This window comes from Mycobacterium sp. IDUB_37, from assembly GCF_055419245.1.
The window spans coordinates 287,147-402,489 of the sequence record NZ_JBVAXG010000004.1; the positions used below are offsets into that span (position 1 = coordinate 287,147).

Sequence of the window (115,343 nt, forward strand, 5' to 3'; positions counted from 1 at the left end):
GCCGGGCGCAGCGGGTCGCCACCGATAAGTCCCGTGGCGATCGCCAGCGCGGCGCAGCCGGGCGCAGCGGGTCGCCACCGATAAGTCCCGTGGCGATCGCCAGCGCGGCGCAGCCGGGCGCAGCGGGTCGCCACTAACATTGGGGTGATGCGGCTGTATCGAGACCGGGCTGTTGTGCTGCGTCAGCACAAACTCGGCGAAGCCGACCGGATCGTCACCCTGCTGACTCGTGAACACGGGCTGGTCCGTGCGGTGGCCAAAGGAGTGCGGCGCACTCGCAGCAAATTCGGCGCGCGCCTGGAGCCGTTTGCGCACATCGATGCGCAGCTGCACCCCGGCCGAAACCTCGACATCGTCACCCAGGTTGTCTCGATCGACGCGTTCGCCACCGACATCGTCAGCGACTACGGCAGGTACACCTGCGGTTGCGCGATGCTGGAAACCGCCGAGCGTCTCGCCGGCGAGGAAAGGGCGCCCGCCCCGGCCCTGCACCGGCTCACGGTGGGTGCGCTGCGGGCGGTGGCTGACGGGCGCCGGCCTCGCGATCTGCTGCTGGACGCTTACCTACTGCGGGCTATGGGCACCGCCGGTTGGGCGCCGTCGCTGACGGAGTGTGCTCGCTGCGCCACGCCCGGTCCGCATCGTGCGTTTCACATCGCCGCCGGGGGGAGCGTCTGTACGCACTGCCGTCCGGCCGGAGCGACCACACCGCCGCTGGGCGTGCTGGATCTGATGACCGCGTTGCACGACGGCGATTGGGAGGCCGCCGAGCGGTCCCAGCAGTCGCATCGCAGCTATGCCAGCGGATTGGTGGCGGCACACCTGCAATGGCACCTGGAACGGCAGCTCAAAACGCTGCCACTGGTCGAGCGGGTCTATCACGTTGATCGCACGGTCGCCGACCTTCGTGCCGGGCTGATCGGGCAGGATACCGAGTGTGGCTAAAAGGGCCGAACAAAAGCTGAAGTCCACCGACTTCCCGCAGCTACCCCCCGCTCCCGACGACTACCCGATGTTTCCCGATACGTCGACGTGGCCAGTCGAGTTTCCGGAGCTGCCCCCGGCGCCGGACGGGGGACCGCGTCGACCTCCGCAACACACCTCGAAAGCGGTCGCGCCGCGGATTCCCGCTGCCCAGTTGCCCAACCATGTCGCCATCGTGATGGACGGCAACGGCCGCTGGGCCACCCAACGCGGGCTGCGCCGCACCGACGGCCACAAGATGGGCGAGGCGGTGGTGATCGACATCGCTTGCGGGGCGGTCGAACTCGGCATCAAGTGGCTCAGCCTCTACGCCTTCTCCACCGAGAACTGGAAGCGTTCGGCCGAGGAAGTCCGCTTCCTGATGGGCTTCAACCGTGATGTAGTGCGACGACGTCGGGAGATCCTGAACCTGATGGGCGTCAAGATCCGGTGGGTGGGCTCCGCGCCGCGCCTGTGGCGCAGCGTCATCAACGAATTGGCGATCGCGGAAGAAGTGACGAAGAACAACGACGTCATCACCATCAACTACTGCGTCAACTACGGCGGCCGCACCGAGATCGCCGAGGCCACCCGAAGGATCGCCATCGAGGCTGCGTCCGGCAAGCTCAACCCCAACCGGATCAATGAGTCCACGATCTCCCGCCACATGCAGCGACCGGACATCCCCGACGTCGACCTGTTTCTGCGCACGTCAGGGGAGCACCGGTCCAGCAACTTCATGTTGTGGCAGGCGGCCTACGCCGAGTACGTCTTCCAGGACAAGCTGTGGCCGGACTACGACCGCCGCGACCTGTGGGCGGCCTGCGAGGAATACGCGTCCCGCAACCGACGATTTGGCAGCGCCTAGTGACCACCCTGCAGCAGCGGCTCACCCAGATCCTTAGCGACGTCCTGGCCGTCGAGGAGGAGCCTGACGGAGCGCTCACGGTCCGGCACAGCGGCACCATCGCCTCGCTGCGGGTGGTGCACATCGTCGAAGACCTCGACCTGGTATCACTGACGCAGATTCTGGGCTGGGATCTGCCGCTGACCAAGAAAATCAGCGAACAGGTGGCCAGGCAGGCGCGGGAACTGAATTTCGGCTCGGTCACCACGGTCGAGAAGGTCGCGGACAAGAGTGCGCAGCGCAATTCCGGCAAAGGGGCGGCCAAAACTATCGACGTGATGCTGCGCTACAACTTCCCCGGCGAGGGGCTGACCGATGACGCACTGCGCACCCTGATCCTGTTGGTGCTCGATGCGGGCGCCCGGATCCGCGACGAATTGACCACCTGAATCGCGCCGAACGGGAAGCTGGTTTCACGCTCGCGGGTTCAACGCCGAATCAGCGGCACTCCGAGCAGGTGCCGAAGATCTCGATCGTGTGGCTGACGTCGGAGTATCCGTATTTGGTGGCAACTTCTGCCGCCCACGCCTCGACCTCGTGGTCGCCCACCTCGATGGTGGACCCGCAACTACGGCAGACCAGGTGATGGTGGTGGTGGTCCGAGCATCTGCGGTAGACCGATTCGCCGGTGTCGGTGCGCAGCGTGTCGACCATTCCTGCGGTAGCCATCGACTGCAGCGTGCGATAGACGGTGGTCAGGCCGATGTTCTCGCCGCGACGGCGCAACTCGTCGTGCAGGTCCTGGGCGGAACGGAATTCGTCGAGCGTTTCCAGCAGAGACGAGATGGCTGCTCGCTGTCGGGTGGAGCGGACCGCGGTGCCTTCGGTACTCAATGGGTGTCCTCGCTCGCATGCGCCACCGCGTCGACCACGATGTGTGCGAGGTGATGGTCAGCGAGCCGGTACAGAACCTCGCGGCCCGAACGTTCCCCGGAGACCACGCTGGCCGCCTTCAGGATCTTGAGGTGCTGACTGACCAGCGGTTGCGGCACCCCCAGCGCATCGACCAGTTCATGAACGCAGCGCTGGGATTCGCGCAACTGCAGCACGATGGCGATGCGCACCGGGGCGGCCAGTGCCCGCAGCAACTCGCCGGCGGCGTCGAGAATTTCCCGCGACGGCGGAGCCGGGTACTCGGGGTGATCGGCGAAAACATCGGGGACGTGCTCGTGATGACCGATGAAGTCGTCATCGGCGGCGGTCGGGGTCGACGGCGATGTCACCGTAGAGAGTCACCACCTTTTGGAGTCCGGCGTTGGGTCGCGCGCGCTTGCCGGTTAGGGGCAGGGCGTCGCTGCCCTCCACTGTCACATGCATGATGATGCATGTCAAAGAGCAGGGCAATGGTCGCTACCATGACTGATGTTTTGCGGGTCGCGGTCAACGCTGCTCGTCTGCCGAAACCTCCGAAGGGAGCACACGCCCCGTGGCGTCCGTCATCGACACCGTAGTCAACCTGGCCAAACGACGGGGCTTCGTCTTTCCCTCGGGCGAAATCTACGGCGGCACAAAGTCGGCGTGGGACTACGGGCCGCTGGGCGTTGAGCTCAAGGAGAACATCAAGAAGCAGTGGTGGCGCACCGTCGTCACCGGCCGCGACGACGTGGTGGGGCTGGACTCGTCGATCATCCTGCCGCGGCAGGTGTGGGTGGCCTCCGGCCACGTCGAGGTGTTCAACGACCCACTGGTGGAGTGCCTGAACTGCCACAAGCGGCACCGCCAGGACCATATGCAGGAAGCCTTCGTGGCCAAGAAGGGCGGCAATCCCGACGACGTGCCGATGTCCGACATCGTCTGCCCCGACTGTGGAACCAAAGGGCAGTGGACAGAGCCGCGCGACTTCAACATGATGCTCAAGACCTACCTCGGGCCGATCGAGACCGAGGAGGGCATGCATTACCTGCGGCCCGAGACCGCGCAGGGCATCTTCGTCAACTTCGCGAACGTCGTGACGACGTCCCGCAAGAAGCCGCCGTTCGGCATCGGCCAGATCGGTAAGAGCTTCCGTAACGAGATCACCCCGGGCAACTTCATCTTCCGCACCCGCGAGTTCGAGCAGATGGAGATGGAGTTCTTCGTCGAGCCGTCGACGGCCAAGGAGTGGCACCAGTACTGGATCGATACCCGGCTGCAGTGGTACGTCGACCTCGGCATAGAGCGGGACAACCTGCGCCTTTTCGAGCACCCCAAGGAGAAGCTGTCGCACTATTCCGACGGCACCACCGACATCGAGTACAAGTTCGGCTTCGCCGGCAGCGGTTGGGGTGAACTGGAGGGCATCGCCAACCGCACCAACTTCGACCTGTCGACGCACTCAAAGCATTCCGGCGTAGACCTGTCTTACTACGACCAGGCCAGCGACACCCGTTACGTGCCCTACGTCATCGAACCCGCGGCCGGGCTGACGAGATCGTTCATGGCTTTCCTGGTCGACGCGTACCACGAGGACGAAGCACCGAACGCCAAAGGCGGAGTCGACAAGCGCACCGTACTGCGACTGGACTCGCGCCTGGCGCCGGTCAAGGCCGCGGTGCTGCCGCTGTCCCGGCACGCCGACCTGAGCCCGAAGGCCCGGGACCTCGCTGCCGAACTGCGCAAGTCCTGGAACATCGAGTTCGACGACGCCGGCGCCATCGGCAGACGCTATCGGCGCCAGGACGAGATCGGTACCCCGTTCTGCGTGACGGTTGACTTCGACTCGCTCGAGGACAATGCCGTCACCGTGCGGGACCGTGACGCCATGACGCAGACCCGGGTCACCATCGACAACGTCGCTGACTATCTGGCTGTGCGCCTCAAGGGCGCCTGAGAGTCGGCTATTGAGAGCGGTGCGTCCGGTCGCGCCGCCATTCTCATCCGTGGCCCCGCTACTCCGGCGCATCTCCTCTTCAGCGGCATCGTCGATGTCGGCGATCCTGACCGACCGCGGAAATAGCCAGTGCGGCAAGCGATGTGCAAGTTGCACAGGGCGTTGGGCAGAGTGCACCGAGTTCAGTGAATCTCGAACAATTTGTCTTTCTGGGCGCAACTATTTGGGCTAACCCGCTGCCAAATTCGGGAAAGCAATTCGGCTCGGCAAATAGCTGTGGCTGAGCCCTTCGCGCCGATCCGTCGATAGGACCCACCATGTCGTTCTTGACTGCCACGCCGGATGCCTTGGCGCAGGCTGCCAGACAGCTTGCCGGTATCGGTTCTTCAGTCAACCAGGCGAGCATGACCGCGGCGGTCTCCACGACCGCCCTGGCGGCGGCGGGCGCTGATGAGGTGTCGACAGCGGTGGCGTTGCTGTTCTCCGGGTACGGCCAGGCCTATCAGGCGATCGACGCCCAACTGGCGGCGCACTATCAACAGTTCGCCCAAGCGTTGACGGGCGCCGGCGGTTCGTACGCACGGGCAGAGGCGTTCAACACCTCGTCGGTGTTGCAGGATTTCGAGCAAGGTGCTCTCGGTGTCATCAACGCGCCCACCCAGGCGTTGTTCGGGCGCGGATTAATCGGTGACGGCGCCAACGCGACAACCCCGGGCGGCAACGGCGGCGACGGCGGGTTGCTGTGGGGCAACGGTGGCAATGGCGCCGCCGGCGCGTCTGGCACCGACCAGGTGGGCGGCAACGGTGGAAACGCCGGATTGATCGGCAATGGAGGTCGCGGTGGGACCGGTGCCTCCGGCAATTCGCCCCTCATCATCCCCGGAGCCAACGGCGCGGCAGGTGGGAGCGGCGGTAACGGCGGTTGGTTGTTCGGCGACGGCGGCACCGGCGGACACGGTGGCGCCGGCGCGCTCGGGATGGACGGGATCCGGGGCGGTACGGGCGGCAACGGCGGTGTCGGTGGCAGAGCTTGGGTGTTCGGCAATGGTGGCCTCGGCGGGAACGCCGGCAATGGTGGTGGCGGCGTTGACTTCGGCTTCGGTCTCAACAATGGCGGCGCGGGCGGGGTCGGTGGGGCCGGTGGCAGCGCCGGACTTGTGGGCACCGGCGGCGCAGGCGGAGGCGGCGGTCTCGGTGGGGTGGGCGGCAACGGAGGAATCACCTCCGACAATGGCGAGGCAGGCGGGATCGGCGGCGTCGGCGGTGCGGGTGGTGCGGGCGGCAATGGCGGGCTGCTATTAGGTGACGGTGGCACCGGCGGGAGTGGTGCCGTCGGCGGCCACGGCGGCATCGGCATGGACGGGCGCAGCCTGCAACAGAACGGCGATGGCGGCAACGGTGGCGACGGTGGTAGCGGAGGGGCTGGCGGTGTGGGCGGCAGCGGTGGCAAAGCAGGTTTGTTCGGCGTAGGTGGTGTCGGCGGACAGGGCGCCGGCGGCGGAATCGGTGGCAGTGCAGGCAGTGCCGCGAACGCCAGTAACGCCGCCCCAGCGGCGGCGCACGGCGGTAACGGCGGCAACGGCGGAAGTGGCGGCGCCGCGGGCGTGGGTGGCGTCGGAGGAAGCGGCGGGATGATATTCGGCCCGGGCGGGGTCGGTGGGCAAGGCGGCACCGGCGGCGATGCCGCTGGCGGTGGCACGGGTGGCCAAGGCGTCAACGGCGGAATATCGGGGAACGGCGGCAACGGCGGGGACGGCGGCAATCGAGGCACTGGCGGTTCTGGCGGTTCCGGCGGGCTGTTCGGCAACGGCTGGCACGGCGCGGCAGGCGCGACCCCAAACAGCGGCGGCAATGGCGGCAGCGGTGGCAACGGCGGCGACGCCGGAACCGGTGGCGCGGGCCTGACCATTGGGCAGACCGGCGGTGCCGGTGGGAACGGTGGCAACGGCGGTTCGGTCGGTAGTGGTGGTTCCGGTGGCAACGGCGGCGCCGGCCAGGCGGGCACGACCGTCAGCGGCGCCGCGGTCAATGGCGGGCACGGCGGCGCCGGTGGGTCCGGCGGGTCCGGCGGGGCCAGCGCAGGCAGCGGCGGCGACGGCGGTGCCGGCGGGATAGGCGGCAAGGGCGGGCTGGGTGCCGTCGGCAGCAAGGGCGACGATGGCGTCGGCTTCGGAGCCAATGGCACAAAGGGTGGCGACGGCGGGACCGGCGGGACCGGTGGCAACGGTGGTCAGGGCGGTGCGGCAGGCGCTGCGCCGGCGGGCCAGGCCGGCAATCGGGGCGCCGGCGGCGCTGGGGGTCAGGGTGGGACGGGCGGAACCGGAGGCAATGGCGGCAACGGCGCAGCGGCCGAGCTCATGGCCAAGGGCGCTCTGGCGGGTGGTAACGGCGGCGACGGTGGTAACGCCGGCGCGGGTGGCCAAGGTGGGACCGGCGGCGACGGTTCAATCGTCGGGGCCAACGGCAAGGTTGGCGACACCCCGACCAGCGGCGGCAACGGCGGCGACGGCGGTGCCGGGGGATCCAGTAATTCCGCCTCTCAGGGAGGCGGGTCGGGCGGTAACGGTGGCAACGCCGGATCGGTTGGCAACGGCGGCAAAGGCGGCACCGGCGGCGCGGGTACTGCAGGACTGCCCGTCCCCGGCGCCCCCGGCACGGACGGCGGGTCCGGCGGCGCCGGCGGAGCGGGCGGTTCCGGCGGATCCATTGCCGGAAACGGAGGTGAAGGCGGAACCGGCGGGGCGGGCGGCACCGGCGGATCCGGCCTCAACGGATCGAAGGGCGGGACCCCCATTGGCTGGGGCGCTGCCGGCACCGACGGCGGCAATGGTCGTCCCGGCGGTTCCGGTGGCGATGGCGGTCATGGTGGCGCCGGCGGCGCCGCGCCGGCCCCGGGAGGCCATGTAGGTACCCGCGGCGCCGGTGGGGCCGGGGGTGACGGCGGATCAGGAGGATCCGGCGGCAACGGCGGCAATGGCCAGACCGGCTTGTCGGTAGTGGGCGGTGGCGCTGAAGCGGGTGGGAACGGTGGTAACGGTGGTGACCCCGGCGCGGGTGGCAAAGGCGGGGTCGGCGGCGACGGCTCCACTCCTGGCACCACCGGGAAGGCTGGCGCCACTCCGACCAGTGGTGGCAACGGCGGAAAAGGCGGCGCCGGTGGTGCCGGCACAACCAGCGGAAGCGGCACAGGCTCCAACGGCGGCGACGGCGGAAATGGCGGCAAGGGCGGTTCCGTCGGCAACGGCGGGAGTGGCGGCGTGGGCGGCGTCGGAGGCAACGGCACCAGCGGCGCAAGCGGCAACGGCGGCACCGGCGGAATTGGCGGAACCGGCGGAACCAATGCGGGCAACGGTGGCGTAGGTGGCAACGGGGGCGTTGGTGGGGTCGGCGGCGCCGGCGACACCGGTGTGACGGGAACCGCTGGAAAATGGGGCTTCCAGCTGCCGAACGGAGATGGGACAGACGGCGGAACCGGCGGAACCGGCGGTATCGGCAGGACTGGCGGAACCGGCGGTAATGGCGGCGCCGGCGGAAAGGCGCTCGCGGCCTCGGGCCAAACAGGCGCGGACGGCGAGGGTGGAGCGGGTGGGGCAGGCGGGATCGGCGGCACTGGCGGGACCGGTGGAGCCGGCGGCGATGGCGATGTGGCCAGGGATGTCAACTGGGGCAATGGGGGTAAGGGCGGCCAAGGTGGCATCGGCGGGACCGGCGGGACCGGCGGGACCGGCGGGACCGGATCCGGTGGCCAGGCCGCGACCGGTGCTACGGGCGGTCAAGGCGTCGGCGGCACCGGTGGTGACGGCGGCAAGGGTGGCAATGTCAGCTTCGGCGGCAAGGCCACTGCCGGTGGCAACGGCGGCGCGGGTGGTGAGGGTGGAATCGGGAGCACCGGCGGGGTTGGCGGTAATGGCGCGGACGGCGGCAAAGCCTTGGCCCAGGAATCCGGCGGTTTTGGCGGCCGAGGTGGCGACGGCGGCGACGGCACTGCTGCAGGCGGCAACGGTGGAAACGGCGGCACAGGCGGCCAGGGCGGCGTCGGCGCGGTCTTTCCCCCCACTTCGGGCGGACCTGGCGGCAACGGCGGGGCCGGTGGCACCGGCGGCGACCGCATCGGGAACCCAGTTGTCCCGGGTGGTGCCGGTCTGCCCGGCGGCGCCGGCGGGCCATATGGCGGCGTCGGCAATCCTGGTGCCGGCGGCTCAGGTGGCACCGGTGGACCCGGTGGGACCGTCTGATCTCACGCCATGGCGGTGGGCCACCGACGGCACCCGGACTGCGAAATACATATCGCCGAACAGTGCATCACCGTGCATCCGGAAAGCCGAGACATGCTGGGCCGTCATGCGGGCACTTCAGCGACTCATCATTCAAAGATCAGGCTCGGCGGTAGGGCCACTCTCGATAGTCACAGTTTGCTGGCCGGCCTCAATTCAGCATTTAGACCGGTTGTTCGGCGCCGCCATTCGAGCCCGCGATAATCGCACCCAATGATGTAACCAAGAATCCTTCACCGCAAGTCAGGGCGACACGGTGCATCGTGCGTGAAATCCGGGGTTTCGGCCGGTGGTAGGCCTAGGGTCGCTAGGTGATGATGTCGGGTCGACCCGAAGACGCGAAACCCATTGGTTGCTGAGTTGTCATGAATGGCCGGTGATTGTTTCGGGTGTCGCTTTCGGTAACACCTGGCCGGGTGGTTGAGAATAACCCGGGAAGAGGAGGCACGTTTCTGATGAATTTTTCGGTGTTGCCGCCGGAGATCAATTCGTTGCGGATGTTTTCTGGGGCTGGGTCGGGGCCGATGTTGGCGGCGGCGTCGGCGTGGTCGGGGTTGGCGCGGGAGTTGGGGGTGGCGGCGGAGTCGTTTGCTGCGGTGACGACCGGTTTGACTGGTCAGGCGTGGCAGGGTCCGGCGGCGGCGGCGATGACGGCGGCGGCGGCGCCGTATGCGGGGTGGTTGAGTGCGGCATCGGCTCGCGCTGCGGGGGCGGCGGGGCAGGCGAATGCGGTGGTGAGTGCGTTCGAGGCGGCGCGGGCGGCGGTGGTTCATCCGTTGGCGGTTGCTGCTAATCGGAATGTGTTTGTGCAGTTGGTGTTGTCGAATTTGTTTGGTCAGAATGCGCCGGCGATTGCGGCTGCTGAGGGTGTTTATGAGGAGTTCTGGGCTGCTGATGTAGCGGCAATGGCCGGCTATCACGGTGGTGTTTCGGCGGCCGCCGAAGCACTGGAATCCTGGGCTTCATCTTTTCAGGGCGCACTGCAGGGGCTGTCGACGCAAGCAGTCGCGCCGCTGGCAGCCGCGACGGCGGCGCCGTCGCAGGAACTCTCCGACTTCATGCTCAACCTGGGTCAGGGCAACATCGGCAGTCTCAATCTGGGTAGCGGCAACTTCGGTAACGGCAACCTGCTGGGCAGCGGCAATTTCGGCAACTGGAACATCGGCAGCGGCAATTTCGGCAGCCTCAACCTGGGTAGCGGGAACATCGGCACCGGAAACTTCAGTATCGGCAATACCGGCGACTACAACCTCGGCAGCGGGAACTTCGGTGCCGGCAACCTGGGTAGCGGCAACATCGGCAGCCTGAACTTCGGCAGTGGCAACTTCGGCACCATCGATATCGGCAGCGGCAACCTCGGCGACTTCTCCATCGGCAGCGGCAACGTCGGCGACTTCAACTTCGGTAGTGGCAACCTCGGCGGTACCAACTTCGGCTTCGGAAACCTCGGCAGCGGGAACATCGGATTCGGGAACCGAGGCAGCAACAACATCGGCATCGGGCTTACCGGTGACGGACAGTGCGGGTTCGGTTCGCTCAATGCGGGCGTCGGCAACATCGGTCTGTTCAACTCGGGCAACAACAATGTCGGCTTCTTCAATTCGGGCAACGGCAACTCTGGTTTCTTCAATTCGGGCAACGGCAACACGGGCTTCAGCAACGCGGGCAACTTCAACACCGGCTTCTGGCACTCGGGAAACTTCAACACCGGCATCGGCAGCGCCGGCAGCGGCAACTTCGGCCTCTTCGACGCCGGCAACAACAACAGCGGAAGCTTCAACGCCGGCTTCCAGAACACCGGTTTCGGGAATTCAGGTGCGGGAAACACCGGCTTCGCGAACGGGGGCGACTCCAACACCGGGTTCTTCAACGCCGGCAACGTCAACACCGGCTTCTTCAACGGCGGCGACACCAATACCGGTGGATTCAACGCCGGCAACGTCAACACCGGCTTCTTCAGCGCGGTTGACCAACCCGGTGCGAACTCTGGATTCGGAAACCTCGGGACCGGCAACTCGGGCTGGGGCAACAGCGACCCCAATGGCAGCGGCAACTCCGGGTTCTACAACACCGGCATCGATAACTCGGGCTACTCGAACGCCGGTCCGGCCATGATTCCGAGCCGCAACTCCGGTTTCGGCAACCTGGGCACCTACAACGCTGGTTTCTCCAACTCCGGCAATTTCCTCGCCGGTTACTCGAACAGCGGGAACAACAGCTCTGGCCTGGTGAACTCGGGCGACAACAACTCCGGCGGATCCAATTCAGGCTCCGGACAATCGGGTTTCTTCCGCTAGCCGCACATTGCTGAGAGGTGACAGATGAATTTTTCGGTGTTGCCGCCGGAGATCAATTCGTTGCGGATGTTTTCTGGGGCTGGGTCGGGGCCGATGTTGGCGGCGGCGTCGGCGTGGTCGGGGTTGGCGCAGGAGTTGGGGGTGGCGGCGGAGTCGTTTGCTGCGGTGACGACTGGTTTGACTGGTCAGGCGTGGCAGGGTCCGGCGGCGGCGGCGATGACGGCGGCGGCGGCGCCGTATGCGGGGTGGTTGAGTGCGGCGTCGGCTCGTGCTGCGGGGGCGGCGAAGCAGGCGAATGCGGTGGTGAGTGCGTTCGAGGCGGCGCGGGCGGCGGTGGTTCAACCGTTGGCGGTTGCTGCTAATCGGAATGTGTTTGTGCAGTTGGTGTTGTCGAATTTGTTTGGTCAGAATGCGCCGGCGATTGCGGCTGCTGAGGGTGTTTATGAGGAGTTCTGGGCTGCTGATGTAGCGGCAATGGCCGGCTATCACGGTGGTGTTTCGGCGGCCGTTGGGTCGTTAGAGTCCTGGGCTTCAGAGTCTTGGACGTCGTTTCATGGCGCACTGCAGGGCCTGCCCGCCGCTGCAGCCGCTCAGGCTGCCAGCGACATACCCGCCTCGCTGCAGGGGATCAACCTCGGCCTAGGGAATATCGGATCTCTCAATCTGGGCAGCGGAAATATCGGTGACACGAATCTGGGCAGCGGAAATATCGGTAACACCAACCTGGGCACCGGCAATATCGGCGGCACCAACTTCGGCAGCGGCAACCAGGGGAACACCAATCTGGGCGGCGGCAACACCGGGCACCAGAACCTGGGCAGCGGCAACACCGGCAACCAGAATCTCGGCAGCGGCAACATCGGCAATCAGAACTTCGGCAGCGGCAATGTCGGCGCCGCCAACCTCGGCAGCGGCAACGTCGGCAATGGCAACCTCGGCAATGGGAACAACGGCAGCAGTAACTTCGGCAGCGGGAACTTCGGAAGTAGCAACTTCGGGTTCGGCAACACCGGCGCCGGGAATTACGGCTTCGGCAACACCGGTAACAACAACATCGGTTTCGGCCTGACGGGCAACAACCAATTCGGCATCGGCGCCCTCAACACCGGTAGCGGCAACGTCGGTTTCGGTAACTCCGGAACTGGAAATGTCGGCTTCTTCAACTCGGGGACCGGCAACGTCGGATTCGGCAACTCAGGAGTCGGTAACTTCGGCTTCGGCAACGCCGGCAGCGTCAACACGGGCTTCTGGAACGGTGGCAGCACCAACACGGGTGCCCTGAACGGCGGATACGGCAACTTCGGCCTCTTCGACTCCGGCAATTCTAACTTCGGCAGTTTCAACTCCGGCAACTCGAACACGAGTTTCGGAAATTCGGGCAACGTCAATACCGGCTTCCTCAATGCCGGCAACGTCAATTCGGGCTTCGGCAACGCGGGCGACGTGAACACCGGTATCGCCAATGCGGGCAACACCAACACCGGCGGGTTCGACGCCGGAAATCTGAACACCGGATTCTTCAGCGGTGTCACTCAAGCCGGCCCTAATTCGGGCTTTGACAATGTCGGCACCGGCAATTCCGGCTTCGGCCACAACGACCCCTCGAGCTTCGGAAATTCCGGCTGGCAGAACGTCGGAGTCGGTAACTCGGGATACGTCAACACCAGCACCCTGCTGATCCCAGCCCTGGGGGGTAGCTCGGGCATCCTCAACTCGGGTTATGCGAACGCCGGCATCTACAACGCGTCCCACGACAACGCCGGATACTTCATCGCCGGCTTCTTGGCTTCCGGCCTCTTTGTGTCCGGAATCGGAAGTTCAGGCCTGTTTGTGTCGGGCAACGGGCTTTCCGGGCTCTTCAAGGGCTTCTTCTGACCGAGTTGCGTGGTGAAAGCAAAAAGGCTGTCATGTCCAATTTGTCGACAGCTCACCGGACAGTCGTCTGGTTGTGCACAGGCCGCAGGCCATCACTTAGCAAATTCATCGGGTCAGATTGCCGCCAACTACAGACAATTGTGGTCGGTCTGTTTTACTATCCGGCCATGGACTGGCTCGTTTACGGGTCGTCGAGGTGACTGGTTGGAGCCGCGCAAGCGGCACGCTCGGTTGGGGGATGTGATGATTCCAGGGTTCTCGTGGTTGCCGCCGGAGATCAACTCGGCGCGAATCTTCTCGGGAGCTGGGTCGGGTCCGTTGCATGGGGCGGCGACGGCGTGGGAGAGCTTGGCCTCGGACTTGGCGGCCTCGGCCTCGTCCTTTGACTCGGTGATCATCGGGTTGGCCGGTGGGCCGTGGGCAGGTCCGGCGTCGGCTGCGATGGCGGCCTCCGCCACGCCATATGTGGGTTGGCTGACTGCGGCGGCGGCGCAGGCGCAGATGGCGGCCGGTCAGGCCCGGGCGGCGGCGACGGCTTTTGAGACTGCGTTGACCGCGACGGTGCATCCCGCGGCCGTGGTATCGAATCGGCTGTCGTTTCTGTCGTTGGTCCAGTCGAATTTCCTGGGTTTGAACACGCCGGCGATTTTCTCCAACGAATCCGACTACGTCGAGATGTGGGCACAAGACGTGAGTGCCATGCTCGGCTACCAGTCCGGTGCGACCGCAGTGGCCGAAAGTTTGACGCCTTTCAGCCTCCCAGCACTGAGTTTGATGTCGGGCACCGACTTGGTATCGCAGTTTGGTGCCGGAGTGGCCGGCTTGGCCAACAGTGCGTCGTTGGCAGTGAGTCCCTTGGCGGAGGGCGGGTTGGCCGCGAGCGCGGCACTGGTCGCCGGCGTGCAGGGCTTGGCTGCCGGCCTGCCGATCCAGACGGCGTTGTCGTTGGCGCAGGCCGGGGCGATGCCGGCCAGCATGCTGATCGGACCGATGATGCAGTTGGGTCAGACGGCCGGTGTCGGTTCGGCGGGATTGGCCAGCGCCACCGAGGGACTGGCCGACGTGCCCAAGTTCGTAGGTGACACCGCGCCGGCGCTGAAGGGTTTGGGTGGTGCCGGTCTTGGTGGCGGCATGGCCGGTGACCTCGGCAAAGCCCACCTGGTAGGCGCTATGTCGGTACCCCCGACTTGGCAGGGTTCGGTGCCGAAGGGCATGTCCAGCGCGGCTCTGGCGGGAATGGGCTCCATGCCCAGCGCTGCGGCGATGGCACAGGGTGCCGGCGGTTCGGGAATGGGCATGATGCCGATGCCGATGGGCGGCGGTGCCGGTGCGGGCGGTGGTATGCCGGGCGGCATGATGGGCCGCGGCGGCGCAAACCCCCACGTAACCCAGAACCGCCCGAGCGTGATTCCGCGGACCGGAATCGGATAGGCAGATTCTGCACACAACGAAGTGTGTTATTCGTGCCCGGGGCATGCCGGCGATCGAATATACTGATTGAGTAACAACGTCGATTCCACGCGCGAATACCTGAAGTTGAGATTTTTCTAAAGATCCAGACTTTAGGTGTGGGTTTGATTTACGATGATCCAGCCGTGGGCTGGCTCGCGTTTCGAGTCGTAGTGATCGAGGAATTGTTGGCGCCGTACACGCGGCTGGCAGGTTTGGGGAGACGATGATTTTAGACTTTGCGTGGTTGCCGCCGGAGATCAACTCGGCGCGGATCTTTGCCGGGGCAGGCTCGGGTCCGCTGCATGTCGCCGCGACGGCGTGGGAGGGTCTCGCAGCCGATCTGGCAGCCTCTGCGTCGTCGTTCGACTCGGTGATCATCGGATTGGCCAGTGGGCCCTGGGCGGGTCCGGCATCGGCATCGATGGCGGCTGCGGCCACTCCGTATGTCGGTTGGTTGAGCTCGGCAGCGTCGCAGGCGCAGTTGGCGGCCGGCCAGGCGCGCGCCGCGGCGACTGCTTTCGAAGCGGCCTTGACCGGGACCGTGCACCCCGCGGCGGTGGCGGCCAATCGCGTGTCGCTGTCGACGCTGATCGCCACGAACTTCTTTGGCTTCAACACTCCGGCGATCTTCGCCAACGAGTTCGACTACGTCGAAATGTGGGCACAGGACGTCGCCGCCATGGTGGGCTACCACGGCGGCGCGACGGCGGTGGCGGAGAGCTTGACGCCGTTCTCGGTGCCGCCGGTTGATCTTGCCGGCCTGGCCGCGTCGATCGGTGGGATGGCGAGCAACGCAACCGCAAGTGTGAGCCCGCTGATGTCGGGTGTGCTCTCGGTGGCTCCCGGCGCGGTTACCGCTGTCCAGGCAGCGGCATCCAGCTTGCCTCTCGAGTCGGCGATGTCCCTCGTGCAAGGGGCGGCGATGCCGGCCAGCATGCTGATCGGGCCGATGATGCAGCTGGGCCAGATGGGCGGCGCAGGTTCGGCTGGACTGGCCGGTGCCACTTCGGCGGCGGACCTGGCGGCGATGCCGACGCTGGCTAGCGACGTCAACCCGCTGAAGGGAATGGGCGGTGCCGGTCTCGGTGCCGGCATGGGCGGCAGCATGGGGAATGCCCGCCTGGTCGGTGCCATGTCGGTTCCGCCGACCTGGCAGGGTTCGGTGCCGAAGGGAATGTCGAGCGCCGCGATGTCGGGCCTCGGCGCCAACGCCGCGGAAATGGCGCAAGCGGCTCAGGCCGCCGGTGCCGGCGGTGGCGGTATGCCGATGATGCCGATGCCGATGGGCGGCGGTGCCGGTGCGGGTGGTGGTATGCCCGGCGGCATGATGGGCCGTGGTGGCGCAAACCCCCACGTGACCCAGAACCGGCCGAGCGTGATCCCGCGGTCCGGCGTCGGATAAATCGGGGCCACCTTCAAAATTGGCTGATCGAGGGCGCGGGCTCTGCACCAGAAATGGTGCAGAGCCCGCGCTCTTCGCGTTGGTGCTTGCGCGACAGCGGCGCCTTCACACGTCCCCGCCCGCGCGAACGGTCAGATGTGTCCAAGCCCGCGGCTCATCAGGAACACCCCGAGCAGGCCGACCACAAGGGCGAACACCTGCTGCCGCCGGGCCTTGACCCACTGATTCACCGCTGACATGAGCTGATCGGTCCTGGCCGGGGCAGCGAGTCGGCTGATCAGTGGGACCTCGACAAAGGCCAGTGCGATCAGGGCGTACAAGCTGGCCGCGCCGATCTGCTGGCCCACCGCCACGCCCGAGGCCAAGATCGCTGCGAGCGCCGCGAGGAACCGGAAGTCCACCAACATCCCGAAACCAAGCGCGAACGCCACTCCCAGAGGTCTGGCCTGTAGCGCGTCGTGGGCGCGTGTCGACATACGGGAGACAGTCGAGCTCAACATGATCGGGGTCCGTCCCGGCAGCGCGGTTGCCGGGGCGCCAGGCATGCCGAGTCGTGCCCGGCGGCCGACGGCGACCGCACCGATCAGAAGTGCCAGCACGCCCATCCCGATCTGGATGTGGCCGGCGGTGGAGGTCGCAGTGGCGAGTTGTACTCGATGCATCACGGCGAGCGCGGAGTCACGAACACCGAACAGCACGCCCGCTGCGATGACAATGCTGATTGAGATGCCGCCGAGCCAGAACGAGACCAGTGCGCCGAGTGCTCGGGGTCGTGATGTCAGAACGACGCTGACGCCGATCCGCACTGGGTCTGCGGTCGCCACAAGAGATAACACCAGCACCGTGAGCCACATGGAAACGGACGCTACAACGGCAGATGCGCGCTGCGGAACCCATTTCGGAGCACCGATTTTCCTATTACAAGGGCGTAATTCGCATCGCCAATCATTTCTGGCGCGCCAATAAGAAGGCCGGAGCCTCTGCCGCTCGGCACAGAACTGGCCGAAGGCCCGCTGAACTCGCACAATGCGTGCGTGGCAGGCGTAGAGACCACGTCCGGAAATGGCTCTATGTGGGATTCATTAGGAATGTGGGATTAGATAAATTTTTCAAATTTTTTCACTGGCACCCGATTTAGGCCATTTTGAGCGCGGCCGGAGCGAATGGGCGCGCGGGCGGAGCGGTCTTGAGCATGTGGTGTCGTCCACCGCGCGGCATCAGTGCGGGACTGGTCGGATGGGCTTGAGCAAAGCCCGCCGCAGGCCGGGGTAGGCCGCGGTCTCCACGAATTTTGACGGGCCAGAGCGAAGTCGCCGCGGCGCTTTCAGGTGACTGCAGTTTGATCTGAATCCAGGCTTGGGCGGTTTGGTTGACAATTCGTTCGGTGTCGCCGTTAGGGGCTGCGATTGGGTTTGCTGCTCGGCCAGAATCCGCTCACGACACGCCGGTTCGTGTTTCGCGGTTGACGAGCGTCGTGACAGCACCGTGATCTCAATTGGGGGTAGGAAAGCAGAGGAAGTGATCGAAAACCCCTTGCGGGGAATGTCGCGTCGAGAGTTTATGGCAAAGCTCACGGGTGCCGGTGCCGCAGCGTTGCTGACCGATATTGCCGCCCCCGTTATCGAGAAGGCTTACGGGGCTGGACCTTGCTCCGGCCATTTGACCGATATCGAGCACATCGTTTTATTAATGCAGGAGAACCGCTCCTTCGATCATTACTTCGGCACCTTGTCCGGAACCAAGGGCTTCAACGACCCGTCGCCTGCGTTCCAGCAAAAGGGCTGGAGCCCGACAAGTCAGGCGCTGGACCCGTCGGGCACCACCATTCCCTTTCGCCTCGACACCACGCGTGGCCCGCTGTTGGACGGTGAGTGCGTCAACGACCCCGAGCATCAGTGGGCGGCGATGCACCACTCCTGGAACAACGGCGCTAACGACAATTGGTTACCGGGGCAGGCGGATACGCGCACCGGACCCTACGTCCCCATGACGATGGGTTATTACACGCGCAAAGACATTCCGATTCACTATTTGTTGGCGGACACGTTCACCCTTTGCGATGGGTACCACTGCTCGCTGCTCACCGGTACTTTGCCCAACCGGCTCTTCTGGCTCAGTGCATGGAACGACCCGGCGGGCACCAATGGTGGACCGCAGCTGGTCGAGCCGGGGTTCCTGCCGCTACACCAGTACAGCTGGCGCATCATGCCGGAGAACCTCGAAGACGCCGGAGTCAGCTGGAAGGTCTACCAGAACAAAGACGCCGGCATCTTCATCAATTCGCCGATCAGCAACAGCGGACTCGTCCAGGCGTTCAAGCAGTCCGGTGATCCGCGGTCGAACCTGTCCCGCTACGGGATCGCACCCAGGTACCCCCAGGACTTCGCCTCCGACGTCAGAAACAACAGGTTGCCCAAGGTGTCTTGGCTGGTGCCGAATTTCATCCAGTCCGAACACCCGGCTCTACCGGTGGCGCTCGGTGCGGTGGCGATGGTGACGGCGCTTCGGATTCTGCTGTCCAATCCCGCGGTGTGGGAAAAGACCGCGCTGATCGTCAGCTACGACGAAAACGGCGGGTTCTTCGACCATGTGACACCGCCGACGGCCCCTGCCGGGACGCCCGGAGAGTATGTGACCGTGCCGGACATCAACTCGGTGTCCGGGTCCGGGGGGATCCGCGGTCCACTCGGCCTCGGCTTCCGCGTCCCATGCCTGGTTATCTCGCCGTTCAGTCGAGGCGCAATGATGGCCAGTCAAACTTTCGACCACACCTCGCAGCTGAAACTGATTCGCACCCGGTTCGGCGTGCCTGTTCCCAACTTGTCCGCCTGGCGCGACGGCGTGGTGGGCGACATGACTTCAGCGTTCAATCCTTTCTTCGCTGGCAAATATTCATGCCAATTGCGAGCCGCTAACCCGGCGCCTGGCAAACATTATTTGAGCAGGACACGCCGTCTTCCCGCCGGGGCTGAATGGAGCCACAACTATACGGTGAGCGAGAAATGGCGGGGGAACTCTGGAAGGAGGGCGTGTGGGTAGCGAAAACCGAGTCGACGGGATGACCCGCAGGCAATTCTTGGCCAAGGCCGCCGCCGCCGGCACCGCCGGGGCCTTTTTGGATCTGGCTGGTCCGGTCATCGAGAAGGCTTACGGGGCCGGTCCCTGCAGTGGGCATTTGACCGACATCGAACACATTGTGTTGTTGATGCAGGAGAACCGGTCCTACGACCACTACTTCGGCACGCTGTCCGGCACCCGCGGTTTCCAGGACCCCGGTGCGTTGGCGGGAGTCTTCCAGCAAAAGGGTTGGAACCCGGCCACCCAGGTGAATGACGCCGTGGGGACCACGTTGCCGTTCCGCTTCGACACCACCAGGGGCCCCCTGGTAGCCGGCGAATGTGTCAACGACCCGGACCACAGCTGGACCGGCATGCATCAATCCTGGAACAACGGTCTGAACAACGGCTGGCTGCCCGCGCAGGCCGTGCACAGTTCGGTGCAGGGCAACACACCGGTGACGATGGGTTACTACACCCGCGCCGACATCCCCATCCATCATCTGCTGGCCGACACGTTCACGATCTGCGACGGCTACTTCTGTTCACTGTTGGGCGGAACCACACCCAATCGTCTGTATTGGATGAGTGCCACCATCGACCCGGACGGTACCCATGGTGGGCCGGTGCTGGTGGAGCCGAATATTCAACCGCTGTAGCACTACAGCTGGCGCATCATGCCGGAAAACCTGGAAGACGCAGCCGTCACCCGGCTTCCTGCTTTCGGAGCACCCCGCATTTCCCGTCTCGATCGGTGCCGTCGGAATTGTCGACGTGCTGCGGATTCTGCTGTCCAACCCGGCGGTCTGGGAGAAGACCGCGCTCATCGTCAACTACGACGAGAACGGCGGCTTCTTCGACCACGTGGTCCCGCCGACACCGCCCAATCCGAATGAGCCCGGTGAGTACGTGACCGTTCCGGACATCAACTCGGTGCCAGGGTCCGGCGGTATCCGCGGGCCGATCGGCCTGGGCTTCCGCGTCCCATGCTTTGTCATCTCTCCGTTCAGTCGCGGACCGCTGATGGTGCACGACACCTTCGACCACACCTCGACGTTGAAATTGATCAGCACTCGCTTCGGTGTGCCGGTGCCCAACCTCACCCCCTGGCGAAACGCGACGGTGGGCAATATGACTTCGACGTTCAACTTCGCGGTCCCGCCGAACCCGTCGCGACCTTATTTGGATCACCCTGCTCTCAAGGCGTTGCCGAAACTGCCCCAGTGCGTTCCCAACGCGGTATTGGGTACGACGACGAAGACATCGATTCCCTATCGGGTGCCGTTCCCGCAGGACATGCCCACCCAGGAAACTCAGCCCACCCGCGGCATTCCCAGCGGCGTCTGCTGAAGCCCACCCGGCCGTGCGCGTCGGGATCCCGCCTCGTGCTCCCAAACGTGTTGTACTCCAATCCTTTTAGGGTGCCGGCGGCACGTGGTCCGCGGCGGCCCCCGTAGCGCGGGGGCGCGCTGGTGAATGCTCGGCGGGGCCGACGTATTGCAAGCCCAGCCGGAGGCGCACTGTTAGGCGCACAAAATCGGGAATTGGCTCCCGTTGGTCGCCAGATTGACTTACGATGCAAGGGCTTGATGATGTGTACTCGTCGTCGAGTGATGGCAGATTTACATAGGCACTGAAAGGAGACAACGTGCTTTTGCCTCTTGGACCGCCCTTGCCGCCCGATTCTGTGGCGGCGAAGCGTGGTGAGTCGGGGATGCTTGGTGGGTTGTCGGTTCCGCTCAGCTGGGGTACGGCCGTCCCTCCGGACGAATACAACCACTGGGCGAAGGACGATGAAGAGGGTGCCGAAGTCGTCGTCGTGCCCGGTGCGGTCGATCCGGAACCGGTCGAAGCGGGTACTGACGAGTGGGACGAGTGGGCCGAGTGGAAAGAGTGGGAAGCGGAGAACGCTGAACCTCGTTTCGAGATGCCCCGAAGCAGTCGCGTTGTCCCGCGTTCGCCATATGTTGGTTGAGAGGGAGGGGGGATGACTGTCGTTGTCTACGGTTGATCGACGGTTTCGGATCGCCGCGGCCGGCAATCACAACAGTCAAGCTGTATGAGGATTCTACGTAACAAGTAACAAGTCCACTTAAACAAGGAGACAAGCAACATGGCTTCACGCTTTATGACCGACCCGCACGAGATGCGTGCGATGGCGGGTCGTTTCGAGACCCACGCTCAGACCGTTGAGGACGAGGCCCGTCGTATGTGGGCGTCCTCGCAGAACATCGCCGGCGCCGGCTGGAGCGGTCAGGCTCAGGCCACCTCGCTCGACACCATGGGCCAGATGAACCAGGCCTTCCGCAACATCGTGAACATGCTCCACGGCGTTCGTGACGGACTCGTCCGCGACGCGAACAACTACGAGCAGCAAGAGCAGGCCGCGCAGCAGACCCTGTCCAGCTAGTCCCAACTACAGCGAAAATCGCTGCAGCCTAAAACTTTCACAAACTAAGGAGAACAGGTTCGATGACAATCAATTACCAGTTCGGCGACGTCGACGCTCACGGCGCGCTGATTCGCGCACAGGCCGCTTCCTTGGAGGCCGAGCACCAGTCAATCGTTCGCGATGTGCTGGCTGCCGGTGACTTCTGGGGCGGCGCCGGTTCGGTTGCTTGCCAGGAGTTCATCGCCCAGTTGGGTCGCAACTTCCAGGTGATCTACGAGCAGGCCAACTCCCACGGCCAGAAGGTTCAGTCGGCCGGCAACAACATGGCGCAGACCGACAGCGCCGTCGGGTCCAGCTGGGCCTGATAAGTTCGCGGTTCGCGGCGGCGCACCACTATCCGGTGCGTCGCCGCGATCACCAACTACGCACACATACGCACGGCGATGTTCCGTGGGTGAGCGTGCGTAGTTTTTTTGTGCCTCAGAATCGTCCGCCGCCGCCGAGGTAGCCGCCGGGAGAGTTGTCGGAAGAGCCCGCTGAGCCTGACGAGCCGCCAAACGATGTCGGACTCCAACCGCCGAAGCCGCCGCGCATGCCGCCGCTGAGCAGATCGCCGATGATGATGCCGCCCAGAACTGCGCCGGTGTCGCCGTCACCGCGCCGGGTTAAGGCGCGCTGCGCCGCCTGCACATCTGCATTGGCCAGCGTTTGTGCCTGCGCCGCCAGAGTCGAGGCTCCGTTGGCGTAGGCGATCGCCTCGGTCAGATTTGTCGATTTGTCGGCGTGGGCAGCGTCTAGCTGGCGTTTGGCCTCGGCGAGCCGAGTCCGGGCATCGACTCCCACGCTGCCGCGTCGGTTGTCGATGTACTCCGACACCGCCCGGACCCGCGATTCCGCGGTGAATACCGCCTGCTCGAACGAGCGGGTTAGCCGCTCTGCGTTGGCCTGCTCTTGGGCCACCGTGGTCAGCATCCGGTCCAGTTCGGCATCGGCCTTGCTCAGCCCGGCGAAAGCACTCAGCGGGTCGGCGATGCTCCGAACGCCGCCCGCGCCGCCCGCGCTGTCCAGGGCTCTGGCCGCCGTGTCGCGCGCCGCGATCAACTCGCCGGTGTGGGCCGAATTGATGCCCTTCGCGTTGTGCAATTGCTCGTTGGCGCGTTTGATCGCCGTCTGGGTGTCGGACACCAGCGATGGCAGATTCTCAGCGGCGTGCCGGATGTCGCCGGCGGCGCTGTCGACCGCATCGAGCAGCGAGCGGGCCTGTCCGACAGCGGATTCGGCGGCCCGTACGGCGTCCACCAGCGGAGTCTGCTGGCCGGCTACTGCTCGGCTCGCCATGTCACGTGCCGAGCTGATGTTGCGGTCGGCGAAATCAAGTCGCTCCTTGGCGGTTGTCACGTTGCCGGAGACCGAAGTCAGTGCCGCGGTACCGAATTCGGTGTGCAACTCGGCCAGGTGCTGTGCGGCCGGCTCGATTCGGGTGGTGAGTTCCACATACTGCTGGGTGAGCGCGTCGAGTCGGGTCGGGGCGTTGATCACCAAGTCACGCAGTTGCTCGAAGGCCTCGGTCTGTGACTCCAGTTCACGGTCGGCAGTGGCCGCCGCGACGATCACCTGGGTGAGCAGCTCGCGCCGCTGGGCCGGTGTCTCGGGCGTGCTGTCATGGAGTTGCTGACGCACCGTGAATGCTTGGGAAAGCGCAACTTTGGCGTTGTTCACGGCTTGGGTGAACGCCGCGGTGCGCTGGTCGCCGAACTCCTCGATCGCCAGTGCGAGCTCGTTGGAGCTGGTCCGTATCGCGTTGTCGACCTCCACCACCATCGACTGGGACAGGTCGTCGAGGATGTCTAATGGCACTGCTGCCAACGCCGTGGCATCGGTGGGGTCGACTCGGCGCGCCGCCGCCAATGCGTTGGCGCGGCGGTGCCGCGCCCGTCGGCGCATCACGAGTAGCAACACCACCATGGCAACGACGATCACCCCGAGCGCGCCGAGCAGCGCGTAACGACCCGTCGAACTGGGCGAGACATTGAGCCCGTCGGCCGCGGCGATGGCCGCACCCCGCCAATCGCCGTTGCGGAGTGCCGGCTCGATCTGGTCGTGTCGCAAGGTGTCGACCTTGCTTGCGGTAACGCCCTGCACCCCGGACGGCACTTGGAAGGCGTACGCGCGATCGGTGCTGGCAACCGCCAGCAGCGCGTCATAGTTGCCCAGGTCGCTGGTCCGCATCGTCCGCTGCGCCCAGTTCACCGGACTCTGGCCGGAGAAGTTGTCCACGTAGACGACCCAGAGTCGGACGTGGCGGTCGGCGTAGAGCTTGTTGACGGCCGTGGTGACCGCCACCCGGTCGGCATCCGACAACACGCCAGCGTTGTCCGTGACGTAACTCGGCAAGCGGAACGGCGGTTGTGCGCCGGCACGCGGCGCCTGCAGCAGCGGCCCGGCGGTGAGGCCGGCGATTATCAGGATCAAACCGAGCAGGCGAGCAAAGCGCATATCGCTCATTTAACTTGGATGAACCACAACTCCGCGAATATGGCTGCGCAAGGCGCGCCATACCTGCCGACTCGTAGGCGATCAGCCGCCGGCGCCCAGCGTGCGCTGCATGTCCGGTTTCATGGCAACCAATTGCGCGTTCCAGTAGCCCCAACCATGCTGACCGCTGCCGTCGATATTGAAGGTGGCATTGTGGCCGCCGGCGGACGTGTAGGCGGTTCTGAAGTCTTCGTTACTCTGCAGCACGACCTGCTCGATGATCTGGCCCGGGAGGCTGCTGCCGCCCGCGCCGCCCAACTCCGACGGCGTTCCGTTGCCGCTGTACACCCACAGCCGGGTGTTGTTGCCGGCCAGGCGTCCGGCCTGAACGGTGGGATCGTTGCGCTGCCATCCCGGTCCGCCGGACGGTCCCCACATGTCCTCCGGATTGAAGCCGCCCTCGTCGTTCATCGCGAACTTGATCAAGGTGGGCCCGTTGCCCTTGGACGGGCTCAGGTAAGCCGACAACGCGCTGGCATAGGCGAACTGCCCCGGGTGGTAGGCGGCAAGGATCAACGCCGACGACCCCGACATCGATACGCCCACTACTGCATTACGAGTCGAGCGGACCCCTTTGCCCGCCAAGTAGGCCGGCAACTCGCTGGTCAAGAAGGTTTCCCACTTATAGGTGGCACCATTTGCCGACCCGTACCAGTCGGCGTAGAAGCTGGAGCGCCCGCCGACGGGCATCACCACCGAGATGCCGGAACCCGCGTATTCGTCGAATGCGTTGGTTTCGATGTCCCAGCCGTTGCGGTCGTCGCGAGCGCGTAGGCCGTCAAGGAGATAGACCGCGGCCGCCCCGCCCTGCTGGAACTGAACGGTGATGTTGCGTCCCATCCCCGCCGACGGAACCTGCAGGAATTCCGTTGCGGCGGCCCGTGCGCGCGGCTCACTCCCGACTACCCCGAGTAGCCCCGGTAGTGCTGCCGCGGCGATTGCCGCGGTGGTCATTCGCCAAATCCAGCGTCGTTTGTGCATTGAATATCTCCTCGAAAAACAATCGCGCCTTGACCGCGCCGACTGCTGAGCGTTCCGCGACCTGGTTCCGACCCAGTGCAGCAGGTGATACCCAGCATCCGGGCTCCCAACCGCGCCACCCGAGATGCGGTGGCACGGCGAATTAGCGGCGGCTGGTTGCAGGCATCCGCTGGGATCGCCCTGGCAGACTGTGGATCGGTGACCATCAATCAGCGCGACCCTTACGACGACTTCGACCGTCAGCGACGGGTACACGAAGTGCCGAAGACTGCTGGTCTGCCGGGTACCGAGGGTCAGCACCGCACCGATTTCGCGCGTGATCGGGCCCGGGTGCTGCACAGTGCCGCGTTGCGTCGGCTCGCCGACAAGACCCAGGTCGTTGGCCCGCGGGAGGGCGACACTCCGCGCACCCGACTGACTCACTCGTTAGAAGTGGCCCAGATCGGTCGGGGCATGGCGATCGGGTTGGGCTGCGATCTCGACCTCGTCGAACTGGCCGGCCTGGCCCACGACATCGGGCACCCGCCGTACGGACACAACGGGGAGCGGGCCCTCAACGAGGTCGCCGCCGTCTACGGTGGCTTCGAGGGCAATGCGCAGAACTTCCGCATTCTGACCAGCCTCGAGCCCAAAGTCCTTGATGAGCAAGGCCGCAGCGCCGGGCTCAATCTGACTCGCGCCGCCCTTGATGCGGTCACCAAGTATCCCTGGGAGCGAGGGGACGGCCCCGGAAACGGCCGGAAGTTCGGTTTCTACGATGACGACCGCGCCGCTGCCGAGTGGGCCCGTAGGAGCGCTCCGGCAATGCGGCCCTGCCTGGAGGCTCAGGTGATGGACTGGGCGGACGACGTCGCCTACTCCGTGCACGATGTCGAGGACGGCGTCGTCTCCGAACGGATCGACCTGCGCGTGCTCGCCGACGAAGACGAAGCGGCTGCGCTGGCCAAACTGGGGGAGAGCGAATTCCCGCGCATCACCGCCGACGAACTGATGGAAGCCGCGCGGCGGCTGTCTGGGCTGCCGGTGGTCGCCGCGGTCGGTAAGTACGACGCGACCCTGGTTGCGTCGGTTGCGCTCAAGCGGTTGACCAGCGAACTCGTCGGCCGGTTCGCGACGGCAGCAATCGCCACCACCCGCGCCTCGGCCGGTCCGGGGCCGCTGGTGCGCTACCAGGCCGACCTGCAGGTGCCGGAATTGGTGCGCGCCGAGGTCGCGTTGCTGAAAATCCTGGCGCTGCAGTTCATCATGTCCGACCCGCGGCACCTGGAAACGCAGGCTCGTCAGCGCGAACGCATCCACCGGGTGGCGCAGTGGATGCTGGCCGGTGCTCCACAGACACTAGATCCAGTATTTGCCGCGTCATTTCACACGGCACCCGACGATGGCGCCCGATTGCGGGTCATCATCGATCAGATCGCCTCCTACACCGAGGGGCGGCTGGAGCGCATCTGGCAGGAAGGCAACGTGGGTCAGCCAGTCCGGCCAACGGCCTAGACTGAGCCCGTGTCGAGTCCGGCGGGTCCCAGGGATGTGGGCCGTTCGGGCGGTCGGTCCAGGATCTCCGATCGCGACATCGCCGCAATCCGGGAAACGGCCCGCATCGAGGATGTTGTCGGCGACTACGTTCAACTGCGGCGCGCGGGCGCCGATTCGATGAAGGGCCTGTGCCCCTTTCACAACGAGAAATCGCCGTCGTTCCACGTCCGGCCGAATCACGGTCACTTCCACTGCTTCGGCTGCGGCGAGGGCGGCGACGTCTACGCCTTCATCCAGAAGATCGAACACGTCAGCTTCGTGGAAGCCGTCGAACTGCTGGCCGACCGGATCGGGCACACGATCAGTTACACCGGCCCGGCCACCAGCGTGCAGCGCGACCGCGGCAGCCGCAGCAGGCTGGTTGCCGCCAACGCGGCAGCCGCCGAGTTCTATGCGCAGCAACTGGATTCAGACGAGGCGGCTCCGGCCCGCAAGTATCTGACCGATCGCAGCTTCGATGCCGAAGCCGCCCGCCGGTTCGGCTGCGGGTTCGCCCCATCGGGCTGGGAAACGCTGACGAAGCATCTGCAGCGCAAGGGTTTTGAGTTCAAAGAGTTGGAGGCCGCCGGACTTTCCCGGCAGGGGCGCCGTGGACCCATGGACCGCTTTCACCGGCGACTGCTGTGGCCCATCCGCACCTCGGCCGGTGAGGTGATCGGGTTCGGGGCACGGCGATTGTTCGATGACGACCAGATGGATGCCAAGTACGTCAACACGCCCGAGACGCTGCTGTACAAGAAGTCTTCGGTGATGTTCGGGCTCGATCTGGCCAAGCGAGACATCGCCAAGGGGCACCAGGCGGTGGTGGTTGAGGGTTACACCGACGTGATGGCCATGCACATGGCCGGCGTCACCACCGCGGTGGCGTCCTGCGGTACCGCGTTCGGTGAGGAACACCTGGCGATGCTGCGCCGGCTGATGATGGACGACAGTTTCTTCCGCGGCGAGTTGATCTACGTTTTCGATGGCGATGAGGCCGGCAAGGCCGCCGCGCTCAAGGCCTTCGCCGGCGAGCAGAACCTGGCGGGTCAGTCCTTCGTGGCGGTCGCACCCGACGGCATGGACCCCTGCGATCTGCGGCTGCGCTCCGGTGACGCGGCGCTTCGCGACCTGGTTGCCCGTCGAACCCCGTTGTTCGAGTTCGCGATTCGGACGGCGATCGCTGAAATGGACCTGGACAGCGCCGAAGGCCGGGTGGGGGCGTTGCGTCGCTGCGTACCGATGGTGGGTCAGATTAAGGACTCCACGCTGCGCGACGAGTACGCCCGACAGCTGGCCGGCTGGGTCGGTTGGGACGATGTCCCGCAGCTCATCGACCGCGTCCGGACCGAGGCCAAGAAGTCCAGGAGTGCCGGCTCGGGCGGACCCACTACCAAGACCACCCGTCGGACCGTCCAGGAACCCGCTGACGGGGCTCCTGACGCGATCGATTCCGCTCCTGCGGCCGCCCGCCCCAACCCCCGCGATCCGACGCTGTGGCCGCAACGTGAGGCGCTCAAATCGGCCCTGCAGTTTCCCGCGTTCGCCGGCCCGGTATTCGACACCCTGACCGTCGAGAGCTTCACCCACCCCGGATACGCGGCCGTGCGGGCGGCCATCGAGGCCGCCGGCGGTACCTCGACCGGTGTCAGTGGGGCGCAATGGATGGACATGGTGCGGCAGCACACTACTTCGCCGTTGACCGCCGGTCTGATCAGCGAGCTGGGCGTCGAGATCATTCGCGCCGATGAAGAGCTGCTGCCCCGCTACATCGGTGGGGTGCTGGCACGTCTGCAGGAGGTGTGGATGGGCCGGCAGATCGCCGAGGTGAAGTCGAAGTTGCAGCGCATGTCACCGATCGAGCAGGGCGACGAGTACCACGCGCTTTTCGGGGACCTGGTCGCGATGGAGGCCTACCGGCGCAGCCTGCTGGAGCAGGCCAGCGGCAACGACGTCACCGGCTGAGCTGCCCCTAGCGGGCGGCGTTCACCTGCGGCTCGACAGCCGCTTCGATGGTTTGGGCCGGGCGGGTGACGCGGCGCTCGATGATCGTGGTCTGCTCGTCGATCTCGGTCAGCGTCACAAATCCGGTGTCGGGTGAGATCCGATCCGCGATCTTGCGGCGCCCACCTTCGATCAGCGATCGCGCGACGGGGCTTCCGGTCACCGCACGGTAAGTGCCGGCGATCTGCTCGTAGCGGCGGCGCCCGGCTTTCGTGCCCAGCACGTAACCCACGCCCAATACGGCGACATACCCGATCAAAGCGATCCCTCCGAGGAGAAGTGCGATTGGTTCTATCCTGCCTCATTCGCCCGGGAATGGGCGTGCCGATCCGTGCTGCGGCCGCGCCACCGCGTCGCCGGCCGTGCTTCACCTGCGGCGATCCGGGTTAGCCGGGGCGCTAGTTGGAGGAGTCCCACCGGTACGCTAGAGTCGTCCCGCGATCAGGCAACAACATTCGTTGGACTGATAGTCCCCTGTAGCTCAATTGGCAGAGCATTCGGCTGTTAACCGAAGGGTTGGTGGTTCGAGTCCACCCGGGGGAGCCGATAGTCCCACGTCGGCTCCGTCATGGTCTTCATCGTCAGGACGGGATTGGCAATCCCGTCAGAGGTACCTGTTGACTGTGTGCCGTGGCCGGCTTTCAACGGCCGCCGTTGACGTAAGTTCCTCGGCCCACTCGCGCTGGGCGCCCTTCTCGGCAGCGGGTCCCGCAGACTGCGAGTTGGCGTGCTCACTGGCGAGGTTCACCAAGGCGCCGGCCATGGCGAACAACGGAACATGGTGTATTTCACTGGCGGTGAGGAGCTCCCTGAAGGCGGTCTGCGTGCTGCAGCGCCGCCACCCGACCAGGATTCCCACTGCGGTGTCGATGACCCGGGTGGTTTCCACCCGGCCACGACTGAACTGTTGCGAAGCTTGGTCACCTTCAATCACGTATTGATCTCCTCCCTATATTGATGGTGTCAGCAGAAGCATTGATGCGCAGAGATTTAGACAATCTGCTTGTTACAACTAGCTGCACCCGGTTACACGCAAGGGTCAGCCGGTCGGTTCCAGCCCCGGTGAGCGTGCGGAGATCAACAACAAAAGCGCGCGGCGTGCCCTATCGGGAGCTGCCGCAAACGTCGCATAGCATCACTCTATGACGTCGAGTCGAACCTCGACGGTTTTCAATGTGTTTGCCTCACAGGCGATTTAACCGTTGCCAACCTGCGTGAAGACTGTCACGCCGCCGGCGCGCTGCGGAACCGCGCCACCAGCGGGTAGATCTGGCAGCCGAGGCAGATGCCGAAAGCGGCGTTGAGGAATGCGGCGAACAGGGCGAACCCGGTCGCGATCACGCCGAGCAGCGGTATGCCGGCGGCGAAGCCAACAACTCCGGTGACCGCGAAAACCAGCCCCACCAACTGCGCGAACTTCAGCGGCGGTACCGGTTCGCGCTCGGTTACCGGGCTCAGTCGGGGTGCCACGAGCTTGGCGAACAGCAACCCGTACGGACTCTTGCGTGGGCCCCGCACCGCACTGAGCGCAAAGATGACGGCCTGGACGCCCAGCAGCACCGCCGCTGCGGGTTGGCTGACCACTGAGACCGCCAACGTCAACACCAGGACGCTGGTGGTGATCCAGGCGGCGAACCGCGGGCCCCGGACGTCTACTTGGTTGATATCAGGTGACATCAACGGCTCCTCTCAACTCAGTTCTGCGGTCAACAGTGGGCGTAACGCGCTGCTCAGGTCAGCGGCCTTCGGTACGCCCGCGGTGCGGTATCGCTGCCGGCCTTCGGCGTCGAAGATGAACGTGGTGGGTAGCGACAAGACGGACAGTCGCTTGGCGGCGATCGGGTTCGCGTCGATATCCAGCTCGACGTGTGACACGTCGGGAAGGCTGCCGCACACCTGATCGACCACTCGGCGCACCGCGGCACACGGGCCACACCAGTCGGCGCTGAAGTGCAGCACAGTGGGACCCGTTTCGGACAGGCCGAGGTCTGAGTTGTCCTGGTCGGTCGCCGAGGGGGTTTTCGGCCCACGCAGTACGCCGGAGCGGCGATTGACCACCACACCGATCACGCTGGCGGCCCCTAATGCGACGACGATCGCAATCCCCGCGACGACTACAGAACTCACGACCCCACCAACACTTTCCGCACCGCGATATTCCCTAGATGGAGAAGTCCTCGCCGTACCAGACGCCGGATTCGGGCGGCCGGATGACGCGGTCGGTCTGGATGGCGGGTTGTTGGCCATTAGGTACCGACCCGCGGCCTTCCAGCCTGGCGACTCGGGTGAGCAACGACTTCAGGCTGGCGCCTACCAGGTCGGGCAGCTTGGATTCGTCCTCACTGGCGGGGCCGGGGCGGCTGACGACCTGTCCGGGCACTCCGACGACGACTGCGCTGGACGGCACTTCCTTCACTACGACAGCGTTGGCACCGACGCGGCTGTCGTCGCCGATCTTGATCGCGCCGAGCACCTTGGCGCCGGCGCCGATGACCACCCGATCACCCACGGTCGGGTGACGCTTCCCGGTCCGCCCGCCCGTACCACCGAGGGTGACCCCATGAAAGATCGTGACGTCTTCACCGACTTCGGCGGTCTCGCCGATCACCACACCGGTCGCATGGTCGATGAACAGTCCGGGCCCGAGCACCGCACCGGGATGAATCTCGACTCCGGTCAAGATGCGGATCAGCTCGCCGAGCGTGCGCGCGGGCAGTCGCCTGCCGCGTTGCCACAGCCAATGCGTGACGCGGTGGCCCCAGATGGCATGTACACCCGGGTAGGCGAAAATGACCTCCAGCACAGTGGGCGCCGCCGGATCCCGGTCTCGGGCCGCCTGAATGTCACGCCGGATTGCTGACAGCACAGTTAGTCGCTCAGATCTTTGAACAGCACGGTGCTCAGGTACCGCTCCCCGAACGAGGGCAGCACGACGACGATCAGCTTTCCGGCGTTCTCCTCCCGGCGGGCCAGTTGCAGGGCCGCCGCGACGGCAGCACCCGAGGAGATACCGACCAGCAGTCCCTCTTCTTTGGCCAGCCGTCGGGCCAGGTCAAGCGATTCCTCGTTCTCGACGGTGATGATCTCGTCGATCAGGCCCAAGTCGAGTACCGGGGGGATAAATCCGGCGCCGATGCCCTGGATTGGGTGCGGACCCTTCTGGCCGCCGGACAGGACCGGCGATGCGGCAGGCTCGACGGCGACGAACTGCACCGAGGGCTTGCGCTCCTTGATGGTCTGGGCGACGCCGGTGATGGTGCCGCCGGTACCGATGCCCGAGACGAAGATGTCGATCTTGCCGTCGGTGTCTTTCCAGATCTCCTCGGCGGTGGTGACCGCGTGAACAGCGGGATTGGCCGGGTTCTCGAATTGCTGCGGGATGAAATACCGCTGGTCGGTCTTGGCCAGTTCCTCGGCCTTCGCGATTGCGCCCGGCATACCTTCGGAACCGGGGGTGAGGATGAGCTCGGCGCCGTAGGCGCGCAGCAGGATCCGCCGCTCGATGCTCATGGTGTCCGGCATGGTGAGCACCAGCTTGTAGCCGCGCGCCGCCGCCACCATCGCCAGCGCGATGCCGGTATTTCCGCTGGTCGGTTCGAGAATGATGGTGTCCGGGCCGATCAGGCCGGCCTTCTCGGCCGCGTCGAGCATGGCCACCCCGATGCGGTCTTTCACACTGCCGGCCGGGTTGAACGACTCCAGCTTGGCCACCACATCGGCCACGGCACCGTCGGTAACTTTGCGCAGCCGGACCAGCGGCGTGTTACCGATCAGTTGGGTGATGTTGTCCGCGATGCTCATTTGCCTTCTCTCAAATGTCGGCCTTCGGAATGGTCCACGCCTCGTCCCAGCTGATGTCGAACTCGATCGTCAATTCTGTTGGCACAGTCAGGGCAACCGGGGTGAACCGCTGGTGTGGCCCGTCCAACGCCACCCCAGTGAGTACCCGTCCGCCCATGGTGTGGGGAGTGGACGCAGTCAATGTTATTGCGGATGTGCCGGGGATGCGACGGACGTAGAACTCGGTGCCGGGCTCGACGGCGCCGTCAATACTGAATCCGTCGGCATCGACGATCGCGTGACCGCCAACGACGTTCAGCTTCAAGGGGGTGCGCACGTGAAAGGGGCCGATCAGCTCGGATTCGACAGTCGCGTAGGTGTCGACGAGCGGTGTCTGCTCGGGTTCACGCAGCGAGGTGTAAGCCCCGGCGAGTAGGTAGTTGTAGAGGTGGACGATGCGGTCGGCGTTGCGATGGTGGCGGGAACCGTGCAGCCAGAAGTCGACGTGGTCGATCTCGAGTGCGGCGTCCGGTGTCGTATTGATCAGCCGGTAGTAGCGATAGCCGAGGCGGCCGCTGCCGTGACTGCTGGCCGACAGGGTGCTGCCGACGCCGAGCGTCCGTCGGTAGTGGCCTTTACCTGCGTCGATGCTTGATCGCGACCCGGAGACGTCCTGCCAGACGTTTCCATCTGCCGACTTCTGCAGCTTGACGGTTGCCGCAGTGTCTGAAGTCGCCCACAGCGAGTACCCGCCGAGTTCTGGTTGACCGTCGAATTCGAAGGTGATGACCGGGCCCGGACCGTGGTGCACAGCGATGGGCGCGTTGAGCGGTCGGGTGTCCAGCGACATGCCGTTGGTGAAATACCAGATCGCGGCCTGCGTCCCGGCGATGGCTTCGTGCTCGCTGATGTTGGCGGGTCCGAGTGGGTAACCGGCCTGGCGCAGCTGTCGGCTCAGCTCGGCAGTTGAGCGCATCGGGTAGGAGTGGCGCAGGATCCAGTCGACTTCACCCTCGCAACCTCGGACATTCAGGTGCGGCAGCGCCGACCACGTGTCCAGTCGGTAGCGCGACGGCTGATGCGGCGCGATGCCGGTGAAATCCAGCGAATAGGCCTGCAGGTTGGGATTGAGCCGGATCAGGTCGGTGCGCGCGGTGGTGCCGTCGGTGAACACGATGCGATCGACAGTGTGGGAGTAGGTGCCGCCTCGGTAGCGCATCATGCGGGTTACTTCGGTGGCTGGCCGCACTCGGATGCGCCGGCGGGTCGCCACCGTGGGTAAAGCACGTATGGGAGCTGACAGCAAAGTCATGAACGGGTGATCTTTCCGAGGAATGGGAGCCGCGCATCACCGACTCATCCGACGGCTTGCCATGCCGCCGCTAGTGGGATAGCGCGAGGATTTCTACGGGCTCAGAAAGAACAACAACAACAACAGAAAGACATTCCAAGGCAGCGCGAGGGAGTGAGTCGCGGCTGGAAGGCCTGTTGCATGGCACCACTATAGGCCATGACCCATTTCATGCCCCGTTTCAAAGCTTGCTGATGGTTTGCCTCACGCCTGCTTAAAGGTTTGTGTGGACCTGTCGCGGTCGCTTACCCTCGGCGGGCGTCAGTACCTCAGATGGGGCATGATGGGCCTGACCGACTTGAGTTAATAGAAATAATCACCGTGATCGGAATTCGTGAGGAAGGACCGCAATGACGACGGCTCAGAATGAGTCTCAGTCTCTAGGAGACCTTGCTGCCAGGCAGCTTGCCAACGCGACTAAGACTGTTCCTCAACTCTCGACCATCACCCCGCGCTGGCTCCTGCACCTGCTGGGATGGGTCCCGGTCGAGGCCGGTATCTACCGGGTCAACCGCGTGGTGAATCCCGATCAGGTGGCGGTCAAGGCGGAAGCCGGCGCCAGCATCGACGAGCCGCTCCCGGAGACCTACGTCGACTATGAAACCAGCCCACGCGAGTACACGCTGCGCAGCATCTCGACCCTGCTGGATGTACACACCCGCGTTTCAGACCTATACTCCAGCCCCCACGACCAGATCGCGCAGCAGTTGCGGCTGACCATCGAGACCATCAAAGAGCGCCAAGAGTCCGAGCTGGTCAACAACCCCGAGTACGGCTTGCTCGCGCAGGCAACTCCGGAGCAGACCATTCAGACGCTGGGTGGCGCACCTACCCCCGACGACCTGGACTCGTTGATCACGAAGGTGTGGAAGACGCCGAGCTTCTTCCTGACCCACCCACTCGGGGTGGCGGCGTTCGGCCGCGAGGCAACCCGCCGCGGTGTCCCGCCGCCAGTCGTGAGCCTGTTCGGTGCGCAGTTCATCACTTGGCGCGGAATTCCGTTGATCCCGTCGGACAAGGTGCCCGTCGAAGACGGCAAGACCAAGTTCATCCTGGTGCGCACTGGCGAGGAGCGCCAGGGTGTGGTGGGTCTGTTCCAGCCGGGCCTGGTCGGCGAGCAGGCTCCCGGCCTCTCGGTGCGGTTCACCGGCATCAACAAGTCGGCGATCGCGACTTATCTGGTCACCTTGTACACGTCCTTGGCGGTACTCACCGACGACGCGCTCGGCGTGCTCGACGACGTCGCGGTGGACCAGTTCCATGAGTACAAGTGAGTATCGGTCGGTAGACGCCGAAAGCGACCTGCCCGTCGGCGCCGCTGAGTTGGCGGCGCTGGCCAGCCAGCTGTATGCGGCCAGCCTTCGTCCGGGACCCGACAGCCCGCCACAGGTGACGCAAGTCGCCCCGCGCGGGAATGTGCCCGACACGACAGCTGTGACTTCTGCAGGGCGGACCGCCGCAGGCACCTCCGACCCCCTTCCCAATCCGATTCCGCTGCTCAACTACTCCAACGTGTATGTGCCGGCGCCGACGTCGCCAGGGCCTGAAGGTTTGCCGCCCCAAACGGCGCCGGTGGGTCCGCGCGGCAACGTGCCGGACAGCACGGCAGGGCCGTCAGCAGGTCAGACGGCCGCGGCAGTGGGCGATCCGTTCCTGCCGGGGGTCGCTGATTTCAGCGCCTTCGCGGTGCCGACTTCGGGCATCGTCCCAACGGTTCCGGGCGTGTTGGCCGGAGGCCCGCCCACCGCCCCGGTCGCTCCGCGAGGCTCGACTCCCGGGTGGTCAAGCCAGGCCCCCTCGGTCGCCGACCTGGGCTGGACCGACGCACCGACCGCCGGGTCAGCGGGCGACGAAGACAGCTACTCCTTCCTTAACCGGCCAGTCATCGCGGCCGAGCCGGTGCCGCAGCTGCCCGATGACCACGAGGTCTTCGACGTCACCTCCATCCGGGCGGATTTCCCGATCCTGCAGGAGACGGTCAACGGGAAGCCTTTGATCTGGTTCGACAACGCGGCGACCACCCAGAAGCCGCAAGCGGTCATCGACCGGTTGTCCTACTTCTACGCGCACGAGAACTCCAACATCCACCGTGCCGCGCACGAGTTGGCGGCCAGGGCCACCGATGCCTATGAAGAGGCCCGCGAGACCGTACGGCGATTCATCGGCGCTCCCAAAACCGAGCAGATCATCTTCGTCCGTGGCACCACCGAGGCCATCAATCTGGTGGCCCACGCGTGGGGTGGTAAGCATCTGGGACCGGGTGACGAGATCGTCATCACTCACCTGGAGCACCACGCCAATATCGTTCCGTGGCAGCTTGTTTCGCAGCTGACCGGCGCGGTGCTCAAGGTGGCACCGGTCGACGACCGGGGCAACCTACTGCTGTCGGAATTCGAGGACCTGCTCGGGCCGAAGACGAAACTGGTTGCAGCGACTCACGTTTCAAATGCCTTGGGCACCGTGACGCCGGTCGAAAAGATTGTTCAGCTGGGTCACCGGTACGGCGCACGGGTGTTGATTGATGGGGCCCAGTCGATTCCGCACGTGCCCATCGACGTCGCCGAGCTCGGCGCTGATTTCTTCGTCTTCTCGGGGCACAAGATTTATGGCCCGACGGGTATCGGCGTGCTGTACGGAACTGAAGAGGCGCTGGCCGAGACACCCCCGTGGCAGGGCGGCGGCAACATGATCGCCGACGTCACTTTGGAGCGCTCGCTGTATCAGGGGTTGCCGAACAAGTTCGAGGCCGGCACCGGCAACATCGCCGACGCCGTCGGGTTGGGTGAGGCGATTCGCTACGTCGAGCGAATCGGGGTCGAGCGCATCGCGGCCTACGAACACGCCTTGCTGGAATACGCGACCCCGCGACTGGCTGACATACCCGGAGTGCGCCTTATCGGCACCGCTGAGGAAAAGGCCAGCGTCTTGTCATTCGTGCTGGCCGGACATGAGCCGCTCGAGGTCGGCAAGGCGCTGAACGCCGAAGGCATCGCGGTACGTGCCGGACATCACTGTGCACAGCCGATCCTGCGCCGCTATGGTCTGGAGGCGACCGTTCGTCCCTCGTTTGCCTTCTACAACACATACGAGGAGATCGATGTGTTCTTGCGGGCGGTCCGTCGCATTGCCGAAGGCGGCGCGAACGTCGGCTGACCCGCGCGCCCGTAACACCCTTCTTTTCCGGCTGATTGCAAACCTGGGAATCGCCTGCGTGTACTCGTAAGCTGGCGGCATGTTTCTATCTGCAATCAGGCGGCCTGGCCCGATCCTTGTTGCAGAATCCGTTAAGCCATTGCGGGACAAGGAATTACGAGCGACGGCGAATTTTTTTGCGACGTCGGCGTAAGCGAGTGGTCAGCCGCATGCACGCACGGATCAACCCGGGGGGGGTGGGCAATTTGGTGAACGCTTCGAGCATGGCTTCGAAGGCCGCCACGCCCATGAACGCCCTGGGCGAGTTCTTCAAGTTCTGCGCCGAGACCTTCGTGGTGTTGGTGCGCCGGCCGTGGAACTGGCGCGAGATACTCGAGCAGATCTGGTTTGTGGCCAGGGTGTCGATTTTCCCGACGATCATGCTGTCGATTCCGTACACGGTGCTGATCGTGTTCGTGCTGAACATTCTGCTGGTTGAGATCGGCGCCGGAGACCTGTCCGGCGCCGGCGCTGGACTCGCCTCGGTGACGCAGGTCGGCCCGGTCGTCACGGCGATGGTCGTCTCCGGAGCCGGTTCCACCGCGATGTGCGCCGATTTGGGCGCACGCACCATCCGCGAGGAAATCGACGCGATGAAGGTGATTGGCGTCAATCCGATTCAGGCGCTTGTGGTTCCGCGCCTGATCGCCGCCACATTCGTTGCGGTGCTGCTGTTTTCAGTGGTCTCGGTTACCGGCCTGGTCGGCAGCTACATCTTCGTGGTCTACGTCCAGCACGTCACACCAGGTGCGTTCGTGGCGGGGATGACGCTGCTCGTCGGATTGCCGCAGGTGGTGATTTCGTTGGTCAAAGCGCTGTTGTTCGGGATCTCGGCAGGATTGATCGCCTGCTACAAGGGGCTATCGGTCGGCGGCGGCCCCGCCGCGGTGGGCAGCGCGGTGAACGAGACGGTCGTGTTCTCCTTCATGGCACTGTTTTTCATCAATATCTTGAGTACCGCTCTGGGCGTGAAGGTGACCGCCAAATGAGTGACGTAGCCGTCGACGAGCGACCCTGGGCGGCCACCCTCGGCCCGAAGGTGACCGCCTACACCCGCCAGTTGGGTGAGCAAACCGCGTTCTATGGACGGTCTTTGTTGAATGTCGGCGAAGCAGTTCGCCGCTATCCCGGTGAGTTGCTGCGACTGATCGCCGAGATGGGCATGGGCACCGGAGCGCTGGCGGTGATCGGCGGCACGGTCGGCATCATCGGCTTCCTCACCCTGACCACCGGCGCCTTGGTCGCGGTGCAGGGCTACGACTCGCTGTCGAACATCGGCGTCGAGGCGATGACCGGCTTCTTATCCGCCTTCTTGAACGTCAGGATGATCGCGCCGTGCACGGCCGGCCTGGCGTTGGCGGCCACCATCGGTGCCGGTGCCACGGCGCAGTTGGGTGCCATGCGGATCAACGAAGAGATCGACGCACTCGAGGTTATGGGTATCCGCGCGATCACCTACCTGGCATCCACCCGCATCATTGCCGGTGTCTTGGTGGTGATCCCGCTATATGCAGTGGCGGTGCTGGCGTCGTTCATAGCGGCCAAGTTCCTCACCATCTCGATCTACGGCCAGTCCCGTGGCGTCTACGAGCACTACTTCGCCACCTTCCTGCACCCGAACGATCTGTTGTGGTCGTTCGCGTCGGCGTTGACGATGGCTACCGGTGTGATGGTGGTGCACACCTACTACGGTTTCACCGCGACGGGCGGTCCGGCGGGGGTCGGGGAGGCGGTCGGTCGCTCGGTGCGGTCGTCGATGATCGTCACAGCCTTTGTCTGCCTGATGATTTCGCTGTCCGTTTACGGTCAGCACGGCAACTTCAACCTGTCGGGTTAGGCCTGGGTCACGCGAAGTGAGCAAAAAGCGCCATAGCAGCGGGGTCTTCAAGACCAACCGAGTTCGCACCAGCCGGATCGATCCGATCTGGTACGCGCCAACGTTGTTTCTCATCATCGGCGGCCTGGTGGTGATGACCACGGGGATGTTCTCCGGCAAGTTCCAAGACTCCATCCCGCTGACCCTGGTCTCGGACCGGGCCGGCCTGGTGATGGAACCCGGCGCCAAGGTCAAGTTGCGCGGTGTCCAGATCGGCCAGGTCGGGTCGATCGGCACCGACACCAAGGCGGCTCAGCTGCAACTGAAGATGCAACCGGAAGCGTTCAAATACCTGCCGAGCAACGTCGAGGCCGAGATCAAGTCGACCACCGCGTTCGGCTCCAAATACATCGACCTCATCGTGCCCGACGATCGAAGCCCCGTCGCACTGAAGCCCGGCGCCACGCTGCATTCCCGCAATGTGACCGTCGAAGTCAACACGGTATTCGAGAATTTGCAGTCGTTGGTCCAGGCCATCGACCCGGCGAAGTTGAACTCGATCCTGTCAGCTTTCGCACAATCGGTGCGCGGCAAGGGCGATCGGATCGGACAGGCGATCACCGATGCGAACAGCCTGCTGCTGACGGTCAATCCGCGCCTGGAAACCATCCACACCGACTGGAAGCTGTTCGGCCAGACGACCGCCATCTATTCCGGTGCGGCGCAAGACATCCTGTCGATCCTCGACTCGGCGACCACCACCACCGCCACCATCACCGAGAACCAGCGGTCACTCGATGCGCTGCTGATGGCGACCATCGGCTTCAGCCAGACCGGGATCAGTGTCATCGGCCGAAACGAATCGAACATCGTGAACGCCATCAACCTGCTCGACCCGACCACCAAGCTGCTGGAGATGTATTCCCCGACCTACACCTGCCTGTTTCAGGGTGCGCAGTGGTACGTGGAGCACGGCGGCCGACACACGCTGGGCGGCAACGGTTATTCGTTCATCATGGATGCCGGCATGCTCTTCGGTGACGACCCGTACCGGTACCCGAAGCACCTGCCGAAGGTCAATGCCACCGGTGGTCCCGGCGGCAAGCCGAGTTGCGGGTCGCTGCCCGATCCGAGCGCCAACTATCCGGTGCGTGCGCTGGTCACCGACACCGGTTGGGGCACTGAGCCCAACGAGATCCGCACCAACATGGCCGTCGGTAACCCCTGGTGGTCCAACTACTTCCCGACCACCAAGAATCCCCCCGAACCGCCGCGCTACTTCTACCGCGGGGGACAGCCGCCGCCATGAGTCAAGGGGGAAGGGCGAGCCTTCTTAAACTTTGGAGCCGCGTCGCGCTGTTCACGGTGGTGTGCCTGGTCTTCACATTCGCGTTGATCGCGGTATTCGGACAGCTTCGATTCGAGGACCGCACCGAGTATCACGCCGTGTTCACGAACATCTCCGGGTTGAAGTCCGGCAACTTCGTTCGCATCGCCGGGGCGGAGGTGGGCAAAGTCGGTGACATCGACCTACACCGCGACGGCACGGTGACCATCTCCTTTTCGATCGACAAGGGCCTGCGACTCACCGACGGCACCAAGGCGGTCGTACGCTACGAAAACCTGATCGGTGACCGCTTTCTGGCGCTTGAAGAGGGCGCCGGTTCGCCGCACCGCCTCGCCCCGGGCGGGACGATCCCGCTGGCGCGGACATCGCCTGCGCTCGACATCGACACGTTGATCGGCGGCTTCCGGCCGTTGTTCCGTGCGTTGGACCCCGACCAGGTCAACGCGCTGTCCGGCCAATTGCTGCGAATCTTCCAGGGGCAGGGCGGAACCCTCTCCTCGGTGCTGGCGCAGACCGCGACGCTGACCTCGACGCTGGCCGGACGCAGTGAGCTGATCGGCGAATTGATCACCAACTTGAACACGGTGCTGCACACCTTCGCGACCCGCGACCACGAGTTCTCCGATGGCTTGGACAAGCTGTCGGAGTTCGTCGAGGGCTTGTCGCAGCGCAAAACGGACATCTCCACCGGGCTGGCCTACGTCAACGCGGCCGCCGGGTCGATTGCCGATCTCCTTGTCCAGGCACGCCAACCGATCAAGGACGTGGTGCGCGAGACCGACCGGATGGCCAGCCAGGTGCTAGCCGACCGCGAGTACGTCGACAACCTGCTGCACACTCTCCCGGACGTCTATCAAGTGCTGTCCCGACAGGGCCTCAACGGCGACTACTTCGGTTTCTACTTCTGCGAGGTGTTGCTGAAGCTGAATGGCAAGGGAGGCAACCCGATTTACGTCAAGCTGATCAATCAGCCGTCCGGGCGGTGCACGCCACAGTGAGTAGATACTGATGAGCCGATTTAAAGGCACACCGGGCAAGGGCCGGAGCCCGTTCCTGCTCGGGGTCATGGGCACCGTGCTGCTCACCTTGGTGCTTGTCATCGCCTTCCAGTACAACAAGCTGCCGTTCGTCAACGACTACGACAACTATTCGGCCTACTTCTCCGAAGCCGGTGGCATCAAGACGGGCAACCAGGTGCGGGTTTCCGGCGTGGGGGTCGGCAGAGTCTCCGACATCCGCCTGGAAGGCACCAAAGTGCGGGTGGGCTTCACCGTCCGCAAGAGCGTCGCGTTGGGTGAACGCACCGAAGCGGCGATCAAGACCGAGACCATTCTGGGTTCCAAGATGCTCGAGTTGACTTCGCGCGGCGAAGGGCGGCTCAAAGGCACCATTCCGCTGGAACGCACCACTTCGCCCTATGATCTTCCGGACGCGCTGGGCGACTTGACCACCCAGATCAGTGGGCTGGACACCACTCAATTGTCGTCTGCTTTAACAACTTTGGCTGACACATTCAAAGAGACACCGGCCAACGTCAAGCCCGCGCTGGAGGGAGTGGCCCGGTTCTCGGACACCCTCAACAATCGCGATGCGCAACTGCGCAGCCTGCTTTCCAACGCCAACAACGTGGCGGGAATATTGGGTCGCCGTAGCCAACAGATCGCCGGTCTGGTCGGCAATTCCAATGCGCTGCTGGTGGCGCTACTGCAGGAGCGGGATTCCATCGACGCCCTGATGAACAACATAACCGCGGTGTCGCACCAGATTTCGGGTCTGGTCGATGACAACCGCACGCAGCTCAAGCCGGCGCTGGACAAGCTCAATGGTGTGCTCGAGGTCCTCGACAACCGCAAGGAAGACATTCAGCGGACCCTGCCGAAGTTCAAGCGGTACGCGATGTCGTTCGGAGAGGTGCTGGGATCCGGGCCGTTCTTCAAGGCATACGTGGCGAACCTGGTTCCTGGCCAGCTCAGCGGACCGATTCTCGACTCGCGGATGTATGACCGCTATCTGGATCCGAACCAACACCTGCCTTCGGAGTCCGTGGACCCGCCCACGGGATCGCCGCCCGTCCCACCGGAACTCGCGCCGGTGCCGTTGTGGTCCCAGCCGCCGTCCCCGGGACCCGCGCCCGGGCCACCTCCCGAGCCCGCACCGGCGCCAGGGCCCGCCGTCACGGGGGCGCCGTGAACCTCAGCCGAAACACTCGAAGTGCGCTTCGGGGAGTGGCCGCCGTCAGCTTGGTCGTGACGCTCGTCTGCTCTACGTTCCTCGTCGGCAGGCAGCTGTGGAAAGCGGTCGACAAAAACACGTATTCCGCGTATTTCGTCAACGCGAACGGTCTTTTCGTCGGTGACGAAATTCGCATCCTCGGCGTCGCGGTGGGTGTGGTGGACAAGATCGAGCCGCAACCGGCGAGCTCCAAGGTGACATTCTCCGTCGATAAGCAGTATGCGATCCCGGCCGATGCGCGCGCTGCGATCCTGTCGCCGTCGTTGGTGACATCGCGGGCGATTCAACTCGTCCCCGCCTACTCCGGCGGGCCCAAACTGGCTGCCGGAGCGAATATCCCGATCAACCGCACCGCGGTGCCGGTCGAATGGGATGACTTCCGCAGGCAATTGGAGAAACTGACGGAGTCGCTGCAACCATCGACACCGGGTGGCGTGAACTCGCTCGGTGAGATCATCAACTCGACCGCGGACAACCTGCGGGGCGAGGGCGACACGGCCCACGACACCATCATCAAGCTTTCCGAAGCGATTTCGGCGCTCGGTGATCACGCCGACGACATTTTCAGCACGGTGCGCAATCTGCAGCTGCTGGTTTCGGCCCTTTACTCCAGCAGCGATCTGCTGGCCGCGTTCAACCAGAACCTGGCAAGTGTGACGACAATCCTGTCCAACACACCCAACGAGGTAGCCAATGCGGTGCAGGGTCTCGACGGGGCACTGGTGGATCTGCGCGGCTTTCTTGCGGACAATCGGGAATCGATCGGTGTCACGTTCGACCGGCTGAGTTCGGTGACGACGGCGCTCAACGACAGCCGAGCCGATATCAAGCAGATCCTGCACGTCGTCCCGACGGTGTTCCAGAACTTCATGAACATCTACCAGCCGGCGCAGGGCGCGATGACCGGAATCATCGCGTTGAACAATTTCGCCAACATTCCCCAATGGATCTGCAGCTCAATCGAATCGGCCTCGAGACTGCATCTGGACCGGGTATCGAAGCTCTGCATGCAGTACGTCGAGCCCATCATCAAGAACCGCATCTACAACTACCTGCCGTTTGGGCTCAACCCGTTCGTCGGTCCGCAAGCCCGCCCAGGTGAGATCACCTACAGCGACGACAGGCTGCGGCCGGACTACACCCCGCCGCCCGCGGACTTGCCACCGCCCGACGCGCTGCCCGCTGAGCAGCCGGCTCCCGCTGCGCCGCCGCCCGGGCCGACCGTGGTGGATCCGAGTCTTGGTCTGCAGGGCCTGATGGTTCCGCAGGGGCCGCCATCATGAGAAGCCTGATGAGGCGCGCCATCCTCGCCGTTCTCAGCGTTGCGTGCATCGGGGCGCTGCCGGGGTGTGACTGGCATGGCCTGAATTCATTCGCGCTACCCGGCACCTCGGGCGGCGGACCGGATTCGTACACGATCCAGGCGCAACTCCCCGACGTGGTGAACATCCAGGAAAACACCCGCGTCCGGGTGGACGACGTCAACATCGGCAACGTCATCAAAATCGAGGTCCAGGACTGGCACGCGCTGGTCACCATGCGCATCAACGGCGACGTCAAACTGCCGGCCAATTCGACGGCCAAGATCGGCCAGACCAGCCTGCTCGGCTCGATGCACATCGAACTGGCGCCGCCGAAGGACCAGCAACCGGTCGGCCAACTCAAGAACGGGTCGGTCATCCCGCTGTCGCACGCGAGTATGTACCCGACCACCGAGCAGACCCTGGCTTCGGTCTCGGTCCTGCTGAATGGTGGTGGCCTGGCCCAACTGCAGGAAATCACCCAATCGGTTGCGAAGGCCTTCGCCGGCCGCGAAAACGACATGCGCAGTCTGCTGCGCCAGATCGACGAGTTCGTCGCCGGCACGAACAAGCAGACCGACGACATCATCTCGGCCGCGGAGAATCTCAACGCGTTGGCCGCCCAGTTCGCCGCCAAGGATGCGGTCGTCGACCGAGCCTTGATGACCGTTCCCAAAGCGCTCGCGGTGCTGGCGAAAGAACGCACCCAAATCGCCGACGCGATCGACCAACTCGGCAAGTTCAGTGCGATCGCGGCGGACACCCTGCGCCAGAGCAAAGAATCCCTGGTGAACAACCTGCGCCAGATCGCGCCGGTGCTGCGCAGACTCGCCGATGCCGGACCAGCGCTCACCAAGGGTTTGGACGGTCTGGCGACTTACCCCTGGCCGACCTCCACGGTCACCAACTGGTTCCGGGGTGACTACGCCAACCTCACCATGATCGTCGACCTGACGTTGAGCCGGATAGACACCGGGATACTCACCGGCACCCACTTTGAGGGCAACATGACCCGACTGGAACTGCAGTGGGGCCGCACCATCGGCATGCAGCCCAGCCCCGCCACGGCCGGCAATCCGTTGACTGTCCCGTACCACTTCGAGGGGTACTGATGCTGCGCCTGACTCGAAAGACCTGGATCCAGCTGGCAGTGCTGACAGTGGTGACGTTGGTTTCCTGTGGCGCAATGGCTTTCAACTACATGAAGCTGCCCGAAACCCTGTTCGGGATCGGTGAGTACAACGTCACCGTCGACCTGCCGGAGTCCGGCGGGCTGTACGAGAATTCGGTGGTCACCTATCGCGGCACCGACGTGGGCCAGGTCAGGTCGGTCAATGTCACCGCCACCGGAGTGCGTGCCGTTCTCGCCATGAGATCCGGCGTCAAGGTGCCCGCCGAAGTGCAGGCATCCGTGCACAGTCGTTCGGCGATCGGCGAGCAGTTCATCGAACTGACCCCGCAGGCCGGCAAGGACGAACACCAATCCAGGCAGTTACGTGCCGGCGACATCATTCCGGCGGGCAAGGTGGATGTGCCGGTCGACATCGGAAGATTGCTGGACATGACCAACCGTGCGCTGCAAGCGATTCCGCGGGAAAACTTACGCACGTTGATGGACGAGGGCAACCGGGCGGTCGGCGGGCTGGGTCCAGAGCTGTCCCGGATCGTCGACGGCTCAACGGCATTGGCAATCGCGGGCGGAAAGACCGTCGGCCCCCTTGGCACTCTGATCGACCAGACCCCGCCGGTGCTGAACTCCCAGGTGCAGACATCGGACGCGATCGCCACCTGGGCTCATCGAACCGCAGCCATCACCGCACAATTCCAGGCGCAGGATGCGGCGCTGCGAGACCTGTTGACGCAGGGCAGTTCCGGCCTGGAAGAAGGTCGGGCCATGTTCGACCGGATCGCTCCGGCGGTGCCGGTGCTGTTCGCCAACCTGGTGAGCCTCGGGGACATCGCCTACGTCTACCGCCACGACATCGAACAGATTCTGGTGCTGCTGCCTCAGGGCATCGCGGTGATGGCGGGGTCGCTGGTGCCGAACTCCGGTACCAAACAGGACTACACCGGCTTCTATCTCGACTTCAATCTCAACATGAACTCGCCACCGCCGTGCACGACCGGCTTCCTGCCGCCGGGTCAACGACGCTCGCCGTCCATGGTTGACGCTCCGGATCGGCCTGCGGCAGAGCTGTATTGCCGACTGCCACAGGACTCTGAGCTCAATGTTCGTGGCGCACGCAATATTCCATGCGAGACGAAGCCCTGGAAGCGGGCTCCCACCGTCGAGATGTGCGAAAGCGACGAGGAGTACGTGCCGCTCAACGACGGCTACCACTGGAAGGGCGACCCCAACGCCACCACCAGCGGTCAGGGTGTGCCGCAGTATCCGCCCGGTCAAGATCCGCGGCTGCCACCGCCGCGGGGCACCGCGCCGCCACCGCCACCGGCCGCACCGGTAGCGCCGGTGGCGGTCGCAACCTACGACCCGGCCACCGGCGACTATGTGGGTCCCGACGGCCACCGTTACACCGAAGCCGACCTGGCGCACCCGCGTGCCAAGAACTGGCAGTCCCTGCTGGTGCCGACACTTTAGGCAATACCGCTAAGGAGCAATATGGCCGAGAAGCCTGATGAAGCTGAGGCCGAGGAAAAGGTCAGTCTGTCAAAGACAGTCGAGATCGAAGACGAGATCGATCTCGAAGACGACAGCGATCTCGAAGAAATTGCCGAGGCCGACGAGAGCCCGTCCGCTGGAAAACAAGCCCGCCGGCGGCTGCCCAACCCGGTGGGGCGGCTTTCCCATGTCGGGCGCGCGCTGGTGGCCAGCGGGGTCGCCGTCGCGTTGCTCATCGGGCTGACGGTCTGGCTCGGCTACCGCGCCTACCAACAGCACGAGGCTCAGGCTCAACGCAACTTGTTCGTGCAGGTTGCCCGCCAGGGCGCGGTGAACCTCACCACGATCAACTTCGAAGAGGTCGACACCGACGTGCAGCGAATCCTCGACCTCGCCACCGGATCGTTCCGCGACGATTTCGAGCATCGGTCCAAGCCGTTCATCGAACTGGTCAAGGCCGCGCAGTCGAAATCGGAAGGCTCGGTGACCGATGCGGGACTGGAATCACAGCAAGGCGACTCGGCGCTGATCTTGGTGGCGGTCGCCGTGAAGTCGCGGACCGCTGCCGGTGAGGAGGCGCCGCGAGAATGGCGCATGCGAATCGAGGTCAAAGCGGTCGGTGAGGATGCCAAGATGTCCAACGTGGTGTTCGTGCCATGACGACACTGAGTGAGACGACAGTGAGCGAAAGGAATGCTGCTATCGCGGCGACGGACGACGAGGAAACAGCCGGCGAGGACGCAACAGTCGTTGCGCCGGATGTCGAGCCGACGATCCAGGAGGACGCAACCACCGAATCGGACCAGGACTCCGATGACGAGTCAGACGACGAGTCCGACGACGAGGACGAGGTAGCGACCGAAAAGCGCCGGGAGAAGCGCCCGATCGAGTGGCCGCGGGTGGTCGCCTTCGGACTGCTGCCGGCGGTTGCGCTGTTACTGGCGCTGACGGCGGGCTATTTCAAGTGGCTGGACGTGTCGGGGACCGAGGCGGCGCGGGCACGCACCGAATCCGTCCGAGTTGCCGGCGAAGACGCGGTCGCGCTGCTGTCGTACCGTCCGGACACGGCGGCGAAGGACCTTGGCGCCGCGCGGGAACGGCTGACCGGTGAATTCAAGGACGCCTACACCGCCCTGACCCGCCAGGTCGTCATCCCCGGTGCGCAAGAGAAGCGCATCGCCGCGGTGGCGAAAGTCAGTGCCGCATCGTCGGTTTCGGCAACGGCCGATCACGCGGTCGTGCTGCTGTTCCTCAACCAGACCGTGACGGTCGGCGAGGGCGGAACTCCCACGGACACACAACCTGTGGTTCGGGTGACGCTCGAGAAGGTCGACGGACGATGGCTCGTTTCGAAGTTCGACCCGGTGTAAACGAGGGGGTTCGCATGGAGGGCCGATCACACCTCGGTATTCGCGTGCTGTCGGGTGCCGTAATCGTTGGGACGGCAGCAACATTGGGGCTTCCGGCAGCTCACGCCGACAACAAGAGGCTCAACGACGCCGTTATCTCCGGGGTTTACACCACCCAGCAACATGCGGGCTGTACGAACGACGTCACGGTGAGCAACTCGTTATACCTGGCGGCTCAATGGCATGCCGACGACATGCTCGGCAATCCGAACATCAACGACGACATCGGGTCCGACGGGTCGACGCCGCAGAGTAGGGCCAACGCCGCCGGTTTCCGGGGCAAAGTGTCCGAGACCATCGCGATCAACCCGGCGCTCGCCATCAGCAGCCTCGAGTTGATGCGGCAGTGGTACGACAACCCGGAATACCTTGCGATCATGCGTGATTGCGCCAATACGACGATGGGTGTGTGGTCAGACAACAGCCTGAACCGCACCGTGGTGGTTGCCCTCTACGGGCAACCTGAGGCGCGGCGCTGACGGACCTGAACGTGGCCTGATCGGCCAAGGAGGACTCCATGATTTTCACCCAGCACTACCTGGATTGCCTGTCGCAGGCCTCGTATCTGATCGGGGATGAGACGACCGGCCGTGCCGTCGTGGTGGATCCGCGACGTGACGTCAACGAGTACATCAGGGAAGCGGCCGAACACGACCTGCGTATCGAGCGGATCATCGAAACGCACATCCACGCCGACTTCTTGAGCGGTCACCTGGAGTTGGCGGCGGCCACCGGAGCGGTGATTTCCTACGGCGAGCAGGCCGACGTCGAGTTCCCCATCGAACCGCTGCGCGACGGGCAGCGAATCTCACTGGGAGAAGTTACTTTTGAGATTCTTTCGACGCCGGGACACACGCCGGAGTCGATCTCGGTTGTGGTGTACGAGCGTCCCGAGGATCAGGTGCCCTACGGTGTGCTCACCGGCGACGCGTTGTTCGTGGGCGACGTCGGAAGGCCAGATCTGCTGGCCGATGCCGGTATTTCGGCGGAGAGCCTGGCGCGCACGCTGTACGACACGCTGCACGGCAAGCTCCTCAAACTACCCGACGCAACGCGGGTATTCCCCGCCCACGGGGCCGGTTCGACGTGCGGTAAGCAGATGTCGAGCGACACCAGTTCGACCATCGGCGAGCAACGCGAGACCAACTATGCGGCCAAGATCGTCGACGTCGAGGAGTTTGTCGCTTCACTCACCTCTGAGCAAGCGGTGCAACCGCGATACTTCGAATACGACTCGCGGCGTAACCGGGAGCAGCGCCCACTGTTGAACGAGACGACGCCAGAGTTGCTGAACGTTGAAGCTGTCGGCGCATACGCCGCGGCGGGCGCGAGCCTGCTGGACAGTCGTACGGCAGAAGAATTCGCGGCCGGTCATTTCCGCGGCGCCATCAATGTGAGTCTGCAGGGCCGCTTCGCCGAGTGGGCCGGTGGTGTGTTGAAGATCGATCGCGACATCGTCCTGGTCGGTGATTCCGCGAACGCGCGTGAATCACGGGTCCGGCTGGCGCGGGTCGGCCTGGATCGAGTTGTGGGCCAATTGAACGATCTGGCAACGGTTTCCGCGGATCGCCCCGACCTAATCGAGGTCACTGCGCGGTACACCGCCGATCAAGTCGACCAACTGCGCAGATCAAATTCAGACCTGCAGGTGGTTGACGTGCGCGGCAAGGCCGAGGTTGACGGCGCGATCCCTGGCGCGCGCAACGTCCCCTTGCCCGCATTGGCGGATGCACTGACCGAGCTCGACAAATCCGCGCCGGTAGTCACCTATTGCGCGAGTGGAACCCGCTCCATGATCGCCGCCAGCCTTTTTCAGGCGTCGGGGTTCAAAGATGTCGCCGACCTGCTCGGCGGATTCGGCGCCTGGGAGGAAGCGGGCTTGCCAGTGGCAGGCCCTGACTCTGAGGAAGATGCTCCCTAGGAGCAAAGGGTGAACACAGCTGGAAGCGTGTTGCTGTGCTTCGTCGCGGGTTTCGGGGTGGCGGTGCTCACCGCGCCAGTGGGTGTGTCGGGGGCGGTGTTCTTGCTTCCCATCCAGTTCAGCGTCTTGCGGGTGCCCAACCCCGCAATCACCCCGACCAATCTTCTGTTCAATATCGTCGCTATCCCTGGCGCGTTGGCCCGGTATCGCACCCAGGCGTCGCTGAACAGCCCGCTCACCGCGGTTCTGTTGATCGGTACATTGCCGGGCGTCGTGGTCGGTGCGGTGCTTCGAGTATTCCTCCTTCCCGGTGCCGCAGTTTTCCGGGTCTTGATGGCTATATTGCTTCTGCCACTTGGTATCTGGCTCTTGCTGAGAAGCCGGCAGACATCCCGCCCGCGAGCAGCGCCGCTGGGACGCAACGTCACCGTGGCACTCGCCGCCGGCGTCGGCGTGATCGGCGGCATCTACGGAATCGGCGGCGGATCGTTGCTCAGCCCGATCCTGGTGGGCCGAGGACTCCCGATCGCCACTGTCGCGCCGGCAACGCTGGTATCAACTTTCGTGACCTCGGCCGCCGGGGCGCTCACCTATGGCGTCCTGGCAGTCGCCACGACAGGGCAGCACATAGCACCCGACTGGTCGGTCGGGCTGATTGCCGGTGCAGGCGGCCTGATCGGTGGTTACGTGGGCGCTCTTTTGCAGCCGCGCATACCCGAACGAACCCTCCGACTTGCGCTGGGTGCATCAGCTATCGCTTCGGCGACTCTCTACGGCATCCAAGCTGTGCGATAGGTCAGCGGACCGGCGCCGTTAGTCGTATTCCGGCAGCCACATGGTGTCGGCGATCACCTGCGCGACGTCATCATGCGTCTTGGTGGCCACCCCGTCAGCGACGGCGGCCTGGTAAACGGCTTCGGCCACCGCCTTCGAGACGTCGCGCAGATCCTCCACGTCCGGCAGCAGAGAATCTCCGGGGTTCGTCGGATTGGCCAGGTGTGCAATGGCTTTCGCCGCAGCCTGCAACATGCCCTGGGTGAGTAGGCGGGCGCCGGCGACGATCACACCGAGCCCGATGCCCGGGAACACCAGCACATTGTTGGCTTGGCCGATGGTGTAGGTGGTTCCGTCGTATTCGATTGGCGCGACCGGGCTTCCGGTGGCGATCAACGCCTGCCCCTTCGACCACGTCAACACGTCGGGAGGCGTTGCCTCCATCCGCGAAGTCGGGTTGGACAGCGGGAAGATCATCGGGCGATCGCAGGATGCTGTCATCGCCTCGACGACCTCCTGCGTGAACGCGCCGGACACCGCGGAGGATCCGAGCAGGACGGTCGGCGAAGCGAGTTTGATGGCGTCGACCAGTCCGACTCGATCGTCGGCGGCCACGCCCAGCTGGGCGCGGTTTTTTGCGTACGGTAGCTGGAAGTCACGCATGTGGGTCATGTCGTCGAACAACAGGCCCTGGCGGTCGATCGCAAAGATCTGCGAGGTGGCCTGCTCGACGGTGGCGCCGTCGGCGACCATGGCGTCGCGGATCTGATCGGCGACGCCGATCCCCGCGGTGCCCGCCCCGAACACGATGACCCGTTGGTGTCGCATTGGACGTCCGGTGGCCTCCGAGCCGCCGGCTACCGCGGCCACCACCACAGCGCCGGTGCCCTGCACGTCATCGTTGAAGACGCAGTACTCGTCACCGTAGGTCTCGAGGATCATCCGTGCGTTGGCCGGCCCGAAGTCCTCGAAGTGCAGCAACGCCCGCGGAAACGTTTGGTGCGCGGTCTCGACGTAGTGCTTGATGAATGCCTCGTACTCGGCACCGCTGCGACGCCCGTGGCGATTGCCCAGATAAAACGGATCCTGCAGCAATTGCTCGTTGTCGGTGCCGACATCCAGCGACACCGCCAGCGTGCGCCGCGGGTCGATGCCGCCCCCTGCGGTGTAGAGCGCCAACTTGCCGACGGCGATCTGGATTCCACCGACGCCCCAGTCGCCGATGCCCAGGATCGCCTCGGCGTCGGTGCACACGATCAGGTCGATGTCGAAGGGGCCTTGGTCCAGAAGTTCGAAGGCCACCGTGACGTCGTCCGGTTCGTCGATGCTCAAAAACAACCCACGCTGTCCGCGGTACTCATCAGAGAACCGTTGAATCGCTTCGCCGACCGTGGGGGTGTACACCACCGGCATCAGCTCCACTAGATGGTCAGTCAGCACCTTGTAATACAAAAGTTCGTGGCGGTAGTGCAACTGCTCGAGCAGCAGATTACGACCCAGATTCGTGGACATGCTTTGTAACTGGCGCCACACCCGATCGGCTTGTTGTTCTAGGGTGATAACCGCCGACGGCAGGCGCCCGGTCAGCCCCAGCCGCCGGCGCTCCTCGTGCGTGAAACCCACCCCGCGATTAAGGCTCGGCGTGGACAGCGCGGCCGGGAATCGTGGCAGGCGGGCATCGCTCATTCGCAATCTCCATCCGTGACTGGGTGTGTCTCAGGTCACGGTATCGCTGATTTGGCCCGGCTCAAGTTCCGGTCAGCAAAACAACGGTCAAAGATTGGAAACGGACCGCCCGGTGTTCGGGCTCAGGTGATCGTAGTCCGCAATCTGGCAGACACAGATCGGCGCGACATCGCGTGACCAGCGTCGCAACAGCGTCCCGCGCCGGCGCAGCAGATGCTGGGTGAACACCTTGTCACGCTGATTCTGCGAGAACGCCAGGTCCAGATTGACCGACATTCCCGCCCAATCGACCTGTTCAGCCCGCGCGTCTGTAGGCGCGCCGCGGTTCCGCGACTGACAGTGCAAAGGACAAGAACCATTACCGTTGGTCCCATTGGGACGATTCGACTCCCGAGCCACGCGTACGACCCCTCCCTTGAGCCCGCAATCTCTAGGGTGAATGGTGCGACGTTCATGTTTCAGCGGAAGTGGTGCGACGTTTCCGCCGCATTACAGATTGCCCAGAAAGTGGAATTAGTACACATCGCGGTGGTAGCGCTTTTCGGCGCTCAGCGATTGCACGTAGGCCTTTGCTGCGTCGAGTTCGAGGTGGCCGTGTTCAGTCGCGATGTCGCAGATCGCCTGGTCGACGTCCTTGGCCATCGGGTCGGCGGAGCCGCAGACGTACAGCTGAGCGCCGTCCTGCAGCCATCGCCATAGCTGCGCGCCCCGCTTGCGCATCAGGTGCTGGACGTAGACCTTCTCCTGCTGATCCCGGGAGAATGCGAGATCCAATTCGGTGAGAAGTCCATCGGCGTGCATCGTCTGGATCTCGTCGCGGTAGTAGAAGTCGGTGGCGGCGTGCTGCTCGCCGAAGAACAGCCAGTTGGGTCCGGTGTGGCCGAGCGCGCGTCGTTCCTGCAGGAAACCACGGAAAGGGGCGATCCCCGTCCCGGGCCCGACCATGATCATCGGAGTTTGCGGGTCGGTCGGCGGCCGGAAGTTCCTCGACGTCTGGACGTACACCGCGATCCGGTCGCTGGGGGAGCGGTCGGCGAGATACGTCGAGCAGACACCCCGACGCGGAACTCCGTGCAGGTTGTAACGCACCGGCGAAACCGTCAGGTGAACTTCGCCGGGGTGCTCCTTCGGGCTGGAGGAAATCGAATACAGCCGCGGCTGAAGCGGTTTGAGTACGCTCAGCCATTCGGCGACGGATGCAGTGACCGGTGCGTGCGTGAGCAGATCCACGGATTGGCGCCCCCACGTCCAATCCGCCAGTGCGGCTTTGTTTTCCGACCGCATCAGACTGCTGAGGTGTCCAGCCGCGTCGGTGTCCTTGGTGTGTTGTTGCACGAACCGCAGTAGGTCCGGGCTGATGTGGGCGATCTCGAACCGATCGGTCAATGCGGTGCGTAATGACATCGGGCCACTAGCGGTCCCGTCGCCGATCTCCACCTCGGTGCGTCCGTCGAGACCGGTCACGGTCAGCCATTCATCGACGTATTGCTCGTTGTTGTGCGGCCACACTCCCAGCGCGTCGCCGGCCTCATAGCTGACGGCGTCTTCGGGAATGTGAAAAACCAACTGGCGCACGTCTTTTACTGATTGCGGCCGGCTCAGCGTCGTGTTGCGGATCAAGTCGGTGACCAGCGGGCGTCTCTTCGAGTACTTGGCGGTCTCGGCTGTCTTGGGTGTCGCTGGCGGTATGGCGTTCGGCGTCGCTGTCAGCGCCCGCAGAACGTCGTTGAGCCAGCCGGCGGCGGTGTCGTCGTAGTCGGGTTCGCAGTCGACGCGTCCGGCGATGCGGGTCGCGCCGAGTTCGGCCAGCCGTTCGTCGAGCTTGCGTCCGTGGCCGCAGAAGTCGGCGTAGTTGGAGTCACCGAGGGCGAGCACGGCGTAGCGGGTGGCGGCCAGGCGCGGCGCGTCGTCGGCTGTCAGCGCCCGCCATAGTGCGGTCCCGTTGTCCGGAGGGTCACCGTCGCCGGTGGTGCTGGTGATCAGCAGCAACTCGCGGGTGTCCGGTAGGCGACCGACGGGGAAGTCGTCCATTCCGTGCAGGGCGACCGGTAGCTGGGCGTCGCGTAGTTGGGCGGCGATGCCGGTGGCGAGGTCCTCGGCGTTGCCGGTCTGGGAGGCCCAGAGCAGCACGATCGGGACCCGCTCGGGGGCGGTCTCGGTGGATGTGACGGCCGCTGACGATATCGGGCCCGGGGTGCCCGACAGCATGCCTGCGATCACACCGTCTACCCACATTCGGGTGCGGGTGTCGAACGGAGCGCTGACCGGCAATGTGGGGACTCCGGTGGCCGAACGTCCGGCAGAGGTGCCGGCTGATGTGCGGAGCCCGGCCATCAGGCCCGCGAGGTAGGCGCGGCCGTGTGCGTCGAACTCGGGGGCCGGCTCGGCCGCCACCCCGAGGAACTCGGCGATGGCGTCGATCTGGGACAGGCTGGCCGATTGTGGGGCATCCTGCGGTAGGGCGCTGGCGACTTTGGTCAGGGTGACCGCGCAGACTTTGTATTCCGGTTGGCGCGATATCGGGTCGACGGCGTCGTTGGTGACCGCGTTGATCGAAAGGTATTCGCCGAACGAGTCATTCCAATGGAAGGGTGCGAAGCAGTCACCGGGCCGCACCCGATCGGTGACCACCGCGGGCAGCAGCGCGCGGCCCCGGCGCGATGCGATCTCGACCCGATCACCGTCACTGATCTGCAGACGGGCGGCGTCCTGCGGATGAATCTCCGCCATGGGCCCCGGGTTGAGCTTGTTGAGCTTGGCGACCTTTCCTGTTTTGGTCATCGTGTGCCATTGATGCGGTAGCCGCCCGGTGTTGAGTAGGAACGGGTAGTCGGTGTCGGGCATTTCGGCCGGCAACAGGTGCGGGCGGGCGAAAAAGACCGCCCGACCGTCCGGTGTCGGGAAGGCCAGCCGGGGCACGTGGCCGTCCTCGCGGACGAGTCGTTGCTGGCTGCGGCCGTCGTTGAGGTAGCGGATCGGATTGCGGTCGTTGGTGCTCTCGGGTGGGCAGGGCCACTGCACCGGGGTCTGACGCAGCCACTCGTAGCTGACGCCTCGGATGTCGTAGCCGGTCTTGGGGTTCCAGAACCGCTTGATCTCTTCGAACACCTCCTCGGCGCAGGAGTAGGTGAATGAGTCCGAATAGCCCATCTCGCAAGCGATCCGGGCGATGATCTGCCAGTCAGGAAGTGCTTGCCCAGGCGGATCGACCGCTCGTTGGAACAGAGTCAGGTTGCGCTCGGAATTGACCATCACGCCCTCGGACTCAGTCCACAGGGCGGCCGGTAGCAGCACATCAGCGTAAGAGTTGGTCTCGGTTTCCAGGAATGCGTCCTGGGTGATCACCAACTCGGCCTTCTCCAAGCCGGCCAGCACCGTCTTCCGATTCGGAACGGTGGCAACGGGATTGGTGCAGATGTTCCAGCACGCTTTGATCTTTCCGTCGGCCATTCGTGTGAAAAGGTCGATCACACCGTCGCTGACGTCGGTGCGCAACGACCCGCGGCGGATACCCCACTGATCCTCCACGAATTCCCGGTCGTCGGTGGAGGTTACCGATCGCTGGCCAGGCAAACCCGGTCCCATGTAACCCATTTCGCGGCCGCCCATTGCGTTGGGCTGGCCGGTGAGCGAGAACGGGCCGCTGCCGGGCCTGCCGATCGCGCCAGTGGCAAGGTGCAGATTGCAGACCGCGTTGGTGTTCCAGGTGCCGTGGGTGCTCTGGTTGAGTCCCATCGTCCAGCAGGTCACCCAGTTGGCGGCCTCGCCGATCCAGCGTGCTGCCGTGTGGATGTCTTCGGTTGGTATCCCGGTGATTTCGCTGACTCGGTCCGGAGTGAACTGTTCCAGGAAGCTGGGCATCTCGTCCCAGCCAGTGGTGAACTCCGCGATGAATTCGGGGTCGGTGTGGCCGTTCTTCACGATCAAGTGCAGCAATCCGTTGAGCAGCGCCAGGTCCGTGCCGGGTGCCACTTGCATGAACAGGTCGGCCTTGGCGGCGGTCGCGGTTCGTCGCGGGTCGACGACGATCAGTTTGGCGCCGGCCTTGACCCGTTCCATCATCCGCAGGAACAGGATCGGATGGCAGTCGGCCATGTTGGCACCGGTGACGAAGAAGACGTCGGCCTGGTCGAGGTCCTGGTAGGAGCCTGGGGGACCGTCGGCGCCCAGGGACAGCTTGTAACCCGAACTCGCGCCCGCCATGCACAGTCGTGAGTTCGACTCGATCTGGTTGGTGCCGATGAAGCCCTTGGTCAGCTTGTTGGCCAGGTACTGGGCCTCTATGGACATCTGTCCCGAGACATAGAGGGCGACCGCGTCGGGACCGTGCTTGTCGATGATCGCGCGCAACCGCTTTGCCGACCGGGTGATCGCGGTGTCTATGTCAGCGGGTTCAAGCGATTGGCCGCGCTTGGCTCGCAGGTAAGCGGAGTCCGCGCGACCGGGTGCGGCAAGCAGGTCGGCGGTCGTGGCACCCTTGGTGCACAAGCGACCGAAGTTGGCCGGATGGTCCTTATCTCCAAAGGATTTGGCAAGAAGGTTGGTGTGACCCGAGTCGCTTTGCGCAGCCGGTGTGACTTCCAGCACCATTCCGCATCCGACGCCACAGTAGGCGCACATGGTGCGCACCTGCCCCTTCTGGAGCTCATCTGCGGATTTCAAGCTGCCCTCCGTTCACCGCCTAGTCCTCTCCAACGGTGCTGCGGGACATGTGCAAATCCTGCGGCAACGATGTTTCGGGACGGGACATCCAAGGTTTCGCCCGTTTTACGTAGTTCTCGCAGTGGGCTCGGTGCCCTTGTGCGGCTCCCGAAACTATCGGGCAACGGGCACGCAAAACCGGGCGTCTACTCCGGACGGGTTATTGGTGCGTCCACGGTCGTCATCGACCGGCGAACATGCAGCCAGATTACTCGCGTGGTGACGTCATTCGTACGCTGCGGCAGGGATTTTCACGAAATCGGGGGAACATTCACAGTTTTCGTCAAGCTCCGGTGCTGATATTGGCGCGTACGTGAAAGTCCTTGAGCCGGTGATATTTTGACGCCGAACGTGCCCTGGTGGCGGCGAAAGTGCGCTCAGATCGCGTGTCGGCGGCAATTCAGGCCGTGACCGCACAGTCGGTGCCGCCAGCGCAGGTTCGACGCTGGAGACGCACGCTCGTCGCCACTCGACCCTCGGACACCTGGCGGTGCTGGTCAGATAGGCTCGCGGCCGTGCGATGGCGGGTGATTACTGTGATGTTGGTAGCCGTGCTGGCTGCCGGTTGTGGCTCGAAACCCTCGGCGTCACCCCCGGCCAAGCCGGACAACTGCAAGGAATCGGACGGCCCGACTGCCGACACGGTGCGCCGGGCGATCGCCGCGGTTCCGATTGAGGTTGCCGGTTCTACCTGGGTGGAAATCGCCCGGGGCCGCGCCCGGAAATGCCGGTTGTACTGGGTGCAGGTCATCCCCACCATTGCCTCGGAGTCGACTCCGCAGCAGCTGCTGTTCTTCGATCACAACACGCCGTTGGGTTCGCCCACTCCGAAGCCCAAGCCCTATACCACCGTGCTGCCTCCGGCAGATGACACCATAACCGTGCGGTACCAATGGCGAAAAGGTGACGATCAAGAGTGTTGCCCTAGCGGCAACGGCACGGTGAAGTTCGAAATCGGACCGGACAACAAGCTCAAAGCCCTGGGCCCGATCCCGCAGCAATAGCTCACGTCGGGCCCCTAGTTGTGGCGCGGATCACCCTGCGGTAGTTGATATTCGCAGTAAATTCCAAGACTGCCTTCGCGTTTCAGCACTCTTACAGGACACCTACAGCAGGTTCAGGCTGCGTTGTTATCGCTGTGTGTCGATCGGCCTGGCACTCTGAAAGTCCTGTTCCACATCGGGATTCAGGCATGAGGAGGTTCTGGATTTGATGCACCAGCAGACGCTGTTTCGCTCACGCGACATTTCTCATTGGGACGCTGAGGATTTGGCGGCGTGGGAGGCCGGCAACAAGGTCATCGCGCGACGAAATCTGCTGTGGTCGATCGTCACAGTGCACCTGGGTTACTCGGTGTGGACGCTCTGGCCGGTGATGGCATTGTTCATGCCGCAGGATGTCTACGGATTCTCCACTGCTGACAAGTTCTTGCTGGGCACTACGGCGACCCTGGTGGGGGCGTGCATGCGCCTGCCTTACTCGTTGGCTACCACGATCTTCGGTGGCCGCAATTGGGCGATCGTCTCGACGGCGGCGTTGCTGTTGCCTGTTGTCGGCGGGATGGTGTTGTTGATGCATCCGGGTCTGCCGTTGTGGCCGTACCTGGTATGCGCCGCGCTGACGGGATTGGGCGGTGGGAACTTCGCCGCCTCGATGAGCAACGCCAATGCGTTCTACCCGCACCGGCTCAAGGGTTCCGCGCTCGGAATCGCTGGTGGGATAGGCAATCTCGGAGTACCGATGATCCAGTTGGTCGGATTGGCGGTCATCGCCACGGTCGGCGACGGGAAGCCCTACTTGGTGTGCGGCCTGTGTGCGGTGTCGCTGTTGATCGCGGTCATCGGAGTGACGTTGTTCATGAATAACGTTGAGCAGCATCGGGTCAAGCCCAAAACGCTGCGGCCGATCATCGGGGCCGTCCTGTCGGCGCGTGACACCTGGCTGCTCTCGCTGCTCTACCTTGGTACGTTCGGCTCCTTCATCGGCTTCTCCTTCGCCTTCGGTCAGGTGCTGCAGACCAACTTCGTGGCCGGCGGCCAGACCGTGGCGCAGGCCGGCCTGCATGCCGCAGAACTAGCTTTCCTGGGCCCGTTGTTGGCCGCACTTGCGCGGGTCTACGGTGGGCGCCTGGCCGACCGGATCGGCGGCAGCCGACTCACGTTGATCGTCTTCGTCGGCATGGCATTCACCTCGGGGTTACTGATCGACGCGAGCGTTCACGAGCATCGTCACTACGTGGGCGGCACCACCACAGTCGGCTATTTCGCCTGCTTCATCGCCCTGTTCGTGCTGTCCGGATTGGGCAATGGGTCTGTCTACAAAATGATCCCGACCATCTTCGAGGCGTGCAGTCGTTCGCTGCATATCGGTGAGGCCGAGCGCCGGAACTGGTCACGGCTCATCTCGGGCGTCGCAATCGGCTTCGTGGCGTCCGTCGGGGCACTGGGCGGGGTCGGCATCGACCTCGCGCTGCGCGCGTCCTACCTGAGCACCGGCACGGGCACCGAGGCCTTCTGTATCTTCACGGGCATTTATGCGGGCGCGGCCGTGCTGACGTGGCGGGCGTACGTCCGCCGACCAGCCACCGCCATGCCAGCTGCGCAGCTGGCACTCACAGCGCCGGCGGCAGTGAATGCGCAGCTCGCCCTGACAGCAAAGCCGGTCGAACTGGCCGGCGTGAGTGGTTAGTCCGGCAGGTTCTCCGGGTGCAGCATCTCGGCGTAGCGCAGCGTTTCGGGGATACCGAACCCGTCGACCAGAGTCTTGGCGTGCGGCCGCAGCAGCCGGCAGCGGTCGTTAATGCCGCGGGTGACAGCCTTGGCCCGCTCGGTGGACAGGAAGGTGTGCTCGACGTACCAGGCCTTGTCTTCTTCGATCACCGACAGGGCATACAGGTCGCAGACCAGCCCCAGCAACTTCTTGGCTTCCTTGTCCGGGCACGACTCGATGCCGGCGACGAATGCCTCGAGCACTATCCGGTCGATATGGGCTTGCGCCGCGTGCAGCACGTGATCCTGCACGGCGTTGAAGGCGTCGAAGGCCGACATCTCTTTGGACTTGCCCTGCAGTCGGCGCGCGACCGAGGAGACCAGATAGTCCTCGCGCTCTTCGAACATCTCGACCTGGGTGCCGCGGTTGAAGAGGCTGCCCACTTCTTCCCTGTCCTGGCGGGCATCCACAATTCGCTGCATAATCGCTTCTGCCGCAGTGCGTTTGATCACCCGGTCACTCACGGTGTTGGCCGCGAAACGCACCCATCCCATGGGGCTCATGCTCTTGATGTCGTCGGCGTACGCCGTGAGCAACTCTTTGGCCACCAGTTGGGTCAGCACGTGGTTGTCGCCCTCGAACGTGGTGAACACGTCGGTATCGGCGCGCAGCGCGATCAGCCGGTTCTCGGCCATGTAGCCCGCGCCACCACAGGCCTCTCGGGCCTCTTGGATGGCCCGCGAACAATGCCAGGTGTTGGCTGCTTTCAGCCCGGCGGCACGAGCTTCCAGTTCGCGCTGCTCTTCGGCATCGACTACATCCGAAGTCTGCATGTCGTGGGTCGCCGACACCAGTTCGTTCTGCGCGAACTGCAGCGCGTAGGACCGCGCGATCAGTGGGAACAGCCGGCGCTGATGCACCAGGTAGTCCATGATCAGCACTTCGCCCTTTTCATCCGGCGCGTCAAACTGCCTGCGCTGCAACGCATACCGCGTCGCGATGTCCAACGCGACATGTGCTGCCGTGCCGGCGCTACCTCCGACGGTGACCCGACCCCGGATCAGGGTGCCGATCATGGTGAAGAACCGTCGGTTCGCGTTCTCGATGGGTGAGCTGTAGGTGCCGTCGGGTGCGACGTCACCGAACTTGTTCAGCAGGTTCTCCCGCGGAACCCGGACGTGGTCGAACATGAGGCGCCCGTTGTCGACGCCGGGCAGGCCGCCCTTGTAGTGACAGTCTGAGGTGGTCACCCCCGGCAGGTCATTGCCCTCCTCGTCGCGGAGTGGCACCAAAAGGCAGTGCACCCCGTGGTTAACGGGCTTGCCCTTCTCTGTGGTGATCAATTGCGCGAAAACCGCTGAGATGGTGGCGGTTTCGGCCGCGCCGCCGATGTAGTCCTTACGGGCGGTCGGCGTGGGGGAGTCGATCACGAACTCTTCGGTCTCGGCGTCATAGGTCGCGGTCGTCTCCAGCGCCTGGACGTTGCTGCCGTGTCCGGTCTCGGTCATTCCGAAACAGCCCAGCAGATCGAGGGTGATGATGTCCTTCACGTACCCCGCGTGGCGTTCGGTGCCCAGGTTCTCGACGGCGCCGCCGAACAGGCCCCATTGCACCCCGGCCTTGACCATCAGGGATAGGTCCGACATCGCCAGCATCTCGATCATGGTGATCGCCGCCCCGACATCGCCGGTCCCGCCGAGTTCCTTGCGGAACCCCTCATCGGAAACGCCCGCGTCCGCGATCCGCTGCATCTGCTCAGCCACTTTGGCGCGAGCGATCACGGTGTTGGGGGTGTAATGCGGGCGGAATAGATCACCGCTCAGCTTGACTCGCGTCTCGTTCTTCACATCACGCCAACGCCCGTCCAACGCGTCGCGCAGATAATCGGCAGTGGTTTTGTCTGACGCCATGCCCCGACCGTAGTCGGTCCGCCGCGCCGCCGGAATACGTCACACTTTTCGACCTTGACGTGTCGTGTAATCGTTAGGTTCGGACGGCGACGGAGAGAACTGTTATGACGCACTATCTGGCAGCACTCATGGTGGTCCTGCTGTTTGGCACTGTGCTTACCCGGGTGGCACTGCTGCGGCGAACCGGCACCCAGGCAATGCATTTCGGGAAACTCGACAACACCGACTTCGCGATCCCACCGGTGGCCCTGTTCTATTTCTATACGATTTTCGCGGTCGCGTTCGGTGGGCCGGTGATCAGCACGCAGGTGCTGTTCCGATCCACTGTTGTCGGCTGGATCGGCGTTGGCCTGTGCGGAGTCGGCGTGCTGGTGTTGTTACTCAGCCTGGTGTCGTTCGGCAAGAGCTTCCGTGTGGGCATCGATGTCGACAAGCCCGGAGGGCTGGTCACAACCGGGGTCTTCGGGATCAGCCGCAATCCGATCTACGTCGGTTTCTTCCTGTTCCTACTCGGCCAATTGTTGGTTTTCCCCAACTGGGTTCCGCTGGTATATCTGCTCGCGGGCGCCTGGCTGTTCCACCGACAGGTGCTGCGCGAAGAGGAATTCATGCGGCAGCACTACGGCCGGGAGTTTGAGGAGTACTGCAGTCGGGTCCGGCGGTACATCTGAGCGCGCACCGCGCTGCTAGGTGGCTCGAATTGCTTTGTCGGACTGTAGCGCCGCGCTCTCGGCACTCGGTGGCCGCAATCGGTAGCGGACAAATCCGGCCCACAGCAGGCCGAAGACCACCAGAACGATCATGTCGAACAACCACCAGCCCGAGTAGTGCGTCCAGAGCAGGTCCTGCTCGGCCAGCCTGTCGGCACGGCGCAGGTTCACGGTCGAGGCCATGGCGGCGAAACCCCACTGGGCTGGGACGAACCACGAGACCTGGTCGTAGCCCCAGGTACCCACGAGCGAGACCAGCCCGCCCGCGAACAACAGCGACGCCAGCACCGCCGGGATCGCCAGCGGCAGGACTTCGCGCATCGACTTCCCGACCGACGACAGTGCCAGCCCCACGATCGCTGACACGATGGCCGTCGCGGCCACACTCACGTAGATCTCGACGTCTGCGTTGCCCAGCAACGCCCCGCCCTGCTTGGGCCCACCCTTTCCGACGATGACGATGGTGGTCAGGATCGCCGCCTGTGTGGCAACGATGACGCCGAATACGGCGAACTTTGCGACGAGGTAAGCCGAAGTGGACAGCCCGCCCTGCTGCTCGCGCCGGAAGATGCGCCGCTCGGCGACCAACTCGCGGATGGTGGCCGCCGTGCCCATCAGCACCGCAGCGAAATTGAGCGCGGCCAGGATCTCGATGGCTTCGTGAGTGTTGGTCGACGACGGGCCCGCTCGGTCCAGACCGGAGTTGCCGGGAATCAACAGCGTCAACAAGCCCAAGGCGAACGGCAGCAGCAGCAAGACAAGGGCATAGACGGGGCTGGACAACAACAAGCGAATTTGGCGGCGGGCTGTCAGTCGGAACTGCTCACCGAAGGTGGCCACCGGCGGAAGTCGCTCGGGCCGGTTAACCGACGGCGATGTCGGCGAAACCGAAGCCTGCTGCCGAATCAGGAATGCGCGATGCGCGCCGTGCGGATCGGCGTTGATCCGCGCCAAGATCTCCAACCAGTCCGTGGTGCCCATCGCCGAGTCAATATGTGACGGCGGTCCCGCGAAGGCCAGGGTGCCGGCCGGGGTCAGCAGCAGCACCTGGTCGCACATGTTCAGGTAGGCCGGCGACGTGCCTGCCACGACGACGACGCAGCCGAGATCGGCCTGGCGGCGTAGCAACGCCATGACGTGATTCTGCTGGGCCGGATCCAACCCGGCGCCCGGCTCGTCGACGATCAGCAGCGACGGCCTGGTCAGCAGTTCGACGGCCATCGCCGCGCACCTGAGCGCTTCGGGCGGCAATTTGGCGACCCGGGTGGTGCGGTGCGGTGTCAGCTCGAGTTCGTCGAGCACTTGGCGGATGACCCGGGCGCGATCTTCCGCGGAGGTGCGCGGCGGCAGCCGCAGTTCGGCCGCATATTCCAGCGCTCGCTCCACGGTCAGGCTCGGGTGCACCCGGTTGTCGCGCGCAACCACGCCGATGCGGAATCGCATTGCCTCCGGCTCGGCGTAGACGTCGTGGCCGTCAACGGTCAGGATGCCGGAGCTCGGCGTTCGGGTTCCGGCGAGCAAGCCAGTCAACGCGAAATTGCGGGTCGAAGACGGGCCGACCACCGCGATCAACGAGCCCGGGCTGGTGGTGAATGTCACATTCGACAACAGCTCTTTGCCGTCAGCGGTGAGCCCGAGTTCGTAGCCGGCCACTCCAATGGTGCGCGCGCCGGGCTGCAGCGGCAACCGGCCGGTGGTTTGTGGTGCGTCTGCGTCCGTTCCGGAGTCAGTGCGACTGGGTAGCAATTTCCGGGTGGCCTCTGCGACCCGCTCGACCAACCCGCGGCCCTTGTCCGGCACGCCGTCGGCAGTCGGGTGCTGCGCGCCCGAGTCTGCGGTTGCGGGGTTTCGGAATGGCCGGGTGGGGCGCTCTAACGGGGAGTGTTCTTGGGGTGCCGAAGGTTGCGGCGGGGGAGGTGGGGCCGCGGTGATGCGTGCGGTCGGCGGTTCTGGGCTGATGCGTGCCGCGTCGGGTAGCGCCATGATGCGGGTGGTCTGCGGTTCTGCCGGCTGCGCGGTGAGGCGCGCGGTCGGCGGTTCTGCCGGTTGAGCCGTCAAGCGTGCGGTTGGCGGTTCCGGGTCGCTGCGCGCCGACTCGGGCACAGCCATGATGCGTGTGGTTTGCGGGTCCGCCGGCTGGGCGGTGAGGCGTGCGGTCGGCGGTTCTGCAGGTTGAGCGACGATGCGCGCGGTGGGTGGCTCTCCATTGGATGCCCGGCCGGGCTGCGCCGGCGGCTTGTTGACGCCCAGCGGATCAGTGCTGGGCGCCGGCGCATCATCGGGTGCGCTGAGCTCGAAGGTCAGCCGGACTCCGCGCTCAGGATCACCGACCGCGATGGTCTGCCCGCTCTGGATGTCGATCGTCGTCATCCGGGCGCCTTGTAAGAAGATGCCGTGATGGCTCCGGTCGACGGCGAGCCAACGGGTACCTGCGAACCGGAGCACCAGGTCGGGGACGGACTGCGACGTCACCTCGGAGCCGACGAGACCCGGGCGGTCCAGTCGGATGTCGCAATGATCCCCGTGACCCACGATCACGTCGCGGCCGGGCGCAAACACGTACCGCAGCGACCCGACCCATACGGTCAGCGGCGAGGCTTCAGTTATGGCCGTCACCTTTCATCACCGATTCAGCTGGATATTGACTCAAGTGTCCACCCGCTGACGCGGTCTATCCACCTACCAGGGTCGGCAAGGGTTTCGTACCGAGCCGGGACTACAGGGTGTTGCGTCCCGGCGCGGTGGCCGCATTCTGCAGCAGGCGACGCAGTACATCGACCGCCTCCGCCAGTACGGCACGGTCGGACGGCTCGAGTCGTGACAATTGCGGTTCGATGGCGGCGGCGCGGTCCTTGCGCACCGCGTTGAGGGTTTGCAGACCTTCCGGGGTAATGCGAATGCGGACCGCCCGGGCGTCGCCGGGGTCGACGGTTCGCGACACCAGGCCGGCATCCTCGAGACGGCGTACCTGAGTGGTCATCGTCGGTTGTGAGCAGTGGTCGACAGCGGCCAGGTCGCCGATGCGCGCTTCGCCCTGGGCTTCGATCGTGGCCAGCAGTCGGGCCTGCGCCGAGGGCAGCGGCATTTGGATCCGCTGCGTTGCTAACCGATTCAGCCGGGCGACCACCGCGAGAAGGTCCGCTCCGAGCCCGTGCGCGACCTCTGCGTCATTTACTGTGGCGGTTGTAGTCATATGACTATTTTTGCATAGCTTCACTATGCGAGATGCACCAGTTTCTGCGCCACCGGTAGCGCTGTGGAACTGTGTGTGACCAGTGTGGGCTCCGGGCCTGGCACAATCTGACGAGTGAGCGAAATCGGTCCGCCCCCTCGCCAACCTCGTGGTGAGTCTCGTGGTGGGCCGCTGCGGCCGACTGAATTGGCCCAGGCGTCGGTCATGGCGGCACTTTGCGCGGTGACGGCCATCATCTCGGTCGTTGTGCCGTTCGCGGCGGGGATCGCCCTGCTGGGAACGGTACCGACCGGGCTACTGGCCTACCGCTACAGATTGCGTGTGCTGGTCACCGCGACGATCGCGGCCGGCATCATTGCCTTCCTGATCAGCGGAATGGGCGGCTTCATGGGAGTCATCCAAAGCGCCTACATCGGCGGGCTGACCGGCATCGTCAAGCGCAGGGGCCGGGGCACTCCCACAGTGGTAGTCACGTCGCTGATCGCCGGCGTGGTGTTCGCCGCAGCAAACGTCGGTGCATTGATGGCGTTGACGCGGTTGCGGCACTTGATGCGTGATGCGATCACCGCGAACGTCGAGGGGCTCTCATCGTTCCTGAGCCGGGTCCATCTGGCGGGCGCCGGCGCGTGGTTGAAGTTCATGTATGCCTTTTCGCTGCGCTACTGGCACCTGGTGTTGCTGGGCATTGTGACCATCGGGGTCGTTTTCATGTCGCTGGTCGGCTGGTGGGCGTTGTCACGGCTACTGGAGCGGATGCGCGGAGTTCCCGACGTGCACAAACTGGACCCGCCCGCCTGTGACGTCGCGGGTGCCGCCGTCGGGCCCGTTCCGGTGCGTTTGGACGACGTCCGGTTCCGTTATCCCGGCGCCGGCCAGGACGCGCTGCGCGAGATCACCTTGGAAATCGGCGAGGGCGAACATGTGGCGATCACCGGTGCCAACGGCTCCGGGAAAACCACGTTGATGCTGATCCTGGCCGGCCGCGAGGCGACGTCGGGCACCGTGACGCGGCCCGGGGCGGTGGGCTTGGGCAAGCTGGGTGGCACCGCCGTGGTCCTGCAGCACCCGGAGAGCCAGGTGCTCGGAACCCGCGTCGCCGACGACGTCGTCTGGGGCCTGCCACCGGGCACCAAGACTGATGTCGATAATTTGCTGCGCGAGGTCGGGCTCGAGGATTTTGCCGAACGTGACACCGGTGGTCTGTCCGGCGGCGAGTTGCAGCGGCTGGCTTTAGCTGCAGCGCTGGCCCGCGAGCCCGCGATGCTTATCGCCGATGAGGTCACCACGATGGTTGACCAGCAGGGCCGGGAAACGTTGCTGGGCGTGCTGTCCGGTTTAACCAAGCGGCACCGGACGGCACTGGTACACATCACGCACTACAACAACGAGGCCGAGTCCGCGGACCGCACGATCAATCTCAGCGAGTCGCCCGACAACACCGTTATGGTCCAGGATTCGCCGGAGCCGACGGCCGTAGTCGGTGAAGCCCGGCAGGCGCCCGCGCTCGAACTCATCGGCGTCGGACATGAGTACGGCGTCGGGACCCCATGGGCCAAGACCTCACTGCGCGACATCAACTTCGTGGTGGAACAAGGTGACGGCGTACTGATTCACGGCGGCAACGGATCGGGTAAATCGACGCTGGCATGGATCATGGCCGGCCTGACGACGCCCACCAGTGGTGAGTGCCTGCTGGACGGCCGGCCCACGCACGAGCAGGTCGGCGCGGTGGCGTTGTCGTTCCAGGCGGCCCGGCTGCAGCTGATGCGCAGTCGTGTCGATTTGGAAGTCGCCTCGGCGGCGGGTTTCTCGCACAAGGACGAGGATCGGGTGGCGGCCGCGCTCGGTGTCGTCGGCCTGGACCCGGCGCTGGCGAAGCGCAGTATCGACCAGCTCAGCGGGGGTCAGATGCGTCGCGTGGTGCTGGCCGGGCTGCTGGCGTGCTCACCCAAGGCGTTGATCCTGGATGAACCGCTGGCCGGCTTGGATGCGGCCAGCCAATTCGGGTTGGTGCGACTGCTCGAGGATCTGCGCCGGGAGACGGGGCTGACAGTAGTGGTGATTTCCCATGACTTCGGCGGGATGGACAACCTGTGCACGCGCACCCTGTATCTGCGTGACGGTTCGCTGGAATCGGCGTCGGAGTCCGCGCCGCGGGGAACGGGGGCGGTGTCGTGAGTGTGACTTCGGTGAGTTCGGCTCCTGGACGGCAGGAGAACCGCAAGCCCGGTCGCCCGGTGGTGCTGCTGGTACCCATACCGGGCGGCTCGCCCATCCACGACTTGTGGGCAGGCACCAAGCTGCTCGTGGTTTTCGCCATTTCGGCGTTGCTGGCGTTCTATCCGGGTTGGGTGACGATCGGATTCATGGCCGCCCTGGTGGTCGCGGCGATTCGGTTCGCGCACATTCCGCGCGGGGCGCTGCCGTCGATACCTCGTTGGTTGTGGATCGTCCTGGTGCTCGGTGCTTCCACCGCGGCGCTGGCCGGCGGCAAGCCGATAGTTGTGGTCAGCAGCGTCGAGCTTGGGCTCGGCGGCATCCTGAACTTCCTACGGATCACGACGCTGACGCTGGTGCTAATCGCGCTGGGCGGGCTGGTGTCTTACACCACAAATGTTGCCGAAATCGGCCCTGCGGTAGCCACTTTGGGCCGCCCGTTGCGCCTGCTGCGGTTGCCGATCGATGAGTGGGCGGTGGCGTTGGCGCTCGCGTTGCGCGCCTTCCCGATGCTGATCGACGAATTCCAGGTGCTCTACGCGGCACGGAGGTTGCGCCCGAAGCCAAAAACCCACAGCCGCAAGGAAAAACGCCAGCAACGCAGATCTGAGGTCATCGACCTGCTCGCCGCCGCCATCACCGTAACGCTGCGGCGTGCCGACGAGATGGGTGATGCGATCACCGCGCGTGGCGGTCTGGGCCAGCTATCCGCCAACCCGCGGCACCCCAAGATGAAGGACTGGGTGACACTGGCCATCACAGCCGTGGCCTGCGGGGCGGGAATCGCTATTCAAACGATCCTCACAGCCGCTTAAGGATTCACTGCCGCATCCGGTCGATCAGGTTGGACAGCACCACGATGCTCTCGGTGCGCTCGATGTCGGCGCTGGACCGGATGCGCTCGAGTGCGGCCTCCAAGTGGCGCATATCGCGGGCCAATACACGCAGGATCGCGTCGGAGGTGCCGGTCACCGTCGCCGCGCTGACCACCTCGGGGATATCCACCCACGCCTCTCGCAGCTGATCGGGCGCAATTCTGCCGTGGCAGAAGACCTGCACGAAGGCTTCGGTGTTCCAGCCGAGCGCGTTGCGGTCGACGACGGTGGTGAAGCCCTTGATCACGCCGTTGTCCAGCATTCGATCGACGCGACGCTTCACCGCCGGTGCGGACAAATTCACCTTCTGGCCGATCTCGGCGAACGTGGCCCGGGCGTGCTCGGCCAGCTCGACGAGGATGAGTTCGTCGGTGTCATCCAGGCGGTCCATCGTTGCTCCATCATCGTCCGCGCAATAAATCACTACTTCTACGGCTGCAAGACAATATATCAACAGTAACTACGCAATAATCGTCGTTTGCTTGTGTCTAGTAGGGCTAATACTGTGGATTTATGACGGACTACTATGTCGATACGGGTCCTGCGGCTGGTTCAGCGTTTGAGGCGTGGCACGAGGCCAAGCCGCCGCGAACCCCCACCGCGCGGCACTACGCGATGACCCAGCCGGCTTTCTTCAACGTCGAATACGCCATCAACCCGTGGATGGACACCACGACGCCGGTCGACGTTCACCTGGCAGTCGCGCAGTGGGAGGTACTACGGGACACCTACCTGCGACTGGGCCACCGGGTGGATCTGGTCGAGCCGGTGCCGGGCCTGCCGGACATGGTTTACGCCGCCAACGGCGGGTTCGTCGCCCATGACATCGCGGTCGTCGCCAAATTCCGCTTTGCCGAACGCGCCGACGAATCCAAGGCTTACGCCCAGTGGATGACGTCAATCGGCTATCGGCCGGTGTCTACCCGGTACATCAATGAGGGACAAGGCGATCTGTTGATGGTCGGCGATATGGTGTTGGCGGGCTACGGGTTTCGCACCGACCCCCGCGCACACGCGGAGATCGCCGCGGCGTTGCGGATGCCGGTGGTCTCCCTCGAGTTGGTGGACCCGCGTTTCTATCACCTCGATACCGCGCTGGCCGTGCTCGACGAGCACACCATCGCCTATTACCCCCCGGCATTCAGCGAAGCAGCGCAGACGCAGCTGCGCGCGTTGTTCGCCGACGCGATCATCGTCGGCACCGCCGACGCATACGCGTTCGGGCTCAATGCCGTTTCCGATGGTCGGCATGTGGTGCATCCCAGTGCCGCAACGGGTTTCGCGGACCAATTGCGGGCTGCCGGCTTCGAACCCATCGGCGTCGACCTGTCCGAGCTGCTCAAGGGCGGCGGCTCGGTGAAGTGCTGCACATTGGAGGTGCACTCATGACGGTTCTGGCAGACATCACCGAATCGGCCATCTCGCTGGTGGAAAAGCATGCAGCGCATAACTATTCGCCACTACCGGTAGTCGCGGCCAGTGCGGAAGGCGCCTGGATCACCGACGTCGATGGTAGGCGCTACCTGGACTGCCTGGCTGCCTACTCTGCGGTCAATTTCGGTCATCGCCACCCCGCCATCACTGCGACCGCACACGCTCAACTCGACGCCGTCACATTGGTGAGTCGTGCTTTTCACTCCGACCGCCTCGGGCCCTTTTGTGCAGCACTGGCCGAGTTGTGCGGCAAAGACATGGTATTGCCGATGAATTCGGGGGCCGAGGCCGTCGAAAGCGGTCTCAAGGTGGCCCGCAAGTGGGGTGCCGACGTCAAGGGCGTCGCCGCGGGCCGGGCCAATATCATCGTGGCGGACAACAATTTTCACGGCCGCACGATCAGCATCGTCAGCTTCTCCTCCGACCCGACAGCGCGTAGCGGCTTCGGCCCGTTCACGCCGGGGTTCCGCTCGGTGCCCTTCGGTGACGCCGCGGCGCTGGCTCGGGCAATCGACGACGACACGGTCGCGGTGCTGCTCGAACCGATCCAGGGTGAGGCGGGCATCATCGTTCCGCCGGACGACTATCTGCCGGCCGTGCGCGCCTTGTGCAGGGAACACAACGTGCTGATGATCGCCGACGAAATCCAATCGGGTCTGGCCCGCACCGGCCACACGTTCGCCTGCGACCGCTGGGGCGTGGTGCCCGACATCTACCTGCTTGGCAAGGCGCTCGGCGGCGGAGTGGTTCCGCTGTCGGCGGTCGTCGCCGATCGCGACATTCTGGGTGTGCTGCACCCCGGCGAACACGGCTCCACATTCGGCGGCAATCCGTTGGCCGCCGCGATCGGCACCACGGTGGTGGACATGTTGGCCGGCGGCGAATTCCAAGCCCGTTCGGCTGAACTGGGTGCGCGGCTGCATGCCGGGTTGCGGGCGTTGATCGGCGAGGGCGTGGTCGCGGTGCGCGGGTTCGGGCTCTGGGCCGGAGTCGATGTCGACCCGTCTCTGGGGACCGGCAAGCAGATCAGCCTGCGACTGGCTGAGCGCGGTGTGCTGGTGAAGGACACCCATGACTGGACGTTGCGGTTCGCCCCGCCGTTGGTGATCACCGCGACGGAGATCGACTGGGTGGTGGGTCAGTTCGCAACCGTGCTGCGGGAGGCACATAATTAGCTGATTCAGCGACGGGAGACGCAGTGCCGGCCAATCCGATCAGCCTGAAAACGCAGATGCTGCGTCTCCGCCCGGTGGGCGGCGCTCCCGTCGCAGCCGGTGCCGACTCCGGGCTGAAGCGCAGTTTCGGCACCTTCCAGCTGACCCTGTTCGGGGTCGGGTCGACCATCGGCACCGGGATCTTCTTCGTGCTGTCGCAGGCGGTGCCCGAGGCCGGGCCCGGCGTGATCGTCTCCTTCCTCATCGCCGGCGTCGCGGCGGGACTGGCGGCCATCTGCTACGCCGAATTGGCTTCAGCGGTGCCGGTTTCAGGTTCGTCGTACTCGTACGCGTACACCACGCTCGGCGAGGCGGTCGCAATAGTGGTCGCCGCCTGCCTATTGCTCGAGTACGGCGTTGCCACTGCGGCGGTCGCGGTGGGATGGAGTGGCTACCTCAACAAATTGCTGCACAACCTGTTCGGAGTCGAAGTTCCGCATGCACTGTCGGCGGCACCCTGGGACCCGACCCCGGAGGGTGTCGCACACGGTTGGGTGAACCTGCCGGCGGTCTTACTGATCGCCATGTGTGCGCTGTTGCTGATTCGCGGCGCCAGTGAATCGGCGAAGGTCAACACCGTCATGGTGCTGATCAAGCTCGGCGTGCTTGCCATGTTCGTGGTCATCGCATTCACCGCATTCGACGACAACAATCTCAAAGACTTTGCGCCGTTCGGCGTCTCCGGCATCGGCTCCGCGGCGGGAACGATCTTCTTCTCCTACATCGGCCTCGACGCTGTCTCCACCGCCGGCGACGAGGTGAAGGATCCGCAGAAGACCATGCCGCGCGCGTTGATCTCCGCGTTGGTGGTGGTCACCGGCGTGTACCTGCTGGTTGCGCTCGCGGCGCTGGGCACGCAGTCCTGGCGTGACTTCGGCGCCCAGGAGAACGCCGGGCTTGCCACCATCCTCGACAACGTCACCCGCGGCACCTGGGCCGGCACGGTTCTGGCTGCGGGAGCGGTGATCTCGATCTTCACCGTCACGCTGGTCACCCTGTACGGCATGACCCGCATCCTGTTCGCGATGGGCCGCGACGGATTGCTGCCCGCGCGATTCGCAAAAGTCAACCCGCGCACCATGACCCCGGTCAACAACACGGTGATCGTCGCGATAGCCGCGTCGTTGCTCGCCGCCTTGGTGCCACTGGACAAGCTCGCTGACATGGTGTCCATCGGCACGTTGACCGCTTTCATCGTGGTATCGGTCGGGGTGATTATCTTGCGGGTGCGCCAGCCCCAGCTGGAGCGTGCCTTCCGGGTGCCGGGTTACCCCGTGACACCGATACTTTCGGTGCTGGCCTGCGGGTACATCCTGATCAGCCTGCACTGGTACACCTGGCTGGCGTTCAGCGGTTGGGTCGCGGTCGCGCTGGTCTACTACCTGGCGTGGGGACGGCACCACAGTGCGCTCAACGAGGAAGCGACGTGACCGTTGTCGTCGGATACCGCGCCGACAAAGTCGGGTTGTCGGGGCTGTACCTGGCCACCAGTCTGGCGCGGACACTCAAGACGTCGCTGACGGTGGCGACCATTGTGCCCGATGTCTGGCCGACCCCGTCGCTGGCGCGTGTCGATGCCGAATTCGAGCACTGGGCAGAACATTTGGCGGAGAACTCCGCCAACGAGGCCGAGCGATATCTCACCCCGCTGGTCGAGGGGCTCGAGGTGAATTACCGACAACTCGGGCATCGCTCGGTGCCGGGTGGGCTGATCGAAGTGGTCCAAGAGGTCGACGGTGAGATTCTGGTGGTCGGGTCGTTACCCAGCGGTGGTCGCACACAGATGGTGGTCGGTACCACCGCCAACTGGCTGCGGCATTCCTCGCCGGTTCCGTTGGCGATCAGCGCCCCCGGATACCATTCGCACACCGGTAGATTGACGCGACTCAGCTGTGCGTACTCCGCTACCCCGCAGTCGGTGGATGTGGTGCGCCGCTGCGTCGAGTACGCCGAGCGTTTGGAGATACCGCTGCGGGTGACGAGCTTCGCCGTTCGAGGCCGGACCATGTACCCGCCCGACGTGGGACTCGACGCCGAGGACACGATCCTCGAGGCCTGGGCGGTGCAGGCGCGAGAGATCCTGGAAGCGCTCAGGGTTGACGGCATTGTCAGCGAAGATGTTGCGCTGCAAGTTGTTACCGGCCACAGCTGGGTGGAAGTGCTCCACAAGGCGGACTGGATCGACGGCGAGATCTTAGCGGTGGGCGCCTCAACGCGCGGCGACTTCCGTCGGGTCTTCCTCGGGGCGCGCAGCGAGAAGATCGTCAGGCACAGTCCGGTGCCGGTGATGGTGCTGCAATAGCGGCGTCAAAGAACTGTAGTTCGAGTTCCATCGCTCGCCGGTAAAGGCCGGACAAGCGGTCCTGATCACCACCGTGACGATCGAGTAAGCCCTCCAGTCGTCTTGCCAGCGCGTCGAATTCGGGGCTGGAGTAGGCCATCACCCACTCGAGGTAGGGATTCTCCGGCTTGGTCTGGGCAGCCAACTGCTGACCAAGGTGGGCGTAGAGCCGCATGCACGGCGCCATCGCCGCAGCGATGTGGCCGACCGGCTCGAGCGCGGCGACCGCTAACACGAAATTCGTGTACGCCGCGGTGGCGGGGTCCGGCTCTGGGTGAAGGTCGACATCCCAGCGGGCGGCGTAGCTCTGGTGCAGGCGGAGTTCGTCGATGGTGGCGTCGAGAAGCTCTTTGAACACCATCAGCCCGTCGCGGTCCGGGCTTTTCGCCAGAGCCAGGGCGTAGGCGCGGCAGTACGCGTCGAGGAAGGCGGCGTCCTGTCCGACGTAGTAGGCGAATGTCGCTCGAGGCAGCTCTCCCGATGCGATGCCTTGGACGAATGGGTGTTGCAGCGCCGCCGCCGCCAGTTCCTGATTGCGGCGCCACAGCGAGTCGGAAAGCGAGGCCACGCTTTTAGTCCCGACTCGTGCGGTCGACGAACTCAGCGCGGAACAGCAGCAGGCCGCTGACGGCCAGCATCCAGATGGGAAATGCCAGCGTCAGCCACATGCTGACGTCGCTGCCGATCAACAGCGCCAGCGCAATCAGATAGCTGCTGCCAACTAGCCAACGCGGCATTAATCCGGTCTTGAGCCAGATGGTCGCGAGCGACATCATGAACACCGCCGCCATCCGAACGGCGTAGGTCTTGGCGGCCGCTACGACGAGCAGCTTGCCGAAGGTGATCACCTCGGCATGAGCTGCGGGGTCGGTGACGTCTGTGTTGGTGGCCACCAGCGCCGCCGCGACCGAGGTCGAGACGAACATGATCGCTAGGAACAGCAGACCGCTGCCCAGAAACACCGTTGCGAAGAAACGATCTTCTAAGCGGCCGAACCCGTCCCGCACTACCCCGATGAACCACAAGAAGGTGATGCCGGCGAAGGGCATCAGCTTGGTCGCGGTACGGATGCCATCTCGTTCGGAGTTCAGCCATTGCGTCGGATCGCCGGCTCCCTCAGGCATTTTGACGCGGATCAGGATCAGCACCGCCGCGAAAAGAATGGCCGACAGAACCCCTGCCAGGGCCGCTGCTCGCGGTGTTCTCAGCTGGTGCAGGGTCGGTGTGGCCACTTGGCCATCGTGTCAGACGCGGGGCTCCCCGTCGCCCGCTTGCTGGGGTCACGCCAGCGTGACGTTCGACGCCGAGAGTCACGCCAGCGTGACGGTCGGCGGTAGGGGCAGGGGCAGTGGCGGGCGGTGCCGGTTAGCGCCGGTTAGCGCCGGTTAGCGACGCGCGGCGGCGTTCGCCGCTTCTTGCGCTTGCTTCAGCGTCCCGGCGATATCGCCTCGACCCAGGAACAATTCGTCGAAATACGGCTGCAATGCGTCGTTACCGGCGGCGAAACCGGCGCCACCGGGGGCCGGTATGCGCGGACCGTCCAACACCGCGAAGAACGGTGTGACGTCCACACCTTTGGCTTTCCAGTAGTTGAAGTAGACCGGCTGGGCCGACAACACCGCGGGGATGGCGGCGCCCTGGCTGCCCAAGTAGGTGTTGCCCTGGGTAGAGCCCATCCAGGCCAGCACCTCACGCACCGCTTCCGGATGCTTGGTAGCCGAATTGCCGGCCGCAGCAATGCCGTTGGTGACGCTGATCCGGCCTTTGGGGCCCATTGGCATCATCGTCACACCCCAGTGGAAGGTCGCGTCGCGCAATATCGAGGCCAGGCTGTAAGTGCCGGACTGGAAGAGCGCCATCTTGCCGGCCAGGAACTGGTTGCGAGAGAAGTCGCCGTTGTCGTTGGTGTCGGAGGCCGGTGGCGAGACGTGGTCGTCATTGATCAGGCGCACGAGATAGCGGAATGCTGTCAGCGACTCAGGGTTGTCGAACGCGAACTCGTTGTCACGCTGGAATACCCCGCCTGCCGAGCCGATGTAGTTGAGGTAGATGGCTTGCGGGTCGTTGGCCGCGTTGTATCCCCATTGACGGACCCGCCGTGGCTCGAAAGCCGTTGTGCCCGCCAGATGCCCGTCGACGTCGATGGTGAGTCGGTTCAACAGGGATCGCAGCGTGTCATCGGCGCCGGGACTCCACTTGAGGGTATTGAGCAAGCTAGGGTCGACGCCTGCCGCGGCCAGCAGATCGGCGTTGTAGAACAGCGCGATTCCGGCATCTGTCAGTTGCGGCACCGCCCACAGTGCGCCGTTGTGGGTGAACTGGTCGACGACCGCGGGTTCCCAGTCCGTATTTGAGGCATCGATGCGCATCAGTCGGCCACTGTCGGCGTAGGCGTCCATGTAGGCGTTGGACAACCAGAAGATGTCATCGGCGCTGCCGCCGGCGACGTCGGTGCGCAACGTATCGAAGTAGGTCGAGAACGCGACCATGTTGGTGCGCACCTCGATGTCGGGATGAATGCGGCTGAATTCCTCGAACGACTGTTTATAAGCGAGCGCAATGGGTTCGGCCCACAGTCGCACCGTCACCACGATCTTGCCGTTGTCCCCGGAGCCACCCATCAGGATTGCCGTCGTGATCAGCAGCGTCGCGACCAGCGTCAGGGCGATGGCAAACAGCGTCGAGAAGCGGGGCCGGCTCACTTGAGCCCCGAGACCAGGATCGACGACACGATGTGGCGCTGAAAGGCGACGAACAACACGATCAACGGCACGATCGCGACCGTCGTCGCCGCCATCACCAGCGTCCACTGGGAGTTGTAGCGGGATTGCAGGTCTGCCGTGGCCACCGTCAGCACCCGCCACTTGCGGCCACTGGTGATCACCAACGGCCACATGAAGTTGTTCCACTGCGAGACGACGGTGATCATCGTCAAGGCCGCCAGCACCGGCTTGCTGGACGGCAGGATCACGTGCACCAACACGTCGAGGGTGTTGGCGCCGTCGAGGTGTGCGGCGTTGATCAAGTCGTCCGGGATGAGCCGAAAATGCTCGCGCAGCAGGAAGATCGCGTAAGGCGACCCGAACATGAACGGAATCACCAACGCCCAGAACGTGTTGCGCAGGCCCATTTGGGCCATCATCAGATAGAGCGGCACCACCGTGACCGTGCCTGGCACCATCAGTGTCGCCACGTAAACCCAGAACAGCGCGTCACGACCGGGAAAGTGCAGTCGCGCGAACGCATACCCGGCCAGCACCGAAAACGTCATCTGGCCGAGCAAAATCACTGACGTCATCAATGCGGTCACGGCGGCCGCGCGGCCGAAACCGGTGCCGACCAAATCGGTGTAGTTGACCAACGTGGGCGGGCGCGGCAGTTGCAGCGGGGAACCGGTTTCGAACTGATGCTCGGAAGTGAACGAGGTCAGCAAGCCAAGCGCAAACGGCGCCAACGTGATCAGAGCACCGGCCACCAGGCCGGTATAGATCAGCCGCCGCGAGACCGGGTGCGAGACGCGGTTAGACGAGGTCATAGCTGATCCGTTTCCGGAAGTACAAGTGCTGAACGAAGGTGACCCCCACCAGGATGACGAACAACACCACCGCCATGACCGCGGCGCGCCCGATGGCCGCGGCGCCGAACGCCTCGGCATAGATCTGGTGAGCGACCAGGTCGGTGCTGCCCTCCGGGCCGCCGCCGGTGAGCGCGTAGACGGTGTCGAAAACCTGCGCTGTGCTCACGATCCCGGTGACCAGGACGAAGAACGTGGTGGGCCGCAGCATCGGCAGGGTGATCCGCCAGAACCGTTGCCAGGTACTGGCGCCGTCGGTGCGTGCGGCGTTGTGGACGTCCTCCGGGATGGCCAGCAGACCGGCCAGAAACGACAGCGAGACGTATCCGACGTTGGTCCAGATGACCACCGACGACACCACCGGCAGCGCAAGGTCAGGGTTGGTCAGCCACTCGATCCGACGTCCCAGCAGCGTGCTGATCGCGCCGTCGGTGGGGGCCAAGATCCAGCGCCACAACACCGCGATCGCCAGCGGTGCGCAGATCCATGGCAGCACGTAGAGCGTGCGGAAAATCGCGCTACCCCGGACTCGGGGGGCCAACAGCAACGCGGCCAGCAGTCCCAGCGCCGTCTGCGCCGGGACGACGAGCGCCACGAAGATGGCGGTGACCACCAGGGAGTCGCCGAAGTCGCCGTCGTGCAGTACCGAACGCCAATTCGCCAGGCCGACGTAGTGCAGCGGACCGAGCAGGTCCCAGCGGTACAGGCTGAGCCAGACCACGACCAGGATCGGCAACAACAGGAAGGCGACCACGCCGAACAAACTGGGTGCCAGGAGGCTGTACGCCAGCGCGGTGGAGCGGCGTGGCGAGTCGGACATGAATGTATTAAAGCCGGTCGTTACGGTGGAGCCGTGACAGCGAACCGGGGGATCGATGCCGACTTCCTGGACTTGCCGCGCCAAGCGTTGGCTGACGCCGCGCTATCGGCAGCCAGAGCAGTGGGAGCCAGCTATGCCGACCTGCGGATTCACCGCATCAGCACCGAGATAATCCAGCTGCGTGATGGTGAGCTCGAGACCGCGGTGGTCAGCCGCGATGTCGGACTGGCAGTGCGGGTGATCGTGGCGGGCACGTGGGGCTTCGCCTCGCACGTTGAGTTGTCGCCGGACGTTGCGGCCCGAACCGCACGCCACGCCGTGCAGGTGGCGACTCTGCTGGCCGCGCTGAACACCGAGCAGGTCCGGCTGGCGCCGGAGCCGGTGTATCCGGACGTGACGTGGGTGTCCAACTATGACATCGACCCGTTCGGCATTCCGGCTTCGGAGAAGATCGGCGTGCTGCAGGACTATTCGGGGCGGTTGCTGGACGCCGACGGCGTCGACCACGTGTCGGCGAGTTTGAACGCGGTCAAGGAGCAGACGTTCTACGCCGACAGTTACGGATCCTCGATCACCCAGCAGCGGGTGCGACTGCAGCCGCAACTGGAGGCGGTGACCGTCGATGCCAAGGCCGGCAGCTTCGATTCGATGCGGACACTGGCGCCGCCGACCGCACGTGGCTGGGAAGTGGTCGCCGGCGACGACATCTGGAACTGGAGCGAAGAGCTCGCGGAGCTACCGGACCTGCTGTACGAGAAGGTGCGGGCGCCTTCAGTGGTGCCGGGGCCGACGGATCTGGTGATCGACCCCACCAACCTGTGGCTCACCATCCATGAATCCATCGGGCACGCAACCGAATACGACCGCGCGATTGGCTACGAGGCCGCGTACGCCGGAACCTCCTTTGCCACCCCCGACAAGCTCAACAAGATGCGTTACGGCTCTTCGGTAATGAACGTCACCGCCGACCGCACCGCCACGTTCGGCCTCGCCTCGATCGGTTACGACGACGACGGGGTGGCCGCACAGAGCTGGGATCTGGTGCGGGACGGCCTGTTCGTCGGTTATCAACTCGACCGGGTGTTCGCTCCCCGCCTGGGTGTGCAGCGCTCAAACGGGTGCTCCTACGCAGACTCCGCACACCACGTGCCGATCCAGCGGATGGCCAACGTTTCGCTGCAACCGGGGGCTGAAGATCTCAGCACCGCCGATCTGATCAGCCGAATCGACGACGGTATCTACATCGTCGGTGACAAGTCCTGGTCGATTGATATGCAGCGCTACAACTTTCAGTTCACCGGGCAGCGCTTCTACCGGATCCGCGACGGTGCGGTCTACGGCCAACTACGGGACGTCGCATACCAGGCCACCACCACCGATTTCTGGAACTCGATGGAGGCGGTCGGCGGCCGGTCGACCTACCGACTGGGCGGCGCGATCAACTGTGGCAAGGCCCAGCCCGGCCAAGTCGCCGCCGTCAGCCACGGCTGTCCATCGGCGTTGTTCCGGGGCGTCAGCGTGCTCAACACCCGTACCGAGGGCGGCCGATGATCACACCGCAGCACGTCGTCAACATCGTCCTGGATGAAGCGGCCAAGATCGGCCGCGCCGACGAAACCATAGTGCTGGTCACCGAGAAGGTTGAGGCGACGCTGCGCTGGGCGCGCAACTCCATGACCACCAACGGTGTTGCGGTCACCCGCAGCGTCACCGTGATTTCGATTGTCCGACAAGGTGATAGCGCCTACGTCGGGACTGTGGTCTCCGGCGACGCGGACCCGTCAGTGCTCCCCGGACTGGTGGTGTCGTCGCAGGATGCAGCCCGCTCCGCACCGGAAGCCGGTGACGCCGCGCCGCTGCTGGCCGACACCGGAGAACCGGTGGACTGGGACGCGCCGGTGCCCGGCACCGGAGCGGGTGTGTTCGGCGGTATCGCCGGTCCGTTGAACCGGGCCTTTCACGGTGGCGACACGCTGTATGGCTTTGCCCACCACAGTGTTTCGACGACGTTCCTGGCGTCGTCGACCGGCCTGCGGCGCCGCTACACCCAACCCGCCGGGGCGATCGAGATCAATGCCAAACGCGGCGACGCCAGTGCCTGGGCGGGTATCGGAACGCCCAATTTTGTTGATGTGCCTATCGATTCGCTATTCGATGACCTGTCGACGCGGTTGGGCTGGGCGCAGCGATCGGTGGAACTGCCTGCGGGGCGCTACGAGACGATCATGCCTCCGTCGACGGTGGCCGACATGATGATCTATCTGTGGTGGACGATGGCCGGTCGTGGCGCCCAGGAGGGCCGTACCGCATTGTCGGCGCCCGGCGGTGGGACCAGGGTGGGGGAGCGCCTCACCGATCTGCCACTGACGATGTTCTCCGATCCGATGGCGCCGGGTCTGGCGTGTACGCCGTTCGTCGCGGCGAGCAATTCCTCGGAGACGGCTTCGATTTTCGACAACGGCATGGAGATCGGCCAGGTGGACTGGATCCGCGACGGCGTGATCAACGCGCTGGCCTATCCGCGGGCCGCGGCGGCGCGATTTGATACGCCGGTGGCTGTCGCCAGTGACAACCTGGTGATGACGGGTGGAGAAGTGGACCTCGCCGACATGATCGCGTCCACCGAGCGTGGTCTGTTGCTGACCACGTTGTGGTACATCCGCGAAGTCGACCCGACGACACTGCTGCTCACCGGGTTGACCCGGGATGGGGTGTATCTGATCGAGGACGGCGAGGTGACCGGGGCCGTGAACAACTTCCGGTTCAACGAGAGCCCGCTTGATCTGTTGCGGCGCGCAACCGAGGCCGGCGTCAGTGAGAAGACGCTGCCGCGGGAGTGGGGTGACTGGGCCACCCGGGCGGCGATGCCGTCGCTGCGAATACCCGACTTTCACATGTCCTCGGTGAGTCAAGCGCAGTAGCAGATTGCTGTTGATGATGGCGCGTTCTAGCGTGTGAGAGATGTCGGCTCCAGTTTTGAGCGATCAACTGACTCGGTTAGTCACGTTGTCCGCCGGTAATAGGCGTATTACCGGGCTCGTACGTCGTGTTTGCGCGCAGACGGTGTCGCTGCCGCCGCTCCCGGTTGAGGTGGAGGTCGGTGAGCCGGAGTCTGAGCTCGAGATTTTTGTCGCCGAATTCGCCGAACAGTTCAGCGCGGACGTCTCGATGGTCACCGCTGAGCAACGCGGCCAGTTCTTTAAGTACTTGGGTGCCAGCGCATTTCAAGTGGCAGTCGGCATATTCATCGCCGACTTCGTACCTCGGGTGCGGGCCGGGTTGGAAGCTGTCGGCGTCGGTTCTGAGTACCTGGGCTGGGTCGACGGACCGATCGTATGGAATGACCGTCGCGACCCGACCGATGAGTTGTTCGCCCGTTTCCTGCCCGCTGTCGGCCGTCAGCGCGCGCTTGACCCGATCACCACAGAGCTGGTCCGACTGCGTGGTGCGGTCGCGCACAATTGCCGACTGTGCAAGTCGCTGCGCGAAGGAAACGCGCTCGATGCCGGCGGCTCGGAGACGCTGTATGACGAAATCGAAAACTTTGAGAGATCAAACCTGCTCGATGACCGCGCAAAGGCAGCGCTGCGGTATGCCGATACGTTAATTTGGAGCCCTGCGCACCTCGCCGTCGACGATGCCGCCGAGGTGCGCTCTCGATTCTCGGCCGAAGAGGCCGTGGAATTGACGTTCGACATCATGCGCAACGCCAGCAACAAGATTGCAGTATCACTGGGCGGCGACGCGGCTCGTGTGGAGTCAGGGACCGAGCGTTATCTGATCGATGTCGATGGTCAGACCGTCTTCAGCTGACTGGGCGGTCGCGGCCGCCGTCGCCGTGGGCGCGATCCTCGCATTGGCCGGGTGTTCTGAGCCCAACAAAAAACTCACACTGCCTACCGAGACCAGTCACTCCGCGACCTCCACCTTCATGCCGCCGATCTACCCCGGAACGACGGTGTCGATTCCGCCTCCGACGTCGTCCTCGGCGGCTCCCTCGACTCCCTCGTCAACGCCGACAACGACCACTCAGTCGGGGCGCACAATTCCGGGCAATGGCACCTTTCGGATGGGGGTCGATCTGCAGGCCGGCACATATCGGTCGCCGGGCGGCGACTCCTGCTACTGGGAGCGGCTGCGGGGATTCGGTGGCCAGACCGCGGACATCGTCGCCAACGGCGCCGGCATCCTGCCGCAGACGGTGACCATTGCGCCGACCGACGCCGGCTTCAGATCGCAGGGTTGCGCTCCCTGGTCCATGGATTCAGGAATGTCCACCACGTCAACGACGCCGACGACCTCTTCGACAACACCGGTGGCGCTGCCGCCCGGCGCCCAGGCGTGCCCGTCGTCGTCCGCGCCCTCGGGCAGTTTCGCGCACTCCGCGGTCGGGTCCCCGGACACCTCCTGCCCCTTCGCCGAACAGGTACGAGTGGCCTATGCGGCCGGCGGACCCGCCAGCGTGACGCCACGACAGGTCGAGGCGGTGAGCCCAGTGACCGGTCAGCTCTACACGATGACCTGCGCCTCCAACGGCGCGATGGTGGTCTGCAATGGCGGCAACGACGCGCTGGTGTACGTGTATTGAGCTGCGCCGGAACCTCGTCTAACGACCCGTCGGCGGGTACCGTCTAGCCGTGTCGATTCGGCGGGAAAGTCCATTGCGGGGGCGGCGGCTGAGACTCTATGAAGCGTTGGGGGAGCGCTTCGCGATGACTCGCGCCGGCTATCTCTACTCGGTGCACGTGTCGCCGCGAGTCGACAAGGTACTGATTCCCCGGACCCACGGCCGATTGAGCGCGGCAGGAATCGACAAGGTCGGACTCGTCACGTCGACGGGTGCCAAGTCTGGGCAGTCGCGCACCCATCCGCTGACGTTGATCGACGACTCAGCCGGTTTGCTGGCAATCGGTTCCAACTATGGTCGCGCCAAGCACCCGGGGTGGAGTGCCAACCTGCTCGCCCACCCCGAGTGCACTGTCGAGTTCCGGGGGGCACCGCAGCGGTACCGGGCCGAGTTGCTGACCGGGGATGCCCGCGCGGCGGCGTGGGTGACAGCCGTCGACTTCTACGCCGGGTACGACAGCTACCGGGTTAGCTGCGCACCCCGCGAGATCAGGGTCTTTCGGCTTCGTCCCGTCGACGGCTGAGGGTGACTTGCCATCCGTGCAGGCTTCGGCGGCGCTACCGCGTCACAGCCCTGAGACGGCCTGCACCAACGACGTCGCTGAAGGGCTCGCCAGTACCCAGTTCCCACTTTGATTGACGAACGTCAGATTCTTGGTGACGGGCGCCGGGAGTTTGGGGCCGGAAATGGCGACGTCGGCGCTGGCTGTAGTCGGAGTGGTCGCCTGGATGCCGGACACAACGAAAGACAACGGCAACTCCCCGTTGCGGTATGCCTTTCGCAGTTCGTGGTCCATGACATGGCCCTCGCCCGAACCGATTCCGCCTTCGACCAGGCCGTCCTTGGTGTGGTACGACACGCCGGGGTCGGAGAGGTTGGTGAGGATATTGGTCAACTGGTCAGCAGTGGGCACGTTTTGCGCCGGGGCGGGTGCCGGCGTCGCCGGGTCCAGCGGCAACGGAGCGCCGACAGCGGCCAACTGAATCGCAGGCAAGCCCGCCGGCGAGTCGGATGCACCCGACACCAGGCCGGCGGCCATGCCACCGGTGACGGCCAAGGCGGCCAGGCTGGCGGCAAAGGGTTTCATGGATTTCACGGCTCTCCTGATGATTGCGCGTAGACACGGCGGACGGTTGTCCCACACATTGCTGACAGCGTCGCGCGGCCTGCCGCAGTGCACTGCCTCAGGGTAGTTCCCGCGTCGAGTCAAACTCGGCAGCAAACTGCGGATTGGCCTGTGCGAAACCTGTGAGTTCAGGTCGGGATTTTCGAACCGCGCCAGTGTGATGCCTGCCGGCGGCCTTGTCGGACCGTTGCTATCGCCGTCTTGAGGCCGCGGCGGCGCCCCGTCGTCTGGTCGGCGCTGGCGAAACCGGGCTCCAGATCAGCGAACATCCGCTCGCTGCGGGTCTCCGGTGAGTCATCGGAGGTATCGCGCAAGTACTTGTCCGGCAGCGACAGTTTGGCAATCGTGCGCCATGTTCTGCCGTACTGTGTCGCGAAAGATGCAGTGGTATAAGGCAAGTCGTACTTGTCGCATACCTGGCGCACCCGCACCGAGATCTCGCGATGCCGGTTGCTCGGCAGATCGGGAAACAGGTGGTGTTCGATCTGGTAGCACAGGTTGCCGCTCAGGAAGCGCAACACGGGGCCTGCGTCGAAGTTGGTGCTGCCCAACAATTGTCGCAGATACCACTCGCCCTTGGACTCGCCGGCCATATCGGTGTTGGTGAATTTCTCCGCGCCATCAGGGAAATGCCCGCAGACGATCACCGCGTGGGCCCAGAAACTACGAACTATGTTGGCCAGCGCGTTGGCCTTCAACGTCGATTTGAAGGTCGCGCCCGGCGATATCGCGGTAAGGCCCGGGTACGCAACGTAATCCTTGACGATCTGGTTGGCGGCCTTGGTGGTGAACTCGCGCGTGCGCTCACGGGCGATGTCACGCTCCGGGCCATCATCGAAGAGCTTTTCGAGGTCGACGGTTTGCAGGCCGATGGCCCACTCGAACACCAGCGCAAGAATCAGGTTGTACGGCAGGTTGCCGATGTTGTGGGGCTTCCAGGGCTGGTCACGCGTGACGCGCAGGATGAAGTAGCCGACATCGTCGTCCATGTCGAGGATGTTGGTGTACTTGTGGTGCTGGTAGTTATGGGCTGAGCGCCAGTGTTTCGACGCCGCACCCATGTCCCACTCCCAGGTGGTGGAGTGGATCTCGGGATCGTTCATCCAGTTCCACTGGCCGTGCATGACGTTGTGGCCGATCTCCATGTTCTCGATGATCTTGGCCAGCGCGAGGGTGGCGGTCCCCGCCCACCAGGCCGAGCGTTTCGAGCTGGCTGCCAGCATGACCCGGCCGGCGACCTCTACGGCACGCTGCGCAGCGATGGTGCGGCGGATGTAGCGGGCATCGCGCTCGCCAAGCGAGTCCTCGATGTCCTGCCGGATCGCATCGAGTTCAAAGCCCAGATTTTCGATATCGGCGTCGGTTAAGTGGGCAAAGGCGGCAACATCAGTAATCGCCATAGTTCATCCCCCATCGAGCTGGCTTGTCGAGTTCTGCGCGTACCTTTGCCTTCGACGGTGCATGGTCGACGGCAGAGCTCCCTTGCTCGATCAATTAACGAGGCTAACGGGTCTACGGGTTCCGCGCGCGCAGGGTGCTTACGCGATTCACAGGTCCGCAGGTCAAGCCGGTTGCCTGCGTGTCGATACCGGTCGGTTGATCTGTGTTTAAACAGAGTCGGCAGAGATTTCGCTCGGTATCGGATAAGCGTTCGCTTTGGGTGTGGCCGATAGCGAGTCGCGCCACGGCCCCACAACTTCGCCGACGACGAGTGCGGGCGCTAAGGTCTACGACGTGCTCGGCCACGCGACAGCGTCCCGGGGGCGGTAGCTCAGTTGGTTAGAGCCGTGGACTCATAATCCATTGGTCGCGGGTTCGAGCCCCGCCCGCCCCACCAAGTCCGTGTATGGCGTCGGTTGATGTTTGGCAGTTGTTTCGGTGGATCCTTGACACTCCTTTGCCGGCAGCACATCGCGGAAATGTGAATCCGCTTGAGTAACTGAGGTAGTCCACTACTCACGCCCTCAGCGATTTGCCTGGATACGGTCAGTTTCGACGTTGTCCAGGCCGCCATTTGGGCCCGGCTGGCCAACCCCACAGGCGCGGTAGGAGGGCAGCAGTGTCGTACGTATTTGCAGCACCGGAGTGGGTGGGTTCAGCAGCTTCGGACGTGGCGCGGATCGGGTCGAACCTGGGGGTTGCGAATGCGGCGGCGGCGACCTCGACGAGCACCGTCCTCAGCGCGGCGGAGGACGCGGTCTCTGCGGCGATCGCGTCGGTGTTTTCCGACTACGGGCAGCAGTATCAGGCGCTCAGTGCTCGGTTTGGAGCGTTTCACGACCAGTTCGTGGCGGCTCTGACTGGGGCGGGAACCGCCTACGCCACGGCCGAGGCCGCCAACGCGAACCCATTGGAAGCCCTCGAGCAAGGCGTGCTGAACGTGATCAATGCCCCTACCAACGCTTTGCTGGGACGTCCGCTGATCGGTAAAGGCGCCGATGGCGCGGCCGGGACCGGCCAAAACGGCGGCGCGGGTGGATTGCTGTTCGGCAATGGCGGCGACGGCGGCTCGGGGGTCGCAGGTGGCGGAACCGGCGGGCGGGGCGGCGATGCCGGGCTGTTCGGTGATGGTGGCCGTGGCGGTGCCGGCGGACTCGGGTCGTATGGGACTTCTGGCTTCGACAATGTCACCCGCAACGGTGGTGTTGGCGGCATCGGCGGTCGAGGCGGGGCCGGTGGCATCGGCGGGTTGTTGTCCGGCAACGGCGGCGCCGGCGGTGTCGGCGGCACCGGCGGCTGGGGCGGCTACGGCGCCACGGCTCCCAACGCCGGTGTCCAAGGCGGCATCGGCGGTAACGGCGGTAACGGAGGTGTCGGCGGCGCGGGCGGGGCCCACCTGTCCTTATTCGGGCAGGACGGTGCCGCAGGCCAGACGGGCGACGGCGGCCGCGGCGGCTTCGGCGGCAGCGGCTCGATCAACGGTGGTCCCGGTGGCCTCGGCGGCGACGGGGGCACGGGCGCCACGGGTGGTCGCGGCGGCGACGGCGGCAGTGTCGCCCAATCAACCCCCGGCAACAACTTCACCAACGTCACTGGCGGTGTCGGTGGCAAAGGTGGCATCGGCACGGCTGGCGCCGGTGGCGCAGGTGGCAACGGTGGCAGCGCGTACATCTGGGCCGGCGGAGGAACCGGAAACGCCGTCGGCGGTCAAGGCGGGGCCGGCGGCAGCGGCAGCACCGTCGGCGGAGCGGGCGGTGACGGGGGACCCGGCTCACTCATGGGTTACAACTATGGCCCGGGAGGCGGCAGCGGCTATGCCATCGGCGGCGCCGGCGGTGCGGGCGGAACTGGTCCGACTGGCGGCCACGGCGGCGACGCCGCCTACGCCTTGAACTGGGGAAGCGGAACCGCCACCGGCGGCAGCGGCGGTCACGGAGGCACGGGCAACCCCGGTCACGGCGGTAGCGGCGGTGACGGCGGCGACGCCGAGGCGACCACCCTGGCTAAGGCCTCGGCGGGCTTTGGCGGTTCCACCGGCACCGGGGGAGGCGGCTCAACCGGCAAGGCCGGGACGGCCCGCTCGCTCTAACCTGCGCTCGTCGAACCGCGCTGGATCTCGACTCCGGGTCACGGCATCCGGTGCTGTCCCGTTGCGCCGCGCGTGTCCAAAGACTCGACAATCGTCCGCGCGTCCGCCGGGCTGACACCGTGCTCCCCGGCAGGAATCCCCGTCGTCAAAGGGTGTTTATCAAGCCTGTAACCTGAATTTCATACCTTATGAATTAACCATGATGAAATCGGGTATGTACGGTCTGGGTTGAACGGATCTCCGATCATCGGAGAAGCTAGTTCAACGCAGGCCTGGGGGGGCACGCACGGATGAAATACGGCCACGAATGAAACAAGTCAACCGGCCGACGAGCTCGGGGACAGCTCGTCGGATGTCAACCGCACACCAGGCGGGTCCGTCGGCTGCACCGCAGCTGGCCGGCTTTCGCGCCCTATGCCAGCAGGTGGCGGGGCGGCGCCTGGGAACGGCTTCGGATTTGTACGCCTTCTCCGTCGACGAGCCGGAATTGTTCTGGCGGAGCCTGCTTCACTGGTCCGAATTACCCTGGTCAGGCAGCGCCGACACGGTCCTGGTCGGCGACGACGTCGAGACAGCCCAATTCTTCCCTGACCTGCGGCTGAACTACGCCGAAGCCCTGCTGCGCCACTTGCCTGACTCCGACGACCACGCCCCAGCGCTGGTCTCACTGCACAGCGACCGCCCAGCCGAGTGCCTGAATCGCGGTGAGCTGCGGCATGCGGTCGCCGCGGCCGCCACCGCGCTCGCCAGTGTGGGAGTCTCCGTCGGCACGCCGATCATGGCCATCGGGCCGAATAACGCCCGGGTCACCGTGGCGATCCTGGCCGCCACCGCGCTCGGGGCAACGGTGGCCACCGCGGCGCCCGATATCGGCACCGGCACCCTGGTCAGCCGGTTCGAGCAGATGGAGCCGGCACTGATGCTCGTCGACCGCACTCAGTCGCCGGGCGACGTATCGGACGGCCTGGAAAAGGAGACTGCCGCGCTACTCGCGGGGCTGCCGACCATTCGTCAACTCCTCGTCCTCGATGAGCTGGCCCTGCCGGCCGGCTGTGCCGTTCCGGCTGCTCGACTCGCAGATCTTGTCGGCGCGGTGCAGGGGCATGCGGACACGCCATGGCCGCGGCTGCCCTTCGACCATCCGCAGTTCGTGATGTTTTCCTCCGGCACCACAGGCGCACCTAAGGCGATCGTCCATAGCGCCGGCGGCGTATTGCTCGAGCACATCAAGGAACACCGCCTGCACGGCGACCTCCGCCCGGACGACACGCTCTACTTCCACACCAGCACTGCCTGGATGATGTGGAACTGGCAGTTGTCCGCCCTCGCCGTCGGTGCCTGCATCGTCCTCTACGACGGACCCGTCCTCGGTCCTGAGACGCTCTGGGAAATCGTCGCCGACCAGCGCGTCACCGTCTTCGGGACCAGCTCCACCTTTCTTCAGCTGTGCCAGGACGCGGGATACCGGCCCGCCGAAGCTGTCGACCTCGCGCGGCTGCGCTCCGTGCTGTCCACCGGCGCAGTGCTGCACGACTGGCAGTTCGACTGGGTGGCCCAGGCCGTCGGCCCGCAGCCGCTGCAATCAATCTCCGGGGGCACCGACATCCTGGGGTGTTTCGTCCTGGGTCACCCCGAACTACCCGTTCGGGTGGGCCGCTGCCAATCGCGCAGCCTGGGTCTGGATGTGGCCGCCGTGGACGAAGACGGCAAGGAGTTGGTCGGCCGCGTAGGTGAACTCGTCTGCCGGAGGCCCTTCCCGTCTCGGCCGGTCGGTTTCCTGCGAGATCCCGACGGCAGCCGCTTCCACGCCGCGTACTTTGCCCAGCACGCGGGCATGTGGAGCCACGGCGATCTGGTGGAGTTCGACGCTGACGGGACGGCGCGAATGCTCGGCCGCTCCGATGGTGTCCTGAACGTCAACGGCATCCGTATCGGCCCCGGTGAGTTGTACGTCGCGCTTCGCCGGATCCCCGAGATAGCAGATGCCATGGCGGTGGAGCAACGCGACCGCGACCATCGCGGCCAGGCCCGGATGGTGCTGCTGCTGGTGCTGCGCCAAGGCGCGTCTCTCGACGGGGACTTGCACCGGACAATCCGGCGAACGCTGCGGCAAGAGGCGTCACCCGCGCACGTGCCGTCGGTCGTGGCGGCCGTACCTGAGCTGCCCGTCACCCACAACGGGAAGCGCTCTGAGCGCGCGGCCCGCGATGCGGTCAATGGCGAGCCGATCGCCAACGCAGCCGCCCTGCGCAACCCGAACTGCCTACCCGCAATTTTCTTCGCCGTCCGCGCCGCCGAACAGCGGGCCGACCCGCATCACCCCGACGACCCGGATGCCGCGGACCAACCTCCACCCGAGGCGCTCAGTCGCATGTGGTGCGAGATTCTCGGTGTCCCTGACGCCCGGCCCGACGACAACATCCTCGACCTAGGTGGCTCGTCCCGCGAAATCGTTCGCCTGTTGCGACGGGTGAAGCTCGAATTGGCGGCCGACGTACCCCTCGTCGCCTTCTTGGAAGAGCCGACCCTGCGTGGGCTCGCCCACATCAGCGCCGCGGCGCGCACCACGGATACTGCTCGAATCCACCTGCTGCGACCGGGAACCGGGCGCCCGATCTTTATGGCCTGCGACATGTTTGGTCAGTTCAATGAGAAACACGAACTGATCCAGGCGCTGGACACCCATCGGCCCGTCTACGGACTGCAGCCCTCGCTGGTCGATGAGCAGGGACGCCGACGCGCAATCGCGGATTTGACCGCAGATGTCGCGGCATTGGTGCTGGCCGTCCAGCCGATAGGACCCTTCAGCCTGGCCGGGTACTCCTTCGGCGGCCTACTTGCGTACGAGACGGCCTGCCGTCTCACCGCCGAAGGGCATCCGGTTGCATTCGTCGGGCTCATCGACGTCGTGCCGCCGACCGCAAACCTCACTCCGGCTACGGTCCGGGCCCGCCGCTGGGCGACGCGCCTGCGGGTGGGGGAATGGGTCCGCCAGCGCATAGACAGGCGCGCTCTCAGCCGATCTGGGGAGTGGGCGGCCATCATGGAAGTCAGAGGGATGTACGACGCCCACGTCCTGAGCCCCTACAGCGGGGTTGTCACCTACTACCTGGCCGAACGTACTCCGCTCCTCGTCGGGAACGCCCTCGCCGCTTGGCGCCAGGCGGCTCCTCATCTGCTTGTCACCAAGGTCCCGGCCGGCCACGATGACATGCTGGCGCAGCCGCATGTGCAGGAGCTCGCCGCCAGGCTATCAAGCACGCTGCATTGAGTGGCCGCTCCTTCAGGCTGAGATGAACAGCAACACACCGGCGACCGCCGCGGCTGCCACCAGGATGACCGACAGCGCCACCAGGATCATCAGTGCCCTGCCGGGCAGTTCCGGCTCGTCAGGTTGGTATTGCCACACGCGGCGCGTCTCGGGGACGTCCTCGCTCTCGGCCGGGATTGGCTCACTCATCTGGCTTCTTTATCCCTAACCCCGATTCAAAAGGGTTCACCGAGGCGCCTCGCAGACCATCCTCGGCATTTTGCCGCGTCTGTCTGCCGCTGTCACGCTCACCCGCCTACTTTGACACCCCGGTCGATCGGGCAGCCGAGGGACGGCGTCAGACAAGTCATCTCCGCGAATCGGCAGACCCCTTCACTAAGCTAGATATCCGTGAACCTGCGAGGTCGCGGCCGTGAGTGCCAAACCCTCGACAAACTGATTGCGGGGGTGAGCTCGGGCTCGCAGGTGCTGGTGATCCGTGGCGAAGCGGGCGTCGGCAAGTCCGCGTTGATCGACTACGTGGCGGCTCGCGCGGACGGATTCCGTGTCGTGCGCGCGGTCGGCGTGGAGTCCGACATGGAGCTCGCCTTTGCCGGGCTGCAGCAGCTGTGTGCGTCGCTGCTCGACCACCTTGGCGAATTGCCGGAGCCGCAGTGCGCCGCGCTCAACGTCGCCTTCGGGCGCGGAGTGGGCGACGCCCCCGACCGGTTCCTGGTCGGGTTGGCCGTACTGAGCCTGGTTGCCGCGGCCGCGGCCACCCAACCGCTGCTCTGCGTCGTTGACGACGCACAGTGGCTCGACCAGGTGTCGGTGCAGACACTGGGCTTCGTGGCACGGCGGCTCGTGGCCGAACCGGTCGCGGTAGTCTTCGCCGTCCGTGATCGTCCCGACGTGCTAGCGGGCCTCCCCGAGGTGGAATTGCACGGGTTGTCTGACACTGATGCCCGCGAACTGCTTGACGCGGTGATGTTGGCGGGCATCGACCCGCGCGTGCGCGACCGCATCGTCGCCGAGACCCGCGGAATCCCGCTGGCCATCTTGGACGTGCCTCGCAGCGCGTCGGCGACGGAGCTCGCCGGTGGATTCTGGATATCGGGGAAGCGATCGTCGACGGCCGCGATCGAAGAGGACCTGGTGCGCCGCATCCAGGCGATGCCTCTCGAAACACAACGGCTGCTGCTCGTCGCGGCCGCCGAACCGACCGGGGACGCGGCGTTGTTCCTCCGTACCGCCGCGGCGCTGGAGATTCCGGTCGCCGCGCTCGGTCCCGCGGAAGCTGCGGGGATCATCGAGTTCGGCCCGAGCATCCACTTCCACCACCCCTTGATGCGCTCGGCGGCTTATCGCGCAGCCGAGCTTCCCCAACGTCGCGCTGCTCATCGGGCGCTGGCCGAGGCCACCGACCCACGCGCCGATCCCGATCGTCGGGCGTGGCACTCCGCCAACGCGGCCGTGGGCCCGGACGATGCGGTGGCCGCCGAATTGGAGGCATCGGCGAGCCGGGCCGCAGGCCGGGGCGGCGTGGCTGCGGCCGCCGCTTTCCTCGAGCGGTCGACGGCGCTGACCGCCGATCCCGCGTTGCGGGGCGCACGCGCCATCGCCGCAGCCCATGCCAAGCGGGAGGCGGCCACACCCGAAGCCGCCTACGATCTGCTCGCCATCGCCGAACTCGCGCCGCTGTCGGATCTGCAACGGGCTCAGGTGGTCAGGATGCGGGCACAGCTACAGTTGATGCGCAGCCGGGTCGGCGCGCCGGGCGCACCCCGGACCAGCGAGTCCGCGGCGTTGTTGTTCAGTGCGGCAAGAGGACTCGACGGGCTCGACGACGAACTGGCCCGCGATACCTACCTCGAGGCGTTGACCGCCGCCATGTACGCCGGTCGGCTCGGGGAGCCTGAACTGCTGACCGAGATCGCTCGGGCCGGCCGCGCCGCCGGCGCGCGAATTGCGTTGCCGCAGCGCCCGATCGATCTGCTACTCAGCGGAATGACCAGCCGGATCCTGGACGGCCCCGGTTCGGGCTCCGCTCACCTGCGGGCGGCATTGGAGTTGTGGAACGCACACGCGCAGAACGCTACTGGCCCCGTTCAGAACTGGCCGTTCCCCATCGCTCAGGAGTCCGGGGCGCACGAAATGTGGGACGATGCGGTACTGCAACAGATCGCCACCGAGATGGTGCGACGCGCGCGTGACGGTGGCGCCCTCGCCGTATTGCCGGCGGCGCTGGTGTATCGCGCAGGCGTGCACGTATACACAGGCGAGTTCGCCAAGGCCGCAGCACTTCTCGAGGAAGCCGATGCGATCACGACCGCGACGGGCTACACGCCGATGAAGTACCATTCGCTGACCCTGGCCGCTTGGCGCGGTGTTCCCGGACCGGCGATCGAGCTGATCGAGGCGGCCGCCGCTGACGGCCTCGCCAAGGGGGAAGGGCGGTTGGTCGGTCTCAGCGGCTTCACTTCCGCCGTTTTGTTCAACGGACTCGGCCGCTATGAGCAGGCCCTCGCTGCGGCTCAAAGTTGCTGCGAATACGAAGATCTCGGATTTCACGGGGTGTGCTTATTCGAACTCATCGAAGCCGCAGTACATCTCGGCGATCGAGCCTCTGCCGCCGCGGCGTTGCCGCGGCTCGAGCGGCGCGCCGGTAGCAGCGAAACCGAGTGGGGATTGGGTGCCCTGGCCGCCGCCCGCGCCCTGCTCGCTCCCGAGGAGCACGCCGAACGGCTCTTCGTCGAAGCCATCGAACGCCTCGAGGCCGCGCGCATCGGTCCGTACGTCGCGCGTACCCGGCTGTCTTACGGCGAGTGGTTGCGCCGGGCGAATCGGCGGATCGATGCGCGCACGCAGTTGAGCGAAGCGTACGAGCAGTTCAGCCGGATGGGGGCCGCGGCGTTCGCGGAGCGGGCTCGCCGGGAGCTGACCGTGACCGGTGAGAAGGTGCGCAAGCAGCCGGTGACTGCTGGTACCGAACTCACCGCGCAAGAGACGCAGATCGCACGGTTGGCCGCCGCGGGCCACACCAACCCGGAGATCGCCGCGCAGTTGTTCATCAGCGCGCACACCGTCGAATGGCACCTGCGCAAGGTCTTCGTCAAGCTCGGCATCACCTCACGCAGACAGCTGCGCAACACCGCGCTGCCCGGGTAGCGCCGCCCGCCAGGGGTGCGGGCGGACTCCGACTACGGCTCCGTCGTTTCGACCACGAACTTTCCAGGGTCCGCTGCGGCCGCCGCGGGCGCAATCTGAGTTCGGCGGTGCACGCCGCACGGCGCATCCCGCCCCGTGGAAAGGATCTTTCAATGGCCAAGAAATACGACCCGCAATGGGAGAACGCACTGACGGTGGTGCAGGAGGTGCAGCCGCCGCTGATCCCGGGCAACGCCCATGTGATGACGGTGACCATCACCTACCCGCCTGGCAGCGGGGGTGCGCCGCCGCACCGGCACCCCAGCGGGCCGGCCTTCGGCTATGTGCTCGACGGTGAACTGCTTTTCGAACTCGAAGGAGAGCCACCGCGGGTGGTGCGGGCGGGGGAGGCGTTCTGGGAACCGGGTGGGGATGTCATCCACTACTCGGATGCGAACAATCGTGACGACGTCGAACTCCGGTTTCTGGTCACCATGATGTGCGTCCCGGGCCAGCCGATGCTCACGCTGGTGAGTGAGCAGGAACTGTTGTCCCGCAAGCATCTTCGCCTACCGGCTCAGCCTCTTTCCGGTTAGCGGTAGAGGTAGGCCGGCAGCTGCCAGAGCAGCGCCGGGTTCGCCCTGGGGGGTGGCCAGTTGCCGTCGTTGACGTAGGCCCACACCTCCCACGGGTTGTTGTAGTAAGCGGCCGTCTCGACCAGGCTGTACCAATTCTGCTCCGGGTGGAACAACCAGTACCCCGTTCCGAAGGCGGCACCGCCGATCATCCAGCCGATGTAACTGGTCTGGTACAGCGGGCCGAAGGTCCGACTCTGCCAGACGTGCAACCCTTCGTGGTTCACCAGCAGGTCTACCGCCTTGGGGCCGTAACCGAGACCGGTGGTGACGTTGCCCAGCGTGGTGGTGAAACCCGGCAAGTTGAGGCCGTCGTGGTAGACGTGCCAACCGAGGGCCTTACTGAGGGGCGGGTCGTAGACCGCGCTCGGCTGGAATGCATTGCCGACTCGCAGGCCATAGCCGAGCGTCGTGCCGGGGAGTCCCCAGGTGTAGTCCAACAGAAAGTCGGTCCAGCCCCGCGAGGTGCCAAAGTCGTAGATGCCCAGCTCACGGGCGACCAGCAGGTTCGCATCGTTCTGCACTTGCTGCAGGAGCGAAGCACCAGAGGCCTCTGCAGTCGCGTAAGCCCCGCCCGCCGAACTCAGCGTCTGCACCAGTTGGCGGCCAAATGCACTGGCCCGCTGGCTGAGCAGCTGATACTCCCGCCCGTATCGATCGAAAAACGCTGCCACCGCTGCCGACACCTCGTCTTCGGCGGCGGCCGGGAGCCCGGTGGTCGGACCGGCGGCCCAGAGGTTCGCCGTCGTCAGGGTCGAGCCGATGCTGTTTAAATTTGCGGCGGCCGATGTCAACAGCTCGGGAGTCACCGCAAGTAGTGACACCGCATTCCCCTCCGCGTCCGGCAATCGACTACCCGATTGAGCGAGTGGCCCCCGCGCTCCCGGATGGGTCGACAGTAACCTCAACATCGTCCACATTTCGGCAGTTGCGTCGGAAATGGAGGCCAGATGAGCAAGAAGTGGACGGCCGCTGACGTGCCGGATCAGACGGGCCGTATCGCCGTGATCACCGGCGCAAACAGCGGCATCGGCTTCGAAGCCGCAGCTGTACTCGCCGCCAGGGGAGCGCGCGTGGTGTTGCTGGTCCGGGACGGGCGCCGTGGACAGGAGGCCGTCGCGCGCATCAGATCACGCAGCCCCCGCGCCGACGTCGAAGTTCAAGCACTCGATCTGACTTCGCTGGCGTCGGTGCGTGCGGCAGCGCGCGCACTCAACGATGCGAATCCTTGCATCGACCTGCTGATCAACAATGCGGGTGTCGCGATGACGCCGAAAGGAGTCACTGCCGACGGGTTCGAGTTGCAGTTCGGAACGAACCACCTAGGTCATTTCGCGTTGACAGGGCTGCTGCTCAGCCAGTTGCTGGCCACCCCCGGATCGCGCATGGTGACCGTGAGTAGTTTCGGCCACCACATCAGGGCAGCAATCGATTTCAATGATCTTCACGCGGAGCGGAGCTACGACAGGGCCGCCTGCTACGGCCGATCCAAACTGGCGAATCTCCTGTTCACCTATGAGCTTCAGCGCAGGTTAGCGTCTTCGGGCGCGGCGACGATTGCTGTCGCCGCGCATCCCGGCAGCGCGCGCAGTGACCTGCTGCGCAATTCGCAGGGCTGGCTTCGTGGAGTATCAAAGCTATTGGCGCCCATCGCGTTTCAGAGTACCGAGATGGGCGCGCTGCCCACGTTACGGGCAGCGACCGACCCGACCGTCGTCGGCGGGCAGTACTACGGTCCGCGTGGGCCCGCAGAGCAGCGTGGATATCCGAAGCAAGTGACGTCGTCAACCATGTCGCATGACGAGGACCTGCAGCGACGCCTTTGGCGAGTCTCCGAAGAGCTCACCCGGGTTATGTATCCGATTTAGCGGTCGCTAGCGGGTGGCGGGAGACGTGCCGTCGACCTCCGCGGTCTCCGGTGCGGTCGATTGGCCCGGCGTACGCGAAAATGCGCCTGCCGCAACCGCATCAGGGCCCACCGCGATCGGCTCTTCCGCAGATTCGGCTGTCACGTCAGCCTCGTCTACCCGGTAGCGTCCGTAAACCAGTTCGAATATTGGCGTGGCCATGAGGGTGGTCACGATGGCGACCAACACCAAGATGGTGAAGAGCGTCGGAGTGACGATGCCGGCTTGAAGTCCGATGTTGAGAAGAATGAGTTCTATCAAACCACGGGCATTCATCAATGAGCCCAGCGCGACGGATTCGCGGAAGGGTACTTTATTCAGCCGCGCCGCTATCGTGCACGCGACTCCCTTGCCAACGATCGACACTACGAGTATTCCCAGTGTCATCGCCCACAGCGACGGGCTATTCACCAAACCGATTTGGGTGTTGAGACCCGAGTAGACGAAGAACAGCGGCAAGAGGAAAGTAACGACGAGTGGCTCAAGCTTTGGGGTGAGGTCTTGCGCGAAAAATCCGGATGGCATGGCGACGCCAAGGATAAATGCGCCGAATATGGCATAGATCCCAATGGTGTCGGTGAACCAGGCGCATGTCATGAGCAATATGAGGACGGTGCTGAGCACTGGTGCGCTGATCGTGCCCTGGCGCTCGGAGACTCGGCCAAGGACAGCTAGTGCTTTCCGTCCCAGGGTAAGCAGCAGCAGGGTGTACAGGATGCCCCCGATGATTGCGGTCGCGGCTAGCGCAGGATTGCCCGCGTGAATGGCAAGCACTGTTGCCAGGATGCACCAAGAAAGCGCGTCGTCAGTTGCGCCACATGCCAAGGCGAGCGTGCCCAGTGGTGTTCCGGACAGCTTTTGTTCGAAAATGATTCGAGCAAGCATGGGGAATGCGGTGGTCGCGATCGACGCGCCCAGGAACATCATCGCCATGGTCAGCGTGACATCTTTTCCGAAATAGATGCCGCTTGATAAGAGAGGCATTGCGAGCAGTGCTCCCAGGGCGAGCGGGGTGAGAATGCCGGCCGTGGAGACCGCAACCGCGGTGCCGGCACGATGTTTGATGAGGTTGACGTCGAAGTTCAGCCCGATGAGAAACATGTAGAGCACCAGGCCTATTTGTGCCGCGGTATACAGCACAACGTTTGCTTGCCCTGGAGGAAATAGGTCGTGTTGGACGCCGGGCGCTATCCGGCCGAGCAGCGATGGGCCCAGGAGTACGCCGGCAATCATTTCACCGACCACCTGTGGTTGACCCAGGCGTTGCGCCACGAGCCCTACCAGGCGGCAAGCTCCGATGATGACTGCCAGTTCGAGAAAGAAATGTATGGCAATTGTTGCCGGCATGGGTCAGGTCCTGAGGCTCGGAAGCGGATCGGTCGACGGGCAGGATGGCGTTGGTTCGTGTAGACGGAATCGGACTGGGTAAACATTTTTCGAGTCGGCGCCCGTGGACTGACTCGGCCTGCTCGCATCGTGCGACCTGCCCACGGGGCAGTGGGAAAGGTGCGTTTGCCCCCATGGCCCCGCTTGCTGGCAGCAGTTCCGTCGTCCATGCGGAGCCGACTGTTCTCTTGATGCGGACGATCCGGTTGAGTTCGCGGCTGCTACCAGCGGGTTCGCCAGCGGCGCGGCGAGCATCTTCGTCGTTACGCAGCGCAATTTTGCTCCTCCCGCCAGCAGGCCACCGATGATCTTTTCGTGTAAATTTCTTAACTATTAAGTAACTTAGACGATCATTCTTGCCCTTGGGAGGACAAGTGGACGTTCGATCACAGCTACAGCAACTCAGCCCGGAGGCGCGGAGCGCCTTGGCACAGCGAATCAAGTCGCAACTGTCGGCAAGTGATGTCGTCGCGGCGCAACACGATGTCGCCATCGTCGGTGGTGGGGTGGCCGCTCTGACGCTGGCCCTTGAGCTTCGGATTGCCCGGCCCAAGACGAGGGTTCTGATCATCGAGCCAAACCCTCATCCGGTACCCGAGATCACCCACACGGTCGGCGAGTCGACCGTCGAGGTTTCCGCTCAGTACCTCCGGGATCGCCTCGGTATGGCCGAGCATCTCAACACGGCGCAGCTTCGAAAAATGGGCTTGCGGATGTTTTTCTCACACGGCGGAAACACCGACATCGCCCAGCGGATGGAGCTGGGCAGCTCCTCGTTCACTGCTCAGGTGACCTATCAGATCGACCGCGGAAGGTTGGAGAACGAGCTGAACCGGAGGTGCCGGTCGACCGGAGTCGAAATCGCTTCCGGTCGAGTTCGATCGGTCGAGTTGGGCGACGGGCAACGCGCGCACAGTATTGCCATTCAAAGTGGGGTCACAACTACGCACACTACGGCTCTTTGGGTCGTCGACGCATCGGGAAGAAACAGAACTCTGCCGCGGCAGTTGGATCTAAGACGCGCTAATGAGCACAACTGCAATGCAGTCTGGCTACGCATCGGGATGGAAATCGACATCGGTGAGTGGAGTGATGACGAGGACTGGCAGGCGCGCCTTGTCGAGGGCGACCGCGCGATGTCCACAAATCACTTGATGGGCGAAGGCTACTGGGTTTGGCTGATCCGACTCGCGTCCGGATCCACCAGCGTCGGCATTGTCGCCGACCCCGCCTACCATGCGTTCGACGACTTCAACACCCTCGCGAAAGCGCAAACGTGGCTGTGGGAGCACGAACCGCAATGCGCCGCGGTATTGGCTGAGAACGACGAACTGATTAAAGACTTCAGGGTAATGAAGAATTACAGTCACGGCGCCACAAAAGTTTATGATGGCGGCGAACGTTGGTGTCTGACTGGTGATTCCGGAATCTTCTTAGATCCGCTGTACTCATCGGGACTGGACCTCATAGCGATCGGCAACGGGCTCATTACCGACATGGTCGTCCGCGACCTCGACGGGGAGGACGTGGTTGCGCGGTCCACGATAAGCGATTCGCTGTTCCGATCCCTCACCGAAATGTGGCTTGCAATCTACTGCAACCAGTATCCGCTAATGGGTTCGCCAGTAGTGATGTCTGCCAAAGTCATCTGGGATATTGCGTTCTACTGGGGATTTCTGGGATTTCTTTACAGCAACGGTCGATTCGTCAGTGTCGCCGACGATCCCGAGGTAGTTCCACATCTGGACGGCCTCATCGAGCTCAGTAACCGTATGCAACTTTTCTTCCGGGAGTGGGCCGCTGTCGAAAGCGCGCGGCCCGCTGCGGGATTCGTGGATTTGTACGCACCTCTCAACTTCATGGTGACGCTGCACACTGCGATGATGGGCGAGGCTCTCGATTTCACCAAACAATTCGACGCCAACTCCCGGTTGCTGCGGCAGATAGCCGGCCAACTGGCCGAGACGGTGCTGGTGGAAAAGAGCGGCAGGTTCGACGAGGACGATGTCATCCGGCAGGTGCAGGAATGGCAACGTGACTCGTTGCTCCGAGAACTCCGATCCATCTACCGCCAAGAACAGCCGGCCAACCCGATCAGCCAAGACTGGATTCTGAGCTCGGCGTCGGCCATCGGAGTCAGCTAGCGCGAGGAGATCAGATTCGGCAGACGAAGCAGGGCTCGTCGTTCCGTGGCAACTGTCGGCGGAACCGGAGATCTCGTTTTGGGATGACAGATCGCAACAAGCTAACTGTTCGACGGCGATCCAGCGGGTACTCACCAAAGGTTTGAAGGCAAAGGATGGAAATGCACACTGACCCGGGCAATTGCGAACCTTTGGCGATCGTCGGAATCGGGTGCCAACTGCCAGGCGGCGCAAATTCACCGGAGAGCTACTGGAGCTTGCTGTGCAGCGCAACCGATGCCACCCGTACGGTTCCCGAAACACGATGGAACGCAGCAAAATACCATGACCCGAATCCGAACAAGGTCGGCAAGATGGTCACCCGCCGGGGCGGCTTCCTCAGTGAAATCGACCAATTCGATCCCCAGTTCTTCGGGATTTCTCCCCGCGAAGCGAACCTGCTCGATCCGCAGCAACGATTGCTGCTGCGGACTACCTGGGAAGCTCTCGAAGACGGCGGCTTATCCCTCGACAGCTTGGCCGGGACGAACGTCGGTGTGTTCATCGGCGGCTTCACTCTGGACTACCAACTCCTGCAGAATCAGGGCCGCACCAGTCGCTATCGATTCAAGACTCATTCCTCCACGGGAATGATGATGACAATGCTGGCGAACCGGATCTCGTTCACCTTCGACTTCCGTGGACCGAGCATGACGATTGACACGGCGTGCTCGAGTTCGCTTGTCGCGGTACACCTTGCGGCACAGAGTATTTGGAACGGTGAGAGCAGTCTCGCGCTGGCCGGCGGCGTCAACATCATGGTCGGTCCCAACACCGGCATCGCGGAATCGAAGAGCGGTTTCCTGAGTCCGGACGGGCGCTGTAAGGCGTTCGACGAGTCCGCGGACGGCTACGCACGAGGTGAAGGCGGCGCGGTCGTCGTCATCAAGCCTCTCGAGCAGGCGCTACGCGACGGCGATGAAATCTATGCACAGATCCTCGGCAGTGCGGTATCGCAGGACGGTCACACCGACAGCATCACTGTGCCCAGCGAGGAGGCCCAGGAAGCGGCGATTACCGCGGCTCTGCAACGAGCGGGCCTGCACCCCAGCGAAATCGGGTTCGTGGAGGCGCACGGCACCGGGACCCCCGTCGGCGATCCGGTCGAGATGCGTGCGCTGGCCAGTGCGCTCGCTTCCGCGCGGCCGGCTGGAGATCCACTGCTGATCGGATCGGTCAAAACCAATATCGGACACCTCGAGGCGGGCGCGGGTGTAGCCGGACTCATCAAGACAGCATTGGCACTCAAACACGGTTTTATCCCGGCTAACCTGCATCTGAACAATCCGAACAGCCGAATTTCGCTGCAAGACTTGAATATTGATATTCCCCGAACCGGTCGCCCGTTTCCGCAAAGCAAGCGGCGCGTGGCGGGGGTCAACTCTTTCGGCTTCGGCGGCACCAACGCCCACGTGGTATTGGCGGAGCCTCCCGCGCCGCTCAACCCGCCCGCCATTGCGCCTGCGCCACGCCCGTGGCCGGCTGTGTTGCCGATCTCGGCGCGCACCGAGGAAGCGTTGGTCGCGACGGCGCAGCAGTTGGCCAAGCACCTCAGCGCCCACCCCGAACTCGCGTTGGCAGATCTTGGCCACACCCTCGGCCAACGCCGCTCTCATCTGAGCTATCGCCGCACCCTCATCGCGGGCAGCATTGCTGACGCCAGAGACCAGCTTCAAGCCCTGGCCGCGGGCGGGCCGATCTCCACCGGCCGTGCCTACCCCCAAGCGCCGAAGCTGGCCTTCGTCTGTACTGGAATGGGTCCCCAGTGGTGGAAGATGTGCCGGGGCTTGCTTGACGTCGACTCCGCTTTCACCGACAGCATCCTGCGAAGCGATCGCGAACTGTCTCGCTACACGGACTGGTCTCTGGTAGACGAGCTGCGGACCGACGAAACCCGTTCTCGGATGGCGGAAACGGATGTAGCGCAACCCGCCAACTTCGCCATTCAGGTCGCGCTTGCGGCGCAGCTCGAACAGTTCGGAATCAGACCGGACGCAATTATCGGGCACAGCGCCGGGGAGGTGGCAGCGCACTATCTCGCCGGCCTGCTCAGCTTCGAGCAAGCGATTTACGTGATCTACCACCGGAGTCGTCTCCAACAACGCACCCGCGGACTGGGCCGCATGCTTGCGGTCGGTCTCGGCGCCGATTCGCTCATGCAGGCGATTGACGACAAAGCGCTCGCGGAGATCGGGCGACGGGTGTCCATCGCGGCGATCAACAGTCCGTCGTCGGTGACCATCGCCGGGGATACCGACGTCCTGGACGACATTTCGGGCCAGCTGGACGAGCTGAAGATCTTCAACCGCTTTCTGTCGGGGAAAGTGCCCTATCACACCCACTACATGGACGCGGTGCGAGACGACCTGTGCGCCGCTTTTGAGGGGCTGTCGGCGGAGACGGCTCAGATCCCGCTCTACTCCACAGTCACCGGTGAGCGGTTGGACGGATACGCTTCCGGCGCCGCCTACTGGTGGCAAAACACACGTGCCACAGTCCTTTTCGAGGCAGCCGTGCGGCGAATGCTCGATGACGGTTACACCCACTTCGTCGAACTGGGCCCGCATCCGGTACTGGCGTCTTCCATCATCGAGATAGCCGGCACGCAAAGCGCGGACGCGAAATCCGATCTTGTCGTCCTGGCGGCCCAGCGACGCAACGACGACGACCTGCACACCCTGATGAATTGCGTTGGCGCACTGCACTGTCACGGTCACAACATCGCGTGGGAGGCTCTGCACCCGCGGGAAGGCGCAAGACTTCTCAAGCTGCCCTCCTATCCGTGGCAATCGAAGCGTTTCTGGAACGAAACCCCGGAAGCGGCGGAGGACCTGCATTACAGTCCGGTGCATCCGCTGCTGGGGCAACCGGTCAGTGCCGTGCACCCGACCTGGGAGGCGGAATTGAGCATCGCCGTCATCCCGTTCCTCGCCGATCACCAGGTGCAGGGCAGCATCGTTGTACCAGGTGCGGTGTTCATCGAGAATGCCCTGGCAGCCGCCAAAGAGACTTACGGGTCAACAGACTTCAGCGTGGACAACTTGGTGCTGCACCGTGCCCTCATCCTCGACGAAACCTGCGATCCCATCCTCCGGACCACGCTGAACCAGGACACGGGCACGCTCGAATTCACCGCGTTCACCGCGACGGCTGATGGGGAGCTCAAGTGGACGGTGACGGCGACTGCGGAACTCAACACGTTGCCCCGGTCGCCTCGACGCAGCGATGTCTCGGAACCTGTAGAGCCGCAGACCACAATCACCGGCGAAGATTTCTACACCCGCACCCGTTCACTGGGGTTCGGCTACGGTGACGCGTTCCAGTCCATCAGCGCAGTCGCCTCCGGGGACGAGTGGGCCGAGGCTCAAATCGTGATTCCCGCCCCGGTAGCTGACGAACTCGAGAGTTACCGATTCCATCCTGCGCTCATCGACGGCGCCTTCCAAACACTCTTCGGCGCAAGCTTTGTCGGACCTGACGCGAGTAACGGCCCGTACCTGCCCACTCGGATCCGGCGCAGCGCCATCTACGGTTCACCCGAACAACAAATGACCGTTCACGTACGGCTGCTGTCGGCCACCGCTGAAGAGATCGAAACGGATATCACGGTCACCAACAGTGTCGGTGAACCGCTGGCCGTCTTCAGCGGCTTCACCGTTCAATCACTGAGCGCCTCGTCTCGCATGTCTGCCGAACGCATTGACAAGGGCCTCTACGAGATTCAATGGGTGCCCAAAGATGACCTCCCGCGCGATCACGAGGATGCGCCGGAAACGGACAGCCTGTCTTGGCTCGTCTTCGTCGACACCGGCGGTGTCGGAACGGAACTCGTCAACGAACTGCAAGGCCGCGGCCACCGTGTGCGCGCGGTGGCGCACCAACCCGTCGATACGCTCACGGAACTCGACGGCGGCTATGCGGTGAACCCTCAGCAGCCACAGCAACTGCATCAGTTGTTGGAGGCGCATCTCGAGAAGGAAAGCGAACTCGCCGGCGTCATCAACTGCTGGCCGCTTGACATTTCGACCCATTGCGACGGTGAGACCGGCGAAACAGATGGCCAGATCGGTGTTTTCGCGATTCTGCATTTGGTCAAGGCATTCGCAGCCAACGAAACCGTCCACCCGCGCCTCTATCTGATCACCGCCAACGCGCAACCAGCACCGGGAACCGAGGATCTTGCCGTCGACCAGGCCGCTGTCTGGGGCCTCGGCCGGGTGATCGGCCATCAGGAATTCGTCAACCAGCGTGGTGGCCTCGTCGATATCGATGACGCCGAGGACCGCACCGCGACAGCCACGCGGATCTGCGAGCACATCCTGTCCAATGATCCCGAGGACCAGATCGCGATCCGCGGCCGCGCGACATTCGTTCCGCGACTTCGCGCCGCCAGCAGCCTGACCAAGGCCTTCCCCACCAAACTCACCCCCGATGCGACATACCTCGTCACCGGTGGGGCCGGTGCCCTCGGCCGTACGGTCGCGACCTATCTAGCCGAACGCGGAGCACGTCATATCGCACTGCTCTGCCGAACCGAGCTGCCGCCGAGAACCCGTTGGTCCACACTGCCGGAAGATGACTCGCACTTTGCTGTCGTCAACACGATCCGCAAGATCGAACGCCTCGGTGTGCAAGTCAGCACGGCCAGTGTCGATATCACCGACGTCGATCAGGTGAGATCGTGGCTCAGTAGCCATATCCGAGACGAAGGACGGCCGATCCGTGGAATCATCCACGCCGCGGGGTCGGTTCATGACCAACTTCTGGTCAACATGAGCGAAGACGACTTCGCCAAAGTGATGGCTCCCAAAACTACCGGTACTCGGGTGCTGCACGAGGTGTTTGACGAGCACGAGCTGGAATTCTTCGTCATGTTCGGGTCCGCCGGGTCGGTCATCGCCTCGCCCGGACAAGGCAACTACGCCGCCGCCAACGCTTTCCTTGACGCTTTCGCGCACTACCGACGGGCACAGGGGCTGCCGGCTCTCACCATCGGGTGGGGTCCGTGGTCGGTGGGCATGGTCGAAGAACTCAAACTGGAAAAGATCTACGCGCAACGGGGAATCGAGCTCATCACGCCCGCAGCGGGCGCCCGGATTCTCGATCGACTCATCAACCAGAAGACACCGAACGTCATCGCGATCACCGCCGACTGGCAGCGAGCCCGCACCCTCGGTCTCAGCGGACAGTTGCCGATGTTCGCTGAACTGGGAACGGCCGAAGCGTCGCCCGACCAGACCGATTCAGAATCGTCGATTCTCCACCTCCTTGCGCAGACGCCGGAGGCCGACAGGCTCGACCTGGTTGTCGACCGAACTCGCCAGATCGTCGCCACCGTCTTCGATCTCGCGGCTGGCGACATCGGCGTCGACGACATCCTGAACGACATCGGCCTGGACTCGATGATGGCGATGGATTTCCGCGTGCGAGTGAACACAACCTTCGCGATCGACTTGCCGGTATTGGAGATACTTAAGGGCGTGAGCGTCAATTCGCTGGCCGTCCGGGTACTCGCCGAGCTTGAAGTGCCCGGCGAAGCCGCCCCCGAGATCAGCGAAGCGCCAGCAGAACTCGTCGCAGCCGACGACGATGTCGACCGACTCATAGAACAGCTTTCCCAAGCAGACTTGCGAGAACTGCTCGCCGATCTGGAGAGGCAACCCACCGAGCCGGAAACCGGCGGAGCGCGCCCATGACTGCCGCGCATGTGGATCAGTCGTCCGCGGTGCACGTCCGGGGCCTGTCGAAGTCCTACGGGCAAATGCAAGCTGTGCGGTATCTGGATCTCGATGTCGCCTACGGCGAAGTATTCGCGATCCTCGGGCCCAACGGTGCAGGCAAGTCGACGACCATAGAAATCCTCGAAGGTCACCGCAAGCGCGATTCCGGAGTCGTGCGGGTCCTCGGTGAAGACCCTGGAACTGCGGGCCGGAACTGGCGCGCCAAGATCGGCATCGTGCTGCAGGAAGCCAGCGACTTCGGGATGCTGAAGGTGTCCGAAACCGTGCAAATGTTCGCCAAATGCTATGGGAAGACTCAGGATCCGGCGGAGGTACTCGAACTTGTCGGGCTCGGCTCGGTTGTCGGCTCAAAAGTGAGAACGTTGTCCGGGGGGCAGCGGCGTCGGCTCGACGTCGCTCTCGGCATCCTCAGCATGCCCAGATTGCTGTTTCTTGACGAGCCGACGACCGGATTCGATCCGGAAGCAAGGCGGCAGTTCTGGGACCTCATCAGGCTGTTGGCACGCGACGGCACGACGATCCTGCTGACTACCCACTACCTGGACGAAGCTGCCGCGCTGGCGGACCGGGTCGCGGTGATCGCCGGCGGCAGGCTGGTGGCAGTCGACTCGCCGACGAAGCTGACCGGATATGTGAATTCGGCGGCGCGGGTTCAGTGGATTGAGGGAGGTCAGGTCCACGTGGAGGAGACAGATCGCCCGACCGACTTGATCAGACAGCGGTCCATGGACGGGACAGAACTGGCCCAGCTGACAGTGACTCGCCCGACACTCGAAGATGCCTATCTGCAATTGATCGGTATGGCGTGATGGCGATCGACCACACCGAGAGTGCCGCACCGCCGCGACACCGTAAAACCGATTCCGGGCCGCCGCTACCGTCGCCGTTGCGCATCGGGCTGTCTCGAGTTATCCCCGAGTTGAAGATGTTCTACCGTCGGCCGGAGCAGTTGGCGCTGACATTTTCGATGCCTGCTGTCATCTGCATACTGCTGGGATCGATCTTCTCGACCAAACTGCCGTACAGCGATGTCAGCACGGGTTCGATAATCGCTGCCAGCATGCTGGCCTACGGGATTCTGTCGACGTCATTCATCAACCTGGGCATCAGCATTGCGGCCGACCGCGACACCGGCGCGCTGCGTCGACTTCGTGGGACGCCGACGACCGCATCGTCGTACTTCATCGGCAAAATTTTCCTCGTGGCCATCGTCAGTCTCGCCGAGGCCGTTATCTTGATCGCGGTCGGCGTGCTGATGTTTGAACTTCATCTACCACAGGACGTCTTCGGCTGGTTCACGCTGACCTGGGTCTTCCTTCTAGGGATCGTCAGTTGCGCGTTGTTGGGCATATTCGTCAGCAACTATGCTGTCAACGCCCTGTCGGCTGCCGTTATCACCAACGGCCCTGCCGTCAGCCTGCAATTCCTATCCGGCACGTATGTACCGCTGATGACATTACCGACCTGGATGCTGACGATCGGCTCCATCTTCCCGGTCAAATGGATGGCCCAGGGGTTCAGGTCGGTGCTGTTGCCATCGAAAATGGCCGCATTCGAACCGGCCGGCAGCTGGGAGCACTGGCGAATATTTTTCGTACTCACTGCATGGAGCATCGGCGGATTGATTGCGTGCCTCGCGGTATTCCGGTGGTCGGACAAAAGGTGACAAGTGAAATGTTCGACCTGAACTGATTATCAGGCAGGGACACCGTCGCGGCGCAGCTTGCCGTGTTGGTGACGGAAGTTCATCGAGGCAGCCTCCAGCCCCGCCTGGACTGGCCCACCGTCGCGTCGCGTGGGCGAAGGTGCAGTCCGTTGGAGGTTTCCGGCGCTTATCCCAGGGTATTTAGGAATGGATCTGCCCGATGGGGCAGGTCAACCGGAGACTAGAGAGCACTGGTCTGGGTCCGCATTCGTGCGAGAACAATGACTGGCAGTACGCCGATGCACAAAATCCTTGCCTTTATCGTTAGTACGGTCACTCGGATGCTTGGCCGTGCGAGTGTTGCCAACGAATCCGTTTCCGCTGAGGCCTTCGCGTCTGTTGCCACCGCGACGCTGACGAATTGCGAAGTCGCCCCTCCGGTGGCCAGGGACCACGCAGACCCCGACGGCGCAACTCAGACCTTCTCTGGACGCTTCACCCGTGCCGGATAGGCCCATCACCAACATCAGCGAGGCGGCACAAATGGACCATCATCACAGCACGCTCACCTACGTAGAGCCCGAAGCGTACGAACCCTCGCCGACCCAGGCAGTCAAGCAAGCTGTCGAGGGTGTCAGCCGAGTCTTGACAAGACCTCGGTTTCGAGGCTGGATCCACGTATATTCCGCTGCTGCTGCCGTTTTCGCGGGTGCATCACTGGTGGCGGTGTCTTGGGCGGTCGGCTCCACAGCAGCCGGCCTGGCTACCCTGATCTACACCGCGGCCACCGTGCTGATGTTCTCGGTAAGCGCCACCTACCATCGCGTCACTTGGGAATCGACGACTGCGCGGAAATGGATGAAACGCGCGGATCATTCGATGATCTTCATCTTCATCGCAGGTAGCTACACGCCGTTCGCATTATTAGCGATGCCAGGCCACGCCGGAAGGGTGGTGTTGTCCATCGTGTGGGGAGGTGCTGCGGCCGGCGTTCTGCTAAAGATGTTGTGGCCCTCGTCGCCCCGCTGGGTTGGAGTGCCGCTCTATCTTCTGCTGGGATGGATGGTCGTCTGGTACACCGCCATGATCCTGCACAACGCCGGTGTGACGGCGCTGGTGCTGCTGTTCGTTGGAGGCGCCTTGTACAGCATCGGCGGCATTCTTTATGCAATTCGTTGGCCCGACCCATGGCCGTCGACGTTTGGTTATCACGAATTCTTTCACGCCTGCACAGCAATCGCGGCAACGTGTCACTACATCGCCATGTGGTTCGTAGTGTTCTAGGTGAAGTCCGAAAAGAGCTGTTGCGCAACGAGACTAGACCACCCAGCTACAGACTGAGTACCTCACGCAGATGGAAGTGGAGCGGCGAAGGCTACGAGAGGCGACGCGAGGAGATCAGCCCGTCAGTGACGTCACGGCGCAGTAGATCGACAAACGAGCGCTGCCGAAGCGGCGGGCTGTCGGCGTGACCCTTGGCGGCGACTCCCTCAAGCAAGTCCGCCAGGGCCTCAAGAGAAGTCCAGTTCGGGGTCCAGTCGAGCTCTCTTCTGGCCCGCGAACAGTCCAGCAGTGGGACCGAGAAGGCGAGATCCAGCCAACCCCGGTCGATATGCTGCAGCCGTGTGCGCCAGCTCAAATCAGTGAGTGCTCCAAGCAAACCTGCCGGCACGTGGATCGAGCGCGCGCCCAGTGCAGCGGCTACATCATCTCGCGTCACCGGCGGGTCAGCAGCCAGATTGAACGGCCCGACGGCCCTTTGGCCAATGATCCGACAGATCGCATCGGCGACGTCGTCCGCGTGAATGAGCGGAATGCACAGCTTTCTGTCGAGCGGCAGTACGGGTAGCTTCGGAATCAATTGCATCGGTACGAATTCCGGCAACCCGTATCGCATCAGACCGCTGGCGGCCGCGCGTTGCAGGATGAAGCCCGGCCGGATCCGGGCAACCGGGATTGCCGTGGACCCGAGTCGCTGTTCGTACTCGTCGAGAAGTGCTTCCGCAGCGGCCTTATCACGGCTGTACGGCGAGGACTCGATTCCGGTTTTCGCCCAGGACTCGTCCACTCTTACGCCGTAATTGCCTGCGGCGTAGGTGCCTACCGAGGACATGTGCACCAAATGGCCAATACTGCTGGCGTGCGCAGCCTGCACCACCGCGGACGTGCCGCCTACAGCTAGTTTGGTCAGATACTGCACATCGCGGGTGGGCTGAAATCCCCACGCCAGATGCACGACCGCATCGGCACCTTCGAATATTTTGCGCAACTGCACAATCGCGTCGGGGTCGGTCAGGTCGAGCGAACGCCAGTCGGCCCGCTCGTAGACGCCTTGCGGGGCCGGAGGGCGACGGACCACACCGGTGATCTCATAGTCGGCGGGAAGGGCACGGAGTAAGGCGGTTCCGACGTTGCCGCTCGCTCCGGTGATAACAACGCGCATGGTGATGCCTCCCGGCAGCTTGTGCAGTGACTAACTTGGCGGATCGTTGTCCGAGTTCTCGCTCGCCTGTTCTTCGCCCGCCGGGTGATCGGTGTCGCGTGGGTCCAGACTGTCCGGTCCGGCCGGATCGACCTGCGTCGAGCCTGCTTCGGCTCCGGATTTGTCCTGCTGGTTGGCGCTCATGTCAAACCTCTCGTTACGTATTAGGAGATGCGGATAGGGGAATGCGTGCTGTGCCGAAAACCACTGTGTTGGAGAATCATTGGCCCGATGCGGATGGTGGCGTGGTGACCAGCCCAGGACGGCAGTTAATCGCTGCGCGCTCCGTTAGTGGACGCAATTTCGACTTCTGCAGTGGCCTGGATGAGGGCCAGGAGGTCCTTGTCCAAGCCGGGAGAGAACTCTTCCCGGCGTTCGGGCGCGATGGTCATCGGGAAACCTTCAGGCATAACGGCAGTACTGAGCTCGGTTCCGTCGTTGGACGGGGATGCGCCCCGGTAGAGCTTGTCCGCTTGACTCTTGTCGTCGGCGCTGAAGGTGTACTGGATGCTCTGAAGACCCATATCGAGGAGCTTCTTAACCTCCGGGAACTGCTCCGCATTCGTCTTCGGGATGGGTAGCACCGAGCCCCAATTCACACCTAAGCTCTCCAGCGCCTTGGCGAACGCATTCTCGTGCGCCTGATCACGGACGATCAGATAGGCGATGGTGGAACGAGCCGTCTTGTTGTCCGTCATCTGATAAATGCGGCACTTCTGCAGTCGCCCGGTTGACTCCAGCATCAGGTTGTACAGCAGGTCCAGCACGAGGTTGCCACTGTTGTACACGTACGACCCGAGCCAGGGGTTGCCCGCCGCGTCGACCGGAAGAGCCCCTTGAGCCCCTACGAGGTAGTGGTGAATGTTGCCGTGATCCAGGGCAACCTTCAGCGGCGTCGCGCCTTTGGCGCCCGGCTCGTCAACCGGATCTGCCTTCTTGCCCTTGTAGTCGGGTGACCCGTCCAGCAGGCGTGCGATGGTCGTCCCGATGAGCTCCACGTGGCTGATCTCTTCCGTACCGACGCCCTGAATCAGGTCCTTGTAAGGCTTTGATGCTGGGTCGCCACGAAAGTTCATGCTCTGAAATAGGTACTGCATCATCGTGCGCATCTCGCCGAACTGGCCACCAAGGCCTTCCTGTAACGCATTCGCAGCAGCCGGATCTGGCTGGTCGACGACGATGTCATTGATGAGCTGTTGGGTGTGCAGGTACATGATTCTCCGTAATGAGTTGTGTGGGCCGGCGATGGATATCGGTTATTCGGGCCTGTGCGCCTGAGGCGTCCCGTTCGCTGGTGCGCTCGGCCAGCGCGAAAATGACTGGCGAGCGTCCAGGTGGGTGCGGCCCAGTGTGGCGACCAGTGCGAGCATGGCGATGGCGAGCCCGAGATGAAGCCAGTCGTCAGGCTCATTCAGAGCAGCGCCGAAACCGCCCGAATTGTCGTAGCTGACGAACATGCCGTAGATGAAGACCACCAGGTACACAACACCGATGCCCGTGAGGTACGACTGGGCGCCATCGAAGGCGCGAGCAAGGGCTATTCCGGCGACACCGACTGTGAGGTACACGAGGTTCTGCATGACCGAAACCTCGAAGAGACCAAACAGTGCGGCGGCTGAGTTGTCTCCGGTAAGGCTGAGTTGTTCGGCATGTGTGGTGATTCCAGGAATGAACCCGATCAGCCCGACCACGGAAAAGACCGCGCCGACGACGAAAGCCGCTTTTTGGATCGGGATCTTGTGCTGCCGGGCCAAGTTCGACGGGGCCCTGAAATACGCTGCGGGCGATATCGCCCTGACTACGGACATTTTCCTCAATCAGTGGGTCACAGGGGGTGCTCCACGATTTTGGAAGCTATCGGTACTTGTTCGGCTTACCCGGGTGGGTCGATGCGCAAACCTTTACGCAGCGGGCGAAATCCTCATGTTGGCAAAGGTTTCGGATATCGATTTGGAGGTCGGCTGACTATCGCGACAGCACGGCCTCGATGGCGCTGACGACCTCGGGTGCGTCTGGCTCGGTCCGGGGCCGAAACCGCTTCACCACTTCGCCATCGGGGGCGACGAGAAACTTCTCGAAGTTCCACTGGATGTCGCCGGCCTTGCCATCGGCGTCGACGGCCTTGGTCAGTTCGGTGTAGAGCGGGTGGCGGCCATCGCCGTTGACGTCGGTCTTCTCTAACAGCGGGAACGTCACGCCATAAGTCGACGCGCAGAACGTCTGGATTTCTTCGGCCGTGCCCGGTTCCTGGCCCATGAACTGATTGCACGGAACCCCGACGACCGTCAGGCCCCGGTCGCCGTAGTCCTTGGCCAGCTTCTCCAATGCCGTGTACTGCGGAGTGAGTCCGCACTTCGAGGCGACGTTCACGACCAGCGTTGCACCAGAGGACAATTCGGCCAGGGTGGCGGACCTTCCGTCGAGGGTCGTCAGCGCGATGTTTTTGAGGGTCACGACGACGACGTTACTGCTCAGATCATTCGAGTGCCCATCGCCACTATGAAAGCTCCCGCCATACGCAGGCTATCCGGTCTAAACTAAGACGCGTGGCCCCGTCGGAGTTTTGACCGCTCTGCCGGGTATTTAGTTCCAAGACCTGTTATGGGACGTTCATACCGAAGGGCAACGGGGGATATGAACGGTGAACTGCGCACACTTAACAACGTCGAGCCGGACCCGCCTGGGCTCACGCCGGCCAGCGCCGCCCAGCACGTGGTGGAAAGCGTCAGCCGCGTCTTGGCCAAACCTCGATTCCGCGGCTGGATCCACGTCTACGCAGCAGTGACAGCGGTTGTCGCGGGTACGTCGCTGGTGGCGGCGTCTTGGGTCTTGGGCTCAACCGAAGCCGGGCTGGCGACCCTGCTCTACACGCTCGCTACGGTGCTGATGTTCAGCGTCAGTGCCACCTACCACCGCGTCCGTTGGCAATCCGAGACCGCGCACAAGTGGATGAAGCGGGCGGATCATTCCCTGATCTTCGTGTTCATCGCTGGTAGCTACACCCCGGTGGCGCTGCTGGCAATGCCGGGCCACGTCGGAAAAGTGGTGTTGTCGATTGTTTGGGGCGGCGCAGCGATCGGCGTCCTTTTGAAGATGCTGTGGCCCTCGGGGCCGGCCTGGGTAGGCGTGCCGCTCTACACGCTGCTGGGCTGGGTGGCCGTGTGGTTCATGGCCACGATCCTGCATAACGCCGGTTGGGTCGCGATGGTGCTGCTGTTCGTCGGCGGTGTGGTGTACACGGTCGGCGGCGTTCTCTATGCGCTGCGCTGGCCCGACCCGTGGCCGTCGACATTCGGGTTTCACGAAATTTTTCACGCTTGCACCGCAATCGCGGCGACCTGCCACTACAGCGCCATGTGGTTCGTCGTCTTCTAAACCTCAGGATTTGTAGACGTCGCTTTTGGGCGGCAAACGAAAACGCTTGCCGCCCAAAATGAGATGCCACGGGGGTTGTGGTCAATCGGCGACAAGTGTTTCACGACACACATCCTTACTCAGATGGCTACTGTGGGCTTGGCGCGGGTAATATTGTGTTGTCCGTGCTTGAAGAAACAGAGCGCAGACTGTTTCTCGCGGAATCGTCTTCAATGTCGCTGGCTGACCGGTCTTTAACGAAGCACTCGATCGCTTGACGGCCCCCCGGCGGCCCGTTCGACACAATGTCGCCTTGGTTCTCCAGCGTTAGGAATCCGAACGATGTTGTTACTCATGGTTTTTCTATGGCTTGTCACAGCTCTGTGGGGCATCGCGCACCGGATGAAGGATCGAGCTCCGCACGCCGTATGCCTCGACCGTAAGTGCGCTTGCAACGGTCGCGAGCCCGAGCCCTCCGACGGTACTGCGGACTGAGTCCGCGCTTCGGTGCGACTTTAACGATCAGCGTTGCGCCGGAGAACAATTCGGCCAACGCGTGGCCGATCTGCCGTCGACGCAAAACTGTTCGTTTCCATCAGGGGCCGGCGGGTGCGTTGGGTCCGCCCCGTGGGTACTGAAGCCGTTCTGGTCGTCGCGTTGCTGCCGGTAGCTCCGTGCTCCCACGCTCCTGCCGTGACTCCTCTCCCGGCAGACGTCGCCATCGTGCATGACTTTGCCGCCGCAGGTGACCTGGCTACTGGGACCCGAGACCAGGGTGCTTGCGCCGTAGTAATCTAGGAATTTTCCAGGTGTAGCGCGTGATCTTCCAATGACAGGCAGGGTGGCCGAAACCATCCGGTACACGCCGAACGACCAGGAGTCGACATGCAAATGCCCTCGCCCCGCTGGCTGGCCAGAGTCTCTTTGCCCATGCTCGTTGGCGCCGCTGTGGTCGGTGGCGCTGCGACTGCGACCGCGACCCCCGCTGATGACGCGTATTTGGCACAACTTCGCGCGGCCGGTCTGACGTGGCCACCCAATGCGGACGAGGCGGTCATCGGGGAGGCGCACCTCATCTGCTACGACCTCACCTGGGGTTGGACGCCACAACAGATCGCCGACGACGTTCACTCCCACATGGAGGCAAGAGGTGTGACGCTGCTGGAGACCGGATCGATGGTTAACGCCGCGCACTCGATCTACTGCCCCGGCAATGTCTGCGACGCTCCATCGCTCTGCACATAACGGCATGAACGGTAGCTCCGAGACAACAGCATCGCGGTCCGTGGCGGGCTAGATTGCCCGTATGCGCATTGTTCGCCTCCTCGGTGCCGTGTTGTCGATCCTCTTGGCGGGGCTACTCCTGGCGACCCCCGCCGGCGCGCAACCGCCGGACAAGCTGACCGATCACGTCACCGACAGCAACCGGGTGTTGACGGATTCCGGTCGGGCGTCCGTCAACTCGGCAATCGACCGGCTCAGCCGCGATCAGCACATCCAGCTGTGGGTGGTCTACGTCGACAACTTCAACAGGTTCAAGCCCGAAAACTGGGCCGAGCGCACTCGCGACGCCAGCGGGATGGGCGATCACGACGTGCTGCTGGCCGTGGCCACCAACACCAAGTTGTACACGTTCAACGTGCCGTCGCAGCTGCAAGGGATCCCAACCGACGAGTTAAACACTTTGCGGAGCAACAAGATTGAACCGGCGGTCAGCGAAAAGGACTGGGTCCGTGCCGCGGTCGCGGCAGCTGATGGGTTGAACAAGTCGCCGAATCCGGCGGCCAACGCACCGGCAAATGCTCCGAAGCGGTCATGGTTGCCGATCGCGATCGGGGTCGGTGTCGTCCTCGTTGTAGTGCTGGTCGCTTTCTTGCTCTTCCGCCGAAGTCGCGCGCGGGGCCACTCAGGCGGACAGGGGGCCATCGACGGGCGCGACCTTTCGTTGGGTCAGGCACTATCCACTGCTGACGACAGAGTGCGCCAGATCTCTGACTACGTGACCAAGTATCGGCAGGGCATCGGCACCGAGGCGCAACACCGATTCGACGAGGCGAAAAGGCATCTGGCCGCGGCGCGTGGCAAGCAGTCCAGCAACGAGCAGGAAGCCTTCGCCCACGCGAACGCGGCATCGACGCTGGCCGCGCAGGCACAGACGATGGCAAATGCCGACGTGCTCGCAGCGCACCGCACGCCGCGACGCGGAGGGAGCACATCCAGGCGATGATCGGCGCCGCATCCGAGATCCGATTCCTTCCCCTCGACGCCAGGCGGGTGGCGTACGAGATTCGTGGCGAAGGCCCACCCCTCGTCGTCCCGGCGTGGTGGGTGAGCCATCTCGAATTGGACTGGCAGAGCGCAGGATTCCGGCGGTTCTGGGAAGGCGTTGCGGACGGCTACACGCTGATTCGTTACGACCGCCTCGGCGTCGGCATGTCGGATCGCACGGTGCATGAGTCGGATCTCACCCTCGATATGGAGGTCGCGACGCTGCGCGCGTTGCTCGACGAACTCAACCTCGAGCGTGTCACGCTCATCGGTGGCTCGTGTGGGTGCTGCACCGCAATCGCCTTTGCCGCAGCGTTTCCGGAGCGCGTCGAGCGCCTGGTGCTGTACGGGTCCTACCCGGACGGCTCGGAGATCACGGCTCCGGGGGTGGGCGAGGCGATCATCGGGACGGTCCGTACGCACTGGGGACTCGGCTCGCGCCTACTCAGCGATATCTTCCTGCCCGCCGAAGA

The 115,343-nt window shown here is 64.3% G+C and carries 92 protein-coding genes, 2 tRNA genes and 2 pseudogenes (1 of these 96 cut by a window edge); 61 read left to right on the forward strand and 35 right to left on the reverse strand.

Annotated elements, in window-relative coordinates:
- Positions 1-147 precede the first annotated feature (147 nt).
- The 3 genes from recO to ACZY1I_RS15660 are packed head-to-tail and all read left to right on the forward strand — an operon-like array spanning position 148 to position 2,259.
- Positions 148-945, forward strand: coding sequence for a DNA repair protein RecO (recO, locus tag ACZY1I_RS15650; protein ID WP_463755359.1), 798 nt, complete (start codon positions 148-150; stop codon positions 943-945).
- Positions 938-1,831, forward strand: coding sequence for a decaprenyl diphosphate synthase (locus ACZY1I_RS15655; protein WP_463755360.1), 894 nt, complete (start codon positions 938-940; stop codon positions 1,829-1,831). The genes recO and ACZY1I_RS15655 overlap by 8 nt, the downstream gene beginning before the upstream one ends.
- Positions 1,831-2,259 carry a hypothetical protein gene (locus tag ACZY1I_RS15660; protein ID WP_463755361.1) on the forward strand — a complete coding sequence of 143 codons (429 nt, stop codon included), beginning with the start codon at positions 1,831-1,833 and terminating at the stop codon, positions 2,257-2,259. Before ACZY1I_RS15655 ends, ACZY1I_RS15660 begins: the two co-directional genes overlap by 1 nt.
- A 49-nt stretch (positions 2,260-2,308) precedes the next feature.
- On the opposite strand, the gene ACZY1I_RS15665 is transcribed toward ACZY1I_RS15660, so the two are convergent.
- Genes ACZY1I_RS15665 through ACZY1I_RS15675 form a run of 3 tightly spaced genes read right to left on the reverse strand, consistent with a single transcriptional unit; the run spans position 2,309 to position 3,187 of the window.
- Entirely contained in the window at positions 2,309-2,704 is a 396-nt protein-coding gene (locus ACZY1I_RS15665; protein ID WP_463755362.1) for a Fur family transcriptional regulator, read from the reverse strand.
- Positions 2,701-3,093, reverse strand: coding sequence for an ArsR/SmtB family transcription factor (locus ACZY1I_RS15670; RefSeq protein WP_463755363.1), 393 nt, complete (start codon positions 3,091-3,093; stop codon positions 2,701-2,703). Before ACZY1I_RS15670 ends, ACZY1I_RS15665 begins: the two co-directional genes overlap by 4 nt.
- The gene (locus ACZY1I_RS15675) at positions 3,059-3,187 is read right to left on the reverse strand and encodes a hypothetical protein (protein WP_463755364.1); all 129 of its coding nucleotides are present in this window, start codon (positions 3,185-3,187) and stop codon (positions 3,059-3,061) included. The genes ACZY1I_RS15670 and ACZY1I_RS15675 overlap by 35 nt, the downstream gene beginning before the upstream one ends.
- Before the next feature lie 109 nt (positions 3,188-3,296).
- On the opposite strand from ACZY1I_RS15675, the gene ACZY1I_RS15680 reads away from it, so the two are divergent.
- The 6 genes from ACZY1I_RS15680 (at position 3,297) to ACZY1I_RS15705 (ending at position 15,979) form a co-directional block, all read left to right on the forward strand.
- Positions 3,297-4,679, forward strand: a complete 1,383-nt coding sequence (locus ACZY1I_RS15680; protein ID WP_463755365.1) for a glycine--tRNA ligase — start codon at positions 3,297-3,299, stop codon at positions 4,677-4,679.
- A gap of 317 nt (positions 4,680-4,996) precedes the next feature.
- On the forward strand, positions 4,997-8,914 hold the full coding sequence (locus tag ACZY1I_RS15685) for a PE family protein (RefSeq protein ID WP_463755366.1): 3,918 nt from the start codon (positions 4,997-4,999) through the stop codon (positions 8,912-8,914).
- A 494-nt stretch (positions 8,915-9,408) separates the two neighbouring features.
- Positions 9,409-11,250, forward strand: coding sequence for a PPE family protein (locus tag ACZY1I_RS15690; RefSeq protein WP_463755367.1), 1,842 nt, complete (start codon positions 9,409-9,411; stop codon positions 11,248-11,250).
- A 24-nt stretch (positions 11,251-11,274) separates the two neighbouring features.
- Positions 11,275-13,125, forward strand: coding sequence for a PPE domain-containing protein (locus ACZY1I_RS15695; protein ID WP_463755368.1), 1,851 nt, complete (start codon positions 11,275-11,277; stop codon positions 13,123-13,125).
- Positions 13,126-13,368: 243 nt separating this feature from the next.
- Complete coding sequence (locus ACZY1I_RS15700) at positions 13,369-14,556, forward strand: PPE family protein (RefSeq protein WP_463755735.1); 1,188 nt, start codon at positions 13,369-13,371, stop codon at positions 14,554-14,556.
- Between the two features lie 244 nt (positions 14,557-14,800).
- Complete coding sequence (locus ACZY1I_RS15705; RefSeq protein ID WP_463755369.1) at positions 14,801-15,979, forward strand: PPE family protein; 1,179 nt, start codon at positions 14,801-14,803, stop codon at positions 15,977-15,979.
- Between the two features lie 131 nt (positions 15,980-16,110).
- Here the strand turns inward: ACZY1I_RS15705 and ACZY1I_RS15710 are convergent, their stop codons facing one another.
- Complete coding sequence (locus ACZY1I_RS15710; RefSeq protein WP_463755370.1) at positions 16,111-16,833, reverse strand: GAP family protein; 723 nt, start codon at positions 16,831-16,833, stop codon at positions 16,111-16,113.
- A gap of 688 nt (positions 16,834-17,521) precedes the next feature.
- Between ACZY1I_RS15710 and ACZY1I_RS15715 the strand changes: the two genes are divergently transcribed.
- From ACZY1I_RS15715 to ACZY1I_RS15735, 5 genes and pseudogenes are all read left to right on the forward strand, one after another.
- Positions 17,522-19,018 carry a phospholipase C gene (locus tag ACZY1I_RS15715; protein WP_463755736.1) on the forward strand — a complete coding sequence of 499 codons (1,497 nt, stop codon included), beginning with the start codon at positions 17,522-17,524 and terminating at the stop codon, positions 19,016-19,018.
- A 19-nt stretch (positions 19,019-19,037) separates the two neighbouring features.
- Positions 19,038-20,385 (forward strand): annotated as a pseudogene (locus tag ACZY1I_RS15720) (phospholipase C).
- 298 nt (positions 20,386-20,683) lie between these two features.
- Positions 20,684-21,010 (forward strand): hypothetical protein, encoded by a 327-nt coding sequence (locus tag ACZY1I_RS15725; protein WP_463755371.1) that lies wholly within the window; start codon positions 20,684-20,686, stop codon positions 21,008-21,010.
- Positions 21,011-21,148: 138 nt separating this feature from the next.
- Positions 21,149-21,445, forward strand: coding sequence for a WXG100 family type VII secretion target (locus tag ACZY1I_RS15730; protein WP_463754076.1), 297 nt, complete (start codon positions 21,149-21,151; stop codon positions 21,443-21,445).
- A gap of 62 nt (positions 21,446-21,507) precedes the next feature.
- Entirely contained in the window at positions 21,508-21,792 is a 285-nt protein-coding gene (locus tag ACZY1I_RS15735; RefSeq protein WP_463755372.1) for a WXG100 family type VII secretion target, read from the forward strand.
- A 115-nt stretch (positions 21,793-21,907) separates the two neighbouring features.
- Here ACZY1I_RS15735 and ACZY1I_RS15740 read toward each other — a convergent pair whose 3' ends face one another.
- Positions 21,908-23,923: a TPM domain-containing protein gene (locus ACZY1I_RS15740; RefSeq protein WP_463755373.1), complete on the reverse strand. Its 2,016-nt coding sequence runs from the start codon at positions 23,921-23,923 to the stop codon at positions 21,908-21,910.
- Positions 23,924-24,004: 81 nt separating this feature from the next.
- The gene (locus ACZY1I_RS15745; RefSeq protein WP_463755374.1) at positions 24,005-24,943 is read right to left on the reverse strand and encodes an esterase family protein; all 939 of its coding nucleotides are present in this window, start codon (positions 24,941-24,943) and stop codon (positions 24,005-24,007) included.
- A 198-nt stretch (positions 24,944-25,141) separates the two neighbouring features.
- On the opposite strand from ACZY1I_RS15745, the gene ACZY1I_RS15750 reads away from it, so the two are divergent.
- The gene (locus ACZY1I_RS15750; protein WP_463755375.1) at positions 25,142-26,437 is read left to right on the forward strand and encodes a deoxyguanosinetriphosphate triphosphohydrolase; all 1,296 of its coding nucleotides are present in this window, start codon (positions 25,142-25,144) and stop codon (positions 26,435-26,437) included.
- Between the two features lie 9 nt (positions 26,438-26,446).
- Complete coding sequence (dnaG, locus tag ACZY1I_RS15755; RefSeq protein WP_463755376.1) at positions 26,447-28,423, forward strand: DNA primase; 1,977 nt, start codon at positions 26,447-26,449, stop codon at positions 28,421-28,423.
- Positions 28,424-28,430: 7 nt separating this feature from the next.
- Here dnaG and ACZY1I_RS15760 read toward each other — a convergent pair whose 3' ends face one another.
- Positions 28,431-28,721 carry a hypothetical protein gene (locus tag ACZY1I_RS15760; protein ID WP_463755377.1) on the reverse strand — a complete coding sequence of 97 codons (291 nt, stop codon included), beginning with the start codon at positions 28,719-28,721 and terminating at the stop codon, positions 28,431-28,433.
- A 211-nt stretch (positions 28,722-28,932) separates the two neighbouring features.
- On the opposite strand from ACZY1I_RS15760, the gene ACZY1I_RS15765 reads away from it, so the two are divergent.
- A tRNA-Asn gene (locus tag ACZY1I_RS15765) sits at positions 28,933-29,005 on the forward strand.
- 61 nt (positions 29,006-29,066) lie between these two features.
- On the opposite strand, the gene ACZY1I_RS15770 is transcribed toward ACZY1I_RS15765, so the two are convergent.
- The 6 genes from ACZY1I_RS15770 to ACZY1I_RS15795 form a co-directional block, all read right to left on the reverse strand.
- Positions 29,067-29,396, reverse strand: a complete 330-nt coding sequence (locus tag ACZY1I_RS15770) for an ANTAR domain-containing protein (protein WP_463755378.1) — start codon at positions 29,394-29,396, stop codon at positions 29,067-29,069.
- 290 nt (positions 29,397-29,686) lie between these two features.
- Positions 29,687-30,139: a DUF4395 domain-containing protein gene (locus ACZY1I_RS15775; protein WP_463755379.1), complete on the reverse strand. Its 453-nt coding sequence runs from the start codon at positions 30,137-30,139 to the stop codon at positions 29,687-29,689.
- A gap of 12 nt (positions 30,140-30,151) precedes the next feature.
- Positions 30,152-30,589, reverse strand: coding sequence for a thioredoxin family protein (locus ACZY1I_RS15780; RefSeq protein WP_463755380.1), 438 nt, complete (start codon positions 30,587-30,589; stop codon positions 30,152-30,154).
- A gap of 34 nt (positions 30,590-30,623) precedes the next feature.
- Positions 30,624-31,328, reverse strand: coding sequence for a serine O-acetyltransferase (cysE, locus tag ACZY1I_RS15785; RefSeq protein WP_463755381.1), 705 nt, complete (start codon positions 31,326-31,328; stop codon positions 30,624-30,626).
- A 2-nt stretch (positions 31,329-31,330) separates the two neighbouring features.
- Positions 31,331-32,263, reverse strand: coding sequence for a cysteine synthase A (cysK, locus tag ACZY1I_RS15790; protein ID WP_463755382.1), 933 nt, complete (start codon positions 32,261-32,263; stop codon positions 31,331-31,333).
- 10 nt (positions 32,264-32,273) lie between these two features.
- Positions 32,274-33,554, reverse strand: a complete 1,281-nt coding sequence (locus tag ACZY1I_RS15795; protein ID WP_463755383.1) for a thioester domain-containing protein — start codon at positions 33,552-33,554, stop codon at positions 32,274-32,276.
- 389 nt (positions 33,555-33,943) lie between these two features.
- Between ACZY1I_RS15795 and ACZY1I_RS15800 the strand changes: the two genes are divergently transcribed.
- From ACZY1I_RS15800 to ACZY1I_RS15870, 15 genes are all read left to right on the forward strand, one after another.
- Entirely contained in the window at positions 33,944-34,867 is a 924-nt protein-coding gene (locus ACZY1I_RS15800) for a family 2A encapsulin nanocompartment shell protein (protein ID WP_463755384.1), read from the forward strand.
- On the forward strand, positions 34,854-36,746 hold the full coding sequence (locus ACZY1I_RS15805) for a family 2A encapsulin nanocompartment cargo protein cysteine desulfurase (RefSeq protein ID WP_463755385.1): 1,893 nt from the start codon (positions 34,854-34,856) through the stop codon (positions 36,744-36,746). The genes ACZY1I_RS15800 and ACZY1I_RS15805 overlap by 14 nt, the downstream gene beginning before the upstream one ends.
- Positions 36,747-37,009: 263 nt before the next feature.
- The gene (locus ACZY1I_RS15810; protein WP_463755386.1) at positions 37,010-37,774 is read left to right on the forward strand and encodes an MlaE family ABC transporter permease; all 765 of its coding nucleotides are present in this window, start codon (positions 37,010-37,012) and stop codon (positions 37,772-37,774) included.
- Positions 37,771-38,622 carry an ABC transporter permease gene (locus ACZY1I_RS15815; RefSeq protein WP_463755387.1) on the forward strand — a complete coding sequence of 284 codons (852 nt, stop codon included), beginning with the start codon at positions 37,771-37,773 and terminating at the stop codon, positions 38,620-38,622. Before ACZY1I_RS15810 ends, ACZY1I_RS15815 begins: the two co-directional genes overlap by 4 nt.
- Before the next feature lie 16 nt (positions 38,623-38,638).
- Entirely contained in the window at positions 38,639-39,910 is a 1,272-nt protein-coding gene (locus ACZY1I_RS15820) for an MCE family protein (protein WP_463755388.1), read from the forward strand.
- Positions 39,907-40,947: an MCE family protein gene (locus ACZY1I_RS15825; protein WP_463755389.1), complete on the forward strand. Its 1,041-nt coding sequence runs from the start codon at positions 39,907-39,909 to the stop codon at positions 40,945-40,947. The genes ACZY1I_RS15820 and ACZY1I_RS15825 overlap by 4 nt, the downstream gene beginning before the upstream one ends.
- A gap of 10 nt (positions 40,948-40,957) precedes the next feature.
- Positions 40,958-42,139 (forward strand): MCE family protein, encoded by a 1,182-nt coding sequence (locus ACZY1I_RS15830; RefSeq protein WP_463755390.1) that lies wholly within the window; start codon positions 40,958-40,960, stop codon positions 42,137-42,139.
- Positions 42,136-43,464: an MCE family protein gene (locus ACZY1I_RS15835; protein ID WP_463755391.1), complete on the forward strand. Its 1,329-nt coding sequence runs from the start codon at positions 42,136-42,138 to the stop codon at positions 43,462-43,464. Before ACZY1I_RS15830 ends, ACZY1I_RS15835 begins: the two co-directional genes overlap by 4 nt.
- 8 nt (positions 43,465-43,472) lie before the next feature.
- Positions 43,473-44,594, forward strand: coding sequence for an MCE family protein (locus ACZY1I_RS15840; protein ID WP_463755737.1), 1,122 nt, complete (start codon positions 43,473-43,475; stop codon positions 44,592-44,594).
- A complete protein-coding gene (locus ACZY1I_RS15845; RefSeq protein ID WP_463755392.1) occupies positions 44,594-46,081 on the forward strand; it encodes an MCE family protein in 1,488 nt (495 codons plus the stop codon). The genes ACZY1I_RS15840 and ACZY1I_RS15845 overlap by 1 nt, the downstream gene beginning before the upstream one ends.
- A 21-nt stretch (positions 46,082-46,102) precedes the next feature.
- The gene (locus ACZY1I_RS15850; RefSeq protein WP_463755393.1) at positions 46,103-46,762 is read left to right on the forward strand and encodes an Mce protein; all 660 of its coding nucleotides are present in this window, start codon (positions 46,103-46,105) and stop codon (positions 46,760-46,762) included.
- Complete coding sequence (locus tag ACZY1I_RS15855; RefSeq protein WP_463755394.1) at positions 46,759-47,472, forward strand: hypothetical protein; 714 nt, start codon at positions 46,759-46,761, stop codon at positions 47,470-47,472. Before ACZY1I_RS15850 ends, ACZY1I_RS15855 begins: the two co-directional genes overlap by 4 nt.
- A gap of 14 nt (positions 47,473-47,486) precedes the next feature.
- Positions 47,487-47,990: a CAP domain-containing protein gene (locus ACZY1I_RS15860; protein WP_463755395.1), complete on the forward strand. Its 504-nt coding sequence runs from the start codon at positions 47,487-47,489 to the stop codon at positions 47,988-47,990.
- 38 nt (positions 47,991-48,028) lie between these two features.
- Entirely contained in the window at positions 48,029-49,432 is a 1,404-nt protein-coding gene (locus ACZY1I_RS15865) for an MBL fold metallo-hydrolase (RefSeq protein WP_463755396.1), read from the forward strand.
- Positions 49,433-49,441: 9 nt separating this feature from the next.
- On the forward strand, positions 49,442-50,227 hold the full coding sequence (locus ACZY1I_RS15870; RefSeq protein WP_463755397.1) for a TSUP family transporter: 786 nt from the start codon (positions 49,442-49,444) through the stop codon (positions 50,225-50,227).
- Positions 50,228-50,245: 18 nt separating this feature from the next.
- Here ACZY1I_RS15870 and ACZY1I_RS15875 read toward each other — a convergent pair whose 3' ends face one another.
- From ACZY1I_RS15875 to ACZY1I_RS15885, 3 genes are all read right to left on the reverse strand, one after another.
- A complete protein-coding gene (locus tag ACZY1I_RS15875) occupies positions 50,246-51,892 on the reverse strand; it encodes an NAD-dependent malic enzyme (RefSeq protein ID WP_463755398.1) in 1,647 nt (548 codons plus the stop codon).
- Between the two features lie 87 nt (positions 51,893-51,979).
- Complete coding sequence (locus ACZY1I_RS15880; RefSeq protein WP_463755399.1) at positions 51,980-52,168, reverse strand: hypothetical protein; 189 nt, start codon at positions 52,166-52,168, stop codon at positions 51,980-51,982.
- A 237-nt stretch (positions 52,169-52,405) separates the two neighbouring features.
- The gene (locus ACZY1I_RS15885) at positions 52,406-56,512 is read right to left on the reverse strand and encodes a molybdopterin-dependent oxidoreductase (RefSeq protein WP_463755738.1); all 4,107 of its coding nucleotides are present in this window, start codon (positions 56,510-56,512) and stop codon (positions 52,406-52,408) included.
- 620 nt (positions 56,513-57,132) lie between these two features.
- On the opposite strand from ACZY1I_RS15885, the gene ACZY1I_RS15890 reads away from it, so the two are divergent.
- Entirely contained in the window at positions 57,133-57,597 is a 465-nt protein-coding gene (locus ACZY1I_RS15890; RefSeq protein WP_463755739.1) for an LppP/LprE family lipoprotein, read from the forward strand.
- Between the two features lie 208 nt (positions 57,598-57,805).
- The gene (locus ACZY1I_RS15895) at positions 57,806-59,281 is read left to right on the forward strand and encodes a nitrate/nitrite transporter (protein ID WP_463755400.1); all 1,476 of its coding nucleotides are present in this window, start codon (positions 57,806-57,808) and stop codon (positions 59,279-59,281) included.
- On the opposite strand, the gene ACZY1I_RS15900 is transcribed toward ACZY1I_RS15895, so the two are convergent.
- Entirely contained in the window at positions 59,278-61,212 is a 1,935-nt protein-coding gene (locus tag ACZY1I_RS15900; protein ID WP_463755401.1) for an acyl-CoA dehydrogenase family protein, read from the reverse strand. The genes ACZY1I_RS15895 and ACZY1I_RS15900 overlap by 4 nt on opposite strands.
- A gap of 104 nt (positions 61,213-61,316) precedes the next feature.
- Here ACZY1I_RS15900 and ACZY1I_RS15905 point away from each other — a divergent pair, with 104 nt between their 5' ends.
- On the forward strand, positions 61,317-61,883 hold the full coding sequence (locus ACZY1I_RS15905; RefSeq protein WP_463755402.1) for a methyltransferase family protein: 567 nt from the start codon (positions 61,317-61,319) through the stop codon (positions 61,881-61,883).
- Positions 61,884-61,898: 15 nt separating this feature from the next.
- Here the strand turns inward: ACZY1I_RS15905 and ACZY1I_RS15910 are convergent, their stop codons facing one another.
- Both ACZY1I_RS15910 and ACZY1I_RS15915 read right to left on the reverse strand, forming a co-directional pair.
- The gene (locus tag ACZY1I_RS15910) at positions 61,899-64,538 is read right to left on the reverse strand and encodes an ABC transporter permease (protein ID WP_463755403.1); all 2,640 of its coding nucleotides are present in this window, start codon (positions 64,536-64,538) and stop codon (positions 61,899-61,901) included.
- Between the two features lie 100 nt (positions 64,539-64,638).
- Entirely contained in the window at positions 64,639-65,115 is a 477-nt protein-coding gene (locus tag ACZY1I_RS15915; RefSeq protein WP_463755404.1) for a MarR family winged helix-turn-helix transcriptional regulator, read from the reverse strand.
- A 204-nt stretch (positions 65,116-65,319) separates the two neighbouring features.
- Here ACZY1I_RS15915 and ACZY1I_RS15920 point away from each other — a divergent pair, with 204 nt between their 5' ends.
- Both ACZY1I_RS15920 and ACZY1I_RS15925 read left to right on the forward strand, forming a co-directional pair.
- Entirely contained in the window at positions 65,320-67,293 is a 1,974-nt protein-coding gene (locus ACZY1I_RS15920) for an ATP-binding cassette domain-containing protein (protein WP_463755740.1), read from the forward strand.
- 2 nt (positions 67,294-67,295) lie between these two features.
- The gene (locus ACZY1I_RS15925; RefSeq protein WP_463755741.1) at positions 67,296-68,147 is read left to right on the forward strand and encodes a CbiQ family ECF transporter T component; all 852 of its coding nucleotides are present in this window, start codon (positions 67,296-67,298) and stop codon (positions 68,145-68,147) included.
- A 4-nt stretch (positions 68,148-68,151) separates the two neighbouring features.
- On the opposite strand, the gene ACZY1I_RS15930 is transcribed toward ACZY1I_RS15925, so the two are convergent.
- Positions 68,152-68,598: an Lrp/AsnC family transcriptional regulator gene (locus ACZY1I_RS15930; RefSeq protein WP_463755405.1), complete on the reverse strand. Its 447-nt coding sequence runs from the start codon at positions 68,596-68,598 to the stop codon at positions 68,152-68,154.
- 122 nt (positions 68,599-68,720) lie between these two features.
- Between ACZY1I_RS15930 and ddaH the strand changes: the two genes are divergently transcribed.
- Genes ddaH through ACZY1I_RS15950 form a run of 4 tightly spaced genes read left to right on the forward strand, consistent with a single transcriptional unit; the run spans position 68,721 to position 73,157 of the window.
- A complete protein-coding gene (gene ddaH / locus ACZY1I_RS15935; RefSeq protein ID WP_463755406.1) occupies positions 68,721-69,596 on the forward strand; it encodes a dimethylargininase in 876 nt (291 codons plus the stop codon).
- Complete coding sequence (rocD, locus tag ACZY1I_RS15940; protein WP_463755407.1) at positions 69,593-70,816, forward strand: ornithine--oxo-acid transaminase; 1,224 nt, start codon at positions 69,593-69,595, stop codon at positions 70,814-70,816. Before ddaH ends, rocD begins: the two co-directional genes overlap by 4 nt.
- Before the next feature lie 56 nt (positions 70,817-70,872).
- Positions 70,873-72,285: an amino acid permease gene (locus tag ACZY1I_RS15945; protein WP_463755742.1), complete on the forward strand. Its 1,413-nt coding sequence runs from the start codon at positions 70,873-70,875 to the stop codon at positions 72,283-72,285.
- Positions 72,282-73,157: a universal stress protein gene (locus ACZY1I_RS15950; protein ID WP_463755408.1), complete on the forward strand. Its 876-nt coding sequence runs from the start codon at positions 72,282-72,284 to the stop codon at positions 73,155-73,157. The genes ACZY1I_RS15945 and ACZY1I_RS15950 overlap by 4 nt, the downstream gene beginning before the upstream one ends.
- Here the strand turns inward: ACZY1I_RS15950 and ACZY1I_RS15955 are convergent.
- From ACZY1I_RS15955 to ACZY1I_RS15975, 5 genes are all read right to left on the reverse strand, one after another.
- A complete protein-coding gene (locus ACZY1I_RS15955; RefSeq protein ID WP_463755409.1) occupies positions 73,120-73,764 on the reverse strand; it encodes a TenA family protein in 645 nt (214 codons plus the stop codon). The genes ACZY1I_RS15950 and ACZY1I_RS15955 overlap by 38 nt on opposite strands.
- 4 nt (positions 73,765-73,768) lie before the next feature.
- Complete coding sequence (locus ACZY1I_RS15960) at positions 73,769-74,428, reverse strand: hypothetical protein (protein WP_463755410.1); 660 nt, start codon at positions 74,426-74,428, stop codon at positions 73,769-73,771.
- A gap of 153 nt (positions 74,429-74,581) precedes the next feature.
- Positions 74,582-75,898 carry an ABC transporter substrate-binding protein gene (locus ACZY1I_RS15965; RefSeq protein WP_463755411.1) on the reverse strand — a complete coding sequence of 439 codons (1,317 nt, stop codon included), beginning with the start codon at positions 75,896-75,898 and terminating at the stop codon, positions 74,582-74,584.
- A complete protein-coding gene (locus ACZY1I_RS15970) occupies positions 75,895-76,731 on the reverse strand; it encodes a carbohydrate ABC transporter permease (protein ID WP_463755412.1) in 837 nt (278 codons plus the stop codon). The genes ACZY1I_RS15965 and ACZY1I_RS15970 overlap by 4 nt, the downstream gene beginning before the upstream one ends.
- Entirely contained in the window at positions 76,718-77,590 is an 873-nt protein-coding gene (locus ACZY1I_RS15975; RefSeq protein ID WP_463755413.1) for a carbohydrate ABC transporter permease, read from the reverse strand. The genes ACZY1I_RS15970 and ACZY1I_RS15975 overlap by 14 nt, the downstream gene beginning before the upstream one ends.
- 33 nt (positions 77,591-77,623) lie before the next feature.
- Between ACZY1I_RS15975 and ACZY1I_RS15980 the strand changes: the two genes are divergently transcribed.
- The 5 genes from ACZY1I_RS15980 to ACZY1I_RS16000 are packed head-to-tail and all read left to right on the forward strand — an operon-like array spanning position 77,624 to position 82,740.
- Complete coding sequence (locus ACZY1I_RS15980; protein ID WP_463755414.1) at positions 77,624-79,141, forward strand: TldD/PmbA family protein; 1,518 nt, start codon at positions 77,624-77,626, stop codon at positions 79,139-79,141.
- Positions 79,138-80,511, forward strand: a complete 1,374-nt coding sequence (locus tag ACZY1I_RS15985) for a metallopeptidase TldD-related protein (protein ID WP_463755415.1) — start codon at positions 79,138-79,140, stop codon at positions 80,509-80,511. The genes ACZY1I_RS15980 and ACZY1I_RS15985 overlap by 4 nt, the downstream gene beginning before the upstream one ends.
- A 40-nt stretch (positions 80,512-80,551) precedes the next feature.
- On the forward strand, positions 80,552-81,403 hold the full coding sequence (locus tag ACZY1I_RS15990) for a carboxymuconolactone decarboxylase family protein (RefSeq protein WP_463755416.1): 852 nt from the start codon (positions 80,552-80,554) through the stop codon (positions 81,401-81,403).
- On the forward strand, positions 81,381-82,178 hold the full coding sequence (locus ACZY1I_RS15995; RefSeq protein ID WP_463755417.1) for a hypothetical protein: 798 nt from the start codon (positions 81,381-81,383) through the stop codon (positions 82,176-82,178). The genes ACZY1I_RS15990 and ACZY1I_RS15995 overlap by 23 nt, the downstream gene beginning before the upstream one ends.
- 49 nt (positions 82,179-82,227) lie before the next feature.
- Complete coding sequence (locus ACZY1I_RS16000; RefSeq protein ID WP_463755418.1) at positions 82,228-82,740, forward strand: nitroreductase family deazaflavin-dependent oxidoreductase; 513 nt, start codon at positions 82,228-82,230, stop codon at positions 82,738-82,740.
- A 42-nt stretch (positions 82,741-82,782) separates the two neighbouring features.
- On the opposite strand, the gene ACZY1I_RS16005 is transcribed toward ACZY1I_RS16000, so the two are convergent.
- On the reverse strand, positions 82,783-83,313 hold the full coding sequence (locus tag ACZY1I_RS16005) for an MTB12 family secreted protein (RefSeq protein ID WP_463755419.1): 531 nt from the start codon (positions 83,311-83,313) through the stop codon (positions 82,783-82,785).
- A gap of 158 nt (positions 83,314-83,471) precedes the next feature.
- Complete coding sequence (locus ACZY1I_RS16010; protein WP_463755420.1) at positions 83,472-84,743, reverse strand: fatty acid desaturase family protein; 1,272 nt, start codon at positions 84,741-84,743, stop codon at positions 83,472-83,474.
- Positions 84,744-85,103: 360 nt separating this feature from the next.
- Here ACZY1I_RS16010 and ACZY1I_RS16015 point away from each other — a divergent pair.
- The 3 genes from ACZY1I_RS16015 to ACZY1I_RS16025 all read left to right on the forward strand — a co-directional run bounded on the left by ACZY1I_RS16015 (position 85,104) and on the right by ACZY1I_RS16025 (position 90,143).
- Positions 85,104-85,180 (forward strand) — tRNA-Ile (locus ACZY1I_RS16015).
- A gap of 222 nt (positions 85,181-85,402) precedes the next feature.
- The gene (locus ACZY1I_RS16020; RefSeq protein WP_463755421.1) at positions 85,403-86,872 is read left to right on the forward strand and encodes a PE family protein; all 1,470 of its coding nucleotides are present in this window, start codon (positions 85,403-85,405) and stop codon (positions 86,870-86,872) included.
- A gap of 352 nt (positions 86,873-87,224) precedes the next feature.
- On the forward strand, positions 87,225-90,143 hold the full coding sequence (locus ACZY1I_RS16025) for an acetoacetate--CoA ligase (RefSeq protein WP_463755422.1): 2,919 nt from the start codon (positions 87,225-87,227) through the stop codon (positions 90,141-90,143).
- Between the two features lie 12 nt (positions 90,144-90,155).
- Here ACZY1I_RS16025 and ACZY1I_RS16030 read toward each other — a convergent pair whose 3' ends face one another.
- Positions 90,156-90,332 carry a hypothetical protein gene (locus tag ACZY1I_RS16030; RefSeq protein ID WP_463755423.1) on the reverse strand — a complete coding sequence of 59 codons (177 nt, stop codon included), beginning with the start codon at positions 90,330-90,332 and terminating at the stop codon, positions 90,156-90,158.
- A gap of 195 nt (positions 90,333-90,527) precedes the next feature.
- Here ACZY1I_RS16030 and ACZY1I_RS16035 point away from each other — a divergent pair, with 195 nt between their 5' ends.
- A complete protein-coding gene (locus ACZY1I_RS16035; RefSeq protein ID WP_463755743.1) occupies positions 90,528-93,290 on the forward strand; it encodes a helix-turn-helix transcriptional regulator in 2,763 nt (920 codons plus the stop codon).
- Positions 93,291-93,442: 152 nt separating this feature from the next.
- Complete coding sequence (locus ACZY1I_RS16040; RefSeq protein WP_463755424.1) at positions 93,443-93,865, forward strand: cupin domain-containing protein; 423 nt, start codon at positions 93,443-93,445, stop codon at positions 93,863-93,865.
- A 551-nt stretch (positions 93,866-94,416) separates the two neighbouring features.
- On the opposite strand, the pseudogene ACZY1I_RS16045 reads toward ACZY1I_RS16040, so the two are convergent.
- Positions 94,417-94,728, reverse strand: a pseudogene (locus ACZY1I_RS16045) (PE family protein); the annotation flags it as partial.
- A gap of 126 nt (positions 94,729-94,854) precedes the next feature.
- On the opposite strand from ACZY1I_RS16045, the gene ACZY1I_RS16050 reads away from it, so the two are divergent.
- The gene (locus ACZY1I_RS16050; protein WP_463755425.1) at positions 94,855-95,772 is read left to right on the forward strand and encodes an oxidoreductase; all 918 of its coding nucleotides are present in this window, start codon (positions 94,855-94,857) and stop codon (positions 95,770-95,772) included.
- Between the two features lie 6 nt (positions 95,773-95,778).
- On the opposite strand, the gene ACZY1I_RS16055 is transcribed toward ACZY1I_RS16050, so the two are convergent.
- Positions 95,779-97,158 carry a cation:proton antiporter gene (locus ACZY1I_RS16055; protein ID WP_463755426.1) on the reverse strand — a complete coding sequence of 460 codons (1,380 nt, stop codon included), beginning with the start codon at positions 97,156-97,158 and terminating at the stop codon, positions 95,779-95,781.
- Between the two features lie 413 nt (positions 97,159-97,571).
- Between ACZY1I_RS16055 and ACZY1I_RS16060 the strand changes: the two genes are divergently transcribed.
- From ACZY1I_RS16060 to trhA (ACZY1I_RS16080), 5 genes are all read left to right on the forward strand, one after another.
- Complete coding sequence (locus ACZY1I_RS16060) at positions 97,572-99,341, forward strand: NAD(P)/FAD-dependent oxidoreductase (RefSeq protein ID WP_463755427.1); 1,770 nt, start codon at positions 97,572-97,574, stop codon at positions 99,339-99,341.
- Between the two features lie 161 nt (positions 99,342-99,502).
- Positions 99,503-105,076: a type I polyketide synthase gene (locus ACZY1I_RS16065; protein ID WP_463755428.1), complete on the forward strand. Its 5,574-nt coding sequence runs from the start codon at positions 99,503-99,505 to the stop codon at positions 105,074-105,076.
- Entirely contained in the window at positions 105,073-105,930 is an 858-nt protein-coding gene (locus ACZY1I_RS16070) for an ABC transporter ATP-binding protein (protein WP_463755429.1), read from the forward strand. Before ACZY1I_RS16065 ends, ACZY1I_RS16070 begins: the two co-directional genes overlap by 4 nt.
- 116 nt (positions 105,931-106,046) lie before the next feature.
- Positions 106,047-106,787: an ABC transporter permease gene (locus ACZY1I_RS16075; protein WP_463755744.1), complete on the forward strand. Its 741-nt coding sequence runs from the start codon at positions 106,047-106,049 to the stop codon at positions 106,785-106,787.
- A gap of 480 nt (positions 106,788-107,267) precedes the next feature.
- Positions 107,268-108,050 (forward strand): PAQR family membrane homeostasis protein TrhA, encoded by a 783-nt coding sequence (gene trhA, locus ACZY1I_RS16080; RefSeq protein WP_463755430.1) that lies wholly within the window; start codon positions 107,268-107,270, stop codon positions 108,048-108,050.
- A gap of 91 nt (positions 108,051-108,141) precedes the next feature.
- On the opposite strand, the gene ACZY1I_RS16085 is transcribed toward trhA (ACZY1I_RS16080), so the two are convergent.
- The 5 genes from ACZY1I_RS16085 to ACZY1I_RS16105 form a co-directional block, all read right to left on the reverse strand.
- The gene (locus ACZY1I_RS16085; RefSeq protein WP_463755431.1) at positions 108,142-109,209 is read right to left on the reverse strand and encodes an NAD-dependent epimerase/dehydratase family protein; all 1,068 of its coding nucleotides are present in this window, start codon (positions 109,207-109,209) and stop codon (positions 108,142-108,144) included.
- A 30-nt stretch (positions 109,210-109,239) separates the two neighbouring features.
- Positions 109,240-109,392 carry a hypothetical protein gene (locus ACZY1I_RS16090; protein ID WP_463755432.1) on the reverse strand — a complete coding sequence of 51 codons (153 nt, stop codon included), beginning with the start codon at positions 109,390-109,392 and terminating at the stop codon, positions 109,240-109,242.
- 125 nt (positions 109,393-109,517) lie between these two features.
- Positions 109,518-110,462, reverse strand: a complete 945-nt coding sequence (locus tag ACZY1I_RS16095) for a manganese catalase family protein (RefSeq protein ID WP_463755433.1) — start codon at positions 110,460-110,462, stop codon at positions 109,518-109,520.
- Positions 110,463-110,504: 42 nt separating this feature from the next.
- On the reverse strand, positions 110,505-111,056 hold the full coding sequence (locus ACZY1I_RS16100) for a DUF4383 domain-containing protein (protein WP_463755434.1): 552 nt from the start codon (positions 111,054-111,056) through the stop codon (positions 110,505-110,507).
- 157 nt (positions 111,057-111,213) lie between these two features.
- Positions 111,214-111,702 carry a glutathione peroxidase gene (locus tag ACZY1I_RS16105; protein ID WP_463755435.1) on the reverse strand — a complete coding sequence of 163 codons (489 nt, stop codon included), beginning with the start codon at positions 111,700-111,702 and terminating at the stop codon, positions 111,214-111,216.
- A gap of 180 nt (positions 111,703-111,882) precedes the next feature.
- Here ACZY1I_RS16105 and trhA (ACZY1I_RS16110) point away from each other — a divergent pair, with 180 nt between their 5' ends.
- The 4 genes from trhA (ACZY1I_RS16110) to ACZY1I_RS16125 all read left to right on the forward strand — a co-directional run.
- Positions 111,883-112,623, forward strand: coding sequence for a PAQR family membrane homeostasis protein TrhA (gene trhA / locus ACZY1I_RS16110; RefSeq protein WP_463755436.1), 741 nt, complete (start codon positions 111,883-111,885; stop codon positions 112,621-112,623).
- 864 nt (positions 112,624-113,487) lie between these two features.
- Positions 113,488-113,847, forward strand: coding sequence for a DUF732 domain-containing protein (locus ACZY1I_RS16115; RefSeq protein ID WP_463755437.1), 360 nt, complete (start codon positions 113,488-113,490; stop codon positions 113,845-113,847).
- Between the two features lie 61 nt (positions 113,848-113,908).
- Positions 113,909-114,829: a TPM domain-containing protein gene (locus tag ACZY1I_RS16120; protein WP_463755438.1), complete on the forward strand. Its 921-nt coding sequence runs from the start codon at positions 113,909-113,911 to the stop codon at positions 114,827-114,829.
- Positions 114,826-115,343, forward strand: partial view of an alpha/beta fold hydrolase gene (locus ACZY1I_RS16125; RefSeq protein WP_463755439.1) — the beginning only. The gene runs 529 nt beyond the window's last position; 518 of the gene's 1,047 nt are visible here — the first part of the coding sequence; its start codon is at positions 114,826-114,828; the stop codon falls past the right edge of the window. Before ACZY1I_RS16120 ends, ACZY1I_RS16125 begins: the two co-directional genes overlap by 4 nt.

Bases quoted from the DNA above. Each gene is read 5' to 3' on its own strand.
- trhA (WP_463755436.1), top strand. From the start codon at position 111,883: ATGAACGGTGAACTGCGCACACTTAACAACGTCGAGCCGGACCCGCCT.
- ACZY1I_RS15700 (WP_463755735.1), top strand. From the start codon at position 13,369: ATGATTCCAGGGTTCTCGTGGTTGCCGCCGGAGATCAACTCGGCGCGA.
- ACZY1I_RS15860 (WP_463755395.1), top strand. From the start codon at position 47,487: ATGGAGGGCCGATCACACCTCGGTATTCGCGTGCTGTCGGGTGCCGTA.
- ACZY1I_RS16120 (WP_463755438.1), top strand. From the start codon at position 113,909: ATGCGCATTGTTCGCCTCCTCGGTGCCGTGTTGTCGATCCTCTTGGCG.
- ACZY1I_RS15975 (WP_463755413.1), bottom strand. From the start codon at position 77,590: ATGTCCGACTCGCCACGCCGCTCCACCGCGCTGGCGTACAGCCTCCTG.
- ACZY1I_RS15775 (WP_463755379.1), bottom strand. From the start codon at position 30,139: ATGTCACCTGATATCAACCAAGTAGACGTCCGGGGCCCGCGGTTCGCC.
- ACZY1I_RS16025 (WP_463755422.1), top strand. From the start codon at position 87,225: ATGTCAACCGCACACCAGGCGGGTCCGTCGGCTGCACCGCAGCTGGCC.
- ACZY1I_RS15735 (WP_463755372.1), top strand. From the start codon at position 21,508: ATGACAATCAATTACCAGTTCGGCGACGTCGACGCTCACGGCGCGCTG.
- ACZY1I_RS15885 (WP_463755738.1), bottom strand. From the start codon at position 56,512: ATGTGCGCCTACTGTGGCGTCGGATGCGGAATGGTGCTGGAAGTCACA.
- ACZY1I_RS15685 (WP_463755366.1), top strand. From the start codon at position 4,997: ATGTCGTTCTTGACTGCCACGCCGGATGCCTTGGCGCAGGCTGCCAGA.
- ACZY1I_RS15915 (WP_463755404.1), bottom strand. From the start codon at position 65,115: ATGACTACAACCGCCACAGTAAATGACGCAGAGGTCGCGCACGGGCTC.
- rocD (WP_463755407.1), top strand. From the start codon at position 69,593: ATGACGGTTCTGGCAGACATCACCGAATCGGCCATCTCGCTGGTGGAA.
- ACZY1I_RS16010 (WP_463755420.1), bottom strand. From the start codon at position 84,743: ATGGCGATTACTGATGTTGCCGCCTTTGCCCACTTAACCGACGCCGAT.
- ACZY1I_RS15810 (WP_463755386.1), top strand. From the start codon at position 37,010: ATGGCTTCGAAGGCCGCCACGCCCATGAACGCCCTGGGCGAGTTCTTC.
- ACZY1I_RS16065 (WP_463755428.1), top strand. From the start codon at position 99,503: ATGCACACTGACCCGGGCAATTGCGAACCTTTGGCGATCGTCGGAATC.
- ACZY1I_RS15895 (WP_463755400.1), top strand. From the start codon at position 57,806: ATGCACCAGCAGACGCTGTTTCGCTCACGCGACATTTCTCATTGGGAC.
- ACZY1I_RS15705 (WP_463755369.1), top strand. From the start codon at position 14,801: ATGATTTTAGACTTTGCGTGGTTGCCGCCGGAGATCAACTCGGCGCGG.
- ACZY1I_RS15675 (WP_463755364.1), bottom strand. From the start codon at position 3,187: ATGCATGTGACAGTGGAGGGCAGCGACGCCCTGCCCCTAACCGGCAAG.
- ACZY1I_RS15710 (WP_463755370.1), bottom strand. From the start codon at position 16,833: ATGTGGCTCACGGTGCTGGTGTTATCTCTTGTGGCGACCGCAGACCCA.
- ACZY1I_RS15715 (WP_463755736.1), top strand. From the start codon at position 17,522: ATGTCGCGTCGAGAGTTTATGGCAAAGCTCACGGGTGCCGGTGCCGCA.
- ddaH (WP_463755406.1), top strand. From the start codon at position 68,721: ATGACGGACTACTATGTCGATACGGGTCCTGCGGCTGGTTCAGCGTTT.
- ACZY1I_RS15875 (WP_463755398.1), bottom strand. From the start codon at position 51,892: ATGAGCGATGCCCGCCTGCCACGATTCCCGGCCGCGCTGTCCACGCCG.
- ACZY1I_RS16085 (WP_463755431.1), bottom strand. From the start codon at position 109,209: ATGCGCGTTGTTATCACCGGAGCGAGCGGCAACGTCGGAACCGCCTTA.
- ACZY1I_RS16030 (WP_463755423.1), bottom strand. From the start codon at position 90,332: ATGAGTGAGCCAATCCCGGCCGAGAGCGAGGACGTCCCCGAGACGCGC.
- ACZY1I_RS15800 (WP_463755384.1), top strand. From the start codon at position 33,944: ATGACGACGGCTCAGAATGAGTCTCAGTCTCTAGGAGACCTTGCTGCC.
- ACZY1I_RS15805 (WP_463755385.1), top strand. From the start codon at position 34,854: ATGAGTACAAGTGAGTATCGGTCGGTAGACGCCGAAAGCGACCTGCCC.
- ACZY1I_RS15690 (WP_463755367.1), top strand. From the start codon at position 9,409: ATGAATTTTTCGGTGTTGCCGCCGGAGATCAATTCGTTGCGGATGTTT.
- ACZY1I_RS15795 (WP_463755383.1), bottom strand. From the start codon at position 33,554: ATGACTTTGCTGTCAGCTCCCATACGTGCTTTACCCACGGTGGCGACC.
- ACZY1I_RS15745 (WP_463755374.1), bottom strand. From the start codon at position 24,943: ATGCACAAACGACGCTGGATTTGGCGAATGACCACCGCGGCAATCGCC.
- ACZY1I_RS15920 (WP_463755740.1), top strand. From the start codon at position 65,320: ATGGCGGCACTTTGCGCGGTGACGGCCATCATCTCGGTCGTTGTGCCG.
- ACZY1I_RS15840 (WP_463755737.1), top strand. From the start codon at position 43,473: ATGAGGCGCGCCATCCTCGCCGTTCTCAGCGTTGCGTGCATCGGGGCG.
- ACZY1I_RS15825 (WP_463755389.1), top strand. From the start codon at position 39,907: ATGAGTCAAGGGGGAAGGGCGAGCCTTCTTAAACTTTGGAGCCGCGTC.
- ACZY1I_RS15845 (WP_463755392.1), top strand. From the start codon at position 44,594: ATGCTGCGCCTGACTCGAAAGACCTGGATCCAGCTGGCAGTGCTGACA.
- ACZY1I_RS15830 (WP_463755390.1), top strand. From the start codon at position 40,958: ATGAGCCGATTTAAAGGCACACCGGGCAAGGGCCGGAGCCCGTTCCTG.
- ACZY1I_RS15990 (WP_463755416.1), top strand. From the start codon at position 80,552: ATGTCGGCTCCAGTTTTGAGCGATCAACTGACTCGGTTAGTCACGTTG.
- ACZY1I_RS16090 (WP_463755432.1), bottom strand. From the start codon at position 109,392: ATGAGCGCCAACCAGCAGGACAAATCCGGAGCCGAAGCAGGCTCGACG.
- ACZY1I_RS15730 (WP_463754076.1), top strand. From the start codon at position 21,149: ATGGCTTCACGCTTTATGACCGACCCGCACGAGATGCGTGCGATGGCG.
- ACZY1I_RS15815 (WP_463755387.1), top strand. From the start codon at position 37,771: ATGAGTGACGTAGCCGTCGACGAGCGACCCTGGGCGGCCACCCTCGGC.
- ACZY1I_RS15850 (WP_463755393.1), top strand. From the start codon at position 46,103: ATGGCCGAGAAGCCTGATGAAGCTGAGGCCGAGGAAAAGGTCAGTCTG.
- cysK (WP_463755382.1), bottom strand. From the start codon at position 32,263: ATGAGCATCGCGGACAACATCACCCAACTGATCGGTAACACGCCGCTG.
- ACZY1I_RS15865 (WP_463755396.1), top strand. From the start codon at position 48,029: ATGATTTTCACCCAGCACTACCTGGATTGCCTGTCGCAGGCCTCGTAT.
- ACZY1I_RS15890 (WP_463755739.1), top strand. From the start codon at position 57,133: ATGTTGGTAGCCGTGCTGGCTGCCGGTTGTGGCTCGAAACCCTCGGCG.
- ACZY1I_RS15740 (WP_463755373.1), bottom strand. From the start codon at position 23,923: ATGCGCTTTGCTCGCCTGCTCGGTTTGATCCTGATAATCGCCGGCCTC.
- ACZY1I_RS15880 (WP_463755399.1), bottom strand. From the start codon at position 52,168: ATGTCGGTCAATCTGGACCTGGCGTTCTCGCAGAATCAGCGTGACAAG.
- ACZY1I_RS16050 (WP_463755425.1), top strand. From the start codon at position 94,855: ATGAGCAAGAAGTGGACGGCCGCTGACGTGCCGGATCAGACGGGCCGT.
- ACZY1I_RS15985 (WP_463755415.1), top strand. From the start codon at position 79,138: ATGATCACACCGCAGCACGTCGTCAACATCGTCCTGGATGAAGCGGCC.
- ACZY1I_RS16115 (WP_463755437.1), top strand. From the start codon at position 113,488: ATGCAAATGCCCTCGCCCCGCTGGCTGGCCAGAGTCTCTTTGCCCATG.
- ACZY1I_RS15970 (WP_463755412.1), bottom strand. From the start codon at position 76,731: ATGACCTCGTCTAACCGCGTCTCGCACCCGGTCTCGCGGCGGCTGATC.
- ACZY1I_RS15945 (WP_463755742.1), top strand. From the start codon at position 70,873: ATGCTGCGTCTCCGCCCGGTGGGCGGCGCTCCCGTCGCAGCCGGTGCC.
- ACZY1I_RS15930 (WP_463755405.1), bottom strand. From the start codon at position 68,598: ATGGACCGCCTGGATGACACCGACGAACTCATCCTCGTCGAGCTGGCC.
- ACZY1I_RS15995 (WP_463755417.1), top strand. From the start codon at position 81,381: ATGGTCAGACCGTCTTCAGCTGACTGGGCGGTCGCGGCCGCCGTCGCC.
- ACZY1I_RS16075 (WP_463755744.1), top strand. From the start codon at position 106,047: ATGTTCTACCGTCGGCCGGAGCAGTTGGCGCTGACATTTTCGATGCCT.
- ACZY1I_RS16100 (WP_463755434.1), bottom strand. From the start codon at position 111,056: ATGTCCGTAGTCAGGGCGATATCGCCCGCAGCGTATTTCAGGGCCCCG.
- ACZY1I_RS15855 (WP_463755394.1), top strand. From the start codon at position 46,759: ATGACGACACTGAGTGAGACGACAGTGAGCGAAAGGAATGCTGCTATC.
- ACZY1I_RS15905 (WP_463755402.1), top strand. From the start codon at position 61,317: ATGACGCACTATCTGGCAGCACTCATGGTGGTCCTGCTGTTTGGCACT.
- ACZY1I_RS16070 (WP_463755429.1), top strand. From the start codon at position 105,073: ATGACTGCCGCGCATGTGGATCAGTCGTCCGCGGTGCACGTCCGGGGC.
- ACZY1I_RS16095 (WP_463755433.1), bottom strand. From the start codon at position 110,462: ATGTACCTGCACACCCAACAGCTCATCAATGACATCGTCGTCGACCAG.
- ACZY1I_RS15695 (WP_463755368.1), top strand. From the start codon at position 11,275: ATGAATTTTTCGGTGTTGCCGCCGGAGATCAATTCGTTGCGGATGTTT.
- ACZY1I_RS16055 (WP_463755426.1), bottom strand. From the start codon at position 97,158: ATGCCGGCAACAATTGCCATACATTTCTTTCTCGAACTGGCAGTCATC.
- recO (WP_463755359.1), top strand. From the start codon at position 148: ATGCGGCTGTATCGAGACCGGGCTGTTGTGCTGCGTCAGCACAAACTC.
- ACZY1I_RS16040 (WP_463755424.1), top strand. From the start codon at position 93,443: ATGGCCAAGAAATACGACCCGCAATGGGAGAACGCACTGACGGTGGTG.
- ACZY1I_RS15900 (WP_463755401.1), bottom strand. From the start codon at position 61,212: ATGGCGTCAGACAAAACCACTGCCGATTATCTGCGCGACGCGTTGGAC.